Consider the following 113,802-nt stretch of genomic DNA (forward strand, 5'->3'; position numbering starts at 1 on the left):
TGGCCTGGTCGTCCCGCCCGCGTGGACGGAGGTCTGGATCGCCGCCGACGCCCAGGCACACATCCAGGCCACGGGCGTGGACGACGCCGGCCGGACCCAGTACATCTACCATCCCCAGTGGCGTGCGCGGCGCGACGCCGAGAAGTACGAGCGCGCCCTGTCCTTCGCCGAGGCCCTGCCCTCGCTTCGCCGCCAGGTGAGCCGGGATCTGCGCCCCGCCGGCACGGCCGGAACCACCGCGAGAGGGAGGGCGAACGGGGACGCGACGGGCCGGCGTCGGACGCTGGCCGCCGCCGTGCGCCTGATGGACCGGGCGGCCCTGCGGATCGGCGGCTCCGAGCACACGGGGCAGTTGGAGGCCTTCGGCGCGACCACCCTGCAGCGCCGGCATGTGGACGTCCATGCCCCGCACGTGCACCTGGTGTTCCGCGGCAAGTCCGGCAGCGAGTGGGACGTGACGGTGAAGGACCCGGACCTGGCGGACTTCTTCGGCGGCATCCCGGCCACCCCGCGCACCGCACCGGCGGTGGCGTACCCCGTCATGTCCGGCCGGCGCCGGGAATGGAAGGGCGTGACGGCAGCGGACGTGAACGACTACCTCACGGACCTCGCGGGGCTGGAGTTCACCGCGAAGGACTTCCGGACCTGGCAGGGCACGGTGGCAGCGGCGCGGTCCCTGGCCCGCTCGCACCGGGCTGGAGTCACGTCCCCGGAGGCCGTGAAGATCGCCGTGCAGGCCGCGGCGGACCTGCTCCACAACACGCCCACCGTGGCCCGGGAGTCCTACGTGGACCCCCGGGTGGTGGACCTGTTCGAGCGGGGACAGGTGATGGACCTAGGCCGCCAGCCGGACCGAGCTCTGCTGCAGCTGCTCACCGGCGGTGACTAGTGGTTGCGCAGCTTCTCGATCAATTCGTCCTTGCGGAGATCGGAGTAGCCGGAGAGGTCCAGTTCCTTGGCGCGGTCCTTCATCTCCTCGACGGTCCAGTCGTCATAGGAACCGGACTCGCCGCCGCGCTCACCCACCTCGGACCGGCTGTCCCGGGCGGCGGCATTCGAGATCCGGGCCGCCTTCTCCTTGCTGGCCCCGTCCTCGCGGAGGGCTTCGTACATCTCCTCGTCCTTGATCTGCGGGGCGTCGGATTCCTTGGATGCGTTCTTCTTGGCCATGCGGCCAGTCTGCGCCCGCGGAGCAGTCCGTTTCAACCGGCCTTCCGCCCTGTCCTCCGCCTGAACACTCCTCCCGTCCTCGACCGTCCCCACTGATTGTTGAACAATGCATTGCCATGATTGTTGAACAACCTGTAGTGTTCCCACAGATTCGATCGGTGACCCGCATCACGCGCTCCCTGGAAGGACCCCATGAAGGAACCCATGCAGGACCCCGCCCTCGCGAACGCCCCGGCGGCCCGGAAACGGCGTCCGAAAAACGCCCAGCGCACGGCCCTGCTCGGCGCCATGTTCCTCATGGCGACCAGCGCCATCGGACCTGGCTTCATCACCCAGACCACCACGTTCACCGTCCAGCTCGGCGCCGCCTTCGCCTTCGCCATCCTGATCTCGATCCTCGTGGACATCGCCGTACAGCTGAACGTCTGGCGCATCATCGGCATCTCCGGACTGCGCGCCCAGGAACTCGGCAACAAGGTCCTGCCCGGCATCGGCTGGGTGCTCGCGGCCCTGGTCTTCGCCGGCGGACTGGTCTTCAACATCGGCAACATCGCCGGTACCGGCCTCGGGGCCAATGCCATGCTCGGCGTGGACCCGAAGATCGGCGGCCTGGTCTCCGCGGTGGTCGCCATCCTGATCTTCCTGTCCAAGCGGGCCGGCATGGCCCTGGACCGGATCGTCGTGATGCTCGGTGCCGTGATGATCCTGCTCATGCTCTATGTGGCCGTCGTCGCCGCGCCGCCCGTCGGAGAGGCCCTGAAGAACACGGTCATGCCGGAGACCGTAGACATCCTGGTCATCACCACCCTGGTGGGCGGCACCGTGGGCGGCTACATCACCTACGCCGGTGCCCACCGCATGATCGATTCGGGCATCCGCGGCCCGGCGGCCGTGAAGGAGATCACCCGCACCTCCGTCCTCGGCATCATCGTCACCGGCGTCATGCGCGTGCTGCTGTTCCTGGCGATCCTCGGCGTGGTGGCCAGTGGCGTGGCCCTGACCAGTGACAACCAGGCGGCCGAGGCCTTCCAGCATGCCGCCGGCGAGATCGGGCTGCGGATGTTCGGCGTGATCCTGTGGGCCGCCTCGGTGACCTCGGTGATCGGCGCCTCCTACACCTCGGTCTCCTTCATCACGAGGACGGACGGCAGCCCCCGCCGCCGCAACCTCCTCACCGTGGCCTTCATCGCCGTCTGCGCCGTGATCTACGCCTTCCTGGGTCAGGCGCCCCAGACCCTGCTGGTCTTCGCGGGGGCGTTCAACGGCCTGATCCTGCCCATCGGCTTCGCCGTGCTGCTGTGGGTCGCCCTGCGCCGCCGGGACCTGCTGGGCGGCTACAAGTACCCCGTGTGGCTCATCGTCATCGGGGTGATGGCCTGGCTGGTGACCGTGTTCCTGGCCGTCTATTCCTTCGCCCCCGCCATCGAGCTGCTGACCGGAGCATGAACCCTATGACCGAGAACCTGTCCACCCTCTCCCCCGCCGAGGCACGGGCGCGCTTCCGCGCCGGGCTGGTACGGCCGACGTCGGGCATCTCCGCCGGATATGCCCAGGCCAACCTGATCATCGTCCCGGCGTCCCACGCCTTCGACCTGCTGCTGTTCGCCCAGCGCAACCCCAAGCCCATGCCCCTGCTCGGCGTGCTCGACGCCGGCCAGGTCACCTCCGGCCTGCTGGCCGGCGGCGACATCCGCACGGACGTCCCGCGGTACGTGGTCTACGAGGACGGGCTCCCGGTGGCGGAGCCGACCGAGATCACCGACTGGTGGCGGGACGACCTCGTGACGTTCATCGTCGGCTGCTCCTTCACCTTCGAGGCGGCACTGGCGGCCGGTGGCGTGCCGGTGGCCCACCAGCAGCAGGGGGTGAACGTGCCGATGTACCGGACCTCGACCCGATGTGCTCCGGCCGGGAACCTGGCCGGGCCACTGGTCGTCTCGATGCGGCCGGTCCCCGCGTCCCAGGTGGCCGACGCCGTCCGGATCACCTCCCGCTACCCAGCGGTCCATGGGGCGCCCGTGCACGTGGGGTCACCGCACGAACTCGGGATCACGGACCTGTCCCGCCCGGACTTCGGCGACCCGGTGGAGATCCCGGCCGGGCATATCCCCGTCTTCTGGGCCTGCGGCGTGACGCCGCAGGCGGCCGTCATGGAGTCGCGGCCCCCACTGGCCATCGGCCACGCGCCCGGGCACATGCTCATCACCGACGCGCGGGATTCCGACTACCTGGTGCCCTGACCCGGCGGACGCGCCGGGGTCAGCGGTCGGGCCGGGTCTGCCGGCCGGCTCAGAGGGCCCGGCGGTCCAGGTGGTCCAACAGTTCCGCCTCGGCGGTGTCCAGATACGTCCGCAGGGCGGCGGCAGCCTCCTCGCGGCGGCCGTCCCGCAGCATCCGGACCAGGTCACGGTTGTGCTCGGCGTACCCCGAATGGAAATCGGGGGCATCGGACATCCGGTAGAACACCAGCCGCATCCGGGCCAGCGTCCGGTCCATGACCGTGGACAGGGTCGGCGAGCCGGCCATCGCCACGATCACCCCGTGCAGTTGCTGGTTCGCCTCCGCCATGCCGGGGACGTCTCCGGCCGCGAGGGCGGCGAGCGCACGCCCGACAATCTCGTCCAGCTCGGCCAGCGCCGGTGCGGTCAGTTCCCCCCAGAGCAGGGCGGCCGGCTCGATCATGCGGCGGATCCGGTAGATCTCCCGGATGTCCTCCGCGTCCGGCTTGGCGACGAAGACCCCCCGATTGGGCACCCGTTCGACGATCAGCTCATCGGCCAGCGTCCCGAAGGCCTCGCGCAGGGTGTTCCGGGAGACTGCCAGCTCGGCGGCGAGGGCCTGCTCCGCCAGCTTGGCCCCGGGCAGCAACTCACCGTGGGAGATCCTGGCTCGCAGGACGTGCGCCGCCCACGCCCCCGTGTGCGCGTGCGCGGCACGTGCCGCGTGTGCTGGTGCTGGTACTGACGGCTCAGTCAAGGCGACCCAGCTCCTGCCCGCGTTCCACTGGATCACGCGGTTTGAGCCCGGCGCGGGTGAAGACACCGGCCGCCGGCGCGGGCACGGCGGTCTCCATCTTCATCGCCTCCAGCACCACGAGGTCCTGCCCGGCGGTCACCTCGGCGCCGTCCTCCACGAGCCACGTCACCACGGTGCCGTTCATCGGGGCGGGCACGACGCCGGCCCGCTCCCCTGACGAGGCGCGTCCCGGTCCGCCGTCGGTCCCGGCGGTGTCCTCGCTGCCGCCGCTGTTACCGCTGCCGCCACTGCGCAGGGCACGCACCAGTTCGGCGGGCAGTCCGAGGCTGACGGCCCTGCCGTCCACGGTCACGGTCAGCTCCGTTCGTTCGGCTCCCGGCGCGGCGGCGGCCAGGTAGGGCGAGGCCTCCAGATCGGCGGCGAAGGCCGACTCGATCCAGGTCGTGTGGACGCCGAGCCCGTCCTGCGAGGTGAAGTCCGAGTGGTCCAGCACGGCCTGATGGAACGGGACCACCGTCGGCAGGCCGCGGATGACCAGTTCGTCCAGGGCCGTCCGTGCCCGCCGGATCGCCTGCTGACGGTCCTCCCCCCAGACGATGAGCTTGGCCAGCAGCGAGTCGTACTCGGCCGGAACGGTGAATCCCGAGCGCACGCCGGTGTCCACGCGGATCCCTGCGCCGGTGGGCGCCTCGAAGGCCTCGACCGTCCCCGGGGAGGGCAGGAAGCCCAGGGCCGGGTCCTCGGCGTTGAGCCGGAACTCGAGGGCATGGCCGCGCGGGGCCGGATCCTCGCTCAGGGAGAGCCGCTCCCCCGCGGCGATCCGGAACTGTTCACGGACCAGGTCCACTCCGGTGGTCTCCTCGGTGACGGGGTGCTCCACCTGCAGACGGGTGTTGACCTCGAGGAAGGAGATCAGCCCGTCCGGGGCCACCAGGTACTCGACCGTCCCGGCGCCGGTGTAGCCGGCCTCGCGGCAGATGGCCTTGGCGGAGGCATGGATGCGTTCGAGTTGCTCCGTCGTCAGGAACGGCGCGGGGGCTTCCTCCACGAGCTTCTGGTTCCGGCGTTGCAGGGAGCAGTCCCGGGTGCCGACCACCACCACGGCGCCGTGGGTGTCCGCCAGCACCTGTGCCTCCACATGCCGCGGTTTCTCCAGGAACCGCTCCACGAAGCACTCCCCACGGCCGAAGGCCGCCACGGCCTCCCGCACAGCGGAGTCGAAGGCGGACTCCACGTCCTCCATCCGGTGCACGATCTTCATGCCGCGGCCACCACCGCCGAAGGCGGCCTTGATGGCCACGGGCAGGCCGTGCTCCTCGGCGAAGGCCCGCACCTGGGCGGCGTCCTCCGCCGGTCCATCGGTCCCCGGGACCAGGGGCGCCCCGGCGTTGACGGCGATCCTCCGGGCGGAGACCTTGTCCCCGAGGGCACGGATCGCCGCCGGGGACGGACCGATCCAGGTCAGCCCGGCCTCGATCACGGCCTGGGCGAAGTCCGCGTTCTCGGACAGGAAGCCGTAGCCCGGGTGCACGGCATCGGCCCCGGAGCGCCGGGCGATCTCCAGCAGCCTGCCGATGTCCAGGTAGGTCTCTGCGGCGGAGGTGCCGTCCAGCGCGAAGGCCTCGTCGGCGAGGTGCACGTGCATCGCGTCCGCATCCGGATCCGAGTACACGGCCACGGACGTGAGTCCGGCATCCGTGCAGGCGCGGGCCACGCGCACGGCGATCTCCCCGCGGTTGGCGATCAGGACCTTGGTCAGGGTTCGGTGTGGGCTCATGGATCAGTCCTCTCGGGGACGGTCTCGGAGGAGATGGTCGCGGGCGGGGTGGTCTCGGGCGGGGTGGTCAGCACGAAGCGGACACGCGAGCCGGGGGGCAGTTGGGCGGCCAGGGTCAGGTCCTCCGGGACCACGACCCCGATCACGGGGTAGCCTCCGGTGACGGGATGATCGGCCAGGAACAGCACGGGGAGCCCGGACGGCGGCACCTGCAGCGCACCGGCCACCGCCCCCTCGCTGGCCAACTCACCGTCCCTGATCCGCTCCAGGGGCTTGCCGGCCCCCGGCGTCCCGTCCTGGGACACGGCGAGCCGCACGCCGATGCGGTTGGACTGGTCGGTCACGAGCCAGTCCTGGCCGGCCAGCCGGTCCACCCCGGTGGGGCCGAACCAGTCGCCGCGGGGTCCGGGAACCACACGCAACTCAGTCGTCGCCCCGGCCCGCGGCATCCGGCGCAACGGCGGTTCATCGCTCCCGACGGCGGCATACCCAGCTCTCGTGCCCACCGGAACCTCGGTGCCGGCGACCAGCGGAGCGGGCCCGAGCCCGGACATCGTGTCCGTCGAGCGGCTGCCGAGCACGACGTCGGCCTCCAGGCCTCCGCGCACGGCCACGTAGGTGCGCAGCCCGGCCGCGGGCTCGCCGATCTCGAGGGTCTCCCCGTCGTAGAGGGCGAAGGGTGTCCGACGGGCCACGGCCCGGTCGGCAGGCAGTCCTCCGGCGACGGCCGTGATGACCGCTGGGGCCTCGGCACCGGCCAGCGCCAGGACCTGGTGTTCCCGTGCGCGCAGCCGCAGTCCGCCGAGCAGCGTCTCGATCACGGCCGCCCCCGGGGCGTTGCCCACGATCCGGTTGGCCTGCCGCGCCGAGTCCTCGTCCGCGGCACCGGCGGCGGAGACACCGAGATCGCCATGGCCCGGGCGGCCCAGGTCTTGGAGGAGCGACTGCAGTCCGGGGTGTTCGATGACCACCGCGGGACCGGTGGTGGGTGCCGCGGTGCCGGCCGGCGTCGTGCCGGGGCCGAGTGCCGCGGTGCCGGGGTCTGAGTTTCCTCCGCCGCCGATGCGCGCCTGCTCGCGGACGGCACGGTAGCGGACGCGGTCCCCCGGGGCCACCAGCGCGGGCGCGGAACGGTCCAGATCCCACAGGGTCGCTGTGGTGCGCCCGATCAGTTGCCAGCCGCCCGGGGAGGACCGGGGGTAGACGGCGGAGAAGCGTCCGGCCAGGGCGACCGAGCCGGCCGGGACTGTGGTACGCGGGCTGTCGCGGCGGGGGATGTCCAGGGCTCGACCCTCCGTCCAACCATCCGCCGGGCTGTCAGCCCCACCGTCCGCCGGCACCAGGTAGGTGAAGCCGGGGGCGAAGCCGCCGAAGGCCCCGATCCATTCGGTGCCGGTGTGCCAGCGGATGAGCCCGTCCCGGCCCAGACCGGTCAGTTCGCCGACCTCGTCCAGGTCCTCGCCGTCGTAGACGACCTCGATCTCCACCAGACCGCCCGCCTGCAGATCGCCCTCCACCGGCCCCCACCCGCGCAGGTCCTCCGCGGCGGACAGGGCCGCCCCGCGATGGGTGAAGGACAGCGCCAGGGTCTCGGCGGCGGCCAGTGCCTCGACCTGCCCTGGCAACGGTTCGGAGGAGAGACGGGCGTGCATCGCCACGACGTCGGCCAGGGACCCGCACTCGAGGAGGAAGGCCCGGGTGCCGGACCAGCGGATACCGCGCGGGCTGGTTCCCGGCTCCGCGCGGTGGTCGCCGGATGCGGTTCCGCTCACGCGAAGGAACCGATCCGTACCCCGGCACCCTCGAGGCCGGCCCGGACGGCGGCCGCCATCGCCACCGCCCCGGGGGTGTCACTGTGGACGCAGATGCTGGCCGCCTCCACCCGGATCTCGGTGCCGTCCACCGCGGTCAGCGTCCCCTCGGTGGCGAGCCGGACCATACGTTCGGCGACCAGCTTCTCGTCGTGGAGGACGGCGCCGGGCTCACGGCGGGAGACCAGGGTCCCCTCCGGGGTGTAGGCGCGGTCGGCGAAGGCCTCCGTCACCACGCGCATCCCCTCGGCCGAGGCGATCTCGGCGGCCACGGCCCCGGGCAGCAGGAGGAGCGGCAACTCGGGATCGTAGGCCTTGACCGCGTCCACCACGGCCCGGGCATGCACGCTGTGGTGGACGATCGTGTTGTACAGCGCACCGTGCGGCTTGACGTACCGGACGGCGGTCCCGGCCGCATGGGCCATCGCCTCCAGGGCGCCGATCTGGTACAGGACGTCGTCGGCCAGTTCAGTGGGCGAGCAGTCCAGGAACCGGCGGCCGAAGCCGGCCAGGTCCCGGTAGGCCACGTGCGCCCCGACCGTGATCCCCGCCGCAGCGGCGTCCCGGCAGGTCTGCGCGATCACCGACGGGTCGCCGCCGTGGAAGCCACAGGCGACGTTCGCGGAGGACACCGAGCGGAAGATCGCGGCGTCGTCGCCCAAGGTGTACGAGCCGAAGGACTCGCCGACGTCACTGTTCAGGTCCATCTGTGCGGTGCTGCCCTGTGCGTTCACGGTGGTGACCTCCGTCTCTCTTCATGGTCACCCCAGCATGCCCCACAGTCAGCGATTGTTCAACAATCTGAGTCTGTGGGGCAGCTCTGGATCCCCCGTTCGGCGCAGCGAACGCAGGAGCCGTCCTCAGGAATGCGGCACGACGACGGCGCGGCCGGAGATCTTCCCGTCCACCAGGGCCTGGTAGGCCTCGAGGGCGCGGTCCATGGGGTAGGTGGTGTACATCGGCTCCAGTTGGCCGGCCCGGTACAGGTCGACCACCTCGTACAGCTCCTCGATGGTGCCCCAGTAGGTGCTCGTCAGCTCCACCTCATAGGGGGCGGTGAAGAAGGACCAGTCATAGGACCCGCCCGCGATCCCCACGATGGTGCAGCGGCCCTGGCGGGCCGTGGACGCCATGGCCGTCTTCACGGTCGGAGCCACGCCCACGAAGTCGAAGGCCGCGTCCACGCCTCGGCCGCCGGTGATCTCGCGGATCCGCTCGATCTGGCCTTCGCCGCCGGGCACCGTGACGGCGCCGAGCCTCTCGGCCTCGGCCATCGCCTCAGGCTTCATGTCCGTGGCGATCACGGTGGCCCCGGTGAGGGCCTTGAGGATCTGCACGCCGAGCAGGCCCAGCCCGCCCAGGCCGATGACCAGGGCGTACCTGCCGCCACCGTTGAGGTGCGGCAGGGCCAGCTTGATCGCGTGGTACGGGGTCAGCGCGGCGTCGGAGAGGGAGGCCGCCGCGACCGGATCGGCGTCCCCGAGGGGGACCAGGTTGCGGGCCGGCACGCGCACATACTCGGCCATCCCGCCGTCGCGCCCGAGCCCCACCCCCATGTACGGCATGGTGGCGGCGTTCTCGCAGTAGGTGTCCTGGCCGCGCGAGCAGGCCCGGCAGTGCTGGCACCCGATGGGCCCGTAGACGAGGTAGGCATCCCCCTTGTTCAGGCCTTCCACGCCAGGGCCGAGTTCCTCGATCCAGCCGGAGTTCTCGTGCCCCAGGGTGAAGGCCGGGGGAACGGCACCCGGGGCCCCTCGGTGAAGTCCTGGAAGATCGCGACGTCGGAGTGACAGGCTCCCGCTCCGGCCACCTTGAGCAGGACCTCGCCGGGACCGGGAACCGGCTTCTCGACGTCCTTGAGCTCGGGGAAGGTCTGGTAGTTCTCAAACACGACGGCACGCACGGGTCCTCCTGAAAAGCGGGCTTGGCATGGTCGGGTGACCACTCTGACGAGTCCTACACGCCGCCGACAGCACCGCGCAAGGGTCCCTCTCACTCCGCGATACCAGCCGTGGAGGCCGTGACCCTCAGAGCCAGGGGGCGCGGACCCTGCCCTCGCGCCGGAGGTCCGCCACCGAAGCCGCCCCCATGAGCATCATCGCCACCCGGGTCTCCTCGGCGAGCAGCTCGATGGCACGTTCCACGCCCTGCCGCCCACCGGCCATGAGGCCGTACAGATAGGCCCGGCCGATGAGGGTGAAGTCCGCCCCCAACGCCAGCGCCGCCACGATGTCCGAGCCGGTGAGGATGCCGGAGTCCAGGATGATCTCCACGTCCGGGCCGGCCTCGGCGCGCACCTCGGCCAGGGCCTTGAGGGACACGGGAGCCCGGTCCAGCTGACGACCGCCGTGGTTGGAGACCACGAGCCCATCGGCTCCGGCATCCAGAGAGCGCCGGGTGTCCTCCGCGGTCAGCACGCCCTTGACGAACAGCCGGCCGGGCCACACGCTGCGGATCCACTCCAGGTCCTGGATGGACAGGGTGGGGTCGAACATGCTGCCGATGATGGTCTGCAGGTCCTGTGCCGAGGTGCTGAGCGAGGCGAAGGTCAACGGGTCGGTGGTCAGGAAGTTGAACCACCACTCGGGCCGATGGCTGGCATCCAGCACGGTCTTGAGGCTCAGTCGAGGCGGGATGGTCATGCCGTTGCGCACGTCCCGCAGCCTGTTCCCCGCCACCGGGGTGTCGACCGTCACCAGCAACGTGCCGAAGCCGGCCGCCGTAGCGCGTTCGATCAGGTCCAGCGAACGCTGGCGGTCCTTCCAGAGGTACAGCTGGAACCACCGGGTGCCAGGGACCCCGTGCCGTTCCATCCCGACGGTGTCGCTCACCTCGGCGACCTGCTCCAGTGAACGGGTGCCCATGGTGGAGAGGGTGAAGGGGATCCCCGCTGCAGCCGCCGCGGCCGCTCCGCCGTCCTCACCCTCAGCGTGCATGAACCGGGTGAAGCCCGTCGGGGCGATACCGAAGGGCAACGCCGAGGTGCCGCCGGCGATCGGCGTGTTCAGGTCCGCCGCGGCGGTGCCGTGCAGGATCCGTGGCAGCAGCTCCGTGGCGGCGAAGGCCTCCCGCGTGCGCCGGGCCGTCAGCTCCTGGCCGGCAGCACCGTCCACGTAGTCGAAGGCCGGGCGCGGGGTGCGCCGCTGCGCGATGGTCCGCAGATCGTCGATGTCCGCGGCGCGGCCCAGACGAGCGGCCCGCCGGTCCAGGCCGGGGCGGCCGAACTGCATCAAGGGGCGCAACTCGGAGATCCGGGGGAACTGCCGTCTCATCAGGTCCTTCCGCTCAGGCCTGGCACTCAAGCCGGGTAGAGGGGATTGTGGCCGGCATCCACCCGTTCAGACTCGCGCACCGGGCCCGGCGCGGTCCCCGCTCCGAAGGGTGAGCCGCCGAGCTCCTCGCGCCCGTGCTCGGTGAGCCACCCGCTCAGGTCCGGGCCCTGCGGCACGATCCCGGTCGGGTTGATGTCCCGGTGCACCTCGTAGTAGTGGCTCTTGATCTGCGTGAAGTCGATCGTGTCCCCGAAGCCGGGCGTCTGGAACAGGTCCCGGGCGTACCCCCACAGCGCGGGCATCTGGTCCAGCTTGTTGCGGTTGCACTTGAAGTGACCGTGGTAGACGGGGTCGAAGCGGGCGAGCGTGGTGAAGAGCCGCACGTCGGCCTCGGTGATGGTGTCCCCCATGAGGTACCGCCGGTCCGTCAGGCGCTCCTCAAGCCAGTCCAGGGCGGTCCAGAGTCGGTCATAGGCGGAGTCGTAGGCTTCCTGGGAGCCGGCGAAGCCGCAGCGGTACACGCCGTTGTTGACCTCGGTGAAGATGCGGGTGACCACTTCCCGCATCTCCGGCAGTTTGTCCTTCGGAAGCAGGTCCGGTGCGCCCTCACGGTGGTAACTCTTCCACTGGGTGGAGAAGTCGAGGGTCATCTGCGGGTAGTCGTTGGTCACCACGGCGCCGGTGGGGATGTCCACGATCGCTGGGACGGTGATGCCACGCGGGTAGCCGGGGAAGCGCTGGAAGTAGTTCTCCTGGAGGCGTTCGGTGCCCAGGACGGGGTCCTTCCCGCCGGGATCCAGGTCGAAGGTCCAGGAACGCTCGTCATGGGTGGGGCCCGGGGTGCCGAGGGAGAGGACGTCCTCCAGCCCCAGGAGCCGGCGAACGATGATGGTGCGGTTGGCCCAGGGGCAGGCCCGGGCGGCCACCAGGCGGTAACGGCCGGGTTCGACCGGCCAGGCCTCAGCACCTTCGGTCAGGCCGCCCCGCGCCCGGCCGATCTTGTCCCCGGCGACCCGCGGCGCAGCCAGCGCGGCAGCCGGGTCAGCGACGATCCGGTCCTGGATGTAATGGGTGTCCCGGGTGAATTCCTGCCCGGCCATCACGTAACTGCCCTGTCGGTTCTCGTTCTGGTCCATACACTGAGCCTATGGCCTCCACCGCACCCGCCCCAGAGCCACAGCCCGAACAGCCGCCGGTCCCTTCGCCCTCACCGCAGGCTGACTCGCACCTGACCACATCCGTGCTGGCGGACAACCCCTCGGGCATGACGCTGGAGGGCACCAACACCTATCTGATCGGAGACCCTGAGGCCGAGACCGTGGTCGTGGTGGACCCGGGTCCGGTGGAGGGTGCCGAGCAGCACCTGGAGGCCGTGCTCGAGGCCGCCCGGGGCCGCCGGATCGAATTGATCCTCGTGACCCATCACCATGGCGACCACACCGGCGCCGTGGACCTCTTCGCCGCGCGGACCGGGGCTCCGGTCCGCGGCGGCTCCCCGGACTGGTCGCGCGGCGGGGCACCCCTGGTGCCGGGCGAGCGGATCCCGGCGGCCGGCGTCGTGATCACCGCCTGGCACACGCCCGGCCACACCTCGGATTCCTTCTCCTTCGCCCTGCCCGACGACGGCGCGGCCGGCTCGGTGCTGACCGGGGACACGGTGCTGGGCCGTGGGACGACGGTGATCGACCACCCGGACGGCACGCTCGCGGACTACCTTCGTTCGCTGGAGACCCTGATCGCCCTTGGCGACGCCACGGTGCTGCCGGCCCACGGTCCCGTCCTGCCGTCCATGGCGCAAGTCGGGACGGCCTACCGCAACCACCGCCAGCAACGCCTGGATCAGGCCCGCCAGGCGCTGGCGGGTCTGGAGGAGGGGCAGCGGAACGCCGCCTCGATCGACAAGCTCGCCCGGCTGCTCTCCCACGCCGTGTACCCGGACATCGACGAACGGGTGCGACCCGCCGCCGTCAAGTCCCTGTCCGCCCAGCTGGCCTACCTGGAGTACGAGTCTGACCAGGGCTGACGCCGGCCGCGGCCGAGAGTGTCCAGACTGTGATCTCCCGCGCCGCCGATCTGCCGCCATTCGGGGAGTACGCGCGAATATCATGGGACGCGGAGGGTCCACCTCCACCACCCCACCTCCCGAGTACTTTTCGGCAGTCGGACGACAGTCATGAAGCAAGGCGGACCACGTGGCAGAACAAGTCGATGAACGCGCACTCCAGCAGGACGAACTCGTCCCGCCCGGGACCTCGTCCCGGGGCACCGGCCAGACGATCCTGATCACCGGCGCCACCGCCGGGCTGGGAGCGGAATTCGCCCGTCAGCTGGCCGGGCAGGGCCATCACCTCGTGATCACGTCCCGCAACCCGCTTCAGCTGGTCGCCAAGGCCCAGGGCCTCGAGGCCCAGTACGGCATCAGCGTGGAGACCCTCACCACGGACCTGTCCACCACCGAGGGCGTCGAGGTGGTGGCCGCACGGTTGCGCCAACGTGAGCAGCCCATCACCATGCTCGTGAACAATGCCGGCTCCGGCCTGGCCACCGAGTTTCACGAGAGTGAGGCGGAGGACGAACTGGCGATGCTCAAGCTGCTCGTCGAGGCGCCGATGCTCCTCTCCCACGCCGCCATCCAGGCGTTCCTGTCCCGCGGCGGTGGCCGGATCATCAATGTGTCCTCCGTGGCCGGCTTCATCCCCGAGGGCAGCTACGGCGCCGCGAAGGCCTGGTCCATCAGTTTCAGCCGCTGGGCCAACACCCGGTACAAACCTGAAGGTGTCACCATCACGGCGCTGTGCCCGGGTCCGGTGCGGACCGAGTTCCACACCCGGGCCGGGATCGACACCTCCAGGAAGCCCAAGTGGGCGTGGATGGATGCCGAGGACGTGGTCCGCGAGGGCCTGACCGCTGCCGCCGAGGGCCGGAGTGTGTGCATCCCCTCCCGCCGGTATCGTTCCCTCATGACGGCCGCCCGGTTCAGCCCGGATGCCGTGGTGGAGCGGTTCAGCCGGATCGAGCCCAAGGCCAGATAGCCCCTGACGACGAGAGGAGTACCGACCATGACCATCCTCGTCGGTTACACGGCCAGCAAGGAATCGAAGGCGGCGCTCGAGGAGGCCATCCGCATCGCCCGGTCGACCCATGAGGGCCTGCTCGTGGTCAACGCGGGACCCGGCGGAGAGCACAAGCACGACTCCATGGTCACCGAGGACCAGCAGCTGGAATTACAGACTTTCCTGGACTCCACCGGCCTGTCCGCCGAGTTCCGCCAGTACGCCCGTGGCCGCTCGACGGTGGACGAGATCAAGGACGTGGCGGACGAGGTCCAGCCCTCCGTCGTGGTGATCGGCCTCAAGCGCCGTGGCACCTTCGGCCGCTTCGTCATGGGCTCCGTCTCGGACGGTCTGCTCAAGGAGCTCGACCAGCCCGTGCTCTGCGTCAAGGAGAATCCCGCCAAGCCTTCCGGCGTGGTCCGCGATGCGCCATCCCAGGACATCACCGCCGCCCCTGAGCCGCGGGCCCTCGAGGAGGCCCCGGACATCACCGACGCCCCGGACGGCACGGACACCGCCAGGACGGACACCGGCCCTCGCCGTTAGCCGGACGGGCCGGCAAGTCACGCCCCCGGGTGCAGAGCCTCGGGCTCTCGGGCCGACACCATGGTCAGTGGCGAGGGATTGCCGCGGGTGGCGGTGAGGGTGAAGCTCGCCGTCCCCGGCAGATACCGGTCATCCGAGGCCTCGACCGGTGCGCCCGTGCGGGTGAAGGCCCGGCGACGCACCCGGAGCAGCGGCGTCCCCACCGGGACCTGCAGCAGGTCTGCGTCGTCCTGGTCAGCACCGATGGCGTCGATGGTGCGGGTGGCATGGTGGATGTCCACACCGGATTCGATCAGACGCTGGTAGATGGACCCGGAGTCCGTGTCGAAGGACAGGACATGCTGTCCCACGTCGAGGGGGTAATTGAGGCGCTCGACCATGGCCGGCGCCCCGTCCAGGAGACGCAGCCGAAACACCGAGACCACGGGGGCGCCGGCGTCCAGGTCCAGCGAGGCGGCGAGAGCGGGCCACGCTGGGCCTCGGGTGACGGTCTGCGTGGCCTGCCCCGGCTCGAAGCCCGATTGACGGCACCACTCGGAGTAGGAGATCACCCCGTCGAAGGATTGGGTGGGGACATCGTCCAGAACAGTCGACCTCCGTCCTCGACCTGAGGTGATCAGCCCCTCGGTGCGCAGGGTGGCCATGGCCTGGCGGACCGGCCCGCGGGAGGAGGTGAACCGTTCGCAGAGCTCGGATTCCGAGGGCAGCGGGTCGCCCGGGACGAACTCCTTGCGGTGGATGGCGCTCCGGAGATAAGCGGCGATCTCCTCATGTTGCTGACGTGCGGCAGTCATCGTCGCCTCGGGCTCCCCTCGAGCTCAGCAGGGCCTGGCGATGATGCCGGCGGCCCCGGGTGCGGTGGTCACGTGGGTTCCCCGAGCGGCGTTGTCCCGCCGTCGAGGAAGCTGTCCCACAAATGAAGCCTATCTATACATCATCGAGACGGGCCATAGGGCGATCATAGACCGATCGCCGAGCGATCACCGACGAGGCTGAAACGGCCCTCAGACCTGGACTTTCTTGGGGATGTCCATGCGATGAACAGTCGTCAAACTTGTCTATATATGGTCATTTCGGCATCTCCGCGTCCCTACGATCATTTGTATGGACAACTCCTCCGACCTCCTCGTGATCGGCTCCGGGATCATCGGTCTCGCCACGGCATACCGCGCGCACCAACAGGGCCAGACCGTCCGCGTGATCGACAGCAACGACCGCCCCGTCGGCGCCTCCATCCAGAACTTCGGCCATGCCTGCTTCACCGGCCAGGACGACCTCATCCAGCCCGTCGCCGAGCGAGCGCGGTCCGGCTGGCTCGAGGCCGCCCGCGAGGTCGGGTTCTGGGCTGCTGAATCCGGCACCCACGTCCCGGCCGTGACAGAGCTCGAGCTTCAGGTGCTCCGCGAGTTCGCCGAGCATCGCGGCCCGGAACAGGTCCGCCTCCTGTCACGCGACGAGGTGGCCGGACGCATCGGACATCCTGGCCTTCCCTCGATCGGGGGCGCGCACCTCCCCCTGGACCTGCGGGTGAACCCGCGCGAGGCGGCTCCTGCCCTGGCCCGCTGGTTGTCCGCCCGGGGCGTCGACTTCGTCTGGGACACCCGGGTCACCGCCGTCTCGGGCGGGACCGCGCAGACCAGCCGCGGCGACTACACGGCCCGGCAGGTCGTCGCGTGTCCCGGAGACCAGCTCGGGCAGCTCTTCCCCGAGGTGGCCGCACGCCACGGAGTACGGGTGTGCACCCTGGTCATGTCCCTCATCGAGCGGCCAGCGGCCGTTCCGGCGGACCTGGCCTTGCTCACGGGCACCTCGCTGGCCCGCTATGACGGCTTCGGCGCCATGCCGTCGATCGGGGCCCTGCGCCGTGAACTCGCCGCGCGGGAGCCCGAACTCGTGGGGTGCATTGCCAACCTCATGGTCACCGGCATCCCGGACGGCCTCCTCATCGGAGACAGCCACGCCTATGCGCACAGCCCGGAGCCCTTCATCGACGAGGACGTGGCCCGCCTCCTCCTCGACCGAGCCAGCGCGATCCTGGGCATCGGGACGCCGGTGGTCCGGCAGCGGTGGCTCGGACGGTATGCCGACAGCGCCTCGACCAACCTCATCATCGAGCGTCCCGACGATCGCACCACCGTTGCCGTGGTGACGTCCGGCATCGGCATGACCCTCTCCTTCGGCATCGCCGACCTCGCCCTCTCCGGGGAATCCGTCCCCGGGTACTGACCGCCCCACTCTCCCCCACCCCCACTGTCACTCCCGTCCTCCCCGAAAGGCACCCCGTGAAGAACGTCCGCCGAGCCTCCCCCGCCCTCCGCACCGTCATGATCGCCGCGACTGCGGCGGCCTCCATTCCCCTCCTCGCCGCCTGCGGCTCATCCGAGTCCGCCGAAACCCTGACCTTCGCCGCCATCCCGGCCGAATCCTCCGCTTCCCTGGAGAGCGACTACTCCAACATCACCGAGCTGATCGAGCAGGAGACCGGGATCACGGTCGAGTTCCAGAACGCGTCAGACTATGCCGCGGTCATCGAGGGCCAGCGCGCCGGCCAGATCGACATCGCCTCCTACGGTCCGTTCTCCTACGTGATCGCCAAGGATTCCGGCGTGAACCTCGACCCGGTGGCCGCCCCCACCAGTGACAAGGACCAGGAACCGGCCTACACCTCGCTGGCCTACGTGGCAGCTGACTCGGACATCCAGGATCTGGCGGATCTGCAGGGCAAGAAGGTCTGCTTCGTGGACGCCGCCTCCACCTCGGGGTACCTGGTTCCCATGAAGGGCCTGCTGGACGAGGGTATCGACCTGGAGACAGATCTCGAAGCCATCCTGGCCGGCGGGCACGATGCCTCCCTGTTGTCCCTGGACTCGGGTTCCTGTGACGCCGCGTTCGCCCACGACACCATGCTGAACACGCTGGTCACCTCCGGTCAGATCGAGGAGGGTGCCGTGCGTCCGGTGTGGGAGTCGGAGCCCATCATCGAGGACCCGATCGCCCTGAACCTGGACACGATCGAACCCGAGCTGGCCGAGCAGATCACCACCGTCCTCCAGGAGAAGGGCAACAAGCCGGCTCTCGTGGAGGCAGGCATCTGTGCCTCGGAAGAGGAGTGCGAGCTGCCCGAGGAGATCGAGTACGGCTACCTGCCGGTCGATGATTCCGATTTCGAACCCATCCGCGAGATCTGCGCCGCCACCGACGCAGACGCCTGCCACAGCATCAACTGACAGGACCTCTACTTTGTCTGCCCAGAACACCACCCTGGACCGCCCCGCCCGCCACCTCGACTCGGCCTCGCGCACCGCCGTCCGCCTGCAGGACGTCACCAAGGACTTCGGCGGCGGAGTGCTCGGCCTCGACGATGTCTCCCTCGAGTTCGACACCGGGACCATCACCGCGCTGCTGGGCCTGTCCGGTTCCGGCAAGTCAACCCTGCTCCGGCATCTCAACGGACTGCAGCGTCCGTCCGCCGGCACCGTCTCCGTCCTCGGCCATGATGTGGCCTCCCTGCGCGGTGACTCCCTGCGGTCGCTGCGCCGGGAGATCGGGGTGATCTTCCAGCACTTCAACCTCATCGGTCCCATGTCCGTGCTCGAGAACGTGTGCACCGGGCGGCTGGGGTCCCTGAAGGGCCCCCGGCTGTCCCTGATGATGTACCCCAAGGCGGTGCGTCATGAAGCCCTGGACAAGCTGGATCGCGTGGGCTTGGCCGACCGCGCCTTCCAGCGTGCCGACACCCTGTCCGGCGGGCAGCAACAGCGCGTGGCCATCGCCCGGGCGCTGATGCAGCACCCCCGGATCCTCCTCGCCGACGAGCCCGTGGCCTCGCTGGATCCGGTCTCGGCTCGTGGGGTCATGTCCCTGCTCCAGGAGATCTCGGCCGAGAACCGCCTGACGGTCGTCACCTCGCTCCACCAGGTCCAGCTCGCCATCGATTTCGCCGAGCGCATCGTCGGGCTGCGCAGCGGCAGGGTCGTGCTGGACCAGTCCACCGAGGGGCTGGACGCCGCGGAGGCCTCGCAGATCTACACCAGCGTGTCCGGCATTGGACCGACCGGCCTGGGCAGCCCGGACGGTCAGGACGACGGCGACCCCGACCACGGGCACGGAGGCCACGCATGAACACGGTGACCGCCCCGGCGCCTCCCGTCGACCTGTCCCGGCGGCCCGCACCGAAGCCGAAGAACATCGCCCCCGCCGTGGTCCTGCTGGGCCTGCTGGCAGCGGGGATCTGGTCGGTGGACGCGGTGGGCATCAACGTCCAGGCCATCGCCAGCTCCCTGGACAATGCCGTGGCCTTCATCCAGCGGATGTTCCCGCTGGACTTCCCACCCGTGGCGGAGACCGTGGGGATGGTCCTCGAGACCCTCGCCATCGTGTTCCTGGCGACCTTCCTCTCCGTCGTCCTGTCCGTTCCGCTGTCCCTGGCCGCGGCCCGGGCCACGGCCACCGGGCGTTTCTCCCAGGGGGCCGCCCGCACGCTGATCGTCCTGGCCCGGGCCATCCCGGACCTGGTGTTGGCGATCGTGTTCCTACGCCTGTTCGGCCTGGGCGCCACCGCAGGAATCCTCGCCATGGGCTTCCACTCGGTGGGCATGGTCGCCAAGTTGTACGCAGACGCCATCGAGGAGCTCGACGACGGCCCGCGGGAATCGGTCGAAGCTGCCGGCGGGCATCGGCGCCAGCAGATCGCCGCGGCCATCCCGCAGGTGCTCCTGCCGCAGATGGTGGCCACGGCCCTGCACCGGTTCGACATCAACCTGCGAACCTCCGTGCTGCTCGGCTACGTCGGTGTGGGCGGCATCGGCCTCGCCATCGCGGATGCGCTGCGGACTCTGGACTACCAACGCGGCATGGCGCTGGCCTTGCTCGTGCTCGGCCTGTGCATCGCCATCGAGCTGCTCTCCGGTGCCATCCGGGCCGCGATCATGAGACGATCCGGTGGCGCGGTGAGTGGGGGGACCTGGTCTGACAGACTCTTCGCCTCCGGTGTCACCGGCGCTGACCGTGCGGCCGGCGCGGATGCCACGGTGCGGCTGACTCCCCCGTGGACGGCCGCACGCGCCCAGCGGTTTCTCGCCGGTGCCCTCATCCTCGTTCTGTTGGCCGCCTCCCTCTGGCGGGTCGACATCTCACCGGAGGCCCTGTGGCAGGGCCTGCTGTCCCTGCCCGAGACCCTCGGCCTGTTCCTGCCGCCCTCCGCCGGTGGCACGTGGGGCAGCCTGATGGAGCAGTTGCTGCTCACCGTCCAGATCGCGTTGGCCTCCACCCTGATCGGTGCAGTGCTGGCCGTGCCGATCGGCATCCTGGCCGCCAACAACGTGGTCGCCAACCAGGCCGTCAGGACCTTCTTCCGCGTCCTGATCGTGGTGGTGCGGGGAATCCCGGAGCTGATCCTGGCCATCATCTTCGTGGTCATCTCCGGACTGGGTGGCGTGGCCGGCACCCTGGCCCTGGCCGTGGGCGCGGTGGGTCTGCTCTCCAAGCTGGTGGCCGACTCCCTCGAGGAGACCGATACCGAGGTCCAGGACGCCATGCGCACCGCCGGGGCCTCGGAGGCGCAGGTCTTCTTCGCCGCGACCATCCGCCAGGCCGCTCCGGCGTTCATCGCCCACACGATGTACCTGCTGGACTCCAATATCCGCGCCGCCACCCTCCTCGGTGTCGTCGGCGCCGGCGGCATCGGCTTCCTGCTCCTGAATGCCTCCCGCGTGAACCAGTTCGACGTGGTGACCCTGATCCTGATCCTCATGGTCGTCGTGGTCCTGGCAGTCGAGGTCCTGTCCATGTGGTTGCGCCGGGCCGTCCGCTGATGACCCCTGCAGGCCCCCGATTCCACCCCCACCAGAAAGTGAGAACACCATGATTGAACTCGCCATCTTCGATATGGCCGGCACCACCGTCAATGACCGAGACGAGGTCTATCGCGTCCTGCGCGCATCCACCGAGCGTTTCGGTGCGCAGTTCTCGGATGAGGAATTCCAGCAGTGGATGGGCACCGAGAAACGCTGGGCCATCACGAACCTGTTGCAGATCGGCGGGGTGGAGGCGGACGAGGCCCTCATCGAGGAGGCCTGGACCTGGTTCCGCGCGGAATTGCGCCGGACCTACACCGAGCAGCCCCCGGTGCCGCTGGACGGCGTCGAACAGGCCTTGCGAGACCTCAAGGCACGCGGCGTCAAGATCGGCTTGACCACCGGCTTCTCCCGCGAGATCACCGATCTGATCCTGGACGCGATCGGCTGGAGCGGGTCCGATCTCATCGATCTGTCCGTCGCCGGTGACGAGGTCCCCGCCGGCCGCCCCGAGCCGTTCCTGATCCAGGCCGTGATGGAACGCCTCGAGGTGTCCGAGGCAGCGGCCGTGATCAGCGCCGGTGACACCGCCGCGGACGTGGAATCGGCCCGACGCGCGGGCGTCACCTCCATCGGCGTGCTCACCGGGCACCTGTCACGCGCCGACTTCGAAGCGCTGGGAGCCGACCTCATCCTCGCCTCCGTGGCGGACCTGCCCGCGCATATCGTGATGTCCGGAGCCTCCCGGTGAGGGGGGCGGCCACGGCCGTCCTCTGGCGCGGCGGCGCGGAATTCCAGTCCGTCCAGGTGCCGCTGCCCCAGCCTGGACCCGGCGAGACCCTGGTGCGGCTCACGGCTGCCACCGTCTGTGGCTCGGACCGGCACACCGTCAGCGGACGCCGCTCCTCGGCCTGCCCCTCCGTGCTGGGGCACGAGGGCGTGGGAGTGGTCCTCTCCACTCGAGGTGGTCACACCGTGCAGGGCTCGCCCCTCCATGAGGGTGACCGTGTGGTCTTCGGCGTCACGAGTTCCTGCGGGCGGTGCGCCCCGTGCCTCCGTGGCCTCACGGCCAAGTGCACCAGCGTGCAGAAGGCCGGTCATGAGCCGTTCGAGGGCGAGTGGCCCTTGTCCGGAACCTACGCCAGCCACATCCTCCTGCGCAGCGGCCAGGCCGTGGCCAAGGCACCCGCGGTCCTCCAGGACGGAGTGGCCGCGACCGCTGGGTGCGCGGTGGCCACCGTGATGGCCGTCCTCGAGCGTGCCGGTGAGTTGCGCGGCCGCCGGGTCCTGGTCAACGGGGTCGGCATGCTGGGCCTCGTGGCTGTCGCCGCGGCCCTCGACCGCGGTGCCTCCGAGGTCGTGGCCGTGGATCCGAACGCTGACCGCCGCCGGCTGGCCGAAGGCCTCGGGGCCGAGGCCCGACCTCCCGGGTCAGGGTCTGAGCCCGGGAATCGAGGCACCGTGGACGTCTCCCTCGAGCTCTCGGGGGCACGTGCCGGCATCCAGACCTGCATCGAGGCCTTGGGCATCGGCGGCACCGCCGTGCTGGCCGGCAGCGTTGCCCCCGTGGACGCGGTCGAGGTGGATCCTGAATGGATGGTGCGTGGGTGGCGCACCATCACCGGAGTCCACAACTACGAGCCACGCCACCTGCAGGAGGCGGTCGACTTCCTGGGAGCGGCCGGGCGTACCCTGCCCTGGGAGCATCTTCTGGACGGACCCATCGCCGCAGACCAGTTGGCAGCGGAGTTCCGCAGGACCGACGTGCAGCGGCTGCGCACTGTGGTGACCTTCTAGCCACCAGGGCCTCCTCCTCGGGCTAGAGCCGCCGAGTGCTCTCCTCGGGCTCCCGGCCCTCGGCGTCAGCCGTCTCGGGATCCACACCCTCAGAGTCAGCGGCTTCGGCGGACTTCTCCTTCCGTTCGGCGAAGGCCGCCTCGCCCGGGCCGGCGAACTCGCGGTTGCGTTCCACCGCGGTGATGGAACCGGTGAACACCGTGGAGTCGTCGCTGGACCGGGTCAGGGGCGTGGAGCCCGTGACGGCTGCGGTGGCCCCGGTGGTCGACTGCTGGCCCGTGACGGGATCGACCTGTGGCAAGGGGCTGGTGGGTGTCCGCGGCTGGCGGCCGGACGTACCAGCGGACGCGCCGCCGTCGTGGTCCTGTCCCGCCGGCACCCCCGTGCCGGACTCGCCTGCACCGGGGTTGACTGCCCCGGGTTCGGCGCCGACGGGCGCGAGGCTGGGCGCCTGCACGGGCGTCTCGGCGAAGCGCTGAGCGTAGATCGCCTCGGGGTGCTCGCTGCGCAGGAAGTTGACGAGGTCCTCCCGCACCAGGCAACGCAGGTCCCACAGGTCGCCGGCGTTGCGGGCGGAGACCGCCACCCAGAGCTTCACGGTCCCGCCCAGGGCCTCACTCACCTGGATGGTGCTGTCCTTGCCGTCCCAGAGCTCGGTGGACTCCAGCAGCGCCTTGAGGCGCTCTCGGGTGGCGTCCACCGGAACCCGCCAGTCCACGTCGATCTCCACGGTCCCGGACAGGGCGGACCCGGTGCGCGTCCAGTTCTCGAACGGCGTGGTGGTGAAGTGGCTGGAGGGGTAGATCACGCGGCGCCCGTCCCAGATCTTGACCACCACGTAGGAGAGGGTGATGTCCTCGATGGTGCCGTAGACCCCGTCCGCGGTCACCACGTCTCCCACGCGGATCGCATCGGTGAAGGCCAGCTGGATGCCGGCGAACACGTTGGTCAGGGTGGACTGCACGGCGAGGCCGGCCACCACGGAGATCACGCCGGCCGAGGCCAGCAGCCCGGCGCCCACGGCGCGGACCTGCGGGATGGTCAGCAGGATGATGGACACGGCGATGACGATGACGGCGGCCTGGATCACCCGCCGCAGCAGCACGGTCTGGGTGCGGATCTTGCGGTCACGGCGGTCATCCACGCCTTCCGAGGCGTACTTGCCGAGCAACCGCTCCTCGACGATCCGCACCACCCGCAGCGCCAGCCAGGCGAGGCAGCCGATGATGCCGGCCATCAGCAGGAAGTTCACGCCGTTGAACCAGGCGTAGGTGGAGGCGGTCAGCCCGAGGGCGATCCGCACCGCCAGCAGCACCGCCGCGACCGCCACCGGGACCCGGCACCGGGCGACCTGGTTGCGCAGCTGTGGCTTGCGGCGCAGCAGGGCGTTGACCAGCAGCCAGGCGACCACCAGTACGGCCAGCGCGAACGCCACGGAGATCGCCACCGTGGAGAGCATCCCCCAGAACGGTCCGAGCGAGTCGACGGCGCCTTCGGCCCCCTCGCGGACGCTGTCCTGCATGTTCTCCGGGGATCCGCTCGGCTCGGCCGTCGACTCGGAGTCCAGCCCCGCCCCGGACGCGAGGACGGTGGAGGGCGGAGCGGTGAACAGGTCGGTGAAGAAGGACGAACTCGGCATGGCCCCAGTCTGTCATCTGGTCCTCAGTCGTTCCTGAACGGGGGGAGAATGGACGCTGGACCACCGGAACCAGCCGATCCCTCGGAGCCTCAGGAGCCATCCCATGCTTGCCACCACGGACCTGCGCGGCCGCACCTACGATCCCGCCACGGTGCTCCCCCGCGCCGAGATCGACGTGGCCGCCGCCGTACCGAAGGTGATGCCGATCCTGGACCGCGTGCGTACCGAGGGGGCCCGGGCCGTGCTGGATCTCGGGGAGCAGTTCGACGGGATCCGGCCGCCGTCGTTGGCGGTGCCGGCCGAGAAGCTCACCGAGGCGCTCGAGTCGCTGGACCCGGAGGTCCGCTCCGCCCTCGAGGAGTCCATCGACCGCGCCCGGAAGGTGCACGCCGCCCAGGTCCCCGCGGGGTCCGAGGTGGAGCTCGGGGAGGGGGCCGTCGTCGAGAACCGCTGGGTCCCGGTGAACCGCGTGGGCCTCTACGTTCCGGGCGGTCGTGCCGTCTACCCCTCCTCCGTGGTCATGAACGTCGTCCCGGCCCAGGTCGCCGGCGTCGCCTCCCTCGCGGTCGCCTCCCCGCCGCAGAAGGACTTCGGCGGCCTGCCGCACCCCGTCATCCTCGCGGCCTGCGCCCTGCTCGGCGTGGACGAGGTCTACGCCGCGGGCGGCGCCCAGGCGGTGGCCATGTTCGCCTACGGGGTGGCGGACGACGACGGCGCCCGAGTGTGTGCCCCCGTCGACATGGTCACGGGGCCGGGCAACATCTTCGTGGCCGCCGCCAAGCGCGCCCTGCTCGGCACCATCGGCATCGATGCGGAGGCCGGGCCGACCGAGATCGCCGTGCTGGCCGACGGCACCGCCGACGCCCGGTGGGTCGCCGCCGACCTCATCAGCCAGGCCGAGCACGATCCCATGGCCGGCTCCGTGCTCATCACCACCTCACCCGAGCTGGCCCGCGACGTGGCGGCCGAGATCGAGAGGCAGGTGCCGGGAAGTCTCCACGAGGAGCAGATCCGCCAGGCCCTGGGCGGCCCGCAGTCCGGGATCCTGCTCGTGGGGACCCTGGACGAGGCGCTGGCCGTGGCCGACGCCTACGCCGCCGAGCACCTCGAGGTCCACACCGTGAACCCCCTGCAGACGGCCCGCCGGGTGACCAATGCCGGCGCCGTGTTCGTGGGCCCGCATTCGCCCGTGCCGCTGGGCGACTACTCCTCCGGCTCCAACCACGTGCTGCCCACCGGCGGCTCCGCCCGCTACTCCTCCGGGCTGAACACGGTGAGCTTCCTGCGCCTGCAACAGCTCATCCGCTACACGGAGACGGGGCTGAAGGAACTGGACACCAAGATCTCCTCCCTGTCCACGGCGGAGGGGCTGCCGGCCCACGGTGAGGCCGTCTCCCTGCGATTCCGCTGACCTGCTGCCTGATCCTCCGCGACTGCTGCGCCCCGGGTGCGGGGCGGGGCGGGGGCGGGCGAAGGTCACGGGGGTTCATAGTCTGAGAAACCCTTTGACCGCTCCGGAAGTCCGTCGTTAGTCTGGACCCAGAATCACGAGTTCCCGCTGTTACAGCCCTGGCTTGCGGGACGGCAACCCTCTTCACGCAGTAGTGGGGTGCTCCAGGTGAGGATTCGGCCTACCGGATGCCCCGGCAGGCAAGTACCGCGTTTCTGCTGGTGCCGATCGGGACGTTCCCGTGGCGTGCCGCCGTGCAGATGCGCCTTCGGACGGAGGACCCACCATGACCGCCCTGGCTACCCACGACCTGCAGCAGACCCCCGAGCTCCACACTGACCTCGACCGAGATCTGTCCACGCCGACTCTTCGCTCGGCCTTCTCCCACTTCCCCTCCGGCGTGGCGGCGCTCGCCGGCGTCGCCAACGGTGCGAAGGAGGGCCTCGTGGCCTCCTCCTTCACCGTCGGGGTCTCCCTGGAGCCGGCGCTGGTCTCCTTCGCCGTACAGAACACCTCCCGCACCTGGCCCCGGCTGAAGCAGGCCGAGCGGATCGGGATCTCCATCCTCGGCGAGGACCACACCGACGTCTGCCGTCAGCTCGCCTCCAAGGAGGGGGACCGCTTCGCCGGCCTGGACATCCGGTCCACGGATGAGGGCGCGATCTTCCTGGACGGCGCCGCCCTGTGGCTGGACACCACCGTCTACTCCGAGCTGCCCGCCGGTGACCACACCATGGTCCTGCTCGAGGTGCACGGCGTGCACGACCACTCCGCAGAGCACGAGCCGATCGTGTTCCACCGCTCGGCCTTCCGCAATCTGCGCACCGCCGAGGGCAACCAGTAGCCTCACGTCCTTCCTCACAGCGTTCCTCGGGGCCGGCGTCCGGTCCGGAGGTAGGATGTCCGGCATGCCTTCCGCCACCCCGTCCGCGCGGCGTCCAGGTTCGGGCGCAGGCGTGAGCACGACGCCGGCCGGCTCGGTCCGCTTGGATGCCTGGCTCTGGGGCGTGCGCATGTACAAGACCCGTTCGGCCGCCACCACGGCGTGCCGGGCCGGTCACGTCCGCCTCAACGGGCAGCCGGCCAAGGCCGCCCAACCGGTCAAGCCGGGCGACACCATCCGGTTGCGCCTGCCCGGACGTGAGCGGATCCTCGAGGTCACCGGCCTGGTGGCCAAGCGGGTCGGCGCTCCGGAGGCGGTACGCCACTACCTCGATCACTCCCCGGAACCCGTGCCCCGGGAACTGCTGGCCGTGCCCCGCCGAGACCGGGGTGCAGGCCGGCCCACCAAGCGAGACCGGCGCCAGCTGGACCGGCTCCGCGGCCGTGCCGCCACTGAGTCTGACGCAGAGCCCGGCCTCGATCGCGGCCTCGATCTCGAGTGAACTCTTGAGTGAGCTGCCGGACCGACGATGGACTCAGATGAACACCGGGAAAAGAATGCCCACAGCGGAAATTGAGGGCTTCTGTTCCGCGGTTTCTCCCGTATTATGTGACGCAGAAGTAGTAGTAGCAGTAAGTCCGTCACCACTGCGGACCGGTTGGCCCTCGGGCCGCTCGGGGCGTTGTAGGAAGCGGTTTCGCACACGCCGCTTCGCCCCCGTTGGAAGACCGACGGGTTTACAACCTCAGGAAAGGGCCCATCATGGCTACCGGTACCGTCAAGTGGTTCAACGCAGAGAAGGGCTACGGCTTCATCTCCCCGGACGACCAGTCCGCTGACATCTTCGTTCACTTCTCCGCCATCGAGGGCAATGGCTTCCGCGAACTGCAGGAAGACCAGAAGGTCGAGTTCGAGTCCCAGCAGGGCCCCAAGGGCATGCAGGCTGCTGCAGTCCGCCCGCTCTGATCGAGCTCGCCTGAATCCTTCAGGCTCCTGAACGGCCACCCTCCCCTCGGGGACGGTGGCCGTTCTGCTGTGACCAACGCGCCATGTCAGCACACCACTGGAGCGGAATCCGGTCTAGGGTACAACCATGAAATTTCGTTACCTGGGCCACAGCGGGCTCAAGATCTCAGAGATCATCTACGGCAACTGGCTCACCCACGGCTCTCAGGTCGAGAACGAGACGGCCCATGCCTGCGTCAAGGAGGCCCTGGCACAGGGCATCACCAGTTTCGACACGGCGGACGCCTACGCGAACACCAAGGCGGAGAGCGTCCTGGGTGAGGCCCTGAAGAGCGAACGCCGGGAATCCCTCGAGGTGTTCACCAAGGTCTACTGGCCCACCGGCCCCAAGGGCCACAATGACACCGGCCTCTCCCGCAAGCACATCATGGAGTCCATCAACGGATCCCTTCAGCGCCTGGGCATGGACTACGTGGACCTCTACCAGGCCCACCGCTTCGACGTGGAGACCCCGCTGGAGGAGACCATGCAGGCGTTCGCAGACATCGTCCGCGCCGGCAAGGCCCTCTATATCGGCGTCTCCGAATGGCCGGCGGACAAGATCCGCGAAGCCCACGCCATGGCCGCCCAGCTCGGATTCCAGCTCATCTCCAGCCAGCCCCAGTACTCCATGCTGTGGCGCGTCATCGAATCCGAGGTCGTCCCAGCCTGTGAGGACCTCGGACTGTCCCAGATCGTCTGGTCCCCCATGGCCGGCGGCATCCTCACCGGCAAGTACCTGCCCGGACAGCAGGCTCCGGAAGGATCCCGCGGTGCGGATGAGAAGGGCGGAGCGCGTTCGATGGCCAGCAAGATGACGGACGAGGTCCTGACTGCCGTCCAGAAGCTGCGCCCCATCGCGGACGGGCTCGGCGCCACCATGGGTCAGCTCGCCATCGCCTGGGTCCTGTCCAACCCCAATGTCGCCGGCGCCCTGGTCGGAGCCTCCCGCCCCGATCAGATCGCCGAGAACGTCAAGGCACTGGACCTCACCCTGGACGAGGCGACGCTCGGTGCCATCGACGCGGCCATCGGCCATGTCGTCACGGATGACCCCTCACTCGTGTCCGTCCCGGAGGGCCGCGCCGCCTGACCTCTCCGTGGCACTCATCATTCCGCTGACTGTGACGCTTCCGTGATGTGGACTTCCGGATATATCACGGTATGATCACAGTTAGCCGGTGTTGCCCGTTCTGCTCGACGGGGCGGGCAACACGGGGTCAAGTGCCAACCGACGGGGGCGGAGCATGACCACCAAGGCAGGATGTTCTCCTGGCCACACCTCCACGAGTCGAGCTTTCCCGCTCCTTGGACGCTCGGTGGCCACCGTAGCCGGCACCCTCATGGTGCTGACCGGACTGGTCGGAACCGCCCAGGCCACCCCGATGCCCTCGCCCAGCGACTCCCTGGGTCCCACGCAGCCGGCGGCCCCGGCCCCCTCGCCATCCGGGTCCTCGTCCTCACCCTCCCCCGAGGGCAATCAGCCTCCCGAGATCGACTGTCCCGGTCTCGTCACCCAAACCGGAGACACCGAGTCCGTGCGTATCCATGTCCTCGACCCGGACGGGGACACTGTCACCCTGAGCGCGGGGACGTCCTGGCTCGGCGGCGAGGCCTCGGTCGATGGTCACGTGGTGACATACACGGCACCCACCGACACCCACGGCAACGACGGTGTCACCGTCACCGCGGACGATGGACGGGGCGGTACCTCCGAGTGCGAGATCTCGATCCTGGTGCAGGTCGGGCCGAGCCCCACGCCGACCCCCACTCCGACGCCCACCGCGACCAGCCCGAGCCCCACGCCGAGTCCCCCGAGTTCCGCTCCGGAACCTGACCCCGAGCCGACCAGCGAATCGGGCACGCCGACCCAGGCTCCGACGTCGGCCCCCACCGCCGGACCGACCCGGAATCCGACCACGCCAAGCAGCTCGAGCCGGACCACCGGTGCGTCCACCGGGACTCCCAGCGACGGAGACGGCGGCATCGGCACCAGCCCGAGCGGCTCAGCTCCCGGAGATGCGGGCGGCGACAGCTCGGGCGGCAGCGGTGTTTCAGACGGTCAGACACCGGACGGCACCGAATCACCCTCCGCACCGGCGGCCGAGACTCCCAGCGCACAGAAGCTCAGCAACATCATCAGGGACACCGCCATCGCCTGCCCGGTCCGGGCCGTGGCGGATGCCGAGAAGCTCATCGCGGGCATCTCCGCGGGCATGACGTCACGTCCCGGCGGCGGGAACTTCCCCAGTGGGGACGGCACCGGCAGTGCTGCTGACGGCACTGACGCCGCCGAGGGCACTGGCAGCGCGGAGCCCGTGGCCGCCGCCGAGCGGACCGCTCACACCGGGTCCACCCTGTGGCTGTTCGCAGGGGTGGGATTCTTGATGATCGCCCTCATCGCCCTGGCCCTGGCGGCTCTGCCGCGCGGCGGCCGTCGGCACTAGACTGACCGGACGATGCGGCCGTTCGGACGGATTGTCCGCCGGAGGGCCGCCCGAGATTCAGGAGGTTCGAGTTGTCCCGCTACGAAGACGATCTGGAACAGCAATTCATCGAAGAACCCGAGAACGACCTGGAGCAGCCGGCTGACGGCCGCGACGGGACCACGGATCACGGTTCCTCCGATGACCCGGATTCACTGGATGCGATCGACCCGCTGCGCCGGGACACCTTCCTGCTGGACGGGGACGCGGACTACAACGGCGTCCCGGACTACCAGGAGGGCAGCTCCGATGATTCCGGCGGCGCTGCCGAGCCGGATGAGGACTCCGAGTGGGCCGGCCGGGACGACGATGAGGACGAGGAAGGCTCAGACGTCCCCGCCTAGAACCGGTCAACCTCTGCTCGCGTCCACGACCTGCTAGCGCTTCCGGCCGGAGACCAGTCGCTCCGTGCCGGAAGCGGCCAGGATCAGGCAGGCGCACCAGATGCCACCGGCAGGCCCGAGGGGTGCGGCAGCCAAGCCCGCCACCACCGGCATCGCCACCTGCCCCACCCGGTTGCCGACCAGCCGGAACGCCAGGGCGGGCCCACGCCAGGTCGGGGGCACCGCCTGGGTCACCAGGGACATGGTCAGCGGCTGCCCGATGCCGAGGGCGAAGCCGCCGGCGGCCATGAGCACCACCGCCAGCCAGATGGCGTGCCACCCTTCCAGGGCCGGCGGCACGAATCCGAGAGCCACGGCGGAAGCCAACAGGGACACGAGCACGAGGTGGTGCCGCTCCCACCGGCTGGACATCCAGGGCAGCACGATCCTGGACAGGAACGAGGCTCCCCCGCGGACGGCCAGCAGGATGCCCACCCAGAACGGTGAGACGCCGGCCGCTTCGCCGACCAGGGGCATGAATGCCGTGAGGATGTCCAGCATCGCCAGCAGCGCCAGGGACGCCATCATGTGCGAGGGGATCCCGGGGACCCGCCAGATGGCCAGCATCGTGGGCTTTCCCGGCCCCGCCGCGCCCTCTTCACCCGCACCCACGGAGGTCTCGGTGTCCGACGCCGGCCCCGCCGGCCCGCCGTTCTCGTCTCCCAAGCCATGGGCCCGGTCCCCCGGTTCCTCCGTGGGCTCCGCGGGCAGGCGCCGGAAGCGGCGGCCGCCGTCAGCCCGCATGAGGTACATCACCGGCACGGCGAGCAGGGAGCAGGCCGCACCGAGCCATAACGCCCCATCGATGCGGCCGGCGAACGCCGTGCTGTGCGTGGCCTCGCTGAGCGTGGCGTTGCCGAGGATCAGCCCGGAGATCAACGGTCCGGACATCTGTCCCACGGAGAAGGCAGCGGTGAACCACCCGAACGCCGCGTCCATGTTCTCCGGGGCGGAACGCCGGCCGATCACGGTCTGGCCCGCAATGGTGAACAGCAGATGGCCCATGCCGAGCACGGCCGAGGACACCATCAGCACGGCGACGTTGGAACCGAAGGCCAGGCCGACACCGCCCAGCCCCAGCACCAGCGCCCCCAGGGCGATCATGCCGCGCAGGGTGGGCAGCCGGCTGCTGAGCCGTCCCAGGGACATCGCGAACACCAACGGGAGGATGGCATACGCAGCGGTGGCCAAGCCGACCGTTGCCTCTCCGGCTCCCAAGGCCAACAGCTTGTAGCTCGTGACGGGCCGCAACAGGTTCAGGGCAGTCTGCGTGAGGACGGCTGCGGCGATCATGACCCAGAGCCAGGTCAGGTTTCCGCGGTTTGCCATGATCTCCAGAGTAGTCCTCGCACACTCCTGCCTCCGTCCCGCGCTCCTGCGTTGCCCGTCTCCCCGCGCCTTCCTCGACCGCCGACTGGGGCCCGAGGGCTAGAATCGCCACGGCCCTGCCGTCGCCGGGACCTTCGCCCAGTTCTCTCCGCAGCCCAGAAAGCCGGTCCCTTCGTGTCCTCTGAATCCAGCACCCCGCAGCCTCCGCAGCGGCTGTGGAGCCGGAACTTCATCCTCACCTTCGCGACCAACCTGTTCCTGTCCCTGGTGTTCTACCTGCTGGTGACGGCCATGGCGCTCTACGCGGTGAACGAGTTCCAAGCCTCCGAGGTCATGTCCGGATTGGCCGTCAGCGCATTCGTGCTGGGCGCCGTGGTGGCCCGGTTGTTCTCCGGCCAGGCCATGGAGTTCATCGGACGCAAGCGACTCCTGATCTGCGCCCTGGCCCTCTTCCTGGTCGCATCGGCCCTGTACCTGGCGGCCGACAGCCTGGGCCTGCTGATCGCCGTCCGGCTCATCCACGGTCTGGGGTTCGGGGCGGCCAGCACGGTGCTGGCCACCGCGGTCCAGGGCATGATCCCGCCCCACCGCCGCGGTGAGGGCACCGGTTGGTTCGGCACGTCCATGAACATCGGCGCCGCGGTCGGCCCGATGCTGGCCTTCCAGCTGACCGACCGCTTCGGCTTCGATTCCCTGTTCATCGTGTGCACCGGTTTCGCCGTCATCGGCCTGCTGGCCGGCTTCCTCGTGCAGCTGCCGGCCGTCCAGCGTCACGGCCACGGATCCCGCCACCGGTTCTCCCTGCGCAATCTGATCTCCGCGCCGGTCCTACCCGTCGCCTTGGTCATGCTCATGGCCGGCCTGGCCTACTCCGGCATTCTGGCCTTCCTCAACGGCTATGCCCAGGAACAGGGCATCGGTCCGACCGTCACCAGCCTCTTCTTCGTGGTCTACGCGGCGGTGCTGGTGGCGTCCCGGTTCATCGTGGGTCCGGCCCAGGACCGGTACGGGGACAATGCCGTGGTCTTCCCGCTGCTGGTGCTCTTCGTGGCCGGATTGGCCGTGCTGGCCCTCTGGCCGACCACTGTCGGCATCCTGCTCTCGGCGGGCCTGTGTGCCCTCGGTTTCGGCTCCACGCTCACGTCCCTGCAGACCGTGGCGGCCACCCTGGTGCCGCCCTTCCAGATCGGCGTGGCCACCTCAACCTTCTTCCTCGTCCTGGATATCGGCACCGGCCTGGGCCCCGTGCTGCTGGGCGCCCTGCTGCCGGCCACGGGGTTCTCCGGGATGTACCTGCTGTTGTCCGGCTTCGTGGCGTTGTCTATGGGCGTGTACTGGCTGGCCCACGGCCGCCACGCCCAGCACGGCACGGGCCGCGGCCACCAGTAGCAGCACCAGGACGGCGATCAGCACCACCTCGGCGGCGATGTAGTAGTAGTGCGTGGTAGAACCGCCCGCGGAGTCGCCGGCCAGGACGGCGTCGGTGCGTGAGCCGTCTCAGCCCCGGCGGGTGGCGCGGACCATGGCCACGGCCAGACCCAGCAGGACGGCATAGGCCACGCCGACCAGCACCCAGCCGAGGACGAATCCGCCGGTCAACTCCACGATCGCGCCCATCCCCACGGGGCCGACGGCGAAGCCCGCGTACATGCCCATGGTGGTGGTGCCACTGGCCGCGCCGATCCGGGTGGCATCCACGGCCTGCATGGTCCCCGCATTGACGACCACATTGGTGCCCAGCACGGTCAATCCGTGCAGGACGACCCCGGCCCAGAACAGGGCGGGCAGATCCCAGAGGGATGAGGTGGCCATGCAGGCCATGCCGAGCAGGGCGCCGGAGGAGATCAGCAGCAGCAGCGTGCCCGGCCGGCGCCCGGCACCCAGGGCACGGCCCCAGTAGATGCGGCTGGCCACTCCCACCACTCCGGAGAGTCCGGCCGCGAGGCCGCCGATGAGCAGGCTGTAGCCGTGGTCCCGCACCGCGAAGAGCGGCAGGTAGACGTTGGTGGCCTGGGTGCCCATGCCAGAGAAGAAGGCGACGGCGGTGAACAGCCAGACCTGGACCGGCAGGGAGGCCGTCGAGCCGGGGCGCCGACGCCGGAACCGGTCCGCGAGGACACCGCGGACGGCCGACCAGTCCGTGGGGTCCTCCGGCGGGATGTGGCGCAGCGACCACCACAGCAGCACCAGCACCCCCACGGCGGCGGCGAGCGCTGCACCGGACCAACCGGCCCAGAGGGCCGCGGCCGGGAAGAGCAGCCCGGCCACCAGCTGGCTGGCCTGGACCCCGGACTGTTTGACACCGATCCAGCCGGACCGCTTGACGGCGGGCACGGACGAGTAGATGACGCGGTTGGTGGTCGGGTTGGCGATCACCTGAGCCGGCCCGACGAGGACGCAGGCCACGATCAGGGTCCAGTACTGCGGGCCGAGGGCCGAGACCAGCAGCGCCAGCACGGTTCCGCCGTAGTTGAAGACCAGTTGGCTGCGGATGCTCAGGACGTCGGCGAGCCGCCCGATCACCATGGAGGAGACGGCGGCGCTGACGAACAGCACCGTCACGAGGAGGCCGAACTGGCCGGCCGAGACACCGAGTTCCCGGATCAGCAGGTCCGAGGTCGCCGAGAGCCCGTAGTTGAGCAGCGGGCCCACGCCCATGGCGATGAGCAGCACCGTCAGCAGCGCCGCGCCGGCCTTCGGCACCTCGGGTTGTGGTGCCGGCGTTGCCTGACTCAATCCATTCCTCGATTCCCCAAAGCCTTGGAAAACGCCTCGGCAGCCTGCTGGAGCTGGTCGATGAGAACCGACAGCCCGGCGTCCGGCAGCCGCTCCGTGGGGGCCACGACGGCCAAGCCGGCCACGGTGCGGCCCGTGACATCCCGCAGTGGCACCGCGACGGCGGAGATCCCCTCCGTGCTCTCCCCGCGGGACACCGCGTAGCCGGCCTGTCGGATTCTAGCCAGCATCCCCGTCAGGTCCGGCACGGTGTCCACGGTGTGGTCCGTCAGCTTCTTCAGACCACCACCGAACATTCCGGCGACGTCGGCCGGGGCCAGGTCTGCCAGCATCACCCGGCCTCCGGCCGTGCCGTACGCCGGAATCCGGGCGCCGATCCGAGGAGAGGCGCGGAGAACGTGGGCGGACTCGATACCGTCGACGAACTCGACCTCGGAGCGGACCAGTACGGACAGGGAGACCGACTCCCCCGTGGCCGCGGCCAGTGACTCCATGGGACGGTGCGCGGCCCGCCGGATCTCCCGGTTCTCCATCACGCCACCAGCCAGGGAGAGCAGGGCGGCACCCGGCCGGTAGACACGGCTGTAGGGATCCTGGACCACATAGTCCCGCGAGGCCAGCGTGCCCAGGAGGCGGTGTGCGCTGGACGGGGCGATGCCGAGGTCCTCGGCGATCTCCCGCACGCGGACACCCCCCTCCGCCATGACGCGGTCCACCACTGTCAGTGCGTGGACCACAGACCTGATCTCCGTCATGGCATCCTCCTCATCCGCCCCCGCGGACTCACATGTTCCGTACACCAGAACAATTGTTTCAATCGTTCCGCCTGATGCTCTCGCATCCTACGCTTCTGGGAACACCGGAGTCACCATCCACCGCAACCAGGACAGCCACGCCAGCACGAGCAAGGAGCCCCGATGAGAACCACCGCGAGGACATGGACGAGCAGCCGGCGCCGCAGCCGCTGGCTGGCACCACTGCTGGCAGCACCCTTGCTGCTGACCGCCTGCGGCGATGGCGGCACCTCAGGCCAGGAGTCCGGCGCTGGAACAGGGTCGTCCGCCGAGGGCACCGCTACCGCAACGGGCGGGACGGAGGGCACCACGGAGATCCGGGTGGCGGACACCGCCGGCATGCCCTCGGCCTTCCTCCAGTACGGGGTGAACGAGGGCTACTTCGAGGCGGAAGGCCTGGACGTCACGGTGGACGTCAGCATCGGCGGTGCCGCAGCCGTGCCGGCCGTGGTCAACGGAGAGACCCAGTTCGCCGGTTCGAACACCGTCAGTGCCATCCTGGCCGCCAGCAAGGGCCTCCCCATCACCATCGTGGCCGCCGGCACCCGCACCATGGAGGATCCCGAGGACGATTTCGCCCGCATCATGGCCTCCACCTCCAGCGGGGTCGAGAAGGTCGAAGACCTGGAAGGCGCCACCATTGCGGTCAACACGCTGGAGAACATCAACGACGTGGTCATCATGACGCTGATGGAGGACGCGGGCGCCGACCGCACCCAGGTCAAGTTCGCCGAGATGGGTTTCTCGGACATGCTCCCGGCCCTGGCCAACGGGCAGGTCGACGCAGCCCTGCTGATCGAGCCGTTCGTCACCATGGCCGTGGACCAGGGCGCCACGGAGGTCGCCAGCCCCTACGCCGAGTCCCGACCGAACATGATGGTGGGCACCTACATGACCTCGGAGGAGTACGCCGCAGAGAACCCGGAGACGGTGAAGGCATTCCAGCGGGGCATCAGCGCCACCGGAGAGGCCGTCGCCGAGGATCCGGACGCCTTCCGCGAGGCGCTGCCGGACGTCACCACCATCGAGCCCGACCTCGCCGACCAGATCCATCTGCCCGCCTGGGACGCCTCGGTGGACCTGGAGACCCTGCAGTTCCTCAACGAGCGCATGGTCCGGTACGGGCTGATCGACGAGGAGATCAGCGTCGAGGACATCGTCACCGCGCCCACCGACTGAGCCGTTCCTTTCACCGACCTGAGAGACCCGAGGACACCCGCACATGACCAGTGACACGACCGCCAGCCCCGCGCCCCGCCCCTACCGGCGCATCGCCACGGAGGAGGCCTGGGCCCCGCCGGAGATGTTCGAGCTCTTCCGCCGGATCCTGGGCGAGCACCCCGAGGACGATCCGGGCTTCATGAGCCTGATGGGCTACTACGCCCTCGGCGACGGTGACCGCCCGCGGTTCATCCGCGAGCGCATGGTGGACACCGAGGGGGTGCGCCTGCAGGAGATGGACGCGGCCGGCGTCGACCATCAGATCCTGGCCCTGACCGCACCGGGGACCAACCCCCTGGCCGCCGCCCAGGCCACGGACCTCGCCCAGGTGGCGAACGACCACCTGGGGGAGATCGTCCGGAACCGCCCGGAGAGGTTCTCCGGGCTGGCCGCCGTGCCGTTCACCGCGCCCGACGCCGGCGCCGCCGAATTGGGCCGGGCGGTCACCGAGCTGGGGCTCAAGGGCGCGATCCTGAACTCCCACGTGCGGGACCGCTACACGGACGCCCCCGAGTTCCTGCCGTTCTACGAGGCGGCGGAGTCCCTCGGGGTGCCCGTCTACCTGCACCCCAACGCCCCCTCCGCCGGGCTGTTCAAACCGCTGCATGACCGCGGCCTGGACGGCTCGATGTACGGCTTCGGAGTGGAGACCGGCCTGCACCTGATGCGGCTGGTGGTCTCCGGGGTGTTCGAGCGCTTCCCAACTCTGAAGCTCGTGGTCGGCCACCTCGGCGAGGCCGTGCCGTTCTGGCTGAACCGGATCGACTACATGTACGGCAAGCAGGTGGCCACCGGCCGCTACCCGCACGTGAAGCCGCTGCCGCTGAAGCCCTCCGAGTACATCCGCCGCAACGTCTGGATCACCACGAGCGGCATGCCCTGGCAGGACGAGATCATGTTCGTGCGGCAGATGATGGGCGCCGACCGCGTGATGTACGCGATGGACTACCCGTACCAGTACGAGCCGTCCGAGGTGGAGCTCCAGGACAACCTGCCGATCTCGGCGGAGGAGAAGTTCGAGTTCTTCGAGGGCATCGCCACCCGGGTGTTCAACCTGGAGCTCTGATCCCGACACCTTTTCAGTCGAGTTGGGGCGGGTTCTCTTCGAGAACACCCACGCCAACTCGACTGAAAGCGTGGGTTCGGGGTCAGGAGGCGAGTTTCGAGCGCAGGGCGGCGAGCGCCGCCGTCGCGCCGGTCCAGAGGGTGGGTTCCGGGACGGGCACGAAGCGCGGCGAGTGGTTGACCGGCATGGACCCGGACTCCACCGTGCCGCGGTCGAAACCACCGAACATCCAGAACACGGAGGGCACCCCGAGGGCGGTGGCCAGGTTCCCGAAGTCCTCCGAGCCCATCCTCGGCTCGGCCTCCCCGACGTTCTCCTCGCCCAGGGCGCGGCGCAGGGTGCCGGTGATTTCCTCCGTCGCGGCGGGGTCGTTGAAGTTCAGGGGAAACCGGTAGAGCTCCTCGATCTCCGGTTCGGGTGCACCGGAGGCCAGCGCCTCGGCCGAGATGATGCGGCGGATGGAGGCGAGGACGTGTTCGCGGACCCCGTCCTCCATGGTGCGGACATTCAGGGTGAACTCGGCCCGGTCCGGGATGATGTTCTCCTTCAGCCCGGCGTGGAAGGTTCCCACCGTGACCACGGCGGAGCTCCGCGGGGCGATCTCACGGGAGACGATCGTCTGGAGGCGGTTGACGATGCTGGCGCCCAGCACGATGGGGTCGACCGAGTCCTGCGGCTGGGAACCGTGGGACTGCTCACCGTGGAGCGTGACCTTCCAGGAATCGGCGTAGGCCATGAAGGAGCCCGCCACCACCTCGACGGTCCCGGCCAGGCCGGGCATGACGTGCTGGCCGTAGATGACCTCCGCGTGCGGGGCACGGTCCCACAGCCCGTCGTCCACCATGGCCTGCGCGCCGGCGGCGGTCTCCTCCCCCGGCTGGAACAGCAGGACGACGGTCCCGGACCAGCTGTCCCGGTCCGCGGCCAGTACCTCGGTGGCGGTCATCAGCGCGGCCACGTGGGTGTCATGGCCACAGCCGTGCATGACCGGCACCTCGGTGCCGTCCTCCAGGGTGCCGCGGGCGCTCGAGCGGTAGTCGACGCCCGCCACCTCCTCGATCGGCAGCCCGTCCATGTCCGCCCGGAACCCGACGACGGGCCCGTCCCCGTTGCGCAGGATCCCCACCACCCCGGTCCCTCCGCAGCGGAAGTGCTCGATGCCCAAGGAGTCCAGGTGGGCCTCGATGAACGCCGCGGTGGCATGCTCCTGCATGGACAGCTCCGGGTTCGCGTGCAGGTGCCGGTAGAAATCGAGCATGCGTTCGCGCAGCTCGGCGGGGATGTCCGGGTAGTCGGTGGAGTTGGTCATGGGTGGGTCTCTCCTTCGGTGGCGGTCGGTTCGGCGTCGTCCCGCTTGCGGACGAACCAGACGATGACCAGGGTGGCGATGACGGCGATGGCTGTGGCCGCCATGGCAATGCCGGGCACCAGCGGCACGAGGACGAACTGCACCAGTATGGCCACGATGATGGCCACCACGGTGGCGCGCACCTGCTTGAGGGACACGATTGCCTGCACGATGACCGCACCGAGCACGGCCGGCAGCACGTAGACACGCACAACGTCCGTGATCTCGGTCGGGATCACGCTGATGAGCCAGGTGCCGAGGAGCCCCACGAACACCAGCAGGGACAGCAGGTGGACGGCGGCGGCCCCACAGATGGCCATGACGGCGGCCAGACCGCCACGGTGGGTGCCCGGCTTGGCGTCCACGCGCGCCTGGGCGATGAGGGCCGAGGGCAACAGCTTGTTGGAGATGTTGCCGATCATGAACGCCTGGTACATGGAGGCCGGACCGAGGATCGGGAAGTAGGTGACCGGCTCGATGATCCAAATGAGGAAGAAGGTTCCGGCCACGGCCGCGAAGGCGGTGAACAGGGCGCTGGCGGTCACACCGAGGTCGCCGAAGAACACGAGGTACAACGGGCCGGCCAGGGAGAAGATCAGGCCGGCGATCATGGTCAGCCGGCCCCAGCGTGACGTGGTGGCGTCGAACTCGTCCATGCTGCCGGCAGCATGGACGCGCCCGGGGGCGGTGGTTGTTGCGGTGGTGCTCATGGGGACTCCTGGAGGGTCAGGTACAGCAGAGAGGTCGAGGGCGGTGCCGGCCAGGCGGCAGGGTAGGCCCCGGGGCGGCGGTTCGGGGTGCCGGTCACGCCACGCCGGCCAGGCCGGCTGACTGGGCGAGGTAGGCGGCGGTCAGGGCGGCGAGGATGGCGATGCCGAGCCCCCATTCGCGCAGCCAGCGCATCCCGGGGAGCTTGGCCAGCAGCAGGCACAAGCCCATCACGACCGCAGAGGTGGCCAGGGTGACCACGTGCACGGAACTCTTGGGCACCTCCGCCAGGCCGAGGAACACGAAGGCGCCGAGCAGGGCGGCTGCCGGGACCACGGTCATCAGGGCGGGGTTGACCTTGGCCATCTTGTGTTCGCCCTTCTTCAGCAGGGGCGTGAGGATGAGGGTGGCGAGCATCCACATGGCGCCGCCGAGGCTCATGGCGAAGAACATGATGGCGAAGGTCTGCTGGTCGAACCCCGGGCCGCCCAGCTCGACGCCCTGGGTTCCGGCGGCAATGCTGGCCGCGGCGGTCTCGTACTGCACCGAGCCGATCAGCCCGATCCGGACCAGGGTGGCCGGTGTGCCGAACAGGGGCAGCAAGGCCACGGCCACGAGGGCTACCGCCAGGGAGGGGCCGATCGCAGCGATCGCCCCGGTGCTGAACGAGGTGTTCAGTTCCTGCTTCGTCATCCCGGCTGCCGCCGATGCCTTGCGGGCCGCCAGGATGTAGATGACCGACTGGACGCCGATGACGAGGAAGACGCCGAGGGCGCAGATCCACAGCACCGGGGTGTTGGCCAAAGCCAGGACCCCGTTCGGGTCCGTGGACGGGGAGGCATTCGATGTTGCTGCGATCATGATGGTCCTTTGGGGAGGGGACGTCTTCGTCGGGCGGTGTCCGTGCTCGCCCACCGAGAACACGATGTTGCATTGAGTGAATACCATTGTGATGTGTTGCCCATCACTTCGAGCCAAATCGCTGAAAATCTGCACCAAGACAGCCAGAAGGACTGATCATGTACATCGCACCACCGCTCCTGGATGAGGACGACCTAGGACTCGTCCACGCCCTGCAGATCGGTCCGCGCCTGCCATGGACAACCCTCGGCGAGATCCTCGACCGCCATCCCACATCCCTGGCAGCGCGCTGGCGGCGGCTGCAGGGAGCCGGTCTGGCCTGGATCACGGCCCACCCGCTGGGACTGCCCAACCACATGGCCACGTCCTTCCATGACGTCCGGTGCGCACCGGGGCGCCGGCGGGAGGTCGAAGAGCGGATGGCGGAGATCCCGGAGGTGTTCTCGATCGAGGAATGCCACCGGGACCGGGACTTCATGCTGACCGTGATCTCCGCCGACCCCAACCAGCTGTCCCGGGAGGTGTATCCGCGGCTGGATTCCGTCCCCCATCTGACCGGTTACCAGTCCACCTTCTGCACCCGGCTCCACCGGACGGCGGCAGACTGGGAGCTGGCGGTGCTCAGTCCGGCCCAGCGCCGTGCGGTGCGGCAGGCGGGAGGCCCGCCGGCCGGGCCCCCGGGCCAGCAGGGCATGCCGGAGTCGTTCGTCCCGATCGTCCAAGCGCTGGCGCGCGATGGGCGGGCCACGGCGGCCCAGATCGCCGCCGCCACGGGGCTCCATCCGGCGACAGCGCGGCGACGGCTCCACCAGGTGCTGGAATCAGGCGTGGTGAGTTTCCGCTGCGAGACGTCCCACCTGTCCGCCGGATACCCCGTGATCTGCCAATGGTTCGCTCGGCTCCCCGTGGCCCACCATGACGCCGCCGCGGCGGAGCTGTCCCGGTTGGGCGCCCTGCGGCTGTGTGCCTCGACCACGGGGCGCTCGAACTTCATGTTCATGATGTGGCACCGATCGGCGGCGGAGATCATGGCCATGGAACAGGAGGCCACGGCGCGGATCCCGCATCTGGAGATCCGTGAGACGGTCATCATCGCCAACATCCCCAAGCGGGCCGGCTGGAGGCTCGATGCCGAGGGCCGGCGCACGGGCGAGTTCATCGAGGTCGGCCCCCGCCTGCGCTGAGCCAGGGCCTCAGCACACCTTCCCAACTGGCGGTCGGGGCCGGCCCATTCTGGGCGGTTACCCGCGAGTGAACGGACCGAACTCGGCCTCCAGCTGCCGGGAGGGGTCAGGGGGCGGGCCGGCCCTCCGGCCGGGGCTCGTTGCTGACCACGGGCGTGGAGCCGGTGTCCGAACCGGAGCGCCGGGGCCGGGCGCCGTCGAGGTCCTTCTCGTCGGCGTTGCGCTCGGGTGGCCGACCCTCGGAACGCGGTTCGCCTTCGCCCTCGCTCGGTCCCTCGCCGCTGCGGTCACCGGCCGAGTCCGAGCCCGAGCCGGCGGTGGCGCCTGCCACCGGATTCTCCGCCGGGCCCCCGCCGCGCCCTGCACCCACGGCGGCATGGGCACCTGCGGAACCGGCCGGCGTCGGGACGGGCCGTTGCGCTTCACCGGAACGCAGGGAGGCGCGCAGGTCCCCGAGGGACATCGCGGAGGTCTGCACGTCCAGCTCGTCACGCCACTGCGGATCCGGCTCGGTCAGGTAGCCGACGGGAGCGTGCTCGCCGAAGTGGTCCGCGTCTGCCTCCCGCCAGTCGGCGGCCCAGCCGCGCGGTGGCTCGTTGAGCAATTCGTCCTCACGCAGCCAGTGGTAGATGGAGGCGTAGGAGCGGGTGTTGAGGTGGTCCACCCGGCGGCGCAGCATGCGGGTGTTCAGCTGGGACGGATGGTTCAGGCCCATCGACGCCATGATCTGCACGGCCTCACGGACGGTGAGCTTCTGGTAGTTGTGCACGCGCTTGGACTTGTCCTCCACGTCCAGCGCCCGGGTGAGCCGTGGGTCCTGCGTGGCCACGCCCACGGGGCAGTGGTTCGTGTGGCACTTCTGGGCCTGGATGCAACCGGTGGCCATCATCATGGCGCGGGCGGACATGGTGAAGTCGGCCCCCTGGATCAGCCGTTTGACGATGTCCGATCCGGTGGCGACCTTGCCGGCGGCGCCCAGCTTGATCATGTGCCGCAGGCCTGTGCCGACCAGGGCGTTGTGCACCAGCATCAGACCCTCGGTCAGCGGCGTACCGACGTGGTCGGAGTACTCCAGCGGGGCCGCGCCGGTGCCGCCCTCGGAACCGTCCACGATGATGTAGTCCGGGGCGGTCCGCTCCTCCCAGATGGCCTTGCACATGGCCAGCACGTCCGTGCGGGAACCGACGCAGAACTTGATGCCGATCGGCTTGCCGTCGGAGAGCTCGCGCAGGCGGCCGATGAAACGGACCATCTCCCGGGGTGTGGTGAAGGCCGAATGGGAGGCCGGGGAGATGCAGTCGACGCCGACCGGCACCTCGCGCGCCTCGGCGATCTCCGGGGTGACCTTGGGGCCGGGCAGAACACCGCCGAGCCCGGGCTTGGCCCCCTGGGAGAGCTTGATGGTGATGCCCTTGACCTCCGGCAGGGTGGCCTTCTCCGCGAAGCTCTCCGGGTTGAACCGGCCGTCCTCGGTGCGGCAGCCGAAGTAGCCCGAGCCGATCTCCCAGAACAGGTCCGCCCCGTTGCCGCGGTGATACTTCGTCAGCCCGCCCTCGCCGGTCTCGTGGATGAACCCGCCCAGGCCGGCCCCCTTGTTCATGGCCACCACCGCGTTCTTGGACAGCGAGCCGAAGGACATGGAGGAGATGTTCATCAGGGACAGGTCATAGGGCTGGCGGCAGTCCGGGCCGCCGATCCGCACGGTGGGGGTCTTCTCCGGCGGCGCCACGGGGGCCGTGGAGTGCAGGAGGAACTCGTAGCCGATCCGACCCGTGTCCCGCTCGGTGCCGAAGGCCTTGTGGTCATCCGCGCCCTTGGACCGCGAGTACACGATCGAGCGGGTGTCCCGGTCGAAGGGCGTGCCGTCGAAGTTCCGCTCGATGAAGTACTGCTGGATCTCCGGACGGATCGACTCCAGCAGGTACCGCATGTGCCCGATCACCGGGAAGTTCCGCAGGATCGCATGCCGCTTCTGGGTCAGGTCCCAGATGGCCAGCCCCACGAGCAGCAGTGCGACCAGGCCGAGGAAGATCCACGCCCAGAACCCGACCAGGTAGGCAATGACCAGGATGAGGACGAGCGTGGTGAGCCCGCCGATGATGAGGAGGCGGTTGTTCATGCCTCCCATCCTGCACCCACGTGACGCAGAACGCACGACGGCGGCGCACGGCCTTTCGCATTCATCTCACCAGTGGTGCGGGGCCGGCTTCCGGGAGCCCGGGAGGGCGACGTTGCCGCGCCACTCGTGCAGCCACTCAGGCAGCTCGAGACCGGCCGGCTTCGGCTGACCGAGCTCCTCGGCGACCGCTGTCAGGATCTCCTCGTTGGACACCGGACCGTCGGGACCGAGGAGCCGGGTGGCCACATGGGCCCTGACGTAGACCTCGCCGTCCACCACGAAGCGCTGCTCGAACCAGATGGACTTGTCATCCAGGCCGATGATCCGGGTCTCCAAGGTGTAGCGCTGCCACAGGTTCACCGACTTCCGGAAGGCGATTTGCTCGGCCTGCACCACCGGCGACCACTTCTTCTTCCGCATCAGGTCCCAGACACCGGCCCGGACCATCAGGTCGAAGCGGCCCAGGTCCATGAGGGAGAAGTACATCCCGTTGTTGACGTGCACCGCGATGTCCACGTCGGTCGGCAGGGCCCTCAGCGGCAGCGAGGAACTGTCCCAGATGCTCAGCTTGGAGCGGCGCCGCGAGGTGATGAGCAACAGCAGGGTACGGAAGATCAGGTGCATGCCCCCATGATGTCACGGGAAGTTACCCCCGGGTAATGAGGTCGCGATACAGCATGGGATCTGCCGCACTGTGCATTCAGGCCCGCTTCGCCTTTCGCTTCTCTTCCGCTTCTCTTCCGCTTCGTAGACTGACTGGACCGACCCGACCATGCCCCGCCGAACACGAATGAGTCTGATGGCCTCGAAGCAGCCCGCCATGTCACCGTCCGCCCTGCCGGTCACGGACGTCCTCGATCGGGCCACTGGTCCACGGCGCGCCGAAGCCGAGGAACTGCTCGCGCTCCATGCCGACGTCTGCGGCGAGCAGCCGGTCGTGTGGGCCGGCCGCATCATCGGCTTCGGGGAGTATAGGTACCTGTACGAGAGCGGGCATGGCGGACGCGCTCCACTGCTGGCCTTCGCGCCGGGTCCGACGAAGCACACCGTCTACCTCGTCAACGACTTCTCAGAGCGGTGGCCCGAGCTCATGACCAGCCTGGGCAAGCACCGCGCGAGCAAGGCTTGCCTCTATCTCACGCGGCTGACCGGAGTGGACCGAGACGCCCTGCGCACGCTGCTGGAACGCTCGCTGGCCGAGACCCTCTCGTCCGACGCCCTGACTACGCGAAGGCGCTGAATCCGGTGAGGTCGCGGCCGATCAGCAGCGCCTGCACGGACTCCGTGCCCTCGTAGGTGTGGATGGCCTCGATGTCCATCTGGTGGCGGATGACCCCGTTCTCCAGCAGGATGCCATTGCCGCCGAGCATGTCCCGGGCCTCGGAGGCGATCAGGCGTGCGGTGCGCGTGTTGTGATACTTCGCCAGGGAGGCCTGGGTGGGCCGGAGGATGCCATCGGACTCGAGGTGGGCCAGGTTCACGCAGTACATCTGCATGGCCACCAGATGGGAGAGCAGCCGGGTCAGCTTCTCCTGGACCATCTGGTGCTGGGCCAGCTTCTTGCCGAACTGCACCCGCTGCTGCGAGTAGGCCAGCGCAGACTCGAAGCAGGCCGTGGCATGGCCGAGCGCGGACCACGCCACGCCGGCGCGGGTGGCATAGAGGACCCTGGAGGTGTCCTTGAACGAGTGCGCGCCGGGCAGCAAGGCCTCCGCGGGCAGCTCCACGTCGTCCAGGTGGATCAGGGCCTGATCGATGGCGCGCAGCGCGCCCTTGCCGGCGATCACCTCGGCCCGGTAGCCGGGGGTCTCCTGCGGGACGAGGAAACAGCGGACCGATCCGTGGTCCTCCTCGCCTTCGGAGTCCACGCGCGCCCAGACGAAGGTCACGCCGCCCGAGGCACCGTTGCCGATCCACTTCTTGGCCCCGCGCAGCACCCAGCCGGTCTTGGTGCGGGTGGCCCGGGTGGCCAGTCCCGAGGAGTCTGAACCGTGGTCCGGTTCGGTCAGCGCGAAGGATCCGAGCACCTCCCCCGCGGCGATGCGCTTCACGTACCACTCCTGCTGCTCGTGGCTGCCGAAGTACACGAGGGTGCGCAATGCGAGGCCGCCCTGGACCGCCAGCACCGTGCCCAGGGAGCCGTCCACGCGGGAGAGCTCCATGTTGACCAGACCGGTGGCCAGCGGGGAGAACTGCTCCAGGTCCGGGTGGGTCAGCCCGTCGTTGAACAGCTGGTGGCGCCCGAGGCTGGCGGCCGCTTCGATCGGGTATTCGTGGCGCTCCCAGCCCTCGGCCATCTGATCGGCGACGGCGGTGGCAGCCTTGCGCGTCCGCTCCCAGATCTCGCGGTCAGCGGCGGGGATGGCCCGGAAGGCGCCATAGTAGTCGATGTCCAGCGGACTGGTGACGTCATAGAGGGGTTCAGTGGCGCCGGGAAACGGCGATCCGGCGGCGTCGGACTCATGCGCGGTGCGGATAGGAATCTCAGACATTCCATCAGCATAGATGGGACTGCGTGTCAGATCCAGTGAAACTCAATTCCAGGTGAAGGCGTTCGACTCCAGCGCCTGGCGGACCCTGCGCAGTACCTCACCCGAGGGCATCGTCGTGGGGAAGCTCGCGACCACCACCTGGCCGGGCGCGAGGGCGGGGTCAGGAACCCGACCGGAGCCGTCGGCGAGGTCCGCGCCTGCTGCCGCGCCGGCGTCGTCCGTGGGGTGAGGCGCTCGTCTCGGACCGGCCCCCGTCTCGGCATCCGCTGGGGAACCGACCCCGAAACGCAGCCGGACCATGGCCAGCGCCCGGTCCAGCGCCTCCGCGTACCGCACAGTGACCCGGTCGGCCGCTTCCCTGGCGCCGTGGCCACCACTGCCCCCGTCGCCACCACTGCGGACGGCCTGGCGCAGGAAGTGGTTGTGGGTGGCCGTGACGAGGGCGGCGAACCCGATGCCGTCCACAGGCTCGAGGCCGGGCACGGTCCGGCGCAGATGCCCGGAGAAGAGCTGCTCGTAGCGGCGTTCCGTGACGATCTCGCGGTCGCGCAGGGCCTGCACCCCGCCGACCACGGCGTACCGGCGTCGCGCCAGCTCCAGGTCCTCGGACAGGTGCGCGAAGACCCGCTCCGAGGCGGCGCACACCGTGGTCCAGGGATCACTCGGCTGCTCGTCCATCCACGCGGCGAGTTCCTCGATCAGCGGCGGGTGGTCCGCGAAGACCGCGTCCTCCTTGCCGCCGACCTGACGGAAGTACGTGGATCGGGACAGCCCGGCGGCGCGTGCCAGGTCGTCCACGCTGGTGGCCTCGAAGCCCCGCTCGCTGAAGAGTTCCACGGCGGCCTCGACCACCAGGGATCGGACCTCGACGGATCGAGACTGCGCAGGTTCCAGAGTCATGCGCCCGACTCTATCCAGTCCCGCCCCACAGCCGCCGCCCAATCCCGATGTTCATCACCGGATGGACTCTTCACCGTTTGCTGAGGACGGCCACAACGCGTCGAGGAATTTCACCTAGGGGATGATCGAGTCGATGTACCCGCCGTCGACCCGTACTGCGGCGCCGGTGGTGGCGGAGGCGAGGGGTGAGGCGAGGTAGGCCACCATGTTGGCGATTTCCTGGGGCTCGATGAGTCGCTGCAGAAGCGACTGTGGCCGGTGGGCGAGCATGAATTCACGCTGGGCTTCCTCCCACGGGGTGGCGGGGTCTACCAACTCGTAGACGAAGCTCTCCACGCCGCCGGTATGAGTGGGCCCGGCGATCACGGAATTCACAGTGACACCGGTTCCAGCGGCGTCCTTCGCGAACCCACGCGAGACGGCCAGGAGAGCGGTCTTCGACATGCCGTAGTGGATCATCTCTTCGGGGATGACGGCCGCGGAATCACTGGCGATGCTCAGGACGCGCCCCCAGCCGCGCTCCTTCATACCGGGGAGAGTGGCCCGGATCAGTCGCACCGCGGCAAGCACGTTGACATCGAAATAGCGTCGCCACTCCTCATCAGTGATGTCAAGCGCCGGCATGGAGCCGAAGACGCCAAGGTTGTTCACCAGGATGTCGATGTCACCGGCTGCGGCAAGTACGGCTGTGGTTCCGACCTCGTCGGTGACATCTCCGGGCGCTGCGACCAGGTCGCGAGCTGCGGACTCCTCGCGCAGTTCCGCAACGGTGGAATCCACGCCCTCGGGGCGGCGACCATTGATCGCCACGCGGGCGCCGGAATCAGCGAGGGCGGCGGCGATTGCACGCCCGATGCCCTGCGTCGAGCCCGTAACCAGGGCCATTCGGTCGTGAAGATCGATGAGCATGTGAGTTCCTTTCGGATGTAACAGACGGTGGCGATGACTGTCGACGAAATCTGCGGCGGATCTACTCTGGACGTCGACCGCACCGTGGACAACACCGTGGATGTTGCCGCATCGAGTGCGGGCCGGACGATACCCCGCGTCAACACCCACGTTCCTCGTCACCTCCTGCGCAGAGCCGATTCGCGTGTAATACTAGTTACGTACCGATCGATCCGTAACTAAAGGAGGTGCTGAAGATGCCAGGAGGACGGCCACGTACTTTCGAGCCGGAGACCGCGCTCGATGCTGCCGTGGAGACGTTTTGGCGACATGGCTACGAAGCCGCGGGCCTCGCGGAGCTGACGGAGGCGATGGGCATCAGCCGGCCCGCGCTCTATCGCGCTTTCGGGGACAAGTCGCAGTTGTTCCGTGCAGCGCTGGAGCGCTACATCGCACGCAATATGGGATACGTCGAGGCTGCTTTGACTGAACCATCGGCGCGGATGGTGGCTGAGGCGTTCCTGACCGGCAACGCCGAGGCAGTGACGACTCCCGGACAGCCGCCCGGATGCCTGTCCGTCCAGGCGATGGTCACGGATGAAGCAGAGACCTTTTCACTGCTCGCCGAGAACCGCCGAGTGATCCAGGAGCGCCTTGCAGACCGGTTCCGCCGCGCGATCGGTGACGGCGACCTCCCGTCCGGCGAGGACGCCGAAGATCTTGCTCGGTTCTTGATCACACTCACGACCGGTTTCGCCATCCGCGCCGCCGATGGCGAGACCCGACAAGCGCTCGTTGCTCTGGCCCGCCGTGCGATTGCCGTCTTTCCAGTATCCGATCCCGCGACGCACGCACGGGGTCTGCGCGTCGAAACGACCCTCGAAAGGAACAACACATGACTGATTCCGTCCATCTCACTCCAGCGCGGGACGAAGCTCTCGAGGTTCGCCGCCTCTACGAGATCCTCGAGCAGCGCTTCAACGGCAAGACGTGGTCCCTCCAGGAACTCATGCTCGGCTTCTCCCACGACGTCGGGTATATCGGCCGCCTCCTGCTCGCCCACGACGGAACGTGGGCGATTGACGGCGACAGTGAGGCCGGGTTGAAACACAAGCTCGCCGAGACCCTGTGGTGGGTGTTCGTCCTCTCCGAGAGGCTCGATATCGACATCGACCAGGCCTTCGCCGAGACCATGGACAGCATTCGCACCGGGCTGACCATCACGATCGCCCGCACCGACACCAACCCTTCACCCTGAGACCCGCGAGGACTCCATGACACGAAGCACCACCATTCAAAACGATCAGACTCATATCGAGGGCCGCCATGCAGGAAAAGTCGCGTTGGTGATGGGCGGTGCCCGCGGCATCGGCGCCGGCATCGTGAGCCGTCTCGCGGCCGAGGGCGCGCGAGTGACCTTCACCTATGCTTCCGCAACGCACGAGGCGGACGCGCTCGTGTCGCACGTCGCCGAATCCGGTGGCCAGGCGGCAGCGCTCAAAGCGAACAGCGCCGATCGAGACCAGCTCCGTCAGGTGATCGCCGACGTCACTGACCTGGAAGGGCGCCTCGACATTGTGGTGTCCAACGCTGGCGGCGGGACAAAGAGGCGCGTCGAAGAGCTCACCGACGAGGAGATCGACCACATGATTGACGTCAACATCCGAGGCACGCTGGACTCCATTCGTTTCAGCGCACCTCACCTGCACCCAGGCGGCCGGATCATCACGATCGGCAGCGTCAGCGCAGAGCATTTCCCGGACGACGTGACGTCGATCTACGGAATGACCAAGGGTGCGGTTGCGAGCCTCGTCCGAGGCATGTCGCGTGAGCTCGGCCCACGCGGCGTCACCATCAACAATGTTCAGCCCGGCCCCGTGGACACGCCCGCCAACCCCGCTAGCGGTCCAGCCGGAGACACCCTTCGCGCTACTATCCCCGTCGGACGATTCGGCCGAGTCGGAGAGATCGCATCGCTCGTCTCCCATCTTGCCAGCGAGGATGGCGCCTACATCAACGGCGCCTCTCTCGACATCGACGGCGGATACAGCGCGTGAGCACACCACGACTATCACCGGCCTCCGAGTCTCCGGCTCAGAGCGAAAGGAACGAACCCATGACCGCAGCCCCACATCTTCACGCCTCAGACCACCCCGAGTTCGTCCGTGTTCCCGCGGTGACGTACGCATCAGTCGCCGGTTCCGGATCACCCGGGACAGACGAGTTTTACCGCAAGATGGCTCTCATGGGTGACATCACACGCCAGGTCACCGGAGACGCGAGCCCTGTTATCGAGATCCAGTACTGGTACCCCGAGGGATCGACCCCTGTTGAGATTGCGGACTTCTACACCGTCAATCCCGTGCCCTCACTGCTGTACCGGGTCCTCTCAGCCGTACCCGAGGACACCACGACCGAGGTCCTGACCGCGGCACGGGATCGCGCAGCCAGCACCGCAGATCGACCCGGTGACCTCATCGGTATGCACACCACACCAGAGCAGAACGTCGCCCAGGTCATGCACCACGGGCCCTTTTCCGAGGAGTTCGCAACCCTCGAACGCCTCGGAGCACTCGCGCAACAACACGGAGCACACCGCAGTGGTCCCCACCACGAAATCCACCTCGACGGATTCACCCGCGAAACCCCACAGGGCACTCTGCGCACCATCCTCCGCGATCCCGTGGCTTGAGGTCCCCGCGGAACGCCCCTATTACAGCATGCTGTTCGACCGCTCATCCATCGGCTCGAGGAAGACAACCGTCTCGGCAAAATCATCCAGCAGAATCGCCGGCATCTGCGGTTGCAGAGACGTTGTCCCCGGATCATCGACGCCTCGGAGCAGGGCAAGGCTCAGAGCAGGTGGTCGGTCAGGTGGTCCGGGGTGCCGAAGCGGTGGGCCGTGATCGAGATGGCCTGCTCATGCACGAAGGGCAGCAGCTCCACATCGCCGGCCGAGACCACGGGATTCGGGTAGACAGCCACGTCCGGCGAACCGCCGAGGGCCTCATGCAGGGCCAACACGGCCGCACGGGCCGCCACTGCCCCTGCCTCAGCCCCTGCCTCAGCTCCCGTTCGGGAGCGGGACCCGGCATCTGATCCGGGCTCGCTCCAGTCCAGCACCAGGCGAATGCGCGGGTCCCCACCGGAGGGAGCGGACGGCGGCAGCTGGGTCAGCTGCGCGGCCCGGGCGTGGAACGCCGCAGTGTCCTCCACCCGCACCTCCACCTGTGGATCGCCCGCCAGGACGTGCCCGACGCCGGCCGGCAGCCCCGCCGCCACGCTCACGGTGAGCGGTGCCCCGGCCCGGAGGCCGGCGATGATCACGCGCAGCAGGTGCACCAGCGGGCCGGACTCCCACCGGACGGTCACCGGGACCGGGCGGTGGCGCAGCACGTTGCGCTCCGCCATCAGCCCGGAGATATCCGTGGCCACGCCGAAGCCCTCGTTCCACGCCTGCTCGTCCAGGGCAGCGGCGCCGGCCAGCCATGCGCGGTCCTCGGCCTCCAGGCCCGCGGCCTCGGCCAGACGCTGGACGGACCCTGCCTCGGCGGAGGCGGCTCCTGGCGAGGTGGAGACGGCGTCGGCGTCGGCCCACACCGATCCTGCCGAGCCACCCTGATGATCGCTGTGGCCAGGCAGGACGGCTGTGGCCGGAGAAGTGTGGACCGGAGCATCCGTCCAGGACCCCAGTCCATGCAGGTAGTGCGGGCCACCGGCCTTGGTGCCGGCGCCGACCGCGGAGCGCTTCCACCCGCCGAAGGGCTGGCGGCGGACGATCGCGCCCGTGATACCGCGGTTGACGTAGAGGTTGCCGGCGTTCACCGTCTCCAGCCAGGTCCCGATCTCGTCCGGGTCCAGGGAGTGGATGCCGGAGGTCAGGCCGTAGTCCACGGCGTTGACGAGCTCGATGGCGTCCTCGAGGGTCTCGGCGGTCATCACGCCGAGCACGGGCCCGAAGTACTCGGTGAGGTGCGCGTCCGAGCCTGGGCGGACCCCGGCGCGGATGCCGGGGCTCCAGAGCCGCCCGGTCTGGTCCAGCTGACGCGGTTCCAGCGCCCAGGTCTCTCCGGTGCCCAGTTCGGTCAGCCCCCGCTGCAGCTTCTCCCCCGGGACCTCGATCACGGGGCCCATCTGCGAGCGAGGATCCTCCGAGTAGCCCACGGTCAGGGAGTTGGCGGCGTCCACCAGCTGGCGGTGGAAGCGCGGGGAGGTGGCCACAGAGCCGACGAGGATCACCAGGGAGGACGCCGAGCACTTCTGCCCGGCATGGCCGAACGCTGAGGTCACCACGTCCTTGGCGGCCAGGTCCAGGTCGGCGCTCGGGGTCACGATGATCGCGTTCTTGCCGGAGGTCTCGGCCAGCAGCGGCAGGTCCGGGCGGAAGGAACGGAACAGCTTCGCCGTCTCGTAGCCGCCGGTCAGGATGACGCGTTCCACGTCCGGGTGTGCGATGAGTCCCTCACCGAGCTCGGCCTCCTGCTCCGGGTCGATGCTGATGAAGCTCACCACGTCCGAGGCGAGCGCGCCGGCCTCGTCGGCGCTGACGCCGTCCAGCGCAGTGAGTCCGGCAATCAGGCCCTCGCGGATAGCCTCGTAGGCCACGGCCCCGGTCCGGACCGACTGCGGGGCCGGCTTGAACACCACGGGCGCCCCGGAGGCCAGGCCGGCGAGCACGCCGCCCGTCGGGATGGCCACGGGGAAGTTCCACGGGGGGATGACGAGCACGAGCTTGGACGGGTGGAACTGCGCACCGGGCACCTCGTCGAGCCCACGGGCCAGCCGGCCGTAGTACCGCGCGAAGTCGATGGCCTCGGAGACCTCCGGATCACCCTGGTCCAGCGTCTTGCCGGTCTCGGCGGCCGCCACCTCGAGCAGGTCCGCGCGGTGCGCCTCGAGGGAATCGGCCACGGCGCCCAGCACGCGCTCCCGCTCGGCCCCGGTCAGGCTCGCCCACGCCTCGCCCGCCGCAACGGCCTTCCCGACGGCGGCCTGCACCTGGTCCGGTGAGGTCACCGTGGCGGCGGCCACGGTCTCGGTGCCGAGCGTGGAGCCCGGGATGTTGGCGGTGATGGACCGCCCCCAGTCGCGATTCGCTGCCAGGGACGGGTCGGTGTCCGGAGTGTTGGCGAAGCCGTCCACGGGTTCCGGGACCGGGCCGCGCGCGGCCTCGAGGCGCGCCATGGAGGCGAGTTGCCGGTTCTGGGTGCGGGCCGGCGTCGGGATAGCGGTGTCCAGGTCCTCGAGCGAGGCCAGGAAGCGGTCCTGCTCACGGGCGAAGAGCGCCGAGTCCGTGTCCAGTTCGAAGACGGCGGACATGAAGTTCTCCTGGCTGGCCCCCTCCTCGAGGCGGCGGATCAGGTAGGAGATGGCCACGTCGAACTCGTGCGGGTGGACCACGGGGGTGTAGAGCAGCAGCGAGCCGACATCCTGCCGGACGGCCTCCGCCTGACCGGTGGCCATGCCCAGCAGCATCTCGAACTCGACGTCCGGGCTGCGGCGGCCGTCCTCCCACTGGGTGGTGAGGCCGCGTTCCTGTACGAGCAGCCAGGCCAGCGCGATGTCGAACAGGTTGTGCCCGGCCACGCCGATCCGCACGTTCCGGGTGTGCTCGGGCGTGAGGGCGTAGTTCAGGACGCGCTTGTAGTTGGTGTCCGCGGCCTGCTTGGAGGGCACGGTGGCGGCGGGCCAGCCGGTGACGGAGGCCTGGACCTGCTCCATGGGCAGGTTGGCGCCCTTGACCACGCGGACCTTGAGCGAGGCACCCCCGGCGGCCACCCGGCGGGCGGCGAACTCCTGCAGGCGGATCATGGCGTCGAGGGCGTCCGGCAGGTAGGCCTGCAGCACGATCCCGGCCTCAAGATCGTGGAGCGCGGGGGTGTCCATCAGGCGCATGAACACGGCCAGGGTCATGTCCAGGTCGTGGTATTCCTCCATGTCCAGGTTGATGAACGTGGGACCGGTGCCGGTCGGTCCATCGGCAGCACCCTGGGAGGCGGCGAGCTCGTAGAGCGGCAGCAGGTGGGCGGTGACCTCCTCGACCGCCTCGTTGAACGCCCAGGCGCTGTGCGGGGCGGTGGCGGCGGAGACCTTGACGGAGACGTAGTCCACATCTTCCCGCTCGATCAGGGTGCGGATGCCGTCCATCCGGCGGTCGGCCTCCCGCTGGCCGAGGATGGCCTCGCCCAGCAGGTTGATGTTCAGGCGGATGCCCTCGGTCTTCAGCTTGGCGATGGCCGGGCCGAGCCGGGAGTCCGTGGCGTCCACGATCAGGTGGGAGACCAGCTCGCGCAGGACCTTGCGGGCCGCCGGCACGGCGATCGGTGCCACGGCGGGGGCTAGCCGGCCGCCCAGGCTCATGGCCGACTTCATGTACCAGGGCAGGAAGCCGGGCGTCTGGGGCGCCAGGTCCGCGAGCGCCTCCGCCGCGATCCGGTGGTCCTCGGGGCGCACCACCCGGTCCACGAAGCCGACCGTGAAGTCCAGTCCCGCCGGGTCCTTCAGCACGCCCGCCAGCTGCTTGGCCGAGAAGTTCGAGGGATGCTTCCGGGCCTCCCGGAGCCAGGTCCGGACCTGCTCGACGGCGGCCGGGGCCAGCGCGCTCAATTCCCCGGGATCCGGGATGGCTGGGTTTGCGGGCTGGGCGGAGCGATCAACGGGGTGGGTGGTCATGCTGCCATTGTTCTCTCTCGCACTGTCCGCGACTAGCGAACGTTTCCGCAGAGTATTGTTCGGTTGAACCGAACTGTTTGCACGATTTCACCGTGGCCCTCTGCCCTTGCGCCGCCCTCCCACCCGTTCCGCACGGACCCCATCCGATCTCTCGCGAAAGGCCTGAATCATGCTCGACGTCCGCCGTCTGGTCCTGCTGCGCGAGCTGTCCATCAGGGGCACCGTCTCCGCGGTGGCCCGGGCCATGAACCTGGCCCCCTCCTCCGTCTCGGAGCAGTTGTCCCTGTTGGAGCGCGAGACCAAGACCAAGCTGTTGCGCCGCGTCGGGAGGAACGTGCAGCTCACGGAGGCGGCGATGGCCCTCGTGGAGCGGGTGGAGCCGATCCTCGGTGCCCTCGAGGAAGCCGAGACCGCGCTCATCTCAGCCGGATCGGCCGGTGGTGCCATCAGTGGGCGTGTACGCCTGGCGGTGTTCCAGTCCGCCGCCCTGGTGCTGATCCCGCCGGCCCTGTCCCTGTTGCGCGAGCGCCATCCCGCTCTGCGGCTGGAGATGGTCCAGTACGAACCGGAGCGCGCACTGCATGAGACGTGGGCGCGGGACTTCGATGTGGTCGTCGCCGAGCAGTACCCCGGACATTCCGCCCCGCACTGGCCAGGACTGGACCGCCGCCAGCTGGTGCGGGACGAGCTGCAGCTCGCCGTCCCCGCCGGGCTCACGATCGACGGCCAGCCTCTGCCGGCCGGGGAGGAACTGGCCACCCTGCTGCAGCACCGGCCGCTGCCCTGGATCATGGAACCGAGGGGCACGGCCACCCGGCACTGGGCCGAGCAGTTGATCCGGTCCGCCGGCCACGAGCCGGACGTCCGCTTCGTCTCGGCGGACCTCCAGTCCCACGTGAAGCTCGTCGAGTCCGGCAACGCGGTGGCACTGCTGCCCGGCCTGACCCTGGTGGACCACCCACAGCGGCTGCGCCGCATCTCCCTGCCCGGGCGGCCGTTGCGCACCGTCTTCACGTCCATCCGGTCCTCGTCGGCTCAGTCTCCGGCCGTCGTCGCCGTCCGTGCCGCCCTGGAGGAGGCGGCACGGCCGCTGGACGCCGGGAGCGGCACTGACCGTGGACCCGGCGGATAACGAACAGGTCGCGACCGGCGCGGAACAGGGCCGGGGGGTTGCGCACTCGCATAGCATGGGGGAGTCGGTGACCAGATGTCCGCTGCCCTGCACACATCAGGACCGACGTACCCGATGCCCGTGAAGCACCTGACGAAAGGGACCCATGCGCCAGGATCCGCAGGCACTGCCGCTCGGCGGGGTCGCGACGGACCTGTCCACGGATCAGTCAACGGCGGTGTGGCACCTGCCCGCGGACACCGAGCCGCAGGAACGGCTGTGGATGGCCTTCCCCCGCGACTATGCGCAGATGGGCACCTCCACGTGGGAGCTGTCCGGGGCCCGACGTGCCTGGACACGGGTGGCGCACGCGGTCATGGACTACGAGCCGGTGACCCTGCTGGTGGATCCTGCGGACCGGCAGATCGTGCACACCTACGTGGATCCCATGTTCCCCATCGTTCCGCTGGCCATGGACAACCCCTTCCTCGGCCTGACCGGGCCGACCTTCACCACCGGTGACGTGGATCCGGCCACGGGCCAGCGCCAGCTCGGCATGATCGACTGGGTCTTCAACGGCTTCGGCCGCCGGCCCGGTTTCGAGTACCGCCTGGACGACGTGGTGGGCGGCACCATCTCCGACCTCACCAACGCCCGGCGCCAGCTCTCCCTCATGGTCAACGAGGGCGGTGCCTTCATCACGGACGGCGAGGGCACGCTGATCGCCTCCGAGGCCGTCCTGCTGGATCCGGCGCGCAACGGCGGTTGGACCCGCGAGCACGTCGAGGCTGAGTTCACCCGCTATACGGATGTCCGCAAGATCATCTGGCTGCCCGGCGGGCTCACCCGCAACCAGGGGCAGTTCGGCCTGGGCGGGCACATCGACCAGCTCGTCGCCTTCGCCTCCCCCACCGTGGTGCTGCTGCACTGGCAGGAGAACCCGGCCCACCCGGACCACGCCGTCTCCGCCCGTACCCTGTCCATCCTCCAGAACGAGACCGACGCCCAGGGCCGGCCCCTGAACGTGGCCACCCTGACCGCACCCCTCGCCGGCCAGGACGACCGCGGCCCCCTCGCCTGGTCCTACGTCAACGTCCTGCCCGTCAACGGTGCCGTGGTCGTCCCCTCCTTCGAGGACCCGCACGACGACGGCGCTCACCAGCTGCTGCGGGCCGCCTACCCGGGGCGCACGGTCGTGCCCATCCCGGCACAGCGGCTGTACCGACGCGGCGTCGGCATCCGCCAGGTCGCCCTGGCGCAGCCCTCCCGGAAGGCGCCAGCCTAGGCCGAGGGGTGTGGCAACTGCGGCAGCCGCGCTCACGTTCTGCACCGCGATTCCCACCGATCGTGAACATTCCCATTGAGAATGACCGGGATTCCTCATGATGAGCGGGAAAGCTGCAGTGCCCGATCCTCCACAGCCGGCGAGACGCTCACAATGGTCCACATCGCCCGTCCAGCTGACCGTTCGGGGACTCCGGCTTGTGATGTCCTGACTGGCATGATGGCCGCCTCGACAGAATTCTCAGCCCCGGATCTCCAGCTTCCACTCGAGGCGACCTCCCCGCAGGACGTCACCGCCTGGGGGATCCCCCTGCGCCGAACCACCGAGGACGGTGTACCGACGGACGACGCACCCATGGTGTTCAGAAAGGCCAGATCCGGGGAACTCATCAGAGTCCGCCCCGGTGTCTTCGCCCCTGCCGAGCCGTGGAACAAGGCGTCGCGCGATGACCGCTTCTGTGCTTCCGTGACGGCTCTCGCCCTGACCAGCCGAACCGACCCCGTCTTCTGCCGGGAGACGGCGCTCCTGATGTATGGGTTGCCACTCGTCAACAGGCCCGCAGTCCTGACCCTGCGAGCCTCAAGCACCAGCATGGCCGGCTCCGTCAAGCGTGCGAAGCCGAAGGGGGCGGCCTGGCCGCTCTTCGGCGAACGGAGGATTTCTGTCCCACGGGCGTGGAGTAGCCTGCCCGCAGAACAGCTACACCCGTTCCGGCAGCGCCTGTTGTCCGGATCCTCGCTGGTGCTCGAGGACTTTCGGCTGTGCCTGGCGGACACCTTGCCGCGACTCCCGTGGGAAGACGCGATAGTGGTGGCAGACGCGCTATTGAGCGGACTGCGGAACTCGCCGGCCAACATGCCGGCAGTGGTTGCCACGCCGTGCACGGCGCAGGACCTCATCTCCATGGCGAACACGAACTCCACCCAGAAAGCCACCCATCGCCTACGTCGGATCGCGGCCTTCGCCTCGCCCTTGTCCGGATCCCCCGGCGAATCGTGGAGCCGAGTGGTCATAGACCAGCTTGGCTTCGAACCACCAGAACTCCAGCATCGAGTACGGACCGCCGACGGTCGGCTCATGGGCATCCTCGACTTCTGGTGGAAGGGATTACGGCTTGCCGGCGAGTTCGACGGCAAGCGGAAGTATGCCGGCGGCAGCAGCTACTCGGGGCGCGACGTCGATCCGGTGATCCTGGACGAGAAGCTGAGATCTGAACGCATCCAGGAAGAAGGCATTCGCTTTGTCCGCTGGATGTGGGATGACCTGACGTCGCCTCGTCGACTGGAGGCCAAGCTGCTGCGCGCCGGTGTCCCCCGTCGCTGAATACTGCTGAGATACTCGCCAACCGTTCGCAGCAGACGGCGCAGCGCCCCACACTTCGAGGATTCCCGGCGATAGTGATTAGTCCCCGTCATCATCACTGGGGATACTCATGATCGCCGGGAATCGACGCACGATCAGCGCAGGCACACGCACAGTGCGCCCCCACGTCAGTCGGTTTCGGGGGTGAAGAGCTCGCGGACGTCATCGGCGGTGATGGTGGAGGAGAAGGCGGCGTCCCCATCGGTCAGCGAGGAGAACAGGGCCGCCTTCTTCTGTTGCAGCGCGAGCACCTTCTCCTCGATCGTGCCCTCGGCCACCATGCGGTAGACCATCACGGTCCGGTCCTGCCCGATGCGGTGGGCGCGGTCCACGGCCTGGGCCTCGGTGGCCGGGTTCCACCACGGGTCCAGCAGGAACACGTAGTCGGCCTCGGTCAGGGTCAGGCCGAAGCCGCCGGCCTTGAGGCTGATGAGGAAGGCCGGTGCCGTCCCGGTCTTGAACCCCTCGATCACCTTCGAGCGGTTCCGCGTGGACCCGTCCAGGTACGCGAAGGCCACCCCACGGTCCGCCAGGGCGTCCCCCACGCGCGTCAGGAAGGAGGTGAACTGGCTGAAGATGATCACCCGGTGGCCCTCAGAGACGATCTCTTCGAGTTGGCCCATGAGCGCCTCCATCTTGGAGGACGGCACGGAGGCGTACTTCTCGTCCACGATCGCCGGATCGAGCGCCAGCATGCGCAGCAGGGTCAGCGACTTGAAGATGATGAAGCGGTTCTCCTCCATGTTCTCCAGCAGCCCCAGGACCTTCTGCCGCTCGCGCTGGAGCACCTGGTCGTAGAGCCGGCGGTGCTTCGGCACGAGCTCCACGTGGCTGACCTGCTCCTGCTTCGGCGGCAGGTCCGAGGCCACGAGGTCCTTGGTGCGCCGGAGCATGAACGGCCGGATCCGCCGCCGCAGCCGCGCCATGCGCTTCGCGGCGAACCGCCGCCCGTCCTCGGAGGAGTCCGGCTGCTCGATCGGCTTGGTGTACTCGGAGCGGAACACCGTCGGTGAGGGGAACAGACCCGAGGCCGTCAGGGAGAGCAGCGCCCAGAGGTCGGACAGGGAGTTCTCCATGGGCGTGCCCGTGATCGCCAACCGGAACGGCGCCCGGATGGCCTTGGCCGCCTGGTGCGCCTTCGCGGCCCGGTTCTTCACGAACTGCGCCTCGTCCAGCACCAGCCCGTCCCAGTCGAGCCCGGTGTACTCCTCCGAGTCCAGACGCAACAGCGTATAGCTGGTGATCACGACGTCGGCTCCGGCGGCTTCCTCCGCGACGCTCGTCCCCCGCTTGGCGGTGGTGGTGTCGAGCACCCGCAGGGTGAGGTCCGGCGCGAACCGTGCGGCCTCGTCCTTCCACACGGACAGGACCGACGACGGCGCGACCACCAAGAACGGCGGTGCCCCGGTCGCGAGCTGCCGCGCACGGACCATCAGCGCCAGGGTCTGGATCGTCTTGCCCAGCCCCATGTCGTCAGCCAGGATCCCGCCGAGGTGGTGGTCGTAGAGGAAGGAGAGCCACGCGAATCCCTCCAACTGGTACGGACGCAAGGTGGCCTGCAGGCCCGAGGGGACGGCCGGCGTCGGGATCTCGGCGAGGTCCTTAAGCGCACCCACGGACTCACGCCAGGCGACCGCCTCCTCGGACTCGTCCGCGAGGTCCTCGAACTCCTCCCAGAGCGCGACGTCATACTTGTTGATCCGCGGCGCGTCGGACTTCCACTCGCCCATGGACTCGGCCTCGGAGATGAGTTCGCGCAGGCGGTTCAGCCCGGGGTGGTCGAGGGAGAAGTAGCTGCCGTCGTTCAGCATCAGGGTCTTCTTGCCCTGGGCCAGCGCCTTGAAGACCGAGGTGAACGGGATGAGCTGGCCGCCGACGGTGATCTCGAAGCCGAGGTCGAACCAGTCGTTGTCCCGTGGATTCGCCGCCTCGACCTGGGTGACGCGGACCTGGGGATCGTCCGTCAGCTCGCGGTAGTCCGGGCGCTTTCCGTGTTCGACGACCTTGACGTGGTCCAGTTTCGAGAGCATCGGCAGCACATATTCGACGAACCGGGCGGTGTCCGCTCCGTGCAGATGCGTGTTGCGGATGGACCCGGGGAGCACCGCCACGCCGTCCGTGGCTTCTTCGGCGGCCGCGCGGACCGCTTCCAGCACCGCGTCCTCGTGCTCGACGTCCCGGTCCACGTCCACCCCGCGGGCCCGACCGGAGTAGCCGGTCGGGGACCAGCCTCCGCGGGTGTGGGGGCGCCGGTGTTCCACGGGCAGTTCGCGGCGCGGCCCCCAGTACAGCCAGTACCACTCCAGGGCGGTCTCATGGTTCTTCCGGTGGTCCACCTCGAGCCACAGCTCCGGGGCCGGGACCTCGGGGAACTCCACGGTCCCGTCAGCGCTGTCCACGTCCATGATGCGGGACAGCCGCGGGTAGACATCGTAGAAGAACTCCTCGGACTCCTCCTGTGGGATCCGCAAGGGTTCCGGCTGTTGCAACAGGTCCAGCACCGGGCGGGGGATGGCAGCCGACGCCGGCGCGAGCGTCAGGCGCACGGGCGCGAGATGCCGCGGGGCGTCGTCGAGGATCTCGGTGGCCACGAACCCGCCGGTGCCGGCGGCCCGGGCCCCGGGGATGATCTCACCCCCGGATTCCACAATCGGGGCCACCTCCAGGCCCTGGTCCGGTCCGCTGACATCCAACCGAACGGTGGCCGGTCCGGTGAAGACCACCTCGCTGATGATGCCCTGGCCCACGAATTCGACGCCCATGTCCTGTGCCCGCAACAGGAGTTGCCAGGCCGCCGGTCCGGACAGGGAGTCCAGCCGCAGGGTCTCGTCATTGCCGTAGGCGTGCGGCCGCTCGGCGAGGTAGAGGCGGTAGAGCTGTCCGAGCAGGTCCACGTGGTCCCCGCGCAGTTGGTGCCGCAGGCCGCCGTACTGGAACTTCTTCCAGGTCAGTCCGCCCTTGATCCAGTTGTCCCGGGTTCCCCGGCGCATCGGCCGCAATTGGACATGCAGCGGCGCGCCCTCCTGGATGTCCGCCGCCGATGCCTCGTTGGCACCCCAGCGTCGGCGCATCTCACTGCGCGGCTCGGCCAGCAACTCCACACCGATCCCCACCGGCTCCTCGGCGTGGGTGACGGCCTCCTGCCCGGTCAGCTCCCCGAGCACGGTCCGCCAGTCGCTCGCCGTCGAAGCAGCCTGAGCGCTACCGCCGTGCGGTGACGCCTGATTCCCGACGCCGGCACCATCCGTGAAGCGATCCACCTCGCCCCAGCCCTGGGCCGGCGGGGCAGCATTCGGATCGAACATCCCGGCCAGCGGGGTCCCGGCGGCCGGCGGCCGCAGGTGGTCCCGGATCGCCAGGGTCGTGGCCGCATAGAGCAGGGCGGCCGCATGCTTGCAGTCGTTGCGGACCGGGCAGTTGCACCCGCCCCGCAACGGAGTCCATTGGCGCGGCAGCGACTCCGAGGAGGAGCGGCCCGGCACGAGGATCGCGAACGTGTCATACGGCAACGGGTCGTTGCCCTGCACCTGCCCGAACAACGTGCGTGGGGAGTTCGGTGCCGATTCCCCGGCGCGGTCCGCGCCGGACTCGCCGTCCGTCGGCTCCCACAGCAGCCCCGAGACCACTCCCTGGCGCGCATACTTCTTGCCACGCTCGGCCGCCTGGGCACCCACCAGCCGGGCGATGTCCTGGTCGGCGACATAGGGGTAGGAGGCAGAACTGCTCATCCCTCCATCGTTTCACGGCCCACGGACACGGTCAGCCGCTCTCCACAGGCCGTACGGGGCCTTCAGCGTCCGTTCTGGCACCGGCCCGGCCATCGGCCCCGAGGGCGACGGCGGCTCCGTCGCCGGAGTCTCCCGGCTGACCCCAGGCTGCTCCGTCACCACCGGCACCGCCACCGGCGCTCGTCCCGTCGTCCAGGCCGCCGACGGCTCCGGCTGCACCCCCGGCGTTCGCCGGCGCCGCCGTCGCGATCCGGGCCTTGCGGTGCCGTGACTCCATGCCCTTGAGATCAGAGGCGATGAAGGAGTTGATCCACCGGGACTGGGGGTCGGCGTCGATCATGATGGCCTTCAGCAGCAGTGTGGCAGGCAGAGCCAGGATGGCACCGAGCGGCCCGAGGATCCAGGCCCAGAACAACAGGGACAGGAAGGAGACGGTGGGAATCACGCCCACGGCATCGCCGGTGAACTTGGGTTGGATGATCGATTGGATGACGAAGTTCAGCACCGAGTAGGAGGCCACCACGGCGAAGAACGCACCCCAGCCACCCTCGACCAGTCCGAGCAGGGCCGGCGGGATCATGCCGATGATGAAGCCGATGTTGGGGATGTAGTTGGTCAGGAAGCTCAACACGCCCCAGACCCAGATCATGGGCACCCCGATGATCGCCAGGGCCACGATGTCCAGGCCGGCCACGATCAACCCGAAGAGGGTGGTGACGATCCAGTACCGCCGCACCCCGTAGGCGAAGGCGGTGAGGGCGGCGCCGAGCTCATACTTGGCGGTGTTCAGCAGGGCCATGCGGCGGTCCACGGCCACGGAGTCCATGGCGAGGAAGAAGACGGCCATGATCACGGTGGCCAGCAGCCCCAGGATGGCGGTGACGTTGGAGAGCAGCGCGGTGACGATCCCAGTGGCCGTGGACACCACGGTGGACATGTTGAGGCCGGCGAGCTGCTCGATCATCATGTCCGGGGTGACGCCGAAGCTGCCGATCCAGGTGATCATGCTGTTGTAGATCTCGTTGAACTGCTGCCCGTACTCGGGCAGGGCCATCACGAGTTCGGAGGCTGACCACAGGATCAGCGCCATGAACACCAACAGCACGACGACGACCACCAGCACCGTGACCGCGGCGCCGATGAAGCGGTGCACGCCCTTCTTGATGAGCCAGGCCTGCAGCGGATAGGCGATGATCACCAGGTTCAGTCCGAGGAACACGGGGCCGATGACGGTCTGGAGACCCTGCACGAATTGCAGCGTGATGACCAGGCCGGCCAGGCACAGCACGATCACCAGGAATCGCGGCCACACGCGGTGCGAACTGGTCTCGGGGGTCATGCCGGAGGCATCTGCAGTGTCCACGTCCGAGAGTCTACGGCGGCCCCCGGACAAGATGCTGTCAGGGAGGACCCTGAATCCCACCCTGAGAAGCACCCGGAGCGGGGACGGCTGACAGCACCGCAGGGCCCGGTTACCCTCGGACCATGATCCGAGACGAGAGCATCGAGGGATACGTGGAACGGCTGGCCTCCGGCGAGCCCACGCCGGGAGGAGGGGCCACCGGTGCCCTGCTGCTGGCCCAGGGGGTCGGTCTGCTGGCCATGGCCGCCCGGTTCAGTGACCACGAAGAGCTGGCGAAGCGGGCGGCCACCCTGGCCTCGCGCGCCCTCGCCCTGTCCGATGACGACGAGCAGGCCTTCGCCCGGGTCTCCGAGGCCTTCGGCCTGCCGAAGGAGACGGACGCGGACCGCCAGGAGCGCTCCCGCCGGATCCAGGAGGCGATCCGGGCAGCCGCCGTGCCACCGCGGGACCTGGTGGAGGCCTCTGGCGACGCCCTGCGGATCGCGGAGGACGTGTTGGCGGACTGCAACGCGAACGTGCTCAGCGACGTGGGGGCCGGGATCGGCTGTGTGCGGGGGACGCTGGTGGCTGCAGCGGTGACCCTGGAGACGGACCTGGCCCCGCTGCAGGACGAGGACGCCAGTGCTCAGGTCACCGCTGACATCCGCGAGGCCGACCGTCTGACCGGCCGCGCCGACGATCTCATCGGCCACACGCGGCAGCGGATCCGCGGCTGAGGATCTGCGGTTGAGGATCACGGTGCCGGCCGCCCCGGGGCAGGCCTCACCGCCGCTCTGATCATCGCCGTCCCCGTCATCGCAGCCCCGGCCCCCCACCGACGACGCCGGCACGCAGCACCCGCTGGAGCGTCGCGTCCGCGGAACGCAGGTCCCCCCACGATGGGGCCGGAGCCACCGTGGATGCATCCGGCGTGGGCCTCAGCTCGGACCGGCCGGCCCGAGGGAGCGGGGTGTTCGGGGTGGAGCGCAGCATGCTCATCATCTCCGTAGACTGATGCCAAGAAGTTTATGCAGAGATTTCTCTGCAAAGATGTCTATGCAAAGGTAACTCTGCTCATGGCCGCTGACAAGACCTCCGCGCACGATTCCCCCGATCCCGTGGTCGGCAAGGACGCCATGCCGGGGGTGGCGTCCCGGGCGCTCGACGCCCGCGCCATGAAGGCGTTCGCCCACCCGCTGCGGATGGCGATGTACTCCTACCTCACGGACCGTGGCACGGCCACGGCCACCTCGATGGCCCAGCATCTGAACGAGAGCACCGGGCAGACCAGCTACCACCTGCGTCAGCTGGAGAAGCACGGCTTCGTGGAGGAGGACACCGGGCGGGGCTCCGGCCGGGAGCGCTGGTGGAAACCCGTGGGGTTCGCGGTGCCGACCTACGAGCTCTCGCAAGACGAGTCCAACCGCCCTGCCATCCAGGCCCTGTTCCAGACCACCCTCAACCAGCGGGCGCAAGCCCTCGGACGGTGGTTGAGCGTGGAGAACCATGCCGATCCCGAATGGGTCAGGGCCTCCATCGACTCCTCCAGCACCCGCACCATGACCGCCCGGCAGGCGCGGGCCCTGAGCGAGGAGCTGATGTCCGTGATCGCGCGCCACGAGCAGGCGCTGGATCATGCGGAGCCGGCCTCGGACGCCCTCTCCGGGCAGACCGCGGACGGCGAGGAGACCCGCCGCGTCCGTCTCTACCTCAGCGTCTTCCCCTTGGTGATCGAGGACTGAACTCCACCCTCTGGCCTCCTACAAGTGCACTACTCGCAGGATGAGTTGTGCCTGCTCAACGCCACCGGGGTGGCACCTGCGCACGGCTCACGACGCGCTCACGGCCCTGCTGGGGTTTCCGGGCCGCGCAGACGGCGGAGCAGCAGCCGGTCCAGGCTGAACCGGCCCGGTCCCACGACGGCCAGCACCAGGGCACCGACGCCCAGTCCGGCGGCCAGCTCCCACCCGCCGTCAGCGGCGAAGAGGCCGTTGCTGAGGTGGGCGAACACCACCGCCCCGGCCAACACGAGGCCGGCCAGCACTCCGGCGATCGGCGTCAGCAGGCCCAGGATGAGCAGCACGCCGCCGCCGATCTCCACGGCCATCGTGATCACGGCCGCGGCCTCCGGCAGCGGAATGCCCATTCCTCCGAATCCCTGGGCGGTGGCGGACACGCCCTGGAGGACCTTCTGCATCCCATGGGCCACGAGCACCACGCCGAGGACCAGCCGCGCCAGGAGCAGCACCGCATCCCGGATCAGATGCGGGACGGGGATCATGCTGGCGTTCGTGTCAGCGTGCCTTGCTCTGGAGGGGGTGGAGACGGACGACCGGGAGGGCGAGGCGGACGGCGTGGCGGAGGCGGGAGGCGTGGACCCACCGGCCGCAGCGCGGAAGGGCCCTCCTCCCGCCCGTTGCCACTCCACACCGCGGGGCTCCTCGTGTCCGTTCCTGTCGTGTCTGTTCCTGGCGGCCAGGGCCTCGGCGGCACGTTCCTCGGGCGTCTTCACCTCAGTAGTTCTGGTCATTCCTTCGAGGCTTCCGCGCCGGGGCGGTCGCGTCAAACGGCCTGCCGGTGAGACGGTGGATGCACAGGGCCTTGCCAGTTCCCCGTCAGGTGGATTGCGGCGTGGACTGTGGAGGGGCCAGTGGAGTGGACGGCGGATGCCCCAGCCCCGTCCAGTCCCGCCAGACGGACAGCCCGAGGGTGCCGAAGGCGGTGGCCACCTCCAAGGGGGTGACGGCGGTCCCGTCCCGGTGGAGCGGCGGAAGATAGGCCGCGACGACGGCGCCCGACTCAGCACCAACGGTCCCGTCCACCTTCCTGCCCGTACCCCGGTCCGCGTTCCCGTTCCCGTTCCGGCTCGCGTTCCTGTCGGCATCCCCGCCGGCATTCCCGTCAGCACCGGGGAGGACGAGGGCCGAGGCAAACCCCGTCCGGGACAGGTCCTCGGTCGGTTCGCCACTCAGTGCGCTGGCCGGTTCCCATCCGGCCACGGTGTGGTGGGGCACGGTGCGTGGTCCGAAGCCCGGCAGCGCGCTCGCCAGGCCGGCCGGCTCGAAGACCTGGCCCATCCAGCCCAGCACCCGCTGGGGCAGCCGGGACAGCGCGGTGCACAGGTCGGCCGGCGTCGTCACACCGGCCTCCGGCTCGAACCCCGTGATCTCGGTATCCGCCAGGTCCCAGCCGGTGACCAGGGTGCGGGCCACGTCCAGCAGGTCGACACCCCGGACCGCCAATAACTCGAGCACCGCCTGGAGGCACGCCCCATCGCCGGTCCCCACGATGAGGGACAACGCGTCGTCCACCGTCAGCTGTAACTCGCTGTCCATCCTCCGCAGGGTCCCCGTCCGGGACGTCCTGCGGTGGTCGGCGGTCAAGGTGAGCCGCTCCCCCAGCAGTTCGGGATCGGACTCGGCCAGCCGGGCCACCGCCGCGGCGAGCACCAGCGTGCCGGTGCCGGCGAGCGGATGGCGGGCGCCGGCGTCGTGCGAGGACTCCCTGCCGTCCGAGAACCGGACGGCGAAGCGCAACTGCGGGTACGCCGCCGGGATGTCACCGAGGCGCAGGGCACGCACGGCAGGCACCCGGCTCACGCGGTGACCACGGGCACGGCCCAGTCCTCGATCTCGCGGCCGACCTCGGCGAAGGCGGTGAAGACGGCGTTGCGGCCCGGCACCCCGTCCGGCAGGGCAGTCGGGATGGTCTCGGCATAGACCGCGACGGCGGCCAGCGGCGCCCCGTGCGCGTCCAGCGCCAGCCCCACCTGGGACAGCGAGCGCAGGCCGCGGCCGTTCTTCTCCGCGAAGCTGACGCGCGTGGTCGCGGCCCCGAGGCGAGGGGTGTAGATGCCCCTCATGAGACCGATGATCCGGCGGCAGTCCTCGGGGAGGAGCTGGAGTCGGGCATCGGCGCCGACGGCCGCTGACCCCTCACCGGCGCCGGAGCCGACCAGCGCCAGCAGATGGGCCTGGTCGGCGGCCGTGGTGACAGTCAGCCCGTCGATCGAGTGGTGCCACGCGAGGCCACCGGTGCGCGGGAAGACCTCACGGTGGAGGGTGGAGCGCATCCCGGCCCAGGCGCAGTAGTCGTTGACGTACTGCAGCGCCTCACGTTCTGCCGCCGCACCGGTGACTCCGCGAACAGCATCGCGGGCGGCCTCGCTGTCCGCCGCGTTGCTGCTCACGGCTGCTCCGATCGCCTCGAAGACCAGCTGGGTGCAGATGTTGTCCGAGGTGCACATCATCTGCGTCAGGCAGTCCGCCAGCGTCAGTTCGAGCCCGGCACTGAGGTTACGCATGATGCCCGCCTGGACGCCGTCGCGGTGCTCCTCGGTGATCGTGTGCCGCTGGCCGAGGTCCAGCCGGCCGGCTCGGGCGAGCGCGAGCACCGCGCAGAGGATGCTCACCTTGCGCGTGGAGAAGGAGGGCACCACCGTATCGGCACGGTCGCCGATGGCGTGCACTCCGCCACCGATCGGGACGACGCGCCAGGACACGGCGAAGGGCTGGTCTCGCAGGAGAGGGCCGAGGCGGCGCTCCAACGCGGAGAGGCGGTCCTGACTCAGCAGTGATGTGCCCACCGCTCCTCCTGGTGTTCGCTCGTGCCGGTGCTCTCTCGCGCTGCCCAGCGCGATCCGGGTGCGGAAGGCGCGTGGGCGGTGTCCGGACCCTGTGCGGGAACCTATCATCCGGATCACCCGGCATCACGCTTGCCGGCGGCCCGCGCCACCCTGACCCCGGCTGCGGCCACCGGCCCGGAGACGCCACCGCGCCCCACCGGTCGGAGCCAGGGGGCGCAGTGGCGTTCGGCGCCGAACGCTGCAGCATTGGGAAGCGCTCGGAGGGACGGCGACTGAACAGCGGTTACAGCCGGGTTGCCATCTTCTCGCTCTCCTCTGCGGCGCCGGACGGCCCGGAGGCGTCGGCTGCCGCCGTCGAACCGGTCGGTCCTGAGGGAGCCACCGGCTCCCCGCCGGAACTGCCGGGACCGCCGGGGCCGCCGTCGGGACCTTCACCAGCACCGCCCAGGGCGGCGGTCGCCTTCTGACGGCGGTGACGCACGTGCTGCAGGGCGCTGACCACGAGGGCCAGGACCAGCACGGAGTACAGGATCACGGTGACCGGGCTGGAGACCAGGACGGACACATCCCCCTCGGAGACGGTCAGCGCGCGGCGCAGTTCGGTCTCGGCCAGCGGCCCGAGGACCACGGCGATCAACACGGGGGCCAGCGGGAACTGGTAGCGCCTCATCACGAAGCCGAGCAGGCCGATCACCAGGAGGACCCAGAGGTCCAGGGTCGAGGAGCTGATGGCGTACACGCCCAGCATGGACAGCACCGTGATACCGGCGTAGAGGTAGTGGCGCGGGATCAGCAGCAGCTTGGCCCACACCACCGCGAACTGCATGTTCAGGATGACCAGGACCACCAGGCCGATGAACAGCGAGGCCAGCAGGGTCCAGACCAGTTCACCGCTGCGCTCGAAGAGCAGGGGACCGGGCTGCATGCCGTACTGCTGGAAGGCGGCCAGCATGATCGCCGCGGTGGCGGAGGTGGGCAGCCCGAGGGCGAGCAGGGCACCCATGGCGGTACCGGCGGTCGCGTTGCCCGCGGCTTCGGGAGCGGCCACACCGCGGATGGAGCCGGTCGAACCGAATTCCTTGTCCCCGCGGCGCTTGGCCAGGCGCTTCTCAGTGCCGTAGGCCAGGAACGTCGGGACCTCGGCCCCGCCGGCGGGGATGATGCCGAAGGGCACACCGAAGGCCGTTCCGCGGAGCCAGGCCGGCAGGGCCTTGCGGACGTCCGAGCGTTCCAGCCGGGCCCGGCCGTTGGTGCCGATCCGCTCCATGGCGGGATCCCGGTGGATGCGGCCGGCGATGTGCAGCACCTCGCCGAGCGCCAGCAGGCCCACGGTGATGACCACGATCGAGATGCCGTCGAACAGCTGCGGCATGCCGAGGGTGTACCGGACGGTGCCGGAGGGTCCGTCCACGCCCACCATGGCCAGGACCAGGCCGATGCCGAGGGCACCCAGGCCCTTCACCACGGACTCGGAGACTACGGAGGAGATCGCCAGGAAGGCGAACACGGCCAGGGCGAAGTACTCGGCCGGGCCGAAGGCGGTGGCCATCTTGACCAGGAGGGGCGCGAAGAACACCACCAGGGTGGTGGCGATCAGACCGCCGATGAAGGCGCCGACGGCGGCCGTCGCCAACGCCTTGGCGGCCCGGCCGTCCTTGGCCATCCGGTGGCCCTCGAACGAACCGGCGATGGCGGCGGAGTTACCGGGGGTGTTCAGCAGGATCCCGGCGGTGGAGTCTCCGAAGAGGCCACCGAAGTAGACGCCGGCGAACATGATGAACGCGGCGGTCGGGTCGAGCGTGAAGGTGATGGGGAGCAGCAGCGCCACGGCCATCGACGAGCCCAGTCCGGGCAGCACGCCCACGGCGGTGCCCAGCAGGGCGCCGATCAGAACCCACAACAGGTTGATCGGGGTGAGGGCGGCACCGAAGCCCTCGAGCAGGAGGTTCAACTGGTCCATGTCAGATCAGTCCTTCCAGGAAGCCGCCGGGCAGGTTCAGTCCGAGTCCGGCGTTGAAGGCCAGCTGGATGACCGAGGAGAACACCAGCGAGATGATGAGGTCGAACAGCGGGCGCTTGCTGCCCAGGGCCTTGCAGACCACCCAGAACAGGCCGGCCGCGGAGAGCACCCAGCCCAGGATGGGCAGCACGAGGATGAACACGGCGATGCCGCCGACGATCAGTCCCACGGTCTTCCAGTCGGTGTACGTCTTCCAGCTCTGGGGCAGCGTGGCGTCCGGAGTGCGGCCGGCGATCCGGTCACGGCCGCGCTCGGAGGCGTGGGCCAGGTCGCCGAGCAGGTCCGAGGACGTGTCCGCGTTCACCGCATCGTCGGTGAGGTCCGGCAGCCGCGGGTGACGCAGCAGCTGGATGGCGTGGACGAGAGCGACGGCGTAGAGCACGATGCAGACGATCGTCGGGAAGAACTGGGGCCCCGGCACGGAGTCGCCCATGACGTTCATGGTCGCCGTCTCGATGGCGAGCCACGTGGCGATCCCCGCCACCAGCAGGGGCATGATCAGTTCGCTGCGGCCGGCCCAGAATCCGCGACGCGCGGTCCCGCCCCGGGGTGCGGCCGACGTCGGGCCCTGCGGCCCGCCGGGTGCCCCGGCGGTTCCGGCCGTCTCAGCCGGATCGCCGGCCGGGGGTACAGTCTGCTGCTGGCTCACAGTCCGAGTCCTTCCACGATGTCACGGGTGCGGTCGATCTCTTCGTCGAGGAAGGCCTCGAACTCGTCGCCCGTCATGTAGCTGTCCGTCCAGCTGTTGCGCTCGAGGGCGTCCTGCCAGTGGTCCGTCTGGCGGTATTCCTCCACGATCTCCAGCAGCTCGCCCCGGTCCTCCTCGGAGACGCCGGGGGCTGCGGCCAGGCCACGCCAGTTGGCCATCTCGGCATCCACGCCCTGCTCCAGGAAGGTGGGCACGTCCACGCCGGGCAGCCGCTCCTTCGAGGAGATGGCCAGGGCCCGCAGGTTGCCGGCCTCGATCTGGTCCGCCACCTCGTTGTAGCCGGACATGCCGGCCACGGTGGTGCCGGAGAGCATGGAGGTCAGCGCCTCGCCACCGCCGGAGTAGGCGATGTAGTTGGTCTGGGACGGGTCGATCCCCACCTTCTCCGCCACCAGGCCGGTCAGCAGGTGATCGATCGAGCCGAGCGAGCCACCGGAGATGGAGGTGCCCCCCGGATCCTGCTTCCACGCCGCGATGAAGTCGTCCAGGGTCTCGTACGGCGAGTCCGCCGGTACCACGAGGGCGGCGTAATCGTCCGCCAGCCGGACCAGCGGCTCGACGTCCTCCATGGAGACCCCGGAGTCCGCCAGCTCAACCGCGCCGACCATCACTCCGCCGGTGACCATCATCATGTCCGAGCGGCCCTCCATCTGGGCGAACTGTCCCAGGCCGATGGTGCCACCGGCTCCGGGGACGTTGACGACCTGGACATTGTTGGAGATGCCATCGGATTTGATGGCCTGCTGGGATTCGCGGGCGAAGCCGTCCCAACCACCGCCGGGTGCCGCCGGTGCCATCAGCACCAGCTTGGATCGGGCGGTGGCCTCGCCTCCGCCAGCGGCGGCATTGACCAAGGCAAGGCCGACGACGCCGGCGGCTGCCACGCCGAGGGCGGCCTTGGTGAAGGTGCGTGAACTCATGGTCTTCCGTACTCTCTACGTCAGTGATTCGGACCACTTAAGCCGTGGCCGATCCTCCACGTTGACAGAAACGTGACCCATGGCACAGCGGAATCGTGGTTGTGGTCATAAGGGGTGGTTAAGAAACTTCTGACAACGCCGCATCGCTGCACCGCACCACCGCACGTCCGTCCATCCGCACCCAAGACCGCCCCTTGCCCCCCCAGGAGTCCGACACGGTGTTTCGTCCCCCGCCCCGCCTGCACGGGCCCCGGCCCCGCCGCCGGTTCCGCCTGCAACTGATCACCCTCCAGCTGGCCATCGTGCTGCTGACGGTGCTGGCCGTGGCGGCCATCGTGCTGCGCTTCGAGGAACTGCGCACCCGGGAACTCGCCTTCGAGGAGGTCCACACCGTGGCCACCGAGATCGCCAGCGTCCCCGAGGTGGTGGCGTCCGTGAATGCCGAGGACGCCGCGCAGAACATCCAGCCGATCGCCCATCTGGCCGAACGGGCCGCGGGGGTCGAGTTCGTGGTCATCGCGGACCGGGAGGGCATCCGGGTGGCCCACCCCGACCCGGCGCAGATCGGCCAGCCGGTCTCGTCTGACCACGCCCCGATCCGCGCCGGCGAGACCTTCCGCGGCACCGAGGAGGGCCCCCTGGGGGTGACACTGCGCTCCAAGGTCCCGATCTGGGACGGCGGGGAGGTGGTGGGCACCGTCTCGGTGGGTCTGCTGCAGAGCGAGATCCGCGCCGACCTGCTCGAGGTCGTCCTCGGCTTCGCCCCCTGGGTCCTGCTGGCCGCCGGCCTGGGCACCGCCGGAGCCGCCTGGGCCTCCCGCTATGTGCGCACGAGGATCTACGGGGCCGGCCCGGAGGAGATGGCCGGGCTGCACCAGTCCCGCCAGGCGCTGCTGCACAGCGTCGGAGACGGCGTCATCGGCGTGGACGAGGACGGCACCATCACCCTCGTGAACGATGAGGCAACCCGGCTGCTCGGGGTGGGGCCGGATGTCGAGGGCCGCCCGGCCGCCGAGGTGCTGGATGCGGACCTGGCCGCCCTCCTGGCACCCTCCCCCACACCGGCCCCCACCCCGTCCCCGGCCTCGACCTCGGGCAGGGCAGCCGATGCGGGGCCACGCGGCCCGAGGGCGGACGAGGCCGACTGGGACCTGACGACCTTCGCCCTGGCCGGCGAGCGCATCCTGCTGGCCCGGGTGCGGCCGGCCCGTGCGCAAGGCCGGCAGATCGGGCGGACCCTGACCGTGCAGGACCGCACCGAGCTGGAGTCGAGCCTGCGCGAGCTGGAGGGCCAGCGCAGCCTGACGGAGACCCTGCGGTCACAGACCCACGAGTTCTCCAACCGGCTTCACGTGATCTCCGGGCTGCTGTCCCTCAGCGAGACCGAGGAGGCGCAGGAGTACATCCGGGGCCTGACAGGCCTGGCCGGCGGCCCCTTCCAGCACGATCTCTCCGATGCGTCCCTGTCCGCGCTGGTCGGCGCGAAATCCGCGCTCGCCCGGGAGGCCGGCGTCGTGCTGGAGCTGACCGCCGACGGCTCGGTGGAGGCGGACTGGCGCGCGGACGATGACGCCCTCACGGTGGTGGCCAACCTGCTGACGAACGCCATCGAGGCCGCCGGGGACGGCGGCCGGGTGATGCTGGAAGTGACCGCCGGTGCCGCCGGATTCGCCGTCCAGGTGGACGACTCGGGCCCCGGGCTGGGTCCGGACGAGGCGCAGACCCTGTTCCGCTGGGGCGCCTCCACCAAGGACACCGGCCCGGCGTCATCGCGGCCCGCCGGAGGCCGCGGCATCGGCCTCGCCCTGGTGGACCGGATCGCCCGACGCCGGCACGGCCGGGTGGAGGTCACCACGTCACCGTGGGGCGGGGCCCGGTTCCGGGCCACCTGGCCGGCGTCCGCCGACACCGGAACAGGCACAGGGACTGGCACCGACGGCGACGCTGGAGACGGCACTGGCACTGGTAGCGACGCTGACCCCGGTGTTGACGCAGGCAGAGACAACACCGAGGCACCGAACACCGAGAACAGAGAGGACATCCGTTGATCAGGACACTCGTGGTGGATGACGACTTCGCGGTCGCGGGGATGCACCGGCGCTTCGTGGAGGCCCTCGACGGTTTCGAGGTGGTGGGTGTCCTGGAGCGCGGGCTGCCGGTGGCGGAGTTCCTGGCCCAGCACGAGGTGGACCTCGTGCTGCTGGACGTGCACCTGCCGGACCGGGGCGGCGTCCAGGTGCTGGAGGACCTGCGGGCCGCGGGCAACGACGTCGCGGTGATCATGGTGACTGCCGCCAGCGAGCGTGACACCGTCCGCCGCGCGGTGGGCCATGGCGTGGACGGGTACCTGGTCAAGCCGTTCAGCCGCGAGGAGTTCAATGGGCGCCTCCGGGAGTTCGCGGCCCTCCTGGCGGCCCACGGCGGCTCCGGCCAGGGCGCCGGCAGTGCCCCCGAACTGGACCAGACCGAGATCGACCGGTTGGTCCGGGGCGCCTCCGGCCGGGCCCCGGGCAACGTGGAGCAGCTGGCGCAGTCCAGCACAGCGTCGTGGTCCAGCACAGCGGCGCAGTCGGGCTCGGGAGCACCACCGAGCGGACCCCCGGACCGCCTGCCCAAGGGCTACTCGGCCCCCACACTGAACCTGGTGGCAGCCGCGCTGCGGGAGGCCGGGGCCGGCGTCGACCTTTCGGCTCGCGAGGTGGCGGCGGCCTGCGGGATCTCCCGCGTCAGCGCCCGTCGCTATCTCGAACTGCTGACTGATCGCGGCCGAGCCGAACTGCGGCCGCGCTACGGCGCCACCGGCCGCCCCGAACACCGGTACGCCTGGATCGGCTGAGGTCCGGACGGCCGGCACAGAACATCAGGCACCGGCACCTGCACCGGCGCCTGCACCTGAACCTGAACCTGAACCGGACCACCCACACACTCCTTATCCGACCACCGCTTGCACCTCTGTCCACATTTGTATACATTCGTGCACAGTCGTCGGGCGGACCGGCGAGCCGACTGAAAGGGACTCTCATGACCACCTCCCCCACCCCGGACGCCCGCACCGGCGGCGCCCAGACCGGCACCGGCCTGGAGGCCGACGTCATCGTCGTCGGCGGCGGCAACGCGGCGTTCACCGCCGCCCACGCAGCAGCCGAGCGGGGCCGGAAGGTGCTCCTGCTGGAGAAGGCCCCCCGCGACGCCTTCGGCGGCAACAGCTACTACACCGCCGGCGCCACGCGCATCGCCCATGCCGGCCTCGAGGACCTGCAGGACTTCATCGAGCCGGACGAGCGCCACGCCGTCACCGAGGTCCCGGCCTACTCCGCCGCGGACTACGCCGCGGATCTGGTCCGCGTCACCGACGGCCGGAACGACCCGGAGCTGACCGAGGTCCTGGTGCAGGAGGCCGCCCCGAACCTGCGGTGGCTGCAGTCACTGGGCCTGAAGTACCGCCTGATGTACGAGCGCCAGGCCTACCAGCGCGAGGACGGCAGCTACCTGTTCTGGGGCGGGCTGCATGTCGGCAACGTCGGCGGCGGCGAGGGCCTCATGCATGACCACGTCCGGGTGGCCGAGCAGCTGGGCACCGAGGTCCGCTACGGCCAGGACGTGACCGGACTGGTCGTTGAGGAGGGCCAGGTCAAGGGCGTCACCGTCCGCCAGGAGGACGGGTCCCTGCAGGAGCTGCGCGCCGAGTCCGTGATCCTGGGCGCCGGCGGCTTCGAGTCGAACGCCGAGTGGCGCCGGGAGCACCTCGGCGAGGGCTGGGAGAACGCCAAGGTCCGTGGCACCCCCTTCAACAACGGGGACATGATCGCCGCCGGCCTCGAGATCGGCGCGCAGAAGGCCGGGCACTGGTCCACCTGCCACTCCACCCAGTGGGATGCGTTCACCCCGAACAACGAGTCCAACCGCGAGCTGACCAACCGGCTGACCCGCCAGTCCTACCCGCTGGGGATCATCGTCAACACCGAGGGTCAGCGGTTCGTGGACGAGGGCGAGGACTTCCGCAACTACACCTACGCGAAGTTCGGCCGCGAGATCCTCAAGCAGCCGGGCTCGGTCGCCTACCAGATCTTCGACGCCCCCCTGCGGGCCATGCTGCGGACCGAGGAGTATGACATGCCCGGCATCACCGTGGCCGAGGCGGACACCCTCGATGAGCTGGCCGAGAGGATCGGGATCGCCCCGGAGGCCCTGACCGGGACCGTCCAGGACTACAACGGGTCCATCGACACCACCATCCCCTGGGACCCCACCGTCAAGGACGGCCGCCGGGCGGAGACCACCCCGGTCAAGTCCAACTGGGCCACGCCCCTGACCGAGGGACCGTTCTACGCCTACGCGGTCACCTGTGGCATCACGTTCACCTTCGGCGGCCTGAAGTCGGACACCCACGGCCGAGTCCTGGACGCCGAGGGGGAGCACATCTCCGGGCTGTACGTCTGCGGTGAGATGCTCGGCGGCCTGTTCGCCGGCAACTACCCCGGCGGTTCCGGACTGGCCGCGGGCGTGGTCTTCGGACGACGCGCCGGTACGCTGTCCTGACATCGGACGGCGGGCCGGCCGGCGTCGGGAACCTTGTCTTCCCGACGCCGGCCGGCCCCGCTGAGAGCGGACGAAGGGGACACCTGTGGCAGGGAAGATGGACGCCGCCGCGATGCACGGCGAGCTCAAGGCGGAGATCCTCCGCGGCGAGCACTCCCCCGGCGCCCCCTTCCGCGAAGTGGCCCTAGCCGAGCGGTTCGGGGTCTCCCGGACCCCCGTGCGCGAAGCCCTGGGCCGGCTGCAGCAGGAGGGACTGCTCGAGCGCGGGACCCGGGGGCTGCAGGTGCGGCGCCTGGACCCCGAGCAGCTGATGCAGGTCTATGACCTCCGCATCCTGCTGGAGGGACAGGCCGCCGAGGAGGCCGCCTCGGCCCGGACCGAACTGGACCTGGTCCGGCTGGAGGGACTCCTCTCCCGGGACCAGGCCCTCACGGACCCGGACAATGCCACCCGACTGGACACCAACATCGAGTTCCATGAGGCGCTGTGGTCGGCCGCCCGGAACCCCATCCTGCGTGATCTGCTGGATCGGCTCTCCACCCACCAGAACCATGCGCCGACCTCCACCCTCACCACGCCGGGGCGCTGGGAGCAGTCCCTGGAGGAACATGCGGAGATCATCCGCTGCATCCGGGAGCACGAGGCCGCCGGCGCGCGTGAGGCCATGCGGGCCCACATGTCCACGGCCCGGGCCCTGCGGCTGAGGATGCTCAGCCACGCCATGGGCTGACGGCACCGGCTGACCGGGGCAGCCTGACGTCACCGGCGGGAGCGCACACCAGGCCGCCCGGTTGAGAGGTTTCCGCTGGTCAGTCGCCAGGTTTTCGGACCCGCAACCTCCGGACGGAACCCGTTCGGCGTGTCGTCCGGCGTGGCGTTTTCGTCCGCGTGGTTTCAGCGATAGTGTCCTGCCCGATGCCCGCTCTGGGCAGACCCGGAATCCCCTCATTTGGAGGACATCATGTCCACTCCGCTGTCTCTCTCCACGTCCGAAATCCCCACCACGGGCACCTACTCGGCCACCACCGAGCGCGTCACGTTCTGGGCCGTCACCGGCATCATCTCCGCGGCCGCCGCCGTCGGCGTCTTCGAAGTGGTCCTGCACCTGCTCGGGTAGGAAAACCTCGCCGCCGGCCCTCAGAACTCCCGCAGGTAACAGAGCATGCGGTAGTCCTCGCCGGGCTGGATGTTCGTGAACCCGTGCCGTTCGTAGAAGCGCCGGGTGTCCTCGTCGATCTCATCCACGTTGATGTGCATCTCCTCGCTGCCTCGCGCCCTCACCTGCTCGATGGCGTCCAGCAGCAGTTCGGTGCCGATGCCCCGTCCCCGCTGCCCCGGCCGCACATACAGCTCCTCGAGCTGTGCCAGCGGTCCGTCGCCGTACGGCGTCGGGCGCAGGGTCAGGAACGCGAAACCCGTCGGTGCCGTGGTGCTGCCCGAAAGCAGCACGAGGACGTCGTCATTCGCCAGCAGGGTGTCGAAGCGCGCCGCCAAGTCCTCCGCGGAGGGCGTGTTCGAACCGAACTCCGTGTTGAACTCGTGCAGCAACCGGCCCACGACGCCGGCCTGGGCGGGTCCCGCTCGCATCGTCACCATGGGTCTATAGTCTCCCGGGTCTCGCACCCACTGCCCGGCTGACCAGCGCCGGCCACGTCATCATCCTGACCTGCCGGAGGTCCCCCGGTGATCCACCTATCATGGCCAAAGACGAACCCACGCCGTGGCTCACGCGCGCCCGGATCCTGGGGGTCCGATCAACCAGCAGGGGATACGCCATGACGCAGCACCCACACCGTCATTCCAAGACGTTGCCGGGCCGCACGGCGGAGCTGCAGCGCTTGAACGCCGTGTGGGAACGGGTGCAGACCGGTGTCCCCCAGTTCGTCGCCATCGAAGGCCCCGCCGGCATCGGCAAGACCACCCTGGTGGAGACCTTCCTCACCGGCAAGCGCAATGTGCTGCCGGTGGTGGAGGTGTATCCCACCGATGTGGACGTCCCCGGGGCGCTGATCCAGCGGCTGCTGTCCACCATCACCGGCCAGTACCGGGCCCAGTGGCCCACCGCGGTGGAGGACTACGTGCAGCTGGTCTTCGACACCATGCAGGCCCTCGAGGAGACGGCCGATGGGGCGGGGATCACCGTGGTGGAGGACCTCCAATGGGCGGACCGGTTCTCCGCCGAGGTGCTGTGGCGTTGCGCCCAGGCCATGATCTCGGGGCCGTCCATGATCATCCTGACCTTCCGCCCGCAGGCCACCGAGCTCACCGTCGGCATCGAGCACCTCCTGGCCTCAGGGCGCCACGGCACGCACCTGCAGTTGGGCCCCTTGGGAGTCGCGGACTGCCGGCAGGTCCTGCGGGAGCGGCTGGGCATCCCCGTGTCCGAGGACTTCGCCCGCAAGGTCCACAGCGGCACGGGCGGGGTCCCCCTGCTGGTGGGCGCGGTGGCCAGGTGGCTGGACCACGCCCCGCCGGGACACCGCCGGCTGCAGGATGCCATGGCGGCTCTGGGCACGGGTCAGGATGCGTCCCAGCGCCTGTTCGGCCGTGCCCTGCAGTCCTCGTTGGAGGCGGTCTCTCCCCATCTGCGGGACACCCTCAGCCTGCTGGCGGTGGCCGGCGAGCCACTCCACATCGTGCACCTGAGCGGCGCGTTGGTGGAACTGGGTTACCCGGGTCTGCCGGATCATGGCCTGCTGGACTCCGACCAGGTACGCATCACGCATACCGCGGGCACGGTGGCCCTGTCCCATCCGCACCTGGCCCCGCTCATGGCGGCCCAGCTGCCGGCCAGGCGTCGTGCGGAACTGCACCGGATCCTCGCCCCGATCCTGAACGGGCCCGTGGCCCTGAGTCACCGGGTCCAGGCACAGCGGCTGGATCCGGAGCCGGCGGAGACCCCGCTGATCATCCGGACGCTGATGCAGTACGGAGGAGAGGCCTTGGGCCGCGGAGACGGGGTGGGGGCCTTCGGCCACTTCCATCAGGCCCTGCGGTTGACCGGGGATCCGGTCGCCCTGACCTTGGCGCTGCGCGCCACCGTGCTGGCCCGCAGGCCGGACCTGGTGCTCGAGTTGCGGGATGTCCTGGCCGGGTTGCCCCAGACTCGGCCAAGGTGCGCGGCGCGCGCCTGGGATCTGCTCGCCTCGGAGGACCTGGAGGGGGCGGTGGACCAGATTCGGCAGGGCCTCCAGCTGCCGGAGGACGATCCGGGGCGGGCCGGCCTGCTCCTGCTCGGCCATGCCCTGGCCGCCGCGGGACGGGCCGCCTACGCCACCGCGCGGTTCGGCGCCGTGGGCAGCACCATCGATGCCCTGTTGGCGGAGTTGGTGCCGGTGCGCCACGGGTTCGAGCACGCTGCCCGCCAGGACCCCCGGGCCCTGCGCCAGGTCAGTGAGGCGCGCTCCGTGGAGGCCCTGCTCGCCCTCTGGTCCGGCCTGCGGCATGGCGACCGCAGCCGCGTGGGCGAGTTCACCGAGCAGATGACCTCCCTGCTGGAGGACCTGCGTCCCGTCCCGGGGACCGAACCCGTGCGGAGCGTGATCTCCGCGGTGATCGGCTCGCGCCTCCGCGCCCAGGGGGACGTGGCCGCCGCCTCCCGGATCCTCGATGCCACGGCCCAGGACGCCCAGGTCCCCCGCGAGCAGCGGGTGTTCCTGGAGACCACCCTGAGTCAGTTGGCCTTCCACCAGGGAGCCTGGGACCGTGCGCTGGAGCATGCCACGCAGGCCGTGGACAGCTCCCTGATGCAACCGGTCGATTCCGGTGTCCGCTCCGCCTATGCCACGGCGGCGCTGGTGCCGCTGGCCCGTGGCGAACAGGAGGCGGGCCGCCAATTGCTCCAGCGAGCGGTGGACGACGCCGGCACCACCAGTGAGGTGGTGGACTGCGCCGTGGCCTTCACCCGCGCCATGGGCGCCACCTTCGCGGGCGACCACCCGGAGGCCGCGCGACAGTTCCAGCTCATCGAGTCCACCCGGGTGGGGTGGGCCACCGCCGGGTTCACCACGGTCTGCCTGTACGCGCGGGCCCTGGCGGAGACGGGTCAGATGGATCGCCTGCAGGCCCTCGCCGTCCACGCCACGGAAGGCATGGACTCCGCCCCGGACGGGGTCCTGCGCGCCGTGGAGGCGGCCACGCTCGGGGCCCTGTACCGGGCGCGGGCTCAACCGGACGAGGCACGGGAGCAGCTGATGGAGGCCCTGGCCGCCCTGGACGCCGAGCCGGTGCCGTATGTGGCCGGCATCGGTCCGGATGTCCTGCCCGGCGGGGGCCACGCCCTGGTCCGGGCCTTCCTGGCCCTGGACCTGTCCCGGCTCGCCATGGACGGCGCGGGCACCGGCGAGCAGCCCGAGGGCGGGGTGGGCGACGCCGGCCGGTGGGCCCGCCAGGCCGCCGACTTCTTCCTGCGGTGTGGGGCGATGCCGCTCCACGGCGAGGCGGAGGAACTGGCCACCGCCCTGCGGAAGCGGCAGGATGACCAAGCCACCGGACCGGCGACTGGTCACGGGGCAGACCGCGCCCATGAGCCGGTCTCGGCTCCGGCACAGGCTGCATTCCGGTTGATGGCCGGGCTGCCCACCCGCGAGCGGCAGATCGCCGTCGAGGTCGCCGAGGGCAAGGACGATCGTGAGATCGCCACCGAGCTGTTCCTCAGCGTGCGCACGGTGGAGTATCACGTCGGCAATTGCCTCGCGAAGCTCGGGATGACCAGCCGTGTGGAACTGCGGAAGGCTCTGCAGCCGGCCACCCTGACCCTGCTGGTCCCAGCGTTGCCCGGGGCCGGTCCCGAGGACGGCGTCCCGGTGGACGGCACCCCGGCAGACCCGGACGGTCCCCGCGCTCCCTGAGGATCACGCCCCGGCCGCGCCTCAGCCCTCGTACATGGCGATGAAGCGGCCGACCACACCGCCCACGCGGAGCTTGTCGATCGCCTCGGGGATGTCGGCGTGGGTGATGTGGTTGATCGGCGGGTTGAGCTGGCCGGAGCGCATCAGCTCGTAGATACCCGCCAGGTCCTCCTTGGTGCCGGACTTGGAGCCCTTGATGGACAGCTGGTTGACGATCAACGGGTAGGTGTTGATGGTCGATTCGAGCCGGCCCATGCCGACCTGGACGAGGGTGCCGAACTCCGCCAGCGTCTCGATGGCCGCCGAGGTGGTGGTGCCGAAACCGGCGTAGTCGACGATCAGGTCGAGTCCCAGGTCCTTGAAGGCGTCGATCGAGTCGGCCACGCCGGCCAGACCGATTTCGTCGGCGAGCTTCTGGGTCTCCGGATTGATCTCCGCCCCGTAGACCTCCGCGCCGACCAGGGCCGCCGCGCGCGCCCCGATGTACCCCAGCCCGCCCAGGCCGATGACGCCGACCTTCATGCCCTTCTTCGCGCCGCCGACGGCCATCATCGCGTGGTAGGAGGTCAGGCCGGCGTCGGTGGCCATGGCCCCGAGGTCGAAGGCGACCTCGTCCGGGAGGGCGACCAGGTTGTCGTCCGTGGCAAGCATTCGGGGGGCGAAGCCGCCGTCCCACTTGCCGTAGCCCAGGGCGTCGCCATCGGACATCACCGGGGCGAGGCCCACGCGGTCCCCGACCTTCCAGTGATCCATGCCCTCGCCGACCTCGCTGATCACACCGGCGGATTCGTGACCCATGGTGCGGGGCAGGCCGTGCTGGAAGAGGGCCATCCAGCCCGGGTCATCGATCGTGGTGACATCGGAGTGGCAGACGCCGGACGCCTTGACGTCCACGACGACCTGCCCGGGACCCGCCTTCGGCTCCGCGACATCATTGAGTTCCAGGGGCTTGTCGGTACCAACGAACTGCCAGGCCTTCATGTTCAACCTCTCTGTGATGCGTTTGTGGTGCATCGGTGGTGAGTGACGAGGCGGGGGCCGCCCCGGCGCCACGGTGGTGGCTGGCGCACGTCCAACCCTTTGCACATCGCTGGCCGGTGGGCAGTGCTGCCGCACCCAGCCTATTGCGCACAATTGAATCGTGCGCAATGCTTTCGCCATGAGCATCACCTCCCAGGAACCCACCGTCCATCTGGAGGATCAGGTGTGCTTCGCCCTGTATGCGGCAGCCAGGGCGGCCCAGCAGGCCTACCGCCCGCTGCTGGACGATCTGGGTCTGACCTACCCGCAGTACCTCGTGCTGCTGGTGCTCTGGGAGCAGGACGGGCAGACCGTATCTGCCCTCGGCGATCGGCTGCACCTGGACAGCGGCACGCTGTCCCCCCTTTTGCGGCGCCTGGACGAGCACGGTCTCATCAGCCGCGAGCGCCAGTCAACGGATGCACGCCGGGTCGCCGTGCACCTGACCGCAGCGGGTGATGCCCTCCGCTCGCGCGCAGCCGAGGTCCAGCGCTGCCTGCAGGACGCCGTGACACTGTCCCCGGAGGACCTGATGAGCCTCCGGAACCTCTCCCGCCGGTTCGCCGGCTCGGACGCCTGACCTCAACCTCAACCTCAACCCAAGGAGACCCTATGAAGACCGTGTACACCGCAGAAGCCCTCTCCACCGGAGGTGGCCGCAACGGCCACACCCAGACCGCCGACGGCACGATCAGCCTGGACCTCGCCACCCCGAAGGAGATGGGCGGCACCGGTGACGGCGCCAACCCGGAACAACTCTTTGCCGCCGGCTACGCGGCCTGCTTCCATTCGGCCCTGCAGGGCGTGGCCCGCCAGGCGAAGAAGGACCTCGGCGAGTCCAGCGTCGGTGCCCGCGTGGGGATCGGCCCGAATGACGACGGCGGCTACAGCCTGGAGGTCACCCTCGAGGTGGTCATCCCGGACCTTCCTCGGGACGAGGCGCAGGATCTGGCGGACAAGGCACACCAGGTCTGCCCCTACTCCAATGCCACCCGCGGGAACATTGACGTCACCGTGAACGTGGTGCAGGACTGATGCCCTCGCTCTCCGACTTCACGGCGCGCACAACCACCGGGGAGGACCGGCCGCTCTCCGACTATGCGGGGCAGGTGGTGCTCGTGGTCAACACGGCCAGCCAGTGCGGCCTGACCCCGCAGTTCGAGGGTCTGCAGGAGCTCTACTCCGGCTACCGGGACCGCGGGCTGGTGATACTCGGCTTCCCCTGCAACCAGTTCGCCCACCAGGAGCCGGGCACGGATGCCGAGGCCAGTGAGTTCTGCCAGCTGAACTACGGCGTCGACTTCCCGATGTTCGCCAAGGTGGAGGTCAACGGTTCCGGCGCGCACCCGCTGTTCGCCTGGTTGCGGCAGGAGACCTCGGGGCTGCTCGGCGGCGCTGTCAAGTGGAACTTCACCAAATTCCTGATCGGCCGGGACGGGACCGTCCTCGAGCGCTTCGCATCGACCACCGCCCCGGACAAGATGCGCGGCGCGATCGAGACGGCACTCGACCAGCAGTGATCGGGTGAGAAGGCGGGGCGTGCGGGTGTGCGTGCAGATATGCCGACAGCGGACCGTGAGAGGACTCCCATGAAGGGGCAGGCGCGGCTGCGCTTCACCGGCCACATCGCCGGGGTCGGCACCACGGGGGGACCCGCCTGGTGCTCGGGTGCTGGAGGACGTCCCCGCACGGGCCCTTCGCGGACGTGATGGTCCAGCGCCCGGACGGCCACCGGATCCTGCTCGCCCCTGACGCCTGGGTGGCCGAGTTCGTGGCGGCCACCTATACCTTCGACGAGGTACTCGAGGTGCCGGTCCAGGTCCAGGTGCCCGACGCCGGCGCTGCCGCCAGCTCCCGCTGGCACGTCACCGCCGGCCCCCTGGAGTGGGCCTTCGAGGTGGGTGGCCGGACGCCGCTGGGCCACACGCTGCGCGCCGTTCCCGGACCGGTGGGCCGCAGCCTGACCATGGCGCGGATCACCGACCGGGTGGCCCGGTGGGCCCTGCCCGGCGTGCGGACCCTGGGCAGCGCGGGGAACGACCGCCTCGAGTGGTACGCCGCACGCGACCTGCACCGGATCACGGCCTCCACCGTCACCTGGGCGGGAGAGGACCTGGGCAGGCTGGCAGACCTGGACCCCCCGGCGGAATTCGGCTTCAGTTCCACCCCGCGCCAGCCCAGCCTGACGACCCTGACGAGCACCGTCCGCCTTTCCCGCTGACGCGGGCGCTGGCGCTGGCGCCTCAAGCCTTGATCACCACCCTGACGGCTGGCCCGCCACTCCGGAGATGCCGCGGGGCCCTTCCCGCAGCGTTTGCCGAGGACATGCCGTTATTGCGGGTACGGCGTCTCGCCGCGTTCGAGCATGCCGACCAGCTTGGTCAACCGATTGGTCCGGCTCGTCGGGCTCGGCGCGGTGAGGATCCGGTGCAGCACGGCATACCTGTTCTGGCCGTTGAGGCTGGCGAAGGTGGCGGCAGCAGTCGGTGACGCGACGAGCGCGGAGGCCAAGTCCTCGGGGACCTCGGCCGTGGCCGGGCCGGCGTAGGCACGGTCCCACCGGCCATCGGCCTTCGCCCGGTCGATCTCGGCCTGCCCCCGGGGCCGCATCCGCCCCTGCTCGATCAGCTCGGCCACGAGCGTGACGTTGCGCTGGGACCACATCGAGGCCTTGCGGCGCGGCGTGTACCGCTGGCGGTAGGTGGTGGCATCGATGGACTTGGACTGGCCGTCGATCCAGCCGCTGCACAACGCCTCCCGCAGGGCCTGCTGGTAGGTCAGCGACGTCGGGGAAGTAGATCCCTTCTTGGCCAGCATCAGCCAGATGCCGTCCGAACTCTTCTCGTGCGCATCCAACCACTCCCGCCAAGCCGCAACGTCCTCCACGATCAGGACCTCGGGTTCCTCGGCTGCAGATGTGTTCTTCATGTAGGTCCTTTGTGGTCCGCCCGGCGCGGGCGTCCCATACAGTTGAAGCATCCATGAAATGCAGCTCCGGTTCTGCCGGAGCTGGTTTCTCTCTATCACCGTCACTGTATTCCTCCAGCGAGCGTGCAGTCCCTCTGGACCATCGGCTGACAGGTACCCGTTGAGTCCCCCTGCAGGTCATGCAAGGATGTGACTCATCCCACATCCGTCTCATGTGTTGATCCCTCACCGTCTCACCTCTGCACCACCCCTGAGGAGACACCATGAGCCCATCACCCGCATCCTTCGACCCGACTCCCACCTCCGGCGCTGACTCGACCGCAACGGCAACCGTCGCACCCAAGCCGGCCATCCGGCGTCGTACGTTCTTAGGGGTGGGCGCCGCCGCCTTCGGGGCGACGGCCATCGGCACCGGAGCACTCACGGGGCTGACCTCCAGCTCCCGCGCCAACGCCGCCGTGACCATTCCGGCCGAGGACAGAGATCCGCTGAACCTGCTGCAACGCATGCTCTCGTTCGACACCCAGAACTCCGGGCAGGGCGGCAAGACCCGGCCGCACGCCGAAATGCTCAAAGCGGTCTGGGACCGGGCGGGCGTGGATGCGGAGATCATCGAGACGCCCCAACCGGACAACGTGCACCTGATCGCCCGGGTCGCCGGCACCGGCGACGCGGAGCCCCTGCTGCTGCTCGGACACTCGGACGTGGTGCCCGTAGAGCTGGAGAACTGGTCAGCGGACCCCTTCTCCGGCGAGGTGAGGGACGGGGAGGTGTACGGCCGCGGCGCCCTGGACATGAAGGGCGCGAACGCCGCGAGCATCAGCGCCCTGCTGCGCCACCTGCAGGAGGGCGCACGCTTCGACCGGGACATCATCGTCCTCACCGACTGCGATGAGGAGGCCGGATCCTTCGGCTCCCGGTGGCTGGCCGAGAACCACTGGGACAAGATCAACGCCGGTTCGGTCCTGACCGAGGGCGGCTGGTTCCTGGCCCAGGGAGACGCGACCACCCCGATGCTCATCACGGCCACCCGCCAGGACAAGGTCTACTTCAACCTGGACATCACCGCGGATGGCACCGCCACCCACTCATCCAAGCCGATGCCGGACGCGGCGATGGTCACGCTGTCCCGGGCGCTGGCCGACCTGGGCGACTGGGAGGCGCCCGTCCATCTGACGGACGTGACCCGCGAGTACTTCAAGGCCCTGGCTGCATCCACCGATGACCGACGTTTCACACAGGCGATCCGGATGCTGCTCTCGGCACGGTCCGCCAAGATGCGGGAACGAGCCGAGAAGCTCGTGGTCTCCCGCTCCGACTACCCCTATCTGCACCGCGCCCTGCTGCGGACCACGCACGCCTTCGTGATCCAGGAGGCCGGGTACAAAGAGAACGTGATTCCCTCCAGCGCCACGGCCCGGCTGAACTGCCGTGCGGTGCCCGGAGGGCAGAAACCCCGGGATTTCCTGGAACAGGTGCGAACCTTGCTGGCCCGGCGGGACGTGGAGGTCAGCATCGCCGCCCCTGAGGGGACGAGCGAGGAGGACTACCTCAACGAGTTGGACCAGACGTGGGCGACTCCCCCGGCGGACATCGACACCGATCTGTTCCACGCGCTGTCCGGAGCAGCCGAGGCGACCTACCCGGATGCGGTCTTCGCCCCGGCCCTGTTCGAGGCCGGAACCTCCCTGGCCCCCTGGCGCGCCCAGGGCATCCCCGGCTATGGCGTCTACCCCTATGTGCTGTCCAACGAGCAGCTGATCGGGATGCATGGCGACGACGAGCGGATCTTCGTGGAGGCGCTGAAGACCGGTACGGACTACATGTACACGGTGTTCGAGAGGTTCCGGGTGGGGTGAGCCCTACCGGTCCGGCAGCCGCCCTCAGCGCTCCCGGATCACGATGGCATCACCCACGGCACGTTCGCTGCCGTCGGAAGGCGAGTTCTCCAGCTCGCCGTCCACGACCATGGCGGTGGACCCGCCGCCGTCGAGGTTGATGGCGTCCACCAGCCCCAGCCGCTCGGCGAGGTCCGCCGCCTCGGAGATGCTCAGCCCCACGGAGTCGGTCTGCCGGCCGTCGGCGGTGATGAGCACGAGCCGGCCCCGGCCATCGATCCCGGCGATGGTGCGCGGATTTCGCTGGTGCGTCCAGCCGTAGAACTGGCCCGGATTGTCGGCGTGGACCATGCCGTCGCGGGCCGCCGTGATGTCCCGCTCCCCGTCAGTCAGTAGGTTCGGTCCCCCGTTGAGCACCTGGGTGTGCGGGGTCATGCGCAGCTTCTTGCCGCGCTCGTCAAGGTACTCGTTCGTGAGCTTGATCCGCCGGGCCTCGGTGGCGAACTCGTCCAGATGCGCGGTATCGTCGCCGATGGCCTGGATGGAGTACTGCCCGTCAGACAGTTCAGTGCCCCGCTCCCGGTTGACCTCCTGGACCCGGCCGCGGCGGTCGACGACGACCTCCAGTCCGTCCCCTCCCGGCGTCGCCGTCCCGTACTCCTCGGTGAACACGACGATCTCATCGGCATCGGTGCAGGTGACATCATGCTTGGGGGCCTCCGTGGGCAGGTCATCGGTGCCGCCGCAGTTGCGGATCTTGCCGGGCACGCGATTGATGCCGTCCAGGTCCAGCTCCTCGCGACCTGAGGAGATGCGACCCTCCCAGGTGAGGCGCTGGTTGGAGGCGCGGCCGCTGCGGTGATCGATCACCAGGTTGGGGCGGTCCCCCACGGTCTCACTGAGGATCTCTCCGTTGTACGCCGCTGCACCGGCGGGGTCTCCGGGGGCGCCGTGCTGCTCCCCGTAGACGAAGAACCCGGCGTTGACGCCGGCCAGGGCACCGTCGGCCAACTCTGAGGTGGTCTCGGTACGCTCCAAGTCCTCGCCGAAGGTGCCGGTCACCTCGCCCTTGAACCTGCGCGGGTCGATGGTCAGCACGTCCACGTTGACGGGGCCGCTGCGGGGGCCGATTGACGGCTGATCGCCGTCCCAACCCTCGTACCAGGTGCCACCGGAATACCCGAGGGCCGTCAGCTCTGATCGGGTCGCCTCGGCCTCGGCCTCGGTCAGGAATGCTCCCACCCGGACACGGTGCCCCAGGTAGCCACCGGAGTCGGCCAGCCGGTCAGCCACCACAGCCTCTGCGCGGGCATCCAAGCCCGCCTCCCGCAGTTCGGCGGCCCCGCGCTGGGCCGTGCTCCGGCGGGAGACCTGCGAGTCCCGCACCCCCTCCTGACCAGACGGCAGCGTCACCTGCACGGTCCACGAGTACTCGGCTCCGGGATTCCCCAGAGTGAAGGACTCGTGGGTGACACCGCGGGCCAGGCGCTGCTCAGTGCCGGCAGATCGGAAGGTCCCGACGCCGGCCGCCGGCTCCCGCTCGGCGGCCGGGGCGTCCGCGGTGGCGGCGGATGGGTCAGAGGTGGCGGCGACGGATCCGGCAACAGTGCCGGTGGTCAGCAGGGCGCAGGAGAGGGCGGTGATAGCCAGGGTACGGGCAGTGGTGCGGCGAGTTGTGGTGGTCACGGTGTCCATGCTGACCTGCCGGGCGGCGGCCTCCGGCCGTGACTGGGGTCAATTCGCCGAGCTGTCGCCGAGTGTTCAGATGTCGTCCTCGTAGGCGGGTCCCCCCTCGCCCTCCCACGTCTCCAGGCGCTTGGCCTTCACGCTGTTGAACTTCTGGCGGACCCCGTAGCCGGCCTGATCATCCTCGGCGATGAACTGGGCGCCGAACCCTTCCAAGGCCCTGCGTAGCCGGTGACTCTCGTCCGCGTCCAGCGTGCCGTGGCCCCGCTCGTAGGCCCGCAGGTCACCGGGCTCCAGGCCGGCTGCCTTGGCCACCACGGCGTAGGACACCTGAGTCAGGGCACGGGCGGCGCGGGCCAGGTCTGCGGGAATGATGAAGTCGTGGTCAGCCATGGCTCCATCATGTCCGGTCAGCTGCAGGTTTGCACGTCCTGGTTCAGTCCCAAGGCGGTAGCCGTCGAGCACCACCACGGTCCGGTCACGGCCACAGCGAATGCGCAGTGAACCCGTGTGCTCCGGCGTCCTGGTCACTACGGTGGCTCCATGGGACCTACACCTCTGAAATCCATAGGCCTCGGCTTCGCCGCCGGACTCGGGGTTGCCGCCAGTGCCGCCGTCGGCCGCAAGGTGGTCACCGCCGCCAAGGTCGGCCAGGGCCATCCTCTGAAACACCGCGTGCTGGACCTGGCCTCCGGCCTGATCCAGCCGAAGTATCCGCTGGAGGCGATGAGCACCTACCTCAACGGCCTCCACATGTACGCCGATGAGATGGGTCGGCAGGTAGAGGCCTCACACTTCTGCATCCATCTGCGCCATGATCTGCATCAGTGCGTGATCTTCGACCGGAACGCGCCCGATGCCCGCTTGATCGGGATCGAGTACATCACCACCGAGGAGCGCTTTCTCAGCCTGCCGGAGGATGAGAAGCGGCTCTGGCACAGCCATCACTACGAGGTGAAGTCCGGCGTGCTCGCTGCCCCCGGCGTCCCGGAGCTGGCCGAGCATTCTTACTTCACCGATCTGGTGACGACGTACGGCAAGACGTTCCACACCTGGCAGTACGATCGCGACGACTTCCCCTACGGCATCCCGCAGCTGATGATGGGACTCACCCAGGACGGGCAGGCCGATGAGGATCTCATCCGAAACCGAGACCGGCGGCTCGGCATCTCCACGGCGCACAAGCGCGCCAGCCGCGCGGACATCCCGACGCCGGAGGTGGCCACAGGCGCAAACTCGTGGGAAGGCGGCCGAACGGTGCAGACCCGGTTGGAGGAGATGGACTTCCGGCGGTAACCACCAGGGACCGGGGAGCCGGTTATCAACAACAGGGGTTCAACCAGCACCCCGAATAGCGCAGACAGCAAAACGGCCGCCCACCCCGGAGGGTGAGCGGCCGTTTTAGAGTCTGATCAGATCAGAGGGGGCGGACCGACGAGGCCTGCATGCCCTTGTCGCCCTGAGTCGCCTCGAACTCGACCTTCTGGTTCTCCTGAAGTTCGCGGAAGCCGCCGCCGTCGATGGCGGAGAAGTGCACGAAGATGTCAGCGGAGTTGTCGTCCGGGGCAATGAAACCAAAGCCCTTTTCAGCGTTGAACCACTTGACTGTACCGGTGGCCATGGTGGCCTCTTTTCTTTAGGGTGCTAAACCCGCCAGTTTTTCCAGCGGGGGCGAAGCGGTGTGTACATACCGCTTCCCCAGCGCCCCATCCGACCCGAAGGCCGTCCGGTCCGCAGTGGTGACGGACTTACTGCATCTACTACAACTACTTCTGCAAGCAACTGTACGGCATCAAAGCACTTCTGGGAACCACGGGGACCATCGGCTGTCCCGGCCATGCAGAACGGGGCCTTCCGGCACCCCGGGGATTCGCGGCCCCACCTGGATCTACACTCAAATCCGTGATCGCACGCAGCAAACGCCACGAGTCCGCACCGGCCCCGACCGGAGACACTCCGGCGCCCTTCACCCCTCCCGAGGGGTGGACGAAGTCGCCCCGCCACTCCACGAGCCGCTTCGCCTTCGAGATGAGCAACACGACCGGGTGGTACCGCAACGACGGCCAGGGGAACGGGTACTTCGCCCCAGGCTGGGACAGCGAGCGCATCGCCCGCAGGACCGGCGTCTTCCGCTGGATCGCCGCGGCACTGGCGGCCGTCATCCTCATTGGCGGGGCCGTCCTTGCCGCAGCGCAGTACGGAGGCCAGCTCGAATACTCCCAACTCAGGGCCGGAGGGATCGAAACCACCGGCGTGGTGGTCGATCCCGTGACCGTGGAGCATTCCACGCGCCGACCACGCGACTCCGGGCGGAAATATACGACGCGGACGACGGCACCCCTTGAGTACACCGTCAACGGCAAGGTGATGCAGGGGGAAGTCACTGAGTCCAGCACCGAAACCAGTTCCATCTGGTCCACAGCGGAGTATCCAGACCCCGCTTGGACTCCAGGAGAGGAACTCCAGATCTATGCAGACCCCGAGAAGCCCGAGCGATTCGTCCTCGTCCACGAGTACAAGGAGGCGGATGCCGATTCACTGCCTCGGGGAGTCACCATCGTGCTGATCATCACGGGCGTCCTCCTGATCCTGCCCCTCGTGCTGTTCATCGCCGGCGCGCGCAACGTTCGTGAAGCCCGCAAACTCTGACCCCTGAACCTCCCTGAGTCAAGTCCGCTCAAGTTTTTGGATCCTGAGCCCGGATCCGGGAACATCCTGACGTCGCTCGTCGTTACTTGAGTTGAACACACTCAACTATCGCTGGAAACACACCTCAGGGAGGACACTTTGCCCGCATTCTTCGGCCCCGCCGGTTCCAACGGCGACTCCTTTGACGACTTCTTCACCCGCTACCTTCAGGGCCAGCGGGTCGGTCGGCAGGGACGCCCCGTCGACCTCACCCGCCTGCTCAGCAAGCGGACCCACGACGTCCTGGCCGCCGCCGCGACTTTTGCCGCCGAACGCGGCCAGACCGACGTCGACGCGCTGCACATCCTCCGCACCATGCTGGGCGAGGACCCGGCCAACACCGCGGTACGCCAGTCCGGTGCCGACCCGCAGACCCTCATCGCCGCCGTCGACGACCGTCTGCCCGCCCCGAGCGAGCGGAAGGACGCCAGCTCCACCGCGTCCCTGAACGCCTCGGCCCAGAAGGTACTGCTGGACGGCTACCAGGTGGCCCGCGGATTCGGTTCCACCTACATCGATCCGGAGCACATGTTCTTCGCCTTCGTGCTGAACCACGACTCCCCCGCCGGCCAGCTCCTGACCCAGGCGGGCGTCACCCCGCAGTCCCTGCAGTCCGCCGCCCAGCAGCAGATGAATCAGCAGCACCAGCAGAACCAACAAAATGGTCAGCCTGGCCAGCAACCGTCGGGACAGGACTCCGAGGGCTCCGTCCTCGAGAAGTTCGGCCGGGACCTGACCGCTGAGGCGAGGGCCGGCCGGCTGGATCCGGTAATCGGCCGGGCGGACGAGGTCGAGCAGACCATCGAGGTGCTGGCCCGCCGCACCAAGAACAACCCGGTGCTGATCGGTGAAGCCGGCGTCGGCAAGACCGCCATCGTGGAGGGCCTGGCCCAGGCCATCGCCGACGGCGAGGTCCCCGCCCAGCTGCAGGGCCGGCGCGTCATCGCCCTGGACCTGGCCGGCATGGTCGCGGGCACCCGCTACCGCGGTGACTTCGAGGAACGGCTCACCGGCGCCATGGACGAGCTTGCCGAGGACAGCAGCACCATCGTCTTCATCGACGAGCTGCACACCATCGTCGGCGCCGGCGGCTCCGGGGAGTCCGGTGGCATGGACGCCGGCAACATCCTCAAGCCCCGACTGGCCCGCGGCGACCTGCACATGGTCGGCGCCACCACGCTGAAGGAGTACCGCACCATCGAGAAGGACGCCGCCCTGGAGCGGCGCTTCCAGCCGGTCACCGTCGGCGAGCCCTCCGTGGAAGACGCCGTGCAGATCCTGACCGGCCTGGCCGATCGCTACGCGGAACACCACCGGGTGACGTACACGGACGAGGCGCTGCGCGCCGCCGTCGTGCTCTCCGACCGGTACATCGCCGACCGGTTCCTGCCGGACAAGGCCATCGACCTCATCGATCAGGCCGGGGCGCGGCTGTCCCTGAAGCGGGGCCCGCACGACGCCGGCCCGGCTGTGGACACGGACGCGCTGCGGTCCCAGCTCGCCGAGTTGGAGGCCGAGAAGAACGCGGCGGTCAACGCGGAGGACTACGAGCGCGCCACCGAGCTGCGGGACGAGGTCGCCCAGATCAGCGAGCAGCTGGCCGAGGCCTCGGCCCGGCGTGAGCGGGGCGCGGAGGACAGTGACGCCGTGGTGGACGAGGACGCCATCGCCGAGATGGTCTCCCGTGCCACCGGTATCCCGGCCGCTCGGATGACGGAGGCCGAAAAGTCCCGCCTGGCGCGGCTGGAGGACGAGCTCCATGCCCGGGTGGTCGGCCAGGACGATGCGGTCGCCGCGATCGCGAAGTCCATCCGCCGGTCCCGGACCGGGATGGCCGATCCGTCCCGCCCGGTCGGCAGCTTCCTGTTCCTGGGCCCCACCGGTGTCGGCAAGACCGAGCTGGCCAAGGCCCTGGCGGGGTCGCTGTTCGACGACGAGGACGCGATGGTCCGGTTCGACATGTCCGAGTTCGGCGAGCGCCACACGGTCTCGCGCCTGGTCGGTGCCCCTCCGGGCTACGTGGGCTATGACGAGGCCGGGCAGCTGACCGAGCGGGTCCGCCGCCGCCCGTACTCGGTGATCCTGCTCGATGAGATCGAGAAGGCCCACCCGGACGTGTTCAACCTGCTGCTGCAGGTGCTCGACGACGGCCGCCTCACCGACGGCCAGGGCCGCACCGTGGACTTCCGCAATACGGTGCTGATCATGACCTCGAACCTCGGTTCCGAGTTCATGTCCTCCGGCGGGGCTCCGCTGGGCTTCGTCTCGGCGGACGCCGAGGCCGCGCGGCGGGACCTCCGTCAGAAGGTGATGGGACGGGTCAAGGAGTTCATGCGGCCGGAGTTCCTCAACCGGATCGACGACACGGTGCTGTTCTCGCCACTGTCCGCCGCGGAGCTGCGTCAGATCGTTGGCCTGCAGTTGGGCGATTCCGAGCAGCGGCTCGCCGCCCAGGGCATCGCCCTCGAGGTGGACGACGCCGCCCGGGATTGGATCGCCGAGGCCGGCTACGAGCCGGCCTACGGTGCCCGCCCGCTGCGCCGGGTCATCCAGCGCGAGCTCGACGACCGGGTGGCCGACCTGCTGGTCTCCGAGGCCGTGGCTGACGGTGACGCGGTGCGGGTGACCGTGGCCGACGGGCAGCTGTTGGTGCGGCCGGTGCGGTCCGCTCAGGTGCCGGAGGCGCTGGCGGCCTGAGTGGTTGCCGGCGTGAGTGGCTGACAGCCATGCGTTGCGAGCACGCCCCGCGTCGAAACTCGCCGGTGTCGTCACCGGCGGGCGTGCCCGTAACCAACCGGCCGGGGCGTTCGTTGACTTCCGTCAGCGAACGCCCCGGCTGGCCGTCACATCGAGGGGGTTCGCTCCGGAGAGTTCCGCTCGGATCATCTCCGTGCCCGTAGCGAGCGCGATCATCTTGTCCCGCGCAACCTGTCGAGCCAGCGGCGCCATGCCGCAGTTCGTGCTCGGATACAGCTTGTCCGCATCGACGAACCGGAGCACCTCCCGGAGGGTGCTGGCCACCTCCTCCGGGGTTTCGATCGCGCCGCTGGCGACGTCGATGGCCCCGACCATCACCTCCTTGCCTCGAAGGAGCTCGATGAGCTCGACCGGGACGCGGGAGTTGTGGCGTTCCAGGGAGACCAAGTCGATCGTCGACTGCTGTAGCAGCGGGAACGACATCTCATACTGGCGCCACTCCGATCCGAGCGTCGCCTTCCAATCGGTATTGGCCTTGATGCCGTAGCCGTAGCAGATATGCACGGCCGTTTTGCTACGCAATCCCTCGGCCGCGCGCTCCAGTGCAGCCACGCCCCACTCTTTCATCTCGTCGAAGAACACGTTGAAGGCAGGCTCATCGAACTGGATGATGTCGACGCCCGCCGCCTCCAGCTCTTTGGCCTCCTGATTGAGGATCTTCGCGAACTCCCAGGCGAGCTTCTCGCGACTCCTGTAGTGCTTGTCGTAGAGGGTGTCGATCATGGTCATGGGACCGGGGAGCGTCCACTTGATGGGCTGACTCGTCTGCGCGCGGAGGAACTTCGCATCGTCGACGAAGACCGATCTCTCACGGCCCACCGCGCCGACGACCGTCGGGACGCTCGCGTCGTAGCGATCACGAATCCGCACCGTCTCACGCTGCTCGAAATCGACGCCGTTGAGATGTTCGATGAACGTGGTGACGAAGTGCTGACGAGTCTGTTCCCCGTCGCTGACGATGTCGAGGCCCGCGTGGCGCTGCTCGTCGACGGCCAGGCTCAGTGCATCCCGCTTGCCCTCGCACAGCTCCTCGCCGTCCAGCTTCCACGGCGACCACAGCTTCTCCCGCTCCGCGAGCCAGGAGGGTTTGGGCAGGCTGCCGACGATCGAGGTGGGCAACAGTGTGTTCATCGGTGATTCTCCGTATCTCGTCCGGTCAGAGGCAGTGGGTCGCGGCCCACTGCTCCAGAACGCTCTGGTGTGGCTTCACGAAGTGCTCCTCCATGAACTTCCCCTGCGTGAGGGCCAGCTGACTTCGCTCCTCGCGGTCGTAGGCAATCTGCGTCACCGAGTAGTCGCGATTCTCCAGGCTCGGTCGGTAGATCTGCCCAGCCGCCGAATTGGCGTTGTAGATCTCCGGGCGATAGATCTTCTGAAACGCTTCCATCGTGCTGACGAGTCCGATGAGCGCCAGACTGGAATAGTCATTGAGAAGATCGCCCCGGAAATAGAAGGCCAAGGGCGCGACCGCGCCGCGGGGCATGAAGTAGCGGACCTGCAGTCCCATTTTCTCGAAGTAGCGATCAGTCAAGGAGAGTTCATCCTGCCGATATTCGGCCCCGAGTATCGGATGCTGATTCTCGAGCCGACGATACGTCTTGGTGCTCGAAACGCTGATGCAGATCACGGGCGGCTGTGAGAATCGCTCTTGGTAGACATCAGAGTCGAGGAAGTGCTTGAAGAGCTTCCCGTGCAATTCGCCGAAGTCGCTGGGGATGCTGGACCGAGACGCATTCGCGTTGTGTTCCGGCAGCAATACGCTGAAATCGTAGTCCCGGATATACGACGAGAAGTTGTTCCCCACGATTCCGTCGATACGCACGTTGGACAGCGTGTCGAGGATCCGCACGTCGAGGATCTCGATCAAGGGAATTACCGCATCTTCGCCGTTGGCGGCGAAGCGCAGATCGACGGAGACGATCTCAATCTCGACGGCATAGCGGTCTCGGCTCGGATTGTCCCAGTGCGCCAGGTCATTGAAGCGATGATCGATCATCGACAAGGTGTTGCGGAGGTTCTGCTGACGATTCTCGCCGCGGGCCAGATTCGCAAAGTTCGTCGTGCCTCGAGAAGTGGAGGACGGGGAGTACTCCTCATCGAAGCGGGTCGTGCTGATATCGAACGCGAATTCGTTCGTCCTGGTGATCCGATGCATCAGTTCCTCACGTTGGACTGTGGGTCGACTTCCCACGTCCGCGCTGATCTCAATCGCACTTCGCTGTTGCTGGTGTGTTGCTCGCCCGAGGCGCCCCACGCAGTCCAGGGCCTCCTCGAGATCGGCCCGCAGGTCGGTCACGTCCTCGACGCCCACGGACAACCGGACGAGGTCGGCGGGCACCTCCAGCGCCGTGCCCTGCACGGAGGCGTGCGTCATCTCCGAGCAGTAGCAGACCAGGGACTCGACCCCGCCAAGGCTGACGGACAGCGCGAACAGTTCCGTGGACTGCGCGAAGGCCCGGGCCGCGGCCTCGCCGCCGGCCAGCCGGACGGACAGGATCCCGCCGTAGCCGTCCATCTGCCGGTTCGCCAGGCCATGGCCGGGATGGTCCGGTAACCCGGGGTAGTACACCTGCGCGATCGCCGGATGGCCCTGCAGCCACTCGGCGAGCTCCGCGGCATTCGCGCCGTGCCGGTCCATGCGCAGGCCCAGGGTCTTCAGCCCGCGGGCGGCGAGGTAGCTGTCCTGCGGGCCGGCGACGGCACCGGCGGCGAACTGCTGGTAGCCGACGGCCTCGGCCAGCTCCTGCCCGCGGAACTCCCGGCCGGCCACCACCACGGCTCCGCCCAACACGTCCGAGTGCCCGCCGATGTACTTGGTCGTGGAGTGCACCACGGCATCGGCGCCGAGGTCCAGCGGCCGTTGCAGGTACGGCGAGGCGAAGGTGTTGTCCACCACCAGCAGCGCGCCGGCCCGGTGTGCGATCTCCGCCCAGGCCGGCAGGTCAGCGATGCCCAGCAGGGGGTTCGACGGGGTCTCCACCCACAGCACGGCGGTGGCCCCCGGTCGCACCGCCGCCGCGACCGCCGCGGGCTCGGTGATGTCCACGGGCGTGTTCTGCAGGCCCCAGGGTCCGAGGACGTTGTTGATCAGCCGGTTCGTGCCGCCGTAGCCGTCCCCGCCCAGGACGATATGGTCCCCCGGGCGCAGCACCGAGCGCAGCAGGGCGTCCTCGGCGGCCAGTCCCGAGGCGAACGCGAAGGCCCGCACCCCGTGCTCCAGGGCCGCCAACTGCGTCTCGAATCCGTTGCGCGTGGGGTTGGACCCGCGGCTGTACTCGTGGCCGCCGCGCAGCACGTTGATGCCGTCCTGCACGAAGGTGCTGGTCTGGTAGATGGGCGGCACGACCGCCCCGGTCAGCGGGTCCGGCTGCTGGCCGGCGTGCACCGCCGTCGTGTTGAATCCCCGGCGGGTGGTCCGCGCGGTGTCGGGAAGGATGCTCATCTCAGCGGGCCCTCCCGGTCAGGGCGGACGCCGGCACGACCGCCAGCGCACGGTCGAGGTCGGCGATCAGGTCCTCCGGACACTCCAGGCCGATGGACAGCCGGACCGTGGTCTCGGCGATCCCCGCGGCGTGGCGCTGGGCCGGGCTGAGCCGGCAGTGCGTCATCGTCGCCGGGTGGCTGACCAGGGAGCGCACGTCCCCGACGTTGGCCACGAGCTGGAACAGTTCCAGGGCGTCGATGAACGGGCCGACGGCCTCGGGGCCCGCGGCCAGGTCGAAGGAGAACACCGAGCCCGTGCCGAGCGGGAAGTCCCGCGCCGCGACCGCAGCACTGGGATGTCCGGTAATCGCCGGGTGGTGGACGCGCCCGACGGCGGGATGCCCGGCCAGGTGCTCCGCCACGGCGTGCGCGGTGGTCCCGTGCCGTGCGATGCGGACTGTGAGGGTCTCCAGCCCCTGGATGAACTGGGCGGCGCTGGCCGGGGCCAGCGAAGGGCCCAGGTCGTGCAGGAACTTGCTGCGGGCCAGCGCGAGGTAGGCGCCGCGACCGTGCCGCTCCGTGAGGGCCTGTCCGCCGTAGCGGGCCCTGGGCCGGGCCAGTTGCGGCCAGCGGTCCGGTGCGGCGCCGAAGTCGAAGGTGCCGCCGTCGATGATCGCCCCGCCCAGCACGGCTCCGTGGCCGCCGAGGAACTTGGTGGCGGAGTGCACCACCACGTCGGCGCCGTGTTCCAGCGGCCGGTACAGGGCCGGCGTCGCCAAGGTGCTGTCCACCACGACCGGGACCCCGGAGGCGTGGGCGATGTCCGCCAGCGCCCGCAAGTTCGGCAGGGTGGCCAGCGGATTGGTGATGGACTCCAGGAAGAACGCGCGGGTGTCCGGGCGGATCGCCGCGGCCCAGGCCGCCGGGTCGGCCGGGTCGGCGAAGGTCGTCTCGATGCCGAAGTCGGCGAAGGTGTCCGTCAGCAGGTCGACCGTCCCGCCGTAGAGCTGGCTGGAGGCGATCAGGTGCTTCCCGCCGTGGAGCAGGGTCAACAGGGACAGCGCGACGGCGGCCTGGCCCGTGGCCGTGCCGATGGCCCCGATCCCTCCCTCCAGGGCCGCCAGCCGGTTCTCGAAGACGGCGACGGTCGGGTTGCCTGTCCGGCTGTAGGTGAACCCCGGGATCTCCAGCCGGAACATCGAGGCGGCCGTGGCGTGGTCGGGGAAGCGGTAGGCCGCCGTCTGGTGGATGGGCACGGCCACCGGCCAGTAGGGGGCCTCCGGCTCGTAGCCGGCGTGGATCTGTTCCGTGGCGTGGTGATTCATTCAATCCTCCATCGGTCCTGGCGGTAGCACCGTGCCCGCCGGATCCGGTGTCCCGGACTCGGCTGGATGGTTGCTGCGGCGTCGTCGAGCCAGATCTCTCGGCCGCTCTGGATGGTGTGGTGGGCCCATCCCACTCGATGGACCCCGCCGGAGTCCAGCGCGGGGCGGACGGTGCTTCACATTGCTGAACGCCCGGACATCGTCGGGCCGGACGGTCGCGCCCGGCTACGTCCGCCGACGTCGGGCCGGGTTTGTGACAGGTTGTGACGATCAGTCCTTCAGCCCGGGCGGGTTCAGCACGGAGGCCTCGATGCCCTCCTCGGTCAGTCCCCACCCCTGAAGGATCTCTCCGTACACCCCGGTCTGGATGAGGTGGTCGAGCCCGGCCTGGGCGGCCTCGCCCAGACCGGTGTCCTTCCGCACGGCCACCGAGATGTGCGCGGTGTCCGGCCAGCCACCGGCCACCAGGCCGACCAGCCGGGTCTGACCGGTCTGGGCGGCCTTGTAGGCGCCGGTGGCGTTGGGGCCGAAGTTCGCGTCGGCCCGTCCGGCCTGCAGCGCGAGTCCGGCAGCGGAGTCGTCCTCGTAGTACTGCAGATCGACCGGGTCCAGGTCCGCCTGACGGTTCTGCCGGTCCCACTCGAGCAGGACCTTCTCCTGGTTGGTGCCGGAACCGACGATGACGCTCAGGCCCGCCACATCCTCGGCCGTGGTGATCTCCTGGTGGTCCGAGTCGGCCTTCACGTAGAACCCCAGCTTGTCCTCGCGGTAGCTGGCCATGTCGTACTTCTTCTTCCGTTCGTCCGTCACCGTGACGTTGGAGATGACGGCCTCGTACTTGCCGGACTCCAGGCCCAGGGGCCAGTCCTCCCAGGCGACCGGGACCAGGTCCAGTTCCAGGCCGAGGGAGTCGGCGAGAGCGGAGGCGATGTCTGGGTCGCTGCCGACGGGCGTGGTGTTGTCCGTGGCATATACCGACAGCGGGGCGGAGTAGGGGACGGTGGCGACCGTGAGCTTGCCGTCGGCCGACACCTGCTCCGGGACCAGGGCGGCCGCCTTCTCGGATGCGGTGGCCTCGGGGCGTTCGCGGTCCGGGGACAGGTCCACCGTGGTGCCGCCGCCGGTATCGACCTCGGCGGCACCGGCAGTGGCGCTGCTGCCGGGGTCGGAGCAGGCGGTCAACCCGAGCAGGGCGGCCAGTCCGGTGGCGGTGAGTGCGGTGAGACTCCGGTGGCGGCCCCGGGGCCGCGGGACGGTGCGCAGGGTGGTGGTCATGGGGGTCCTCTCAGGTGATGGCCGGCTGGGGTGCCCGGCCGGCGTCGTGGTCTTCGCGGGTTGCGCGGTCCCCGATGGCGGCGCCCGCACTGTCCACGCTGTCCGTGCCGTCCGCAACTCCTGCGCCCGCGCCCTCGTCGTCGGGCCAGTCCAGGCCCAGGTGCTCGCGCAGGGTGTCCCCGGAGTACTCGGTCGGGTAGACCCCGCGCTCCTGCAGCTCGGGGACGAGGTGGTTGACGATGTCGTCGAGCCCGGACGGGATCAGCCACGGGGTGATGTTGAACCCGTCCACGGCGCCGAGCCGGGAGTACTCGGCCAGCCGGTCGGCGACGTCGGCGTAGGACCCGGAGAACGTCCGGGAGGCGCCCCGGGACGAGCGCTCACGGACGAACTGCAGGATGTTCTGGCCCTTCTCGGCGGCCTCGCGCCGCCACGCCGCGGTCAGCTCCGCGGCCTTGGCACCCTGGAAACCGCTGCCCCGGGTCACATCGGTCTCGTCCACGGCCGGTGCGATGTCCGGCAGCGGCCCCTCGGGATCGACGCCGTCCAAGGCCCGGCCCCAAAACTGCTCGAGATAGGCGATCGCCTGCTGCGGACCGATCTGGTGGCTGCGCACCCACTCCAGCTTCTCCTCCGCCTCCCGGGGGGTCGGGGCGAGGACGAACTCGGTGCCGGGCATGATCTTCACCGCGTCGGCCGGCCGCCCGGCCTCCACCGTGCGCTCGGTGATGTCCTTCCGGAACGCCAGGGCGTCGTCGAGGGCGTTGTGGGCGGAGAAGACGACGTCGGCCTGGCGGGCGGCGAAGTCCCGGCCGGTCGGCGAGTCCCCCGCCTGGAACAGCACCGGCCTGCCCTGGGGGCTGCGCGGCAACCGGGAGATGTAATGCACCGTGTAGTGCTCACCCTCGTGGTGGACCGGGCCGATCCCCTGCCGGTCCAGCCACTGCGGCGCCCGTCCGTCGGCTGCGATGGCGTCCGCACCCCAGGAGGACCAGACGCGCTTGGCGGTCTGCACGAAGGCCTCGGCATGGGTGTACCGGTCGGCATGGTCCAAGTAGCCACCGCGGCGGAAGTTCTCCCCGGTCCACTCGTTGTCGGTGGTGACGATGTTCCAGGCCGCCCGTCCCCCGGAGATGAGGTCCAGGGAGTGCAACCGGTGGGCCAGGTCCGCGGGGTCGTTGTAGGTGGTGTTCTGCGTGGCCACCAGCCCGATCCTCGTGGTGACCCGTGCCAGGGCCGCGAGCATGGTCTGTGCGTCCGGCCGACCGACCACGTCGAGGTCGTGAACGTGCCCGAGGTGTTCGCGCAGCCGCAGTCCCTCCCCGAGGAAGAAGGCGGCGAACAGGCCCCGCTCGGCGGTCTGGGCCAGGCGACGGAAGGACTCGAAGTCAGTCTGTGAGCCGGCCTCGGGGACGTTCCAGACGGTGGAGGAGTTCACCCCCTGGAAGAAGACGCCGAACTGGAGTTGCCGGGAGGGCCGGGCTGGTGAGGTGGGTGCAACGGGGGCTGACATGTGAAGGACTCCTGGTCTTGTCGAATCGTCCGGGTTCGTCGGGCTGTTCGGGCTTGCGCGCCTCAGGCGGTGGCGAAGCGGCTCGCGGGGCGCGCCAGGCCCAGGGTCTGGCGGAAGGTGCGGCCCGGCCCCACGGGGGCGAGGATCCCGGCCCGGCGCAGTTCCGGGAGCACCCGGTGGGACAGTTCGGCGGCGTCAGTGTCCAGGACCGCCGGGTGGATCCGCACCCCGCCGGCCACGGACAGCAGCTCGGTGAGGTAGTCGGTCAGTTGCGCGGCGGTCCCGGCGAACCGTGCCGGTCCGGCGGGGGCGGCCTCCCAGGTCTCGAGCTCGACCCAGCGTTCCTGTGCTGTCTGGCCGCGCGCGTCGAGCACCACCGTCAGTTCCGCCACGACCGTGTCCGCGTCCAGGCCCCCGACGGACCGGGCGGAGGCCTCGGCCAGCAGGGCCTCGAGGTCGGCGGCGGTGACGAGCACGGCGTCGGTCCCGTGGCCGCCGTCCAGGCGCAGGCCGTCGCCGGCCCCGGAGCGGTCCAGCAGCTGCGTCGGCGTCCACACGGGCAGTTGTCCCTGCAGGGGTCGCGGGATGATCGACGGCCCCTTCACCGAGAACCGCTTCGCCGTCACGTCGGCGTAGTGGACCTTGTCCCGGTCGATGTACCGCCCGGTGCACCGGTCCCGGATGACCGCGTCATCCTCCCAGGTGTCCCAGAGCCGACGGTTCGCGGCCACGACGTCGGCCGCCTCACCGCCCAGCTCCGCCTCCGGCACCGGGTCCCTCCCGACGGCGGCCCCCTCCTCAGCGAGTCCGCGGGCGGACACGATCCAACCAGCCCGGCCCGAGGAGACGTAGTCCAGGGACGCCAACTGGGTGGCCACATGGAACGGCTCGGTGTAGACGGCGTCCACGACCGGGACCAGGCCGATCGACCGGGTCGCCGGCGCGGCGTAGGCCGCCCGCTGGACCGCGTCCAGGCGCGCCGCCGGGCCGTGCGTCGGAGCCAGCCGGCCGTCGCCGAAGGTCACGGCGTGGAAGCCGGCGATCTCGGCGTCACGGACGGCCTGCACCGTGCGCTCCCCGGTCAGGACCTCGGCGGGAGCCCGGCCGGTGACGCGCCACGCGGCCGGGTGGGCGCCGTCGCCGTCCACCTCCAGGGCCAGGATGCCGCGGCCGCCACGGGACAGGTCGCTGCTGGTGCTGCTGGTACTGCTGGTCATGGTGTCCTCCATCCGGCGGGCACGGGTTCCGCCCGGTGATCGCTGCTGGTCGGTGCGCTGGGATGTGCGCCGTGGACGGCGCTGCCCGGTGTGGTGGGGGCGGTGCTGATCGGTGCCACGCCCTCGGTCCGGGCACCGAAGGGATCCTCGGGACCCCAGAGGGTGGTGGGCGCGGCGTGGCGCACGAGCGGGATGACCTCGGTGGCGAAGCGCTCGAGGACCTCGAGCTGCTCGGCGAAGGGCAGCGTCGTGGGCAGGGAGACGGACTGCAGGTCGTGCCCGTACGCCACGTGGTAGTCGAGGATCTTCCGGGCCACGTCCTCGGGGCTGCCCACCAGGGCCGGACCGTGCGAGACGGCGTGGTCGATGTCCCGGAAGGGGCTGTTGTTGCCCGGTACGTTGCGGCCGGCCGTCAGGGCTTCGTACACCGGGCCGAAGCGCCGCTTGGCCTCGGCGGTGGTGTCCGCGATGAACACCCCGCCCGCCCCGGAACCCGAGCCGATGTACCGGTGCCGAGGATCGTGGCCGGCCTCGTCGTAACTGCGCACGTAGTGCTCGATCAGCACCCGGTAGTTCTCCCGCGGCTGGATCGCGTTCGCGGTGAACAGCGGATCCCCCCAGCGGCCGGCCAGCTCCGCCGAGGCCAGGGACGTCGCCGAGCCGTGCCAGACCCGCGGGGTACCGGCGAAGGGGCGCGGCGTCGTCGTGGTGGGCTCACTGAGCGCCGAGCGGAACCGGCCGGACCAGGTGACGTCCTCCTCGTCCCAGAGCCGGCGCAGCAGTGCGTACTTCTCGGCCAGCAGGTCCCACTGGTCGGCCAGGTCGAGGCCGAACAGCGGGTACTGCAGCACCTCGTTGCCCTTGCCGATCGTCAGCTCCAGCCGGCCCCGGGACAACTGGTCGATGGTGGCGTAGTCCTCCGCGACCCGCACCGGGTCCAGCACGGACAGCACCGTCACGCCGGACTGCAGGCGGATGCGGGAGGTGCTCGCGGCGATGGCCGCCAGCACGGTGGTCGGCGAGGAGGAGATGAACTCCCCGGCATGCCGCTCCCCCACGGCAAAGGCGTCGTAGCCGAGTTCCTCGGCCCGGCGGGCGGTCTCGATGACCTGCTCGAGCCGATCGGCGGTGGAGACCATCTCCCCGGTCAGGGGGTTGCGCTGGTGCGGGATGATGTCCAGGACCTGGAAGCGCATCAGGGGGCCTCGATGGTCTCTGCGGTGACGACCTCGGACTCGGGCACGGCTTCCTCGGTCAGGCCCCAGCGTTCCAGGACCTCGGCATAGCTGCCGTCCTTGATCGCGGAGTTGATGGCCGCGCTGACCGGCTCGGCCAGGCCGCTGCCGCGCAGGGTCGTGGCGGCAACCAGGGTCTCGGAGGGCCATCCGGCGTTGACCTTGCCGACGACCTTGAGGTCGTCCCGGGTGTTCTCGCGGTAGACCGTGCTCGGATACGGGGCGAAGTTCAGGTCGATGCGCCCGGAGGCCAGCGCCAGGATGGTGTCTGCCTCCGCCGCGTAGTACTGCAGCTCGGCGAGGGCCTTGCCGTCGGCCTCGAGCTCTTCGTTCCAGGCCAGCAGGATCTTCTCCTGGTTGGTGCCCGAGCCCACGGCGACCTTCAGGCCGGAGATGTCCTCGGCCCCGTCGACAGTGACCTCGGACTCCGCCTTCGCCTCGAAGCCCATGTAGGCCGCGCGGTAGGGGGCGAAGTCGAACTTCTGGGCCCGTTCGTCGTTGATGCCGACGTTGGAGAACACGGCCTCGTACTCTCCGGATTCCGTCTTCAGGGGCCAGTTCTCCCAGGACGTGGTCTTCAGGTCCAGTTCCAGCCCGAGCTTGTCGGCCACGAGCTGAGCGATGTCGATCTCCGTCCCGACCACGGTCCGGTCATCCGTGGCGTGGAAGGCCAGCGGCACCGAACCCCCGGTGGATCCCACCGTGAGCTTGCCGTCCGCAGCGATGTCCTCGGGCACGAGAGCGGCCAGTTCAGGGTCCGCCTCGACGCGGATCCGCCCCTCCTGCTCGGGGCTCGCGTCGTACACGATGCCATTGGCCCCGGTCAGTGCCCCGGCGCCGGCCCCCGTCGCGGTCGCGGACGGGGCGGCGCCGGCTTGCCCCGCGACCGGGTCGGAGCAGCCGGCCAGGGCCAGCAGCGCGACGGCGGCCGTGGCCGTCGTGGCCGCGAGGCGGTGGGCGGGATGTCGGTGGAGGGTGTTCATCTCGATGGTCCTGGTTCTGTCGATGCGGTGTGGAAGTGCTGGTCGGGGTGCGGAGGCGTCAGGTCAGATGTCGTAGTCGGGCTCGAGGACCTTGGAGAGGAAGGCCCGGGTGCGTTCGTGACGGGGGGTGCCGAAGATCTGGGCTGGGGTCCCCTCCTCGACGATCGCCCCTTGGTCCATGAAGACGACGCGGTCGGCCACGTCGCGGGCGAAGGTCATCTCATGGGTGACGATCACCAAGGTCGTGCCGGACTCGGCGAGGCTGCGGATGACGTCCAGCACCTCGTTGACCAGCTCGGGGTCGAGGGCGGACGTCGGCTCGTCGAACAGCACGATCTTCGGGTCCAGGGCCAGGGCGCGGGCGATGGCGACCCGCTGCTGCTGGCCCCCCGAGAGCTGGCGGGGGTAGGCGTCGATCTTGTCCGCCAGCCCCACGCGCTCCAGGAGCTCAACGGCCCGGGCCCTGACCGCTGCCTTGCCCCTGCGCTGGGCGTGGATGGGTGCCTCGGTGACGTTCTCCAGGGCGGTCAGGTGCGGGAAGAGGTTGAAGCTCTGGAAGACCATGCCGATCTGGGTGCGCTGGGCCAGCACCTCGTGCTCCCGCAGCTCGTGCAGCCTGCCGTTGCGCGGCCGGTAGCCGATCAGCTCGCCGTCCACGGCGATGGTGCCGCGGTCCACCCGCTCCAAGTGGTTGATGGTGCGCAGCAGGGTGGACTTGCCGGAGCCGGACGGGCCGAGGACGGCCACGACCTCGCCGGGTTCCACGGTCAGGGTGATGCCCTTCAGGACCTCGTTCGCGCCGAAGGACTTGTGCACGTCACGGATCTGGATGAGGCCACGGGTCGGTTCGGAGGCCGGTGGGTCGGTCGGGCGAACAGTCGGGGCGGAGGTCGGCGCGGTGGTCATCGGTCGCCCTTTCGGGTGGCGGACGGGCTGGTGGAACGGATGGCGAGAAGCCGTCGGAGCTTCTGCAGGGGCGTCAGCGGGAGGGTGCGGAGGGCGCCCTTGGAGTAGTGGCGCTCGATGTAGTACTGGGCCACGCTCAGCACCGAGGTGATGACGATGTACCAGAGGGTGGCCACCAGCAGCAGGGGCAGCACCTGCTGGGTTCGGTTGTAGATCACCTGGACGGTGTAGAACAGCTCGGAGTAGGCCAGGACGTAGACGACCGAGGTGCCCTTCACGAGGCCGATGATCTCGTTGAACGCCGTGGGCAGGATCGAGCGCATCGCCTGGGGCAGCACGATCCTGGTGTTGCGCCGCCAGGCGGGCAGGCCCAGTGCCGACGCGGCCTCGAGCTGGCCCTGGTCCACGGACAGGATGCCCCCGCGGATGATCTCCGCCGAGTAGGCGGCCTGGTTCAGGGTCAGGCCGAGGACGGCGGCGGCGAACTGGCTGATCAGGGTGGTGGTGCTGGCCTCGAAGAACGTCACGTCCGTGAACGGGATGCCGAGGCTGATCCTGTCGTAGAGGTAGCCGAGGTTGTACCAGAGCAGCAGCTGCACCAGCAGCGGAGTCGACCGGAAGATCCAGGAGAAGGTCCAGGACACCGAGACCAGCAGCGGCGAGGAGGACAGCCGCATCAGGGCCAACAGGAACCCCAGGACGAAGCCCAGGATGCCGGCGATCGCGGTGAGCTTCAGCGTCTCCCCCAGCCCGCGGATCACGGACTCCGCGGTGAACCACTGCGCCACCACGTCCCACTCCCAGCGCGGGTTGGTGACCAGGGACCACACGACGGCGGCCACCAGCAGTCCGACGAGCACGGTCCCGACCCAACGGCCCGGGTGCCGCGCGGGCTGCACCGGGTAGTCCGAGTAGTCCGTCGCCGGTTCTCTCATCACGGTGCCGGGTGGGCGCCCGTCCCCGGCCTGCGGGCCGGCGTCGGGAACCTGGCCCACTGCGTCGGCCAGGTCACCGGCTGCGGTGGCCGACGGCGTGCCGGCGCCCTCGGAACCGGGTGGTGCGGGCCGTACCTCAGTGTTCGGCGTCGTCGCCATGCTGGGCTCCTTTCCGGCATCTGGTGGCCGTCGGAAGGCCACCGACGGTGTGTGTGACCGCAACGCTATGAACGGCGCCGGGTCGGATCCATCGCCAGGACGCCTGACGCAATGAGCGACCGGCGCCGTCGTCCGGTGTCACGGCAGGTCATCGGACGACGCATCCGCGGCGCTGTGTTTCGCCCCGTGTCGATCCGGCGGTGACGGTCCCCAGCGCGTCGCAGCTTGACGTGCGGTGACCGCCGCCCTCGCCGCGGGGGCCGCTCGTTCCTACGCTGGGGACCGCCGCACCGACCACGGAGGACACCGCATGGCACACACGACGGGCACCGCCAAAGACGCCACCACCTGCGACCTGGTCCTGGTCGGCGGAGGGCCTCGGTCCGCCATGCTGCTCGAGCGCCTCGCCGCCAACGCCTCCCTGCTCGTCCGCGGGCCGGTGCACGTACACCTGGTCGAGCCCTTCAGTCCCGGATCCGGACGGATCTGGCGGCGCGGGCAGAGTCCGCTGCTCAAGCTGAACTCCATGGCCGAGGACGTCACCATGTTCACGGACGACTCCGTGGAATGCGCCGGCCCCGCGCAGGACGGGCCGTCCCTGGCCGAGTGGCGCGACGCGGTGCTGGAGGGTCGGCTGACCGACGTCCCGCCCCTGGACGAGGACCTGCGCCGCCAGTTGCAGGAGCTGGGACCGCAGGACTTCCCGACGCGCCGGCTCCACAGCGTGTACCTGGAGTGGTTCTTCCAGCGCACGGTCGCCCGGTGCGGCGATCACCTCCGCCTCACAGTGCACCGGGACACCGCAGTCGGCATCCACCGCGAGGCCGCAGACCGCTGGCGGGTGCGGCTGGCCGGCGGGGCCGAGCTGGTCGCCGACGCCGTCGTCGTGGCCGTCGGGCACACCGAGTCCGCCCCATCGGAGGAGTCCGCGCGCTTCTCCCGCTTCGCCGCCGAGCGCGCCGAACACGGCGTCGTCCATGTCCCGCCGGCCTACACCAACGATGTCGACCTGGAGGTGCTGCAACCGGACGAGGACGTCATAGTCGCGGGCATGGGCCTGGCGTTCATCGATCTCATGGTGCTGGTGATGGAGGACCGCGGAGGAACCTTCGACGAACGCTCCGACGGCCGTTTGCTGTACCGACCCTCGGGCCGTGAACCGCGACTCTGGGTGGGCTCACGACGCGGCGTGCCGTACCACTCCAAGATCCGCGGGAGCCTGAAGGGCCTCCCCGCCGAGCCGCCGCGGTTCCTAACCCGGGAAGCCGTGGCCGCCCTGCGAGACGAGCACGGGCTGCTCGACTTCGCCACACACCTCTGGCCGCTCATGACCAAGGACATGGCCTACGCCTACTACCGTGAACTGGTCACCGGCCATCCGGAACGCGTCCTCCTCCACTGGACGGAGTTCTCCGAGAAGTTCGCGGCCGCGGACTGGTACTCCGAAGCCCGCCGCGCCCTCGTCACCGCGGCCGTCCCGGACCGTGCGGACCGCCTGGAATTCGAGGACGTGAACCGGCCGTTCCACGGCCGTCAGTTCTCCGGGATGGACGAGGTCCAGCGTGCCATCGCGGGATACATCTCCCGGGACCTGGATCTGCGCGACGGCGGCCAGAACTCCGAGACCCTGGGACTGTTCCTCGGCGTGCTCGGGGTCTACATGGAGATCGGTCGCGTGCTGTCCCTCGAGGCCCTGACCCCGGAGTCGCGCAGCATCGTCGCCGGGTGGTGGCACGGATTCTTCAGCTTCGTGGACTCCGGGCCGCCCGCCCACCGCCTGCGTGAACTGCTCGCCCTGCACGACGCGGGACTGGTGCGGTTCCTCGGGCCCGGCCTCGAGGTGGGCACCGACGAGCGGCGCGGCGTCTTCACCGCTGCCTCCTCCCAGTCCCCTGTCGCGGTCAGCGCTCGTGCCCTCGTCGAGGCCCGGCTGCCGGCAACGACCCTGGCCACCGCCACCGAGCTCCTGCTCCGGCAACTCAAGGCGGACGGCATCGCGATGGAGGACCCGGGAGGCTCCGGCAAGATGCTGGTCGACCGGGATCAACGGGTCGTTGGCTCCGACCGGTCACCGGCCCGCCGGTTGTTCGCAGTCGGCGCGGGCGCCACGGGCTGGGGTCAGGGGGCCTTCGCCCGGCCGCGGAGCAACGCCGCGCCCTTCCGGGACACGGACGCCCTGGCCCGCAGCATCCTGGCCACCCTGGCGGAGGCACCGGAACGGTCATCGATCGCAGAGGCCTTCGAGGTGCCGGACCTTCGCGAGGATGAGATGATCGCCCGCATCGCCATGGCCCACAGCAGTGTTGGATGATGCCATGAACCACACCACCGCTGCCGACGTCGCAGATTGGACCGTCCTGCGGTTGCCCCTGGACGACCCGCGTGTCACCCCGTTGATCGACGGACTGACGATCGAGTACGACACCCGCTACGGCTCGATGTACGGCGGGGCCGGCGAGGAGATGCGCCGCTACCCGGCCGAGGAGTTCGCCGCCCCGCATGGCGCACTGCTCATCGTCCAGGAGCACGGCCAGTCGGTGGCCAGTGGTGCCTATCGTCGGTATGACCGGCATACCGCGGAACTGAAGCGGATCTGGACCCACCATGAACACCGACGGCGGGGCCTGGCCCGGTTCGTCCTCGCCCGCCTGGAGGCAGAGGCGGTCCGCAACGGCTACCGCAGCCTGTACCTGACCACCGGCCCTCGCCAGCCCGAGGCAAAGCACCTGTACCTGGCCACCGGCTACCAACCCGGATTCGACCTGGACGCCGATCCGGAGTCCATCACGCACCTGGCCTTTACCAAGCACCTGCTTGCCTGAGGTGGACAAGGGGGCGCCGCGCCTTCTGCGAGTGCGAACATCTCGCTGCGCCGGAGACTCGTAGCAGGGCTTGCCGGACTCTGTGACGTGCAGGGGATCCGTCGCCATGGCTACCGGAACCTGAAGCGAGAAGTGATCCCCTAGGCTCTCCACCACTGGCAACTCTGCTGATGCACCCCTCCTCCCTACGATCAAGGAGCACCATTGACCCAGCATTCTTCCCACGTCCACCCCGATCGCCCGATCCGCGTCGGAATCATCGGCGCCTCCACCACAGGCTGGGGACGGACGGCACACCTGCCGGCCCTGGCCACCATCCCCGGGCTGGAGGTGACCGCGGTCAGCACCACTCGCCTGGACTCCGCGCAGGCCACCGCCGAGGAGTTCGGCATCGCCGAGGCCTACGACAACCCGGACGAACTCATCGCCTCGGACTCGGTGGACCTGGTCATCGTGGCCGTGCGCGTTCAGCACCACTATGAGCTGCTGCAGAAGATCCTGGCGGCCGGCAAGTCCGTCTACAGCGAATGGCCCTCCGGATCCACCCTGGACCAGACCCGCCAGCTGCGCGATGGCTTCGCCGCCGCAGGGGTGTACGCGGCCACCGGACTGCAGGCCCGGGCCCGGCCCGAGATCCGCTACCTGCAGGACCTGGTCCGGGACGGTTACCTCGGGCGTGTGCTGTCCTCCACGCTCGTGGGCGCGGGCGAGCCCTGGGGCGACGTGGTGGACCAGAACAAGGCCTACCTGCAGGACGATGCGCTCGGCGGGACGATGACGACCATCCCCTTCGGCCACACCATCGACGCGGTGTGCACCGTCCTGGGCGAGTTCGAGTCCCTGGCCGCGATGACCGCGATCCAGCAGCCCCTCGTGCGCATCGCCGGCACCGACGACACCGTGGAGAAGACCACCCCGGACCAACTGCTGCTCGCCGGCCGGCTCGTGGACGGGACCATGCTCTCGGCCCACTACCGCGGCGGCAAAACCGCCGGCACCACGCTGCGCTGGGAGATCAACGGCACCGAGGGCACCCTGGTGGTGACCGCACCGAACGGCAACCTCCAACTGAGCCCGCTCACCCTCCACGGGGCCACGGCCGGGGCGTCCGAGCTGGAAGAACTCCAGGTACCCGCCTCCTACATCCACGCCGATGCCTCGCTGCCAGCCCCGGCCGTCACCGTCGCCGAGTCACTGCTGGTCGTCGAGCGCGACCTTCGGCACGGCACCCGGCTCGCCCCCACCTTCGACGACGCGATCGCCCGCAAGCAGATGCTCCAAGCGCTGCGCCGAGCAGCCGACACCGGCACCCAACAGCGCCTCACCTGATCCCCGGCCACCCCGACCACGGTCAACCAACCGATCCGAGAACGGCCCCTCAGACCGCCCGCCGCGCTGGATCGTGGCTAAGCCACGGTGGAGGACCAGTACAGGAACATCGGGTTGGTCACCAGCAGGGCCTGTTGCTCGGCGGCGGTCGGCGCGATCTGCGGGATGTATCCCAGCAGCAGCGCATCATCCGGCATGTGCGAACGCAGGTTCGGGTGCGGCCAGTCGGTGCCCCACAGGGTCCGCTCGGGGAACTCCGCGATCACTCGGCGGGCGAAGGGAACGACGTCGGCGTAGACCTCACGCTGCCCGTCCACCGCGTAGGGGCCGGCTTCCGTGAGCCGCTCGGGGCAGCTGACCTTGACCCAGGCGTTGGTCCGCTCGACGAAGCGGAGGAAGGAGGAGAACTCCTCCGAGTCCGCGCCCTTCCGCACGTCCGGCCGGCCCATGTGGTCGATGACGAGTGGGACACCGAGGCCCGCGAAGGTGCCCTCCAGTCCGGGGAGGTCCTCGGGCTCGAAGTAGAGGACGAAGTGCCACCCGAAGTCGCGGATCTTGTCCGCCACCAGCGCGAGCTCCTCGAACGGCTGGCTCTGTACCAGGCGCTTGACGAAGTTGAAGCGCACCCCGCGGACGCCACGTTCGTGGATGGCGGTCAGCTGCTCGATCGTCACGTCGGCGCCGGCGGAGACCACACCGCGCGCGGTGTCCCCGAAGTAGTCCAGCGCGTCCAGCAGCGCGGCGTTGTCCCGCCCGTGGCAGGTCGCCTGGACGATGACGTTCCGGGAGACACCCAGATGCCCCCTCAGTTCCCGCAGATCGGCCTTCCCGGCATCGCAGGGCGTGTACTTCCGCGTCGGTGAGAACGGGAACTCCGCCGCCGGGCCGAAGACGTGGCAGTGAGCGTCCACGGCCCCGTCCGGGAGAGAGAAAGCGGGTTCACCGCGATCCTTCACCCAGTCCAGCCAGCCGGCAGTCTTCTCGGATTGTTCGGTCACCCGTGATCCTCCTGAAGGAATTCGTGCAGCCGGTTGACCCACCGCCAATCGCGGCGGGACCATGACCAGAATATGATCCGTGTTACCCGACGGTAGCGGCCATCGCAGTTTTGTGTGAACGTCCGCCAACTGGGTCTGCCGCGCGCCGCTACCCATCCAGGAACAGGTCCAACTCCAACTCCTCCGCCGGACCGCCGTACGTGGACAGATCCGTGACCCCGGCCTCGGCGAGCACCTCGTCGTCGATGAAGAAGTTCCCGGTGCATTCGCTCGGGTCTCGGGTGAGGATCTCCCAGGCCGCGTCGGCCATGATCTCCGGGGTCCGGGAGCGGGCGACCATCTGATCTCCGCCGAGCAGGTTGCGCACCGCGGCGGTGGCGATGGTGGTGCGCGGCCACAGGCTGTTCGCCGCGATCCCCTGTTGCCGCAGCTCCTCGGCCAGCCCCAGGGTCACCAGGGACATGCCGTACTTGGCGATCGTGTAGCCCAGGTGCTGCCCGGCCCACCGCGGGTTGAGGTTCAACGGCGGGCTGAGCGTCAGGATGTGCGCGGCTGACGACTGCGCCAGCCACGGTAGCGCCGTCTTCGCCAACAGAAAGGAGCCTCGCGTGTTGATGTCCTGCATGAGGTCGTACTTTTTCATCGGCAACTCGGCGGTCGTGGACAGGTCGATCGCGCTGGCGTTGTTGACCACCACGTCGATCCCTCCGAAGCGCTCGGCCGTCTGCGCCACCGCATCAGCCACCAAGCCGTCATCGCGCACGTCACCCACGATCGCGAGGGCGCCGCCGCCGCCCTCCTGGATCGCGGCCGCCGCGGTGTGTACGGTGCCCTCCAGTCGGGGTTGCGGCTCGGCGGTCTTGGCCAGCAGTGCCACATTGGCCCCGTCACGCGCCGCTCGCAGGGCGATGGCCAGGCCGATGCCCCGGCTGCCTCCGGACATCAGGATGGTCCGGCCAGCCAGGGATCGTGTGGGCGGGGCGGCAGTGGTCGATGCGGTGTTCTCGGTCATGGGGTTGCCTCCGTTGCGGCTATCAGGAGAAATGTCAGGAGAACTGGGAGAAGTCCGGGGAGCGCCGTTCGGCGAAGGCGGTGAAGGCCTCGCGGGCCTCCGGACCGGCCAGGCGCTCGGTGAAGACGGCGACCTCTCGGTCGATCAACTCCGCCAGCACCCCCGCGTCCCGCATGAGGCGCTTGGTGGCGGTGAGCGAGCCGGCGGGCTTGGCGGCGAGCGCGGCGGCGACCTGCTGCGCCGTCTCCTGCAGCGCGCCCGACGGGACCACGCGGTTCGCGAGGCCGGCGGCCACAGCGTCCTCGGCGGCCATCGGCTCTGCGAGCGCGAACATGGCGAAGGCCCGGACGTGGCCGATGCGCTGGGGCAGCAGCAGGGTGGACGCCGCCTCCGGGGCGAGCGCGAGGTCCACGAACGGGGTGATCAGCTGGGCCCCCTCCGCCAGCACCACGTAGTCGGCGTGCAGCAGCATGGTGGTCCCTACGCCTACGGCTTTACCCTGCACCGCGGCGACGATCGGCGTGGTGCAGGCCGCCAACGCGTGCAGGAACCGCCACACGTTCATCTGTCCGGTGATGCCCGACGCCGGCCCTCCCGGCTCCGTCGCGGCCGTCCCGGTGGCCGGCTGGTCGGCAGTGCGTTCGACGAGCTGGTCGGCCAGGCGCCTGAAGTCCGCGATGTCGTTGCCGGCGCTGAAGAGATCGCCCTCGGCGCGGAGCAGGACCACCCGGACCGCAGCGTCTGACTCCGCTCGTTCGATCGCATCGGCGAGCATGCCGTACATCGCGTCAGTCAGCGCGTTCTTCTTCGCGGGGCGGTTGAAGGTGATGGTGAGGACGGCGTCCTGCAACTCGACGACGACGTCCTGTGTGGTTGAGTATTTGAGGGTCTGGGAGCCACCCAGTATTGCCTTTCAGAGCCACCTGTATTGCCGTTGAGAG

The 113,802-nt window shown here is 69.5% G+C and carries 99 protein-coding genes, 2 pseudogenes and 2 riboswitches (1 of these 103 cut by a window edge); of the genes and pseudogenes, 50 read left to right on the plus strand and 51 right to left on the minus strand.

Annotated elements, in window-relative coordinates:
* On the plus strand, positions 1-889 hold the 3' portion of the coding sequence (locus ACFFIO_RS16435) for a DNA topoisomerase IB (RefSeq protein WP_378043518.1). Its footprint begins 128 nt before the window's first position; the window shows 889 of its 1,017 coding nt (coding positions 129-1,017); its start codon lies beyond the left edge, outside the window; the stop codon is at positions 887-889.
* Here the strand turns inward: ACFFIO_RS16435 and ACFFIO_RS16440 are convergent.
* A complete protein-coding gene (locus ACFFIO_RS16440) occupies positions 886-1,170 on the minus strand; it encodes a DUF7218 family protein (RefSeq protein WP_378043520.1) in 285 nt (94 codons plus the stop codon). The genes ACFFIO_RS16435 and ACFFIO_RS16440 overlap by 4 nt on opposite strands.
* A gap of 204 nt (positions 1,171-1,374) precedes the next feature.
* Here ACFFIO_RS16440 and ACFFIO_RS16445 point away from each other — a divergent pair, with 204 nt between their 5' ends.
* Both ACFFIO_RS16445 and ACFFIO_RS16450 read left to right on the plus strand, forming a co-directional pair.
* A complete protein-coding gene (locus tag ACFFIO_RS16445) occupies positions 1,375-2,616 on the plus strand; it encodes an NRAMP family divalent metal transporter (protein ID WP_378043674.1) in 1,242 nt (413 codons plus the stop codon).
* A 5-nt stretch (positions 2,617-2,621) separates the two neighbouring features.
* Complete coding sequence (locus tag ACFFIO_RS16450; protein WP_378043521.1) at positions 2,622-3,410, plus strand: putative hydro-lyase; 789 nt, start codon at positions 2,622-2,624, stop codon at positions 3,408-3,410.
* 49 nt (positions 3,411-3,459) lie between these two features.
* Here the strand turns inward: ACFFIO_RS16450 and ACFFIO_RS16455 are convergent, their stop codons facing one another.
* The 7 genes and pseudogenes from ACFFIO_RS16455 to ACFFIO_RS16485 all read right to left on the minus strand — a co-directional run bounded on the left by ACFFIO_RS16455 (position 3,460) and on the right by ACFFIO_RS16485 (position 12,142).
* Entirely contained in the window at positions 3,460-4,146 is a 687-nt protein-coding gene (locus ACFFIO_RS16455; RefSeq protein WP_378043523.1) for a GntR family transcriptional regulator, read from the minus strand.
* The gene (locus tag ACFFIO_RS16460) at positions 4,139-5,923 is read right to left on the minus strand and encodes an acetyl/propionyl/methylcrotonyl-CoA carboxylase subunit alpha (protein WP_378043525.1); all 1,785 of its coding nucleotides are present in this window, start codon (positions 5,921-5,923) and stop codon (positions 4,139-4,141) included. The genes ACFFIO_RS16455 and ACFFIO_RS16460 overlap by 8 nt, the downstream gene beginning before the upstream one ends.
* A complete protein-coding gene (locus tag ACFFIO_RS16465; RefSeq protein ID WP_378043526.1) occupies positions 5,920-7,695 on the minus strand; it encodes a 5-oxoprolinase subunit B/C family protein in 1,776 nt (591 codons plus the stop codon). The genes ACFFIO_RS16460 and ACFFIO_RS16465 overlap by 4 nt, the downstream gene beginning before the upstream one ends.
* Positions 7,692-8,441, minus strand: coding sequence for a LamB/YcsF family protein (locus ACFFIO_RS16470; protein WP_378043676.1), 750 nt, complete (start codon positions 8,439-8,441; stop codon positions 7,692-7,694). Before ACFFIO_RS16470 ends, ACFFIO_RS16465 begins: the two co-directional genes overlap by 4 nt.
* Positions 8,442-8,594: 153 nt before the next feature.
* Positions 8,595-9,637, minus strand: a pseudogene (locus ACFFIO_RS16475) (alcohol dehydrogenase catalytic domain-containing protein).
* A 124-nt stretch (positions 9,638-9,761) separates the two neighbouring features.
* Positions 9,762-11,006: an alpha-hydroxy acid oxidase gene (locus ACFFIO_RS16480; RefSeq protein ID WP_378043528.1), complete on the minus strand. Its 1,245-nt coding sequence runs from the start codon at positions 11,004-11,006 to the stop codon at positions 9,762-9,764.
* Between the two features lie 26 nt (positions 11,007-11,032).
* Positions 11,033-12,142, minus strand: coding sequence for a glutathione S-transferase family protein (locus tag ACFFIO_RS16485; protein WP_378043530.1), 1,110 nt, complete (start codon positions 12,140-12,142; stop codon positions 11,033-11,035).
* An 11-nt stretch (positions 12,143-12,153) separates the two neighbouring features.
* Between ACFFIO_RS16485 and ACFFIO_RS16490 the strand changes: the two genes are divergently transcribed.
* From ACFFIO_RS16490 to ACFFIO_RS16500, 3 genes are all read left to right on the plus strand, one after another.
* On the plus strand, positions 12,154-13,029 hold the full coding sequence (locus ACFFIO_RS16490; RefSeq protein WP_378043531.1) for an MBL fold metallo-hydrolase: 876 nt from the start codon (positions 12,154-12,156) through the stop codon (positions 13,027-13,029).
* A gap of 169 nt (positions 13,030-13,198) precedes the next feature.
* The gene (locus ACFFIO_RS16495; RefSeq protein WP_378043533.1) at positions 13,199-14,038 is read left to right on the plus strand and encodes an SDR family NAD(P)-dependent oxidoreductase; all 840 of its coding nucleotides are present in this window, start codon (positions 13,199-13,201) and stop codon (positions 14,036-14,038) included.
* A 27-nt stretch (positions 14,039-14,065) separates the two neighbouring features.
* Positions 14,066-14,605 (plus strand): universal stress protein, encoded by a 540-nt coding sequence (locus ACFFIO_RS16500; protein WP_378043535.1) that lies wholly within the window; start codon positions 14,066-14,068, stop codon positions 14,603-14,605.
* Positions 14,606-14,622: 17 nt separating this feature from the next.
* On the opposite strand, the gene ACFFIO_RS16505 is transcribed toward ACFFIO_RS16500, so the two are convergent.
* Positions 14,623-15,399, minus strand: a complete 777-nt coding sequence (locus ACFFIO_RS16505) for a GntR family transcriptional regulator (RefSeq protein ID WP_378043537.1) — start codon at positions 15,397-15,399, stop codon at positions 14,623-14,625.
* 310 nt (positions 15,400-15,709) lie between these two features.
* Between ACFFIO_RS16505 and ACFFIO_RS16510 the strand changes: the two genes are divergently transcribed.
* From ACFFIO_RS16510 to ACFFIO_RS16535, 6 genes are read left to right on the plus strand one after another with little or no spacing between them, the layout of a single operon-like run.
* The gene (locus ACFFIO_RS16510; protein ID WP_378043538.1) at positions 15,710-16,831 is read left to right on the plus strand and encodes a TIGR03364 family FAD-dependent oxidoreductase; all 1,122 of its coding nucleotides are present in this window, start codon (positions 15,710-15,712) and stop codon (positions 16,829-16,831) included.
* 56 nt (positions 16,832-16,887) lie between these two features.
* Complete coding sequence (locus ACFFIO_RS16515) at positions 16,888-17,832, plus strand: phosphate/phosphite/phosphonate ABC transporter substrate-binding protein (protein ID WP_378043540.1); 945 nt, start codon at positions 16,888-16,890, stop codon at positions 17,830-17,832.
* Between the two features lie 34 nt (positions 17,833-17,866).
* The gene (gene phnC, locus ACFFIO_RS16520; protein WP_378043677.1) at positions 17,867-18,727 is read left to right on the plus strand and encodes a phosphonate ABC transporter ATP-binding protein; all 861 of its coding nucleotides are present in this window, start codon (positions 17,867-17,869) and stop codon (positions 18,725-18,727) included.
* Entirely contained in the window at positions 18,724-20,418 is a 1,695-nt protein-coding gene (phnE, locus tag ACFFIO_RS16525) for a phosphonate ABC transporter, permease protein PhnE (RefSeq protein WP_378043541.1), read from the plus strand. Before phnC ends, phnE begins: the two co-directional genes overlap by 4 nt.
* 49 nt (positions 20,419-20,467) lie before the next feature.
* Positions 20,468-21,151, plus strand: a complete 684-nt coding sequence (locus tag ACFFIO_RS16530) for a phosphonatase-like hydrolase (RefSeq protein ID WP_378043543.1) — start codon at positions 20,468-20,470, stop codon at positions 21,149-21,151.
* Positions 21,148-22,197: a zinc-binding dehydrogenase gene (locus tag ACFFIO_RS16535; protein WP_378043546.1), complete on the plus strand. Its 1,050-nt coding sequence runs from the start codon at positions 21,148-21,150 to the stop codon at positions 22,195-22,197. Before ACFFIO_RS16530 ends, ACFFIO_RS16535 begins: the two co-directional genes overlap by 4 nt.
* A gap of 22 nt (positions 22,198-22,219) precedes the next feature.
* On the opposite strand, the gene ACFFIO_RS16540 is transcribed toward ACFFIO_RS16535, so the two are convergent.
* The gene (locus tag ACFFIO_RS16540; RefSeq protein WP_378043548.1) at positions 22,220-23,836 is read right to left on the minus strand and encodes a mechanosensitive ion channel domain-containing protein; all 1,617 of its coding nucleotides are present in this window, start codon (positions 23,834-23,836) and stop codon (positions 22,220-22,222) included.
* 103 nt (positions 23,837-23,939) lie between these two features.
* Between ACFFIO_RS16540 and hisD the strand changes: the two genes are divergently transcribed.
* The 7 genes from hisD to ACFFIO_RS16575 all read left to right on the plus strand — a co-directional run bounded on the left by hisD (position 23,940) and on the right by ACFFIO_RS16575 (position 30,004).
* Positions 23,940-25,247 (plus strand): histidinol dehydrogenase, encoded by a 1,308-nt coding sequence (gene hisD / locus ACFFIO_RS16545; protein WP_378043549.1) that lies wholly within the window; start codon positions 23,940-23,942, stop codon positions 25,245-25,247.
* Positions 25,248-25,379: 132 nt separating this feature from the next.
* A riboswitch (SAM riboswitch) is annotated at positions 25,380-25,499 on the plus strand.
* 73 nt (positions 25,500-25,572) lie between these two features.
* Entirely contained in the window at positions 25,573-26,130 is a 558-nt protein-coding gene (locus tag ACFFIO_RS16550) for a flavin reductase family protein (RefSeq protein ID WP_378043551.1), read from the plus strand.
* A 64-nt stretch (positions 26,131-26,194) separates the two neighbouring features.
* Complete coding sequence (locus tag ACFFIO_RS16555; protein ID WP_378043553.1) at positions 26,195-26,671, plus strand: Hsp15 family ribosome-associated heat shock protein; 477 nt, start codon at positions 26,195-26,197, stop codon at positions 26,669-26,671.
* 260 nt (positions 26,672-26,931) lie between these two features.
* Positions 26,932-27,135 (plus strand): cold-shock protein, encoded by a 204-nt coding sequence (locus tag ACFFIO_RS16560; protein ID WP_115932123.1) that lies wholly within the window; start codon positions 26,932-26,934, stop codon positions 27,133-27,135.
* Between the two features lie 127 nt (positions 27,136-27,262).
* Positions 27,263-28,267: an aldo/keto reductase family protein gene (locus ACFFIO_RS16565; RefSeq protein ID WP_378043554.1), complete on the plus strand. Its 1,005-nt coding sequence runs from the start codon at positions 27,263-27,265 to the stop codon at positions 28,265-28,267.
* A gap of 226 nt (positions 28,268-28,493) precedes the next feature.
* Positions 28,494-29,621, plus strand: coding sequence for an Ig-like domain-containing protein (locus ACFFIO_RS16570; RefSeq protein ID WP_378043556.1), 1,128 nt, complete (start codon positions 28,494-28,496; stop codon positions 29,619-29,621).
* A 71-nt stretch (positions 29,622-29,692) separates the two neighbouring features.
* Positions 29,693-30,004 carry a hypothetical protein gene (locus ACFFIO_RS16575; protein WP_378043557.1) on the plus strand — a complete coding sequence of 104 codons (312 nt, stop codon included), beginning with the start codon at positions 29,693-29,695 and terminating at the stop codon, positions 30,002-30,004.
* Between the two features lie 33 nt (positions 30,005-30,037).
* Here the strand turns inward: ACFFIO_RS16575 and ACFFIO_RS16580 are convergent, their stop codons facing one another.
* Positions 30,038-31,372, minus strand: a complete 1,335-nt coding sequence (locus ACFFIO_RS16580) for an MFS transporter (RefSeq protein WP_378043559.1) — start codon at positions 31,370-31,372, stop codon at positions 30,038-30,040.
* 174 nt (positions 31,373-31,546) lie between these two features.
* On the opposite strand from ACFFIO_RS16580, the gene ACFFIO_RS16585 reads away from it, so the two are divergent.
* A complete protein-coding gene (locus tag ACFFIO_RS16585) occupies positions 31,547-32,761 on the plus strand; it encodes an MFS transporter (protein WP_378043560.1) in 1,215 nt (404 codons plus the stop codon).
* A 108-nt stretch (positions 32,762-32,869) separates the two neighbouring features.
* Here the strand turns inward: ACFFIO_RS16585 and ACFFIO_RS16590 are convergent, their stop codons facing one another.
* Both ACFFIO_RS16590 and ACFFIO_RS16595 read right to left on the minus strand, forming a co-directional pair.
* Positions 32,870-34,108: an MFS transporter gene (locus ACFFIO_RS16590; RefSeq protein ID WP_378043562.1), complete on the minus strand. Its 1,239-nt coding sequence runs from the start codon at positions 34,106-34,108 to the stop codon at positions 32,870-32,872.
* The gene (locus ACFFIO_RS16595; protein ID WP_378043563.1) at positions 34,105-34,863 is read right to left on the minus strand and encodes an IclR family transcriptional regulator; all 759 of its coding nucleotides are present in this window, start codon (positions 34,861-34,863) and stop codon (positions 34,105-34,107) included. Before ACFFIO_RS16595 ends, ACFFIO_RS16590 begins: the two co-directional genes overlap by 4 nt.
* A 162-nt stretch (positions 34,864-35,025) precedes the next feature.
* On the opposite strand from ACFFIO_RS16595, the gene ACFFIO_RS16600 reads away from it, so the two are divergent.
* Both ACFFIO_RS16600 and ACFFIO_RS16605 read left to right on the plus strand, forming a co-directional pair.
* Positions 35,026-36,081, plus strand: a complete 1,056-nt coding sequence (locus ACFFIO_RS16600) for an ABC transporter substrate-binding protein (RefSeq protein ID WP_378043565.1) — start codon at positions 35,026-35,028, stop codon at positions 36,079-36,081.
* A gap of 43 nt (positions 36,082-36,124) precedes the next feature.
* A complete protein-coding gene (locus tag ACFFIO_RS16605) occupies positions 36,125-37,189 on the plus strand; it encodes an amidohydrolase family protein (protein WP_378043567.1) in 1,065 nt (354 codons plus the stop codon).
* 82 nt (positions 37,190-37,271) lie between these two features.
* Here the strand turns inward: ACFFIO_RS16605 and ACFFIO_RS16610 are convergent, their stop codons facing one another.
* The 3 genes from ACFFIO_RS16610 to ACFFIO_RS16620 form a co-directional block, all read right to left on the minus strand.
* Positions 37,272-38,498, minus strand: coding sequence for an amidohydrolase (locus ACFFIO_RS16610; protein WP_378043569.1), 1,227 nt, complete (start codon positions 38,496-38,498; stop codon positions 37,272-37,274).
* Positions 38,495-39,247, minus strand: a complete 753-nt coding sequence (locus ACFFIO_RS16615; RefSeq protein WP_378043571.1) for a hypothetical protein — start codon at positions 39,245-39,247, stop codon at positions 38,495-38,497. Before ACFFIO_RS16615 ends, ACFFIO_RS16610 begins: the two co-directional genes overlap by 4 nt.
* Positions 39,248-39,341: 94 nt before the next feature.
* A complete protein-coding gene (locus tag ACFFIO_RS16620; protein ID WP_378043573.1) occupies positions 39,342-40,106 on the minus strand; it encodes a DUF5058 family protein in 765 nt (254 codons plus the stop codon).
* Positions 40,107-40,264: 158 nt separating this feature from the next.
* Between ACFFIO_RS16620 and ACFFIO_RS16625 the strand changes: the two genes are divergently transcribed.
* Entirely contained in the window at positions 40,265-41,290 is a 1,026-nt protein-coding gene (locus tag ACFFIO_RS16625; protein ID WP_378043574.1) for an Lrp/AsnC family transcriptional regulator, read from the plus strand.
* Positions 41,291-41,396: 106 nt separating this feature from the next.
* Here the strand turns inward: ACFFIO_RS16625 and ACFFIO_RS16630 are convergent, their stop codons facing one another.
* A complete protein-coding gene (locus tag ACFFIO_RS16630) occupies positions 41,397-43,409 on the minus strand; it encodes an FMN-binding glutamate synthase family protein (RefSeq protein ID WP_378043576.1) in 2,013 nt (670 codons plus the stop codon).
* Between the two features lie 66 nt (positions 43,410-43,475).
* Positions 43,476-44,033 (minus strand): acyl-CoA thioesterase, encoded by a 558-nt coding sequence (locus tag ACFFIO_RS16635; protein ID WP_378043577.1) that lies wholly within the window; start codon positions 44,031-44,033, stop codon positions 43,476-43,478.
* A gap of 175 nt (positions 44,034-44,208) precedes the next feature.
* Between ACFFIO_RS16635 and ACFFIO_RS16640 the strand changes: the two genes are divergently transcribed.
* A complete protein-coding gene (locus tag ACFFIO_RS16640; RefSeq protein WP_378043579.1) occupies positions 44,209-44,649 on the plus strand; it encodes a DUF1801 domain-containing protein in 441 nt (146 codons plus the stop codon).
* Here ACFFIO_RS16640 and ACFFIO_RS16645 read toward each other — a convergent pair.
* From ACFFIO_RS16645 to ACFFIO_RS16655, 3 genes are all read right to left on the minus strand, one after another.
* Positions 44,633-45,901, minus strand: a complete 1,269-nt coding sequence (locus ACFFIO_RS16645; RefSeq protein ID WP_378043581.1) for an acyl-CoA dehydrogenase family protein — start codon at positions 45,899-45,901, stop codon at positions 44,633-44,635. The two genes, ACFFIO_RS16640 and ACFFIO_RS16645, sit on opposite strands and share 17 nt — an antisense overlap.
* Before the next feature lie 42 nt (positions 45,902-45,943).
* Positions 45,944-46,801: a TetR/AcrR family transcriptional regulator gene (locus ACFFIO_RS16650; protein WP_378043582.1), complete on the minus strand. Its 858-nt coding sequence runs from the start codon at positions 46,799-46,801 to the stop codon at positions 45,944-45,946.
* A 114-nt stretch (positions 46,802-46,915) separates the two neighbouring features.
* Positions 46,916-47,710, minus strand: a complete 795-nt coding sequence (locus ACFFIO_RS16655) for an SDR family NAD(P)-dependent oxidoreductase (RefSeq protein ID WP_378043584.1) — start codon at positions 47,708-47,710, stop codon at positions 46,916-46,918.
* A 236-nt stretch (positions 47,711-47,946) separates the two neighbouring features.
* On the opposite strand from ACFFIO_RS16655, the gene ACFFIO_RS16660 reads away from it, so the two are divergent.
* From ACFFIO_RS16660 to ACFFIO_RS16675, 4 genes are read left to right on the plus strand one after another with little or no spacing between them, the layout of a single operon-like run.
* Positions 47,947-48,588, plus strand: a complete 642-nt coding sequence (locus ACFFIO_RS16660) for a TetR/AcrR family transcriptional regulator (RefSeq protein ID WP_378043679.1) — start codon at positions 47,947-47,949, stop codon at positions 48,586-48,588.
* Positions 48,585-48,947, plus strand: coding sequence for a nucleoside triphosphate pyrophosphohydrolase family protein (locus ACFFIO_RS16665; RefSeq protein ID WP_378043586.1), 363 nt, complete (start codon positions 48,585-48,587; stop codon positions 48,945-48,947). The genes ACFFIO_RS16660 and ACFFIO_RS16665 overlap by 4 nt, the downstream gene beginning before the upstream one ends.
* Before the next feature lie 16 nt (positions 48,948-48,963).
* On the plus strand, positions 48,964-49,746 hold the full coding sequence (locus ACFFIO_RS16670; protein WP_378043588.1) for an SDR family NAD(P)-dependent oxidoreductase: 783 nt from the start codon (positions 48,964-48,966) through the stop codon (positions 49,744-49,746).
* A gap of 59 nt (positions 49,747-49,805) precedes the next feature.
* Complete coding sequence (locus ACFFIO_RS16675) at positions 49,806-50,381, plus strand: GyrI-like domain-containing protein (protein WP_378043589.1); 576 nt, start codon at positions 49,806-49,808, stop codon at positions 50,379-50,381.
* A gap of 161 nt (positions 50,382-50,542) precedes the next feature.
* Here the strand turns inward: ACFFIO_RS16675 and ACFFIO_RS16680 are convergent, their stop codons facing one another.
* Positions 50,543-54,361, minus strand: a complete 3,819-nt coding sequence (locus ACFFIO_RS16680) for a bifunctional proline dehydrogenase/L-glutamate gamma-semialdehyde dehydrogenase (RefSeq protein WP_378043591.1) — start codon at positions 54,359-54,361, stop codon at positions 50,543-50,545.
* A 169-nt stretch (positions 54,362-54,530) separates the two neighbouring features.
* On the opposite strand from ACFFIO_RS16680, the gene ACFFIO_RS16685 reads away from it, so the two are divergent.
* The 3 genes from ACFFIO_RS16685 (at position 54,531) to ACFFIO_RS16695 (ending at position 58,080) form a co-directional block, all read left to right on the plus strand.
* On the plus strand, positions 54,531-55,493 hold the full coding sequence (locus ACFFIO_RS16685) for a LysR substrate-binding domain-containing protein (RefSeq protein WP_378043592.1): 963 nt from the start codon (positions 54,531-54,533) through the stop codon (positions 55,491-55,493).
* Positions 55,494-55,638: 145 nt separating this feature from the next.
* Complete coding sequence (locus ACFFIO_RS16690) at positions 55,639-56,757, plus strand: agmatine deiminase family protein (RefSeq protein WP_378043594.1); 1,119 nt, start codon at positions 55,639-55,641, stop codon at positions 56,755-56,757.
* Positions 56,758-57,348: 591 nt separating this feature from the next.
* Entirely contained in the window at positions 57,349-58,080 is a 732-nt protein-coding gene (locus ACFFIO_RS16695) for a hypothetical protein (protein WP_378043595.1), read from the plus strand.
* A gap of 167 nt (positions 58,081-58,247) precedes the next feature.
* Here ACFFIO_RS16695 and ACFFIO_RS16700 read toward each other — a convergent pair whose 3' ends face one another.
* A complete protein-coding gene (locus tag ACFFIO_RS16700; RefSeq protein WP_378043596.1) occupies positions 58,248-61,847 on the minus strand; it encodes an SNF2-related protein in 3,600 nt (1,199 codons plus the stop codon).
* A 31-nt stretch (positions 61,848-61,878) separates the two neighbouring features.
* Positions 61,879-63,210 (minus strand): AI-2E family transporter, encoded by a 1,332-nt coding sequence (locus ACFFIO_RS16705; protein WP_378043598.1) that lies wholly within the window; start codon positions 63,208-63,210, stop codon positions 61,879-61,881.
* A gap of 122 nt (positions 63,211-63,332) precedes the next feature.
* Here ACFFIO_RS16705 and ACFFIO_RS16710 point away from each other — a divergent pair, with 122 nt between their 5' ends.
* Positions 63,333-63,926 (plus strand): cyclodeaminase/cyclohydrolase family protein, encoded by a 594-nt coding sequence (locus ACFFIO_RS16710; RefSeq protein ID WP_378043599.1) that lies wholly within the window; start codon positions 63,333-63,335, stop codon positions 63,924-63,926.
* A gap of 76 nt (positions 63,927-64,002) precedes the next feature.
* Here ACFFIO_RS16710 and ACFFIO_RS16715 read toward each other — a convergent pair whose 3' ends face one another.
* Positions 64,003-64,191, minus strand: coding sequence for a hypothetical protein (locus tag ACFFIO_RS16715; protein ID WP_378043601.1), 189 nt, complete (start codon positions 64,189-64,191; stop codon positions 64,003-64,005).
* 74 nt (positions 64,192-64,265) lie between these two features.
* Between ACFFIO_RS16715 and ACFFIO_RS16720 the strand changes: the two genes are divergently transcribed.
* Positions 64,266-64,931 (plus strand): winged helix-turn-helix domain-containing protein, encoded by a 666-nt coding sequence (locus tag ACFFIO_RS16720; RefSeq protein ID WP_378043603.1) that lies wholly within the window; start codon positions 64,266-64,268, stop codon positions 64,929-64,931.
* 98 nt (positions 64,932-65,029) lie between these two features.
* On the opposite strand, the gene ACFFIO_RS16725 is transcribed toward ACFFIO_RS16720, so the two are convergent.
* From ACFFIO_RS16725 to ACFFIO_RS16750, 6 genes are all read right to left on the minus strand, one after another.
* Complete coding sequence (locus ACFFIO_RS16725; protein WP_378043605.1) at positions 65,030-65,719, minus strand: DoxX family protein; 690 nt, start codon at positions 65,717-65,719, stop codon at positions 65,030-65,032.
* A gap of 85 nt (positions 65,720-65,804) precedes the next feature.
* The gene (locus ACFFIO_RS16730; RefSeq protein ID WP_378043606.1) at positions 65,805-66,788 is read right to left on the minus strand and encodes a serine hydrolase; all 984 of its coding nucleotides are present in this window, start codon (positions 66,786-66,788) and stop codon (positions 65,805-65,807) included.
* Positions 66,785-67,774: a serine hydrolase gene (locus ACFFIO_RS16735; RefSeq protein ID WP_378043608.1), complete on the minus strand. Its 990-nt coding sequence runs from the start codon at positions 67,772-67,774 to the stop codon at positions 66,785-66,787. The genes ACFFIO_RS16730 and ACFFIO_RS16735 overlap by 4 nt, the downstream gene beginning before the upstream one ends.
* A gap of 283 nt (positions 67,775-68,057) precedes the next feature.
* Entirely contained in the window at positions 68,058-69,734 is a 1,677-nt protein-coding gene (locus ACFFIO_RS16740; RefSeq protein WP_378043610.1) for a tripartite tricarboxylate transporter permease, read from the minus strand.
* A gap of 1 nt (position 69,735) precedes the next feature.
* The gene (locus ACFFIO_RS16745; RefSeq protein ID WP_378043612.1) at positions 69,736-70,443 is read right to left on the minus strand and encodes a tripartite tricarboxylate transporter TctB family protein; all 708 of its coding nucleotides are present in this window, start codon (positions 70,441-70,443) and stop codon (positions 69,736-69,738) included.
* A complete protein-coding gene (locus tag ACFFIO_RS16750; protein ID WP_378043613.1) occupies positions 70,440-71,423 on the minus strand; it encodes a Bug family tripartite tricarboxylate transporter substrate binding protein in 984 nt (327 codons plus the stop codon). Before ACFFIO_RS16750 ends, ACFFIO_RS16745 begins: the two co-directional genes overlap by 4 nt.
* 218 nt (positions 71,424-71,641) lie before the next feature.
* On the opposite strand from ACFFIO_RS16750, the gene ACFFIO_RS16755 reads away from it, so the two are divergent.
* The 5 genes from ACFFIO_RS16755 (at position 71,642) to ACFFIO_RS16775 (ending at position 77,079) form a co-directional block, all read left to right on the plus strand.
* Positions 71,642-73,471 (plus strand): sensor histidine kinase, encoded by a 1,830-nt coding sequence (locus ACFFIO_RS16755; RefSeq protein ID WP_378043615.1) that lies wholly within the window; start codon positions 71,642-71,644, stop codon positions 73,469-73,471.
* Positions 73,468-74,259 (plus strand): response regulator transcription factor, encoded by a 792-nt coding sequence (locus tag ACFFIO_RS16760; RefSeq protein ID WP_378043617.1) that lies wholly within the window; start codon positions 73,468-73,470, stop codon positions 74,257-74,259. Before ACFFIO_RS16755 ends, ACFFIO_RS16760 begins: the two co-directional genes overlap by 4 nt.
* Before the next feature lie 185 nt (positions 74,260-74,444).
* Complete coding sequence (gene tcuA / locus ACFFIO_RS16765; protein ID WP_378043619.1) at positions 74,445-75,962, plus strand: FAD-dependent tricarballylate dehydrogenase TcuA; 1,518 nt, start codon at positions 74,445-74,447, stop codon at positions 75,960-75,962.
* An 85-nt stretch (positions 75,963-76,047) separates the two neighbouring features.
* Positions 76,048-76,692, plus strand: a complete 645-nt coding sequence (locus ACFFIO_RS16770) for a GntR family transcriptional regulator (RefSeq protein WP_378043621.1) — start codon at positions 76,048-76,050, stop codon at positions 76,690-76,692.
* A gap of 231 nt (positions 76,693-76,923) precedes the next feature.
* Complete coding sequence (locus tag ACFFIO_RS16775; protein ID WP_159554111.1) at positions 76,924-77,079, plus strand: hypothetical protein; 156 nt, start codon at positions 76,924-76,926, stop codon at positions 77,077-77,079.
* A gap of 20 nt (positions 77,080-77,099) precedes the next feature.
* On the opposite strand, the gene ACFFIO_RS16780 is transcribed toward ACFFIO_RS16775, so the two are convergent.
* Positions 77,100-77,558, minus strand: a complete 459-nt coding sequence (locus tag ACFFIO_RS16780; protein WP_378043623.1) for a GNAT family N-acetyltransferase — start codon at positions 77,556-77,558, stop codon at positions 77,100-77,102.
* Positions 77,559-77,737: 179 nt separating this feature from the next.
* Between ACFFIO_RS16780 and ACFFIO_RS16785 the strand changes: the two genes are divergently transcribed.
* Complete coding sequence (locus ACFFIO_RS16785) at positions 77,738-80,812, plus strand: helix-turn-helix transcriptional regulator (protein WP_378043624.1); 3,075 nt, start codon at positions 77,738-77,740, stop codon at positions 80,810-80,812.
* Positions 80,813-80,833: 21 nt separating this feature from the next.
* On the opposite strand, the gene ACFFIO_RS16790 is transcribed toward ACFFIO_RS16785, so the two are convergent.
* Positions 80,834-81,793, minus strand: a complete 960-nt coding sequence (locus tag ACFFIO_RS16790) for a zinc-binding dehydrogenase (RefSeq protein WP_378043625.1) — start codon at positions 81,791-81,793, stop codon at positions 80,834-80,836.
* Between the two features lie 178 nt (positions 81,794-81,971).
* Here ACFFIO_RS16790 and ACFFIO_RS16795 point away from each other — a divergent pair, with 178 nt between their 5' ends.
* From ACFFIO_RS16795 to ACFFIO_RS16810, 4 genes are all read left to right on the plus strand, one after another.
* Positions 81,972-82,412: a MarR family winged helix-turn-helix transcriptional regulator gene (locus tag ACFFIO_RS16795; RefSeq protein ID WP_378043627.1), complete on the plus strand. Its 441-nt coding sequence runs from the start codon at positions 81,972-81,974 to the stop codon at positions 82,410-82,412.
* Positions 82,413-82,444: 32 nt separating this feature from the next.
* Positions 82,445-82,867 carry an organic hydroperoxide resistance protein gene (locus ACFFIO_RS16800; protein ID WP_378043629.1) on the plus strand — a complete coding sequence of 141 codons (423 nt, stop codon included), beginning with the start codon at positions 82,445-82,447 and terminating at the stop codon, positions 82,865-82,867.
* Positions 82,867-83,352, plus strand: a complete 486-nt coding sequence (locus ACFFIO_RS16805) for a glutathione peroxidase (protein ID WP_378043631.1) — start codon at positions 82,867-82,869, stop codon at positions 83,350-83,352. The genes ACFFIO_RS16800 and ACFFIO_RS16805 overlap by 1 nt, the downstream gene beginning before the upstream one ends.
* A 188-nt stretch (positions 83,353-83,540) precedes the next feature.
* Positions 83,541-84,053, plus strand: coding sequence for a hypothetical protein (locus tag ACFFIO_RS16810; protein ID WP_378043633.1), 513 nt, complete (start codon positions 83,541-83,543; stop codon positions 84,051-84,053).
* 110 nt (positions 84,054-84,163) lie between these two features.
* Here the strand turns inward: ACFFIO_RS16810 and ACFFIO_RS16815 are convergent, their stop codons facing one another.
* Complete coding sequence (locus tag ACFFIO_RS16815) at positions 84,164-84,760, minus strand: YdeI/OmpD-associated family protein (protein WP_378043635.1); 597 nt, start codon at positions 84,758-84,760, stop codon at positions 84,164-84,166.
* Positions 84,761-85,023: 263 nt separating this feature from the next.
* Between ACFFIO_RS16815 and ACFFIO_RS16820 the strand changes: the two genes are divergently transcribed.
* Complete coding sequence (locus ACFFIO_RS16820; RefSeq protein ID WP_378043637.1) at positions 85,024-86,619, plus strand: M20/M25/M40 family metallo-hydrolase; 1,596 nt, start codon at positions 85,024-85,026, stop codon at positions 86,617-86,619.
* A gap of 24 nt (positions 86,620-86,643) precedes the next feature.
* On the opposite strand, the gene ACFFIO_RS16825 is transcribed toward ACFFIO_RS16820, so the two are convergent.
* Both ACFFIO_RS16825 and ACFFIO_RS16830 read right to left on the minus strand, forming a co-directional pair.
* Positions 86,644-88,284, minus strand: coding sequence for a phosphodiester glycosidase family protein (locus tag ACFFIO_RS16825; protein WP_378043638.1), 1,641 nt, complete (start codon positions 88,282-88,284; stop codon positions 86,644-86,646).
* A 75-nt stretch (positions 88,285-88,359) separates the two neighbouring features.
* The gene (locus ACFFIO_RS16830) at positions 88,360-88,677 is read right to left on the minus strand and encodes a hypothetical protein (protein ID WP_378043640.1); all 318 of its coding nucleotides are present in this window, start codon (positions 88,675-88,677) and stop codon (positions 88,360-88,362) included.
* Positions 88,678-88,827: 150 nt separating this feature from the next.
* On the opposite strand from ACFFIO_RS16830, the gene ACFFIO_RS16835 reads away from it, so the two are divergent.
* Complete coding sequence (locus ACFFIO_RS16835; protein WP_378043642.1) at positions 88,828-89,580, plus strand: OBAP family protein; 753 nt, start codon at positions 88,828-88,830, stop codon at positions 89,578-89,580.
* A gap of 121 nt (positions 89,581-89,701) precedes the next feature.
* Here ACFFIO_RS16835 and ACFFIO_RS16840 read toward each other — a convergent pair whose 3' ends face one another.
* Positions 89,702-89,905 carry a cold-shock protein gene (locus tag ACFFIO_RS16840; RefSeq protein WP_115932196.1) on the minus strand — a complete coding sequence of 68 codons (204 nt, stop codon included), beginning with the start codon at positions 89,903-89,905 and terminating at the stop codon, positions 89,702-89,704.
* Between the two features lie 281 nt (positions 89,906-90,186).
* On the opposite strand from ACFFIO_RS16840, the gene ACFFIO_RS16845 reads away from it, so the two are divergent.
* Both ACFFIO_RS16845 and ACFFIO_RS16850 read left to right on the plus strand, forming a co-directional pair.
* Positions 90,187-90,933 (plus strand): DUF3592 domain-containing protein, encoded by a 747-nt coding sequence (locus ACFFIO_RS16845; RefSeq protein WP_378043644.1) that lies wholly within the window; start codon positions 90,187-90,189, stop codon positions 90,931-90,933.
* Positions 90,934-91,071: 138 nt separating this feature from the next.
* On the plus strand, positions 91,072-93,669 hold the full coding sequence (locus ACFFIO_RS16850; protein WP_378043646.1) for an ATP-dependent Clp protease ATP-binding subunit: 2,598 nt from the start codon (positions 91,072-91,074) through the stop codon (positions 93,667-93,669).
* A gap of 123 nt (positions 93,670-93,792) precedes the next feature.
* On the opposite strand, the gene ACFFIO_RS16855 is transcribed toward ACFFIO_RS16850, so the two are convergent.
* The 11 genes and pseudogenes from ACFFIO_RS16855 to ACFFIO_RS16905 form a co-directional block, all read right to left on the minus strand.
* Complete coding sequence (locus ACFFIO_RS16855) at positions 93,793-94,860, minus strand: methionine synthase (RefSeq protein ID WP_378043648.1); 1,068 nt, start codon at positions 94,858-94,860, stop codon at positions 93,793-93,795.
* Positions 94,861-94,885: 25 nt separating this feature from the next.
* Positions 94,886-95,884 carry a DUF1852 domain-containing protein gene (locus ACFFIO_RS16860; RefSeq protein WP_378043681.1) on the minus strand — a complete coding sequence of 333 codons (999 nt, stop codon included), beginning with the start codon at positions 95,882-95,884 and terminating at the stop codon, positions 94,886-94,888.
* A gap of 104 nt (positions 95,885-95,988) precedes the next feature.
* Positions 95,989-97,171 (minus strand): annotated as a pseudogene (locus tag ACFFIO_RS16865) (cystathionine gamma-synthase); the annotation flags it as partial.
* 1 nt (position 97,172) lies between these two features.
* On the minus strand, positions 97,173-98,477 hold the full coding sequence (locus ACFFIO_RS16870; RefSeq protein ID WP_378043650.1) for an O-acetylhomoserine aminocarboxypropyltransferase/cysteine synthase family protein: 1,305 nt from the start codon (positions 98,475-98,477) through the stop codon (positions 97,173-97,175).
* Between the two features lie 5 nt (positions 98,478-98,482).
* Positions 98,483-98,595, minus strand: a riboswitch (SAM riboswitch).
* Between the two features lie 152 nt (positions 98,596-98,747).
* Positions 98,748-99,752, minus strand: coding sequence for an ABC transporter substrate-binding protein (locus ACFFIO_RS16875; RefSeq protein ID WP_378043651.1), 1,005 nt, complete (start codon positions 99,750-99,752; stop codon positions 98,748-98,750).
* 10 nt (positions 99,753-99,762) lie between these two features.
* Positions 99,763-101,265 carry an NtaA/DmoA family FMN-dependent monooxygenase gene (locus ACFFIO_RS16880; protein WP_378043653.1) on the minus strand — a complete coding sequence of 501 codons (1,503 nt, stop codon included), beginning with the start codon at positions 101,263-101,265 and terminating at the stop codon, positions 99,763-99,765.
* Positions 101,266-101,327: 62 nt separating this feature from the next.
* Positions 101,328-102,482, minus strand: a complete 1,155-nt coding sequence (locus ACFFIO_RS16885; protein ID WP_260062649.1) for an LLM class flavin-dependent oxidoreductase — start codon at positions 102,480-102,482, stop codon at positions 101,328-101,330.
* Complete coding sequence (locus ACFFIO_RS16890) at positions 102,479-103,678, minus strand: LLM class flavin-dependent oxidoreductase (RefSeq protein ID WP_378043655.1); 1,200 nt, start codon at positions 103,676-103,678, stop codon at positions 102,479-102,481. The genes ACFFIO_RS16885 and ACFFIO_RS16890 overlap by 4 nt, the downstream gene beginning before the upstream one ends.
* Positions 103,678-104,700 carry an ABC transporter substrate-binding protein gene (locus ACFFIO_RS16895; protein WP_378043657.1) on the minus strand — a complete coding sequence of 341 codons (1,023 nt, stop codon included), beginning with the start codon at positions 104,698-104,700 and terminating at the stop codon, positions 103,678-103,680. The genes ACFFIO_RS16890 and ACFFIO_RS16895 overlap by 1 nt, the downstream gene beginning before the upstream one ends.
* A 63-nt stretch (positions 104,701-104,763) precedes the next feature.
* Complete coding sequence (locus ACFFIO_RS16900) at positions 104,764-105,606, minus strand: ATP-binding cassette domain-containing protein (protein WP_378043658.1); 843 nt, start codon at positions 105,604-105,606, stop codon at positions 104,764-104,766.
* Positions 105,603-106,541, minus strand: coding sequence for an amino acid ABC transporter permease (locus ACFFIO_RS16905; protein ID WP_378043683.1), 939 nt, complete (start codon positions 106,539-106,541; stop codon positions 105,603-105,605). Before ACFFIO_RS16905 ends, ACFFIO_RS16900 begins: the two co-directional genes overlap by 4 nt.
* A gap of 469 nt (positions 106,542-107,010) precedes the next feature.
* Here ACFFIO_RS16905 and ACFFIO_RS16910 point away from each other — a divergent pair, with 469 nt between their 5' ends.
* The 3 genes from ACFFIO_RS16910 (at position 107,011) to ACFFIO_RS16920 (ending at position 110,851) form a co-directional block, all read left to right on the plus strand.
* The gene (locus tag ACFFIO_RS16910; RefSeq protein WP_378043659.1) at positions 107,011-109,011 is read left to right on the plus strand and encodes an FAD/NAD(P)-binding protein; all 2,001 of its coding nucleotides are present in this window, start codon (positions 107,011-107,013) and stop codon (positions 109,009-109,011) included.
* Positions 109,012-109,015: 4 nt separating this feature from the next.
* Positions 109,016-109,522 carry a GNAT family N-acetyltransferase gene (locus tag ACFFIO_RS16915; RefSeq protein WP_378043661.1) on the plus strand — a complete coding sequence of 169 codons (507 nt, stop codon included), beginning with the start codon at positions 109,016-109,018 and terminating at the stop codon, positions 109,520-109,522.
* Between the two features lie 204 nt (positions 109,523-109,726).
* Positions 109,727-110,851 carry a Gfo/Idh/MocA family protein gene (locus tag ACFFIO_RS16920; protein WP_378043662.1) on the plus strand — a complete coding sequence of 375 codons (1,125 nt, stop codon included), beginning with the start codon at positions 109,727-109,729 and terminating at the stop codon, positions 110,849-110,851.
* 77 nt (positions 110,852-110,928) lie between these two features.
* Here the strand turns inward: ACFFIO_RS16920 and ACFFIO_RS16925 are convergent, their stop codons facing one another.
* From ACFFIO_RS16925 to ACFFIO_RS16935, 3 genes are all read right to left on the minus strand, one after another.
* The gene (locus tag ACFFIO_RS16925) at positions 110,929-111,849 is read right to left on the minus strand and encodes an amidohydrolase family protein (protein ID WP_378043664.1); all 921 of its coding nucleotides are present in this window, start codon (positions 111,847-111,849) and stop codon (positions 110,929-110,931) included.
* Positions 111,850-111,997: 148 nt separating this feature from the next.
* Positions 111,998-112,861, minus strand: a complete 864-nt coding sequence (locus tag ACFFIO_RS16930) for an SDR family oxidoreductase (protein WP_378043665.1) — start codon at positions 112,859-112,861, stop codon at positions 111,998-112,000.
* Positions 112,862-112,895: 34 nt separating this feature from the next.
* Complete coding sequence (locus ACFFIO_RS16935) at positions 112,896-113,711, minus strand: enoyl-CoA hydratase-related protein (RefSeq protein ID WP_378043666.1); 816 nt, start codon at positions 113,709-113,711, stop codon at positions 112,896-112,898.
* Positions 113,712-113,802 lie beyond the last annotated feature (91 nt).

It is taken from the genome of Citricoccus parietis, assembly GCF_042433045.1.
Classification (GTDB): Bacteria; Actinomycetota; Actinomycetes; order Actinomycetales; family Micrococcaceae; genus Citricoccus; species Citricoccus parietis.

Coding starts and splice junctions, on each gene's coding strand:
- ACFFIO_RS16440 (WP_378043520.1), bottom strand. CDS start 1,170: ATGGCCAAGAAGAACGCATCCAAGGAATCCGACGCCCCGCAGATCAAG.
- ACFFIO_RS16445 (WP_378043674.1), top strand. CDS start 1,375: ATGCAGGACCCCGCCCTCGCGAACGCCCCGGCGGCCCGGAAACGGCGT.
- ACFFIO_RS16450 (WP_378043521.1), top strand. CDS start 2,622: ATGACCGAGAACCTGTCCACCCTCTCCCCCGCCGAGGCACGGGCGCGC.
- ACFFIO_RS16460 (WP_378043525.1), bottom strand. CDS start 5,923: ATGAGCCCACACCGAACCCTGACCAAGGTCCTGATCGCCAACCGCGGG.
- ACFFIO_RS16470 (WP_378043676.1), bottom strand. CDS start 8,441: ATGGACCTGAACAGTGACGTCGGCGAGTCCTTCGGCTCGTACACCTTG.
- ACFFIO_RS16480 (WP_378043528.1), bottom strand. CDS start 11,006: ATGAGACGGCAGTTCCCCCGGATCTCCGAGTTGCGCCCCTTGATGCAG.
- ACFFIO_RS16485 (WP_378043530.1), bottom strand. CDS start 12,142: ATGGACCAGAACGAGAACCGACAGGGCAGTTACGTGATGGCCGGGCAG.
- ACFFIO_RS16490 (WP_378043531.1), top strand. CDS start 12,154: ATGGCCTCCACCGCACCCGCCCCAGAGCCACAGCCCGAACAGCCGCCG.
- ACFFIO_RS16500 (WP_378043535.1), top strand. CDS start 14,066: ATGACCATCCTCGTCGGTTACACGGCCAGCAAGGAATCGAAGGCGGCG.
- ACFFIO_RS16505 (WP_378043537.1), bottom strand. CDS start 15,399: ATGACTGCCGCACGTCAGCAACATGAGGAGATCGCCGCTTATCTCCGG.
- ACFFIO_RS16510 (WP_378043538.1), top strand. CDS start 15,710: ATGGACAACTCCTCCGACCTCCTCGTGATCGGCTCCGGGATCATCGGT.
- phnE (WP_378043541.1), top strand. CDS start 18,724: ATGAACACGGTGACCGCCCCGGCGCCTCCCGTCGACCTGTCCCGGCGG.
- ACFFIO_RS16530 (WP_378043543.1), top strand. CDS start 20,468: ATGATTGAACTCGCCATCTTCGATATGGCCGGCACCACCGTCAATGAC.
- ACFFIO_RS16540 (WP_378043548.1), bottom strand. CDS start 23,836: ATGCCGAGTTCGTCCTTCTTCACCGACCTGTTCACCGCTCCGCCCTCC.
- hisD (WP_378043549.1), top strand. CDS start 23,940: ATGCTTGCCACCACGGACCTGCGCGGCCGCACCTACGATCCCGCCACG.
- ACFFIO_RS16550 (WP_378043551.1), top strand. CDS start 25,573: ATGACCGCCCTGGCTACCCACGACCTGCAGCAGACCCCCGAGCTCCAC.
- ACFFIO_RS16555 (WP_378043553.1), top strand. CDS start 26,195: ATGCCTTCCGCCACCCCGTCCGCGCGGCGTCCAGGTTCGGGCGCAGGC.
- ACFFIO_RS16560 (WP_115932123.1), top strand. CDS start 26,932: ATGGCTACCGGTACCGTCAAGTGGTTCAACGCAGAGAAGGGCTACGGC.
- ACFFIO_RS16565 (WP_378043554.1), top strand. CDS start 27,263: ATGAAATTTCGTTACCTGGGCCACAGCGGGCTCAAGATCTCAGAGATC.
- ACFFIO_RS16580 (WP_378043559.1), bottom strand. CDS start 31,372: ATGGCAAACCGCGGAAACCTGACCTGGCTCTGGGTCATGATCGCCGCA.
- ACFFIO_RS16595 (WP_378043563.1), bottom strand. CDS start 34,863: ATGACGGAGATCAGGTCTGTGGTCCACGCACTGACAGTGGTGGACCGC.
- ACFFIO_RS16600 (WP_378043565.1), top strand. CDS start 35,026: ATGAGAACCACCGCGAGGACATGGACGAGCAGCCGGCGCCGCAGCCGC.
- ACFFIO_RS16605 (WP_378043567.1), top strand. CDS start 36,125: ATGACCAGTGACACGACCGCCAGCCCCGCGCCCCGCCCCTACCGGCGC.
- ACFFIO_RS16610 (WP_378043569.1), bottom strand. CDS start 38,498: ATGACCAACTCCACCGACTACCCGGACATCCCCGCCGAGCTGCGCGAA.
- ACFFIO_RS16615 (WP_378043571.1), bottom strand. CDS start 39,247: ATGAGCACCACCGCAACAACCACCGCCCCCGGGCGCGTCCATGCTGCC.
- ACFFIO_RS16620 (WP_378043573.1), bottom strand. CDS start 40,106: ATGATCGCAGCAACATCGAATGCCTCCCCGTCCACGGACCCGAACGGG.
- ACFFIO_RS16625 (WP_378043574.1), top strand. CDS start 40,265: ATGTACATCGCACCACCGCTCCTGGATGAGGACGACCTAGGACTCGTC.
- ACFFIO_RS16630 (WP_378043576.1), bottom strand. CDS start 43,409: ATGAACAACCGCCTCCTCATCATCGGCGGGCTCACCACGCTCGTCCTC.
- ACFFIO_RS16635 (WP_378043577.1), bottom strand. CDS start 44,033: ATGCACCTGATCTTCCGTACCCTGCTGTTGCTCATCACCTCGCGGCGC.
- ACFFIO_RS16640 (WP_378043579.1), top strand. CDS start 44,209: ATGGCCTCGAAGCAGCCCGCCATGTCACCGTCCGCCCTGCCGGTCACG.
- ACFFIO_RS16645 (WP_378043581.1), bottom strand. CDS start 45,901: ATGTCTGAGATTCCTATCCGCACCGCGCATGAGTCCGACGCCGCCGGA.
- ACFFIO_RS16650 (WP_378043582.1), bottom strand. CDS start 46,801: ATGACTCTGGAACCTGCGCAGTCTCGATCCGTCGAGGTCCGATCCCTG.
- ACFFIO_RS16655 (WP_378043584.1), bottom strand. CDS start 47,710: ATGCTCATCGATCTTCACGACCGAATGGCCCTGGTTACGGGCTCGACG.
- ACFFIO_RS16660 (WP_378043679.1), top strand. CDS start 47,947: ATGCCAGGAGGACGGCCACGTACTTTCGAGCCGGAGACCGCGCTCGAT.
- ACFFIO_RS16665 (WP_378043586.1), top strand. CDS start 48,585: ATGACTGATTCCGTCCATCTCACTCCAGCGCGGGACGAAGCTCTCGAG.
- ACFFIO_RS16670 (WP_378043588.1), top strand. CDS start 48,964: ATGACACGAAGCACCACCATTCAAAACGATCAGACTCATATCGAGGGC.
- ACFFIO_RS16675 (WP_378043589.1), top strand. CDS start 49,806: ATGACCGCAGCCCCACATCTTCACGCCTCAGACCACCCCGAGTTCGTC.
- ACFFIO_RS16680 (WP_378043591.1), bottom strand. CDS start 54,361: ATGACCACCCACCCCGTTGATCGCTCCGCCCAGCCCGCAAACCCAGCC.
- ACFFIO_RS16685 (WP_378043592.1), top strand. CDS start 54,531: ATGCTCGACGTCCGCCGTCTGGTCCTGCTGCGCGAGCTGTCCATCAGG.
- ACFFIO_RS16690 (WP_378043594.1), top strand. CDS start 55,639: ATGCGCCAGGATCCGCAGGCACTGCCGCTCGGCGGGGTCGCGACGGAC.
- ACFFIO_RS16695 (WP_378043595.1), top strand. CDS start 57,349: ATGGCCGGCTCCGTCAAGCGTGCGAAGCCGAAGGGGGCGGCCTGGCCG.
- ACFFIO_RS16700 (WP_378043596.1), bottom strand. CDS start 61,847: ATGAGCAGTTCTGCCTCCTACCCCTATGTCGCCGACCAGGACATCGCC.
- ACFFIO_RS16710 (WP_378043599.1), top strand. CDS start 63,333: ATGATCCGAGACGAGAGCATCGAGGGATACGTGGAACGGCTGGCCTCC.
- ACFFIO_RS16715 (WP_378043601.1), bottom strand. CDS start 64,191: ATGATGAGCATGCTGCGCTCCACCCCGAACACCCCGCTCCCTCGGGCC.
- ACFFIO_RS16720 (WP_378043603.1), top strand. CDS start 64,266: ATGGCCGCTGACAAGACCTCCGCGCACGATTCCCCCGATCCCGTGGTC.
- ACFFIO_RS16725 (WP_378043605.1), bottom strand. CDS start 65,719: ATGACCAGAACTACTGAGGTGAAGACGCCCGAGGAACGTGCCGCCGAG.
- ACFFIO_RS16740 (WP_378043610.1), bottom strand. CDS start 69,734: ATGGACCAGTTGAACCTCCTGCTCGAGGGCTTCGGTGCCGCCCTCACC.
- ACFFIO_RS16750 (WP_378043613.1), bottom strand. CDS start 71,423: ATGAGTTCACGCACCTTCACCAAGGCCGCCCTCGGCGTGGCAGCCGCC.
- tcuA (WP_378043619.1), top strand. CDS start 74,445: ATGACCACCTCCCCCACCCCGGACGCCCGCACCGGCGGCGCCCAGACC.
- ACFFIO_RS16775 (WP_159554111.1), top strand. CDS start 76,924: ATGTCCACTCCGCTGTCTCTCTCCACGTCCGAAATCCCCACCACGGGC.
- ACFFIO_RS16780 (WP_378043623.1), bottom strand. CDS start 77,558: ATGGTGACGATGCGAGCGGGACCCGCCCAGGCCGGCGTCGTGGGCCGG.
- ACFFIO_RS16785 (WP_378043624.1), top strand. CDS start 77,738: ATGACGCAGCACCCACACCGTCATTCCAAGACGTTGCCGGGCCGCACG.
- ACFFIO_RS16790 (WP_378043625.1), bottom strand. CDS start 81,793: ATGAAGGCCTGGCAGTTCGTTGGTACCGACAAGCCCCTGGAACTCAAT.
- ACFFIO_RS16795 (WP_378043627.1), top strand. CDS start 81,972: ATGAGCATCACCTCCCAGGAACCCACCGTCCATCTGGAGGATCAGGTG.
- ACFFIO_RS16800 (WP_378043629.1), top strand. CDS start 82,445: ATGAAGACCGTGTACACCGCAGAAGCCCTCTCCACCGGAGGTGGCCGC.
- ACFFIO_RS16805 (WP_378043631.1), top strand. CDS start 82,867: ATGCCCTCGCTCTCCGACTTCACGGCGCGCACAACCACCGGGGAGGAC.
- ACFFIO_RS16810 (WP_378043633.1), top strand. CDS start 83,541: ATGGTCCAGCGCCCGGACGGCCACCGGATCCTGCTCGCCCCTGACGCC.
- ACFFIO_RS16815 (WP_378043635.1), bottom strand. CDS start 84,760: ATGAAGAACACATCTGCAGCCGAGGAACCCGAGGTCCTGATCGTGGAG.
- ACFFIO_RS16820 (WP_378043637.1), top strand. CDS start 85,024: ATGAGCCCATCACCCGCATCCTTCGACCCGACTCCCACCTCCGGCGCT.
- ACFFIO_RS16830 (WP_378043640.1), bottom strand. CDS start 88,677: ATGGCTGACCACGACTTCATCATTCCCGCAGACCTGGCCCGCGCCGCC.
- ACFFIO_RS16835 (WP_378043642.1), top strand. CDS start 88,828: ATGGGACCTACACCTCTGAAATCCATAGGCCTCGGCTTCGCCGCCGGA.
- ACFFIO_RS16840 (WP_115932196.1), bottom strand. CDS start 89,905: ATGGCCACCGGTACAGTCAAGTGGTTCAACGCTGAAAAGGGCTTTGGT.
- ACFFIO_RS16855 (WP_378043648.1), bottom strand. CDS start 94,860: ATGAACACACTGTTGCCCACCTCGATCGTCGGCAGCCTGCCCAAACCC.
- ACFFIO_RS16860 (WP_378043681.1), bottom strand. CDS start 95,884: ATGCATCGGATCACCAGGACGAACGAATTCGCGTTCGATATCAGCACG.
- ACFFIO_RS16870 (WP_378043650.1), bottom strand. CDS start 98,477: ATGAATCACCACGCCACGGAACAGATCCACGCCGGCTACGAGCCGGAG.
- ACFFIO_RS16875 (WP_378043651.1), bottom strand. CDS start 99,752: ATGACCACCACCCTGCGCACCGTCCCGCGGCCCCGGGGCCGCCACCGG.
- ACFFIO_RS16880 (WP_378043653.1), bottom strand. CDS start 101,265: ATGTCAGCCCCCGTTGCACCCACCTCACCAGCCCGGCCCTCCCGGCAA.
- ACFFIO_RS16885 (WP_260062649.1), bottom strand. CDS start 102,482: ATGACCAGCAGTACCAGCAGCACCAGCAGCGACCTGTCCCGTGGCGGC.
- ACFFIO_RS16890 (WP_378043655.1), bottom strand. CDS start 103,678: ATGCGCTTCCAGGTCCTGGACATCATCCCGCACCAGCGCAACCCCCTG.
- ACFFIO_RS16895 (WP_378043657.1), bottom strand. CDS start 104,700: ATGAACACCCTCCACCGACATCCCGCCCACCGCCTCGCGGCCACGACG.
- ACFFIO_RS16900 (WP_378043658.1), bottom strand. CDS start 105,606: ATGACCACCGCGCCGACCTCCGCCCCGACTGTTCGCCCGACCGACCCA.
- ACFFIO_RS16905 (WP_378043683.1), bottom strand. CDS start 106,541: ATGAGAGAACCGGCGACGGACTACTCGGACTACCCGGTGCAGCCCGCG.
- ACFFIO_RS16910 (WP_378043659.1), top strand. CDS start 107,011: ATGGCACACACGACGGGCACCGCCAAAGACGCCACCACCTGCGACCTG.
- ACFFIO_RS16915 (WP_378043661.1), top strand. CDS start 109,016: ATGAACCACACCACCGCTGCCGACGTCGCAGATTGGACCGTCCTGCGG.
- ACFFIO_RS16930 (WP_378043665.1), bottom strand. CDS start 112,861: ATGACCGAGAACACCGCATCGACCACTGCCGCCCCGCCCACACGATCC.